Genomic DNA, 112,122 nt, shown 5'->3' on the forward strand with positions numbered 1-112,122 from the left:
CCAGCGCCACGCCCGGTGGGCACCCCCCCGGCATGAGCAGCGCCGCGACCGCCACCCCCGCCGCGCCCCCCCCCCCCCGCGCGCGGTGCCCGGGCTCGGTGCCCGGGCACGGGTCGGACACCGCCCGCCATGCCCGGCCGGACCGGTGCTCCGGCATCGCTCAGATCAGGCTCGGCAGGACTCCTCGGGGCCATCGGCCGAGCCAGAACGCCGCGGTGGACGGCTCCGGCTGGTCCTCGGTGGAGCCGTCGTGTGGCATGAGCTCGGTCGGGGCGATGCAGCCCTCGCCCGGTGCGAGGCGGATGCGGAAGCATCGCAGCGGCTCGTGGCGGGCGACGTAGCTTCGAAGATCGTCGGTGTGCGGGTACTGACGTTCGTGGTCGTCGTGGACGGTGCGACAGATGGCCCGGATGTCGACGTCGCCGAGCAGGATGTACCAGGTGCCCGGGCCGAGGTTGAGGCAGAGTCGTCGCCGGCCCCGGTGCTTCTCGCGGTACGGCAGCTTGTCCCAGTTGTCGACGTGCAGGCCGATCCGTCGGCCGTCCTGGTGATTACGGGTGGTAGTGAGTGCCTCGGCCGGGCCGGCTGCCCGGCCGAGGCAGACGGCTTCGGGGTCGCCGAGAAGGCCGGGAAGCATCTCGGTGGTGTCGGTGTCCCGGAGTTCGACGGTCTCGACCACGCGGCCGGCGCTGGTCCGGTCGGTCGCTCGTAGGCGGGAGGCGAGCGTGTCGCCGAGCGGCTGCCAGGCGCCGGCCGGGACGACGGCGCCGTTCTCGTACCCGGGCTCGCTCCGGGCGGTTCGGACACCGCTGACTTCGCACCGCGCCTGCAGGGCGGAGAGGTCGTGGAACGCGATGCGCAGGTGCATGCCGAGTCCTCCTCGGGATCGGGCTATCGGCCGTCGTCGAGCGTGTCCCCGTACGTCACGTCCAGCTCGGCCACCAGGGCCTCGGCGAGTTCGGTCCGCTGCGGGCGATCGATGACGACCCTGGCCAGGTGCGCCGCGCCGCGCAGGGCGGAGAGGTCGTTGCCGCGGAGGTCCAGACCCTGGTACCTGCCACGCCCGAACTCGGTGAGCCGGAGGGTGCAGCCGTCGAGGACGACCCTGCCCAGGTCGCAGTTGGTGAAGACGGCCTCGGACAGGGTGCATGTGGAGAAGGCGACCGGGCCGGTGGCCCGCACGTTGTCGAGGGTCGCGTTGTCGAGTCTGCAGTTCTCGAACAGGACGCTGTCGATGGTCAGGCCTGTGAGGGTCGCACCCATCAGTTTGCCGTTGCGGAAGGCGACGCGGGAGAGCTTGCTGTCACGCCAGTCGGCGGACCCGAGGTCACAGCCGTCGAAGTCGACGGAGTCCAACCGCATCGCGCTGAACTCGACGCGCGAGGCGCGCAAGCCGATGATGCGGCCTGTGATGAGCCGGGTGTCGGACAGAGCGAGGTCGCGCAGGTCGGCGTCCGCGTACCGGAAGTCCTGGACGATGCCTCGGCCGGTCTCCAGGGACGAGACGTTGGACAGGTAGGCGCCCGTCTCGTCGAGGTTGGGCAGGGCCACGGTGACGCGGCCGAAGGTGCGGCTGTCCATGGCCAGCTCCGTTTCCGTGGGGACCGGGCGGCCCGCCCGCGGGGTGCGGGCCGCCCGGCAGTGGGACTCCTTCTTGTTCCCGTTGTCCCAGGTCGGCCGGTTGTCGAACTTGGGCCCGTTGTTGTCCCAGGTCGGCCGGTTGTCGAACTTGGCGACCACGGGGTCCCCGGCCTCGGCACCCACGGCGGGCGACAGCTGCGTGTGACATGCAGACAGGCCCCCATCCCGCTTGGATGGGGGCCTTCGGCGTGGGTCCTGCTTCTGCTCAGGCGGTGGCGGTCTCGGGGGTCCGCGGGGCCGGGGTGGCGGCCGCGGTCTCCTCGGCCTCCCTCACGCGGAGGGCGAGGGGGATCCTCAGGGCGGCGATCCAGGTGAGGCTCGCGCCGAGCATGTGGAGGCCGACCATGAGCTCGGGGGCGTCGGTGAAGTACTGGACGAAGCCCAGCACGCCCTGGAGCAGCAGTACCGCCAGCAGTTCCTTCGTGCGGGCCTTGGCCGCGGGCGGGGCCTTGACGGCGGCGAGGACGAAGATCAGCGCGATGGTCAGGCCCACCGACACGAAGGCGAAGTCGGCGTGGAACTGGGCCAGCCTGTCGTAGTCGATCGGGATGCGCGGGACGATCTTGTTGTCCTTCGGCGTGCCCGGGTGGTGGCCGGCGCCGGTGACCAGGGTGCCGGCGGCGACCAGCAGGCCGACGACCGCCACCAGGACGTAGGACAGCCGGTGGATCGGGCGGGCGACCGACAGCTTCGCCGGGCCGTCGCCCTCCTTGCTCCGCTCCCACATCAGCAGTGCGACCCAGACCAGCGCCATCGCGGCGATCATGTGCAGCGCCACCGTGTACGGGTTCAGGCCCGTCAGCACGGTGATGCCGCCGAGCACCGCGTTGCTCATCACCAGCCAGAACTGCGCCCAGCCGAGCCTGGTCAGGCTGCTCCGCCAGGGCTTGGAGGTCCCCCCGGCCGAAGGCCAGGGGAGGCAGCGGGCGGCCAGGATGGCCCAGCCGACCGCGGCGCTCAGCACGTAGGTGAGCATCCGGTTGGTGAACTCGACGACGCCGTGGAAGCCCATCTCGGCGGTCGGCGTCAGGCTCTCGTCGGTGCAGCGGGGCCAGGTGGTACAGCCGAGGCCGGAGGCGGTGAGGCGGACGGCGCCGCCGGTGACGACGATCACCACGCTCATCACCAGCGCGGCGAACGCGGCGCGCCGGACCATCGCGGCGGAGGGCTGCCAGCGGTCGGCGAGCAGGGAGAAGGGGTTAGGCACGGGGTCAATCGTAGGCGGCCTTACAGGCGATCTTGGGGCGGGGCGGGGGCGGCGCGTGGCGTCGGTGGGGTGACGTGTCGGGCGGGGCCGGCGACACGCAGACCGAGACACGCGGGACAGAAGGTGCATTCCGGTCACGGCGTGCAATGGTCTTGACCAATTGCGGTCGGGGTCGAGAGAGTGCGGCTTTGGTCCATACCATTTCGGGCCTCTCCCATCGACGCCCGCACGCAAGCGGAGATTCTGCACATGCGCATACCCACGTCCGCCGCCGCGCTCGCGGTCGGCGGTTCGCTCGCCCTGGCCGGCCTCGCCGCTCCGGCCGCCCACGCCGCCGGCCCCGCCCCCGCCCAGGAGTGCCGCAGCCTCGGCGTCGCCAACCTCTACGGCGAGTTCGTCGAGGGCGACGACACCCACACCCCCGACGCCGAGGGCGCCGTCGCCGTCGGCGGCAACGCCGACTTCACCGGCGGCTTCTCGGTCGGTCAGGAGCTCTCCGCCGCCGAGGTGGACGCCCTGCCCGGCAAGAACGCGCTGGTCGTCGCCGGCCGGATCACCGGCCACAACACCCAGGTCATGAAGGGCAACGGCGTCTACGGTGCCAAGGCCGAGGGCGCTGTCGTCCAGGCGCACCAGGGCGCTATCACCCAGGGCGCCTCGCCGATCGACTTCAAGGCCGAGTTCGCCAAGCTGCGCGCCGCCTCGACCGCGCTGGCCGCCGCCCCGCAGACCGCCGGTGCCACCGTGCGGGCCGAGGGCGTCAAGCTCACCTTCACCGGCGCCGACGCCGCGTACAACGCCTTCACCGTCGACGCCGCGAAGCTGCAGGGCGCCAAGGAGGTCTACGTCAAGGTGCCCGTCGGCTCGGTGGCCGTGGTCAACGTGACCGGTGGCTCCTACGACATGGCGGCCGCCGGGACGAGCGGGTTCTTCCTCTGGGACGAGGGCAAGTCGGCCTTCGTCCTGGACGACAAGAGCCAGAGCGCGGCCGGCGGCGCGATCCGGGCCAAGCTGCTCTGGAACTTCCCCACCGCGACCAAGGTGACCAAGAAGGGCGACACCGCCTGGGCCGGTACCGTCCTGGCGCCGAACGCCGCGCTCTCCCTGAACACCCCCGGGGTCAACGGGGGGAAGCCGTCCGGCGGGGCCCCGGTCAACGGGTCGGTCATCGTCGCCTCGCTGACCGGCACCGCGGGCGCGGAGACGCACCACTACCCCTTCACCGGCTGCCTGCCGGCCGTCCTCCCGACGCCGACCGCCACGCCCACCGTGCCGCCGGTGGTGCCGAGCGGGTCGCCGTCGGCGACCACCGCGCCGAGCGCGAGCGCCACCCCCGGCGCGTCGGGCACCCCGACCGCCCCCGGCGGCTCGGTGAGCCCCTCGGCCACGCCGTCCGCCCCGGCGGGCGGCAAGCCCGGTGCGAGCGGCAGCCCGGCCGCCCCGTCGGCCACGGGTACGGCGGGTGCGCCGGCCGTCCAGGCCTCCGCGTCGGGCAGCCCGTCCCCGCGGACCGACGCGGGCGGCGACCTCGCGCACACCGGCTCCGGCCCGGTCCTTCCGCTGGCGATCGGCGGTGCGCTGGTGCTCGCGGCCGGCGGCGGGATCGTCGTCGCCACCCGGCGGCGGGCGGCCCGGAAGGCCTGACCGTTCGTCGACCGGCACCAGGGCCCCGGAATCCCCGCCCGCGGGAATTCCGGAGCGGTCCCGGCCCGGCGCCCGCGGTGACTGAACCCGATCACCGCGGGCGCCGTTCTGTCTGGAGGTGACGAAGTTCATTCAAGTCCGCCGATTCCGCGTTCTGCGAGGTGGCGGCTGTGATGGGCTGGTCATGCACATCAGGGATCGGACCGACAGACGAAATCCGGTCGTGCGGCGGGGTGTGGTGAGGTGCGGAAGTGCCGGTAGAGTCCCCCGGACAGTCGTAGCGGGCCACCGCGATCCACTCAACACGCCTGCTGCACAAGACCGTTCGGAGGGGAACAGCGTAATGGCGCGACAGCGGCGGCACATCGGGATCGGGGCGGCGGCACTCGCCGGTACGGCGACGGCCGGTTTTCTCCTACCCCTGGCTCTGGCCGGCAACGCCTCGGCCCACGTGCCGACTTGGAAGGTGACCTGCGACAAGGTCGTGGTCGACCTGATCAACTACAGCGACAAGGCCGGCGTGACGAACACCGTCAGCCTCACCATCGACGGCGAGAAGGTGCTGGACAAGACGTTCCCCAAGGAGTTCCACGGCACCTTCCCGGTGAAGGACCACTCCGCCCCGATCAAGGCGACCCTCGTGGTGAAGACCACGGAGACGCCCAACGAGAAGGGTTGGAACCTCGACGAGACCAAGACGATCGAGCCGTGCCACACGCCGACGCCGACGCCGACGCCGACTCCCACGCCGACGCCCACCAAGACCACCACCCCGACGCCGACCCCGACGCCGACGGTGACCCCCACGCCGACCCCGACGCCGACCGTGCCGCCCACCACCCCGAGCAGCAGCCCGTCGGCCACCCCGAGCCCGTCGGCCACGCCGACCCCGAGCCGGACCACCACCGCGGCCCCCGTCCCGGTGCCCACCACCAACGGCCCGGTGCTCGCGCAGACCGGTAGCAACGACGCCACCCCGATGATCGCGGCGGCCGGCGGCGGCGTGCTGCTGGTCGGTGGCGCGCTCGTCCTGCTGGCCCGCAAGCGCCGCAACGGCAGCCAGGGCTGACGCCCGCGCGAACCGCTCACCGCTGACAGCTCACCGCTGACGGCGGACAGCGGACCGCCCCCCGGCCAGACTGGCCGGGGGGCGGTCGCGTGTCGTCGCGGGGGAGGCGGGTGGAGGCGGGTGGACCCTGCTCCCCGCCGGAGAAGCGGGCCCTACTCCCAGCGGAAGAACCGGGCGGCGGCGGCCAGTCCGAGCACCGACCAGCCGGCCAGCAGCCCGAGGTCCGACCACGGCACCCCGGCCCCGTGCTGCAGCACCGAGCGCAGGCCGTCCGAGAGCGCGGAGATCGGCAGCAGCTCCAGCACCGACCGCACGGCGTCCGGGAACCGGCTCAGCGGCACGACCACCCCGCCGGCCAGCAGCAGCAGGACGAACACCAGGTTCGCGGCGGCCAGGGTGGCCTCGGCCTTCAGCGTGCCGGCCATCAGCAGCCCGAGCCCGGAGAAGGCGGCGGTGCCGAGGACCAGCAGCGCGGCGACGCTCAGCGGGTCGCCCTGCGGGGACCAGCCGAGCGCCAGTGCGATCACCGACAGCAGCGCGACCTGCAGCGCCTCGGTGACCAGCACGCAGCCGGTCTTCGCGGTCAGCAGCGCCCAGCGCGGCAGCGGGCTGGCGCCGAGCCGCTTCAGCACGCCGTAGCGGCGCTCGAACCCGGTGGCGATGGCCTGGCCGGTGAAGGCCGTGGACATCACGGCGAGCGCCAGCAGTCCGGGGGCCAGGAAGTCGACCCGCTCGCCGGGGCCCTCCACCGCGACGATGTCCACGGCCGAGAACAGCACCAGCAGCACGGTCGGGATGACCACGGTGAGCAGCAGCTGCTCGCCGTTGCGCAGCAGCATCCTGGTCTCGAAGGCGGTCTGGGCGAGCAGCATCCGGCCGACCGGGGCCGGACCGGGCGCGGGGGAGTAGTCGGCGGCGGCCGCGCGGGCGCCGGTCACGTCGGTCGTGCTCACGAGCGGAGGTCCCGTCCGGTCAGGTCGAGGAAGACGTCTTCGAGGCTGCGGCGCCGCACGGACAGCCGCTCGGGCAGGATGCCGGAGGCCGCGCACCAGCCGGTGACGGTGGCCAGCAGCTGGGGGTCGACGGCCGCCTCGACGCGGTAGGCGCCGGGGCCGGTCTCGACGGCGGTGGCGCCCTCGGGCAGCTCCTTGAGCAGCGGGCCGAGGTCGAGCCCGGGCGGGCCGTCGAAGCAGAGCGCGTTCTCGGAGCCGCCGCGGCACAGGTCGTCGGGGCTGCCTGCGGCGATCACCCGGCCGCGGTCGACGACGGCCACCTGGTCGGCGAGCTGCTCGGCCTCGTCCATGTGGTGGGTGGTGACGACCACGGTGACGCCGTCCCGGCGCAGGTCGCGGACCAGCTCCCAGGTGGCGTGCCGGGCCTGCGGGTCGAGGCCGGCGGTGGGCTCGTCGAGGAAGACCAGTTCGGGGCGGCCGACCACGGCCATGGCCAGCGCGAGCCGCTGCTGCTGGCCGCCGGACAGCCGGCGGTAGGTGGTGCGGCCGCAGGAACCCAGGCCGAGCCGTTCGACCAGCGCGTCGACGTCCAGCGGGTGGGCGTGCAGCCTGGCGGTGTGCCGCAGCATCTCGACGGCGCGCGCGCCCGCGTACACGCCGCCGGACTGCAGCATGACGCCGATCCGCGGGCGCAGGGCGGCGTTCTGGGCGACCGGGTCGAGGCCGAGGACGCGGACCGTTCCGGCGTCGGGCCGGCGGTAGCCCTCGCAGGTCTCGATGGTGGTGGTCTTGCCGGCGCCGTTGGGGCCGAGGACGGCGGTGATCGCGCCGGCCGCGATGGTGAGGTCGAGGCCGTCCACCGCGGCCTTGTCACCGTAGCGCTTGACCAGCCCGGCGATCTGGACCGCGGGTTCGGAATGCATACCGGCGAGTGTAAGAGGGCCGAACGCCCGGCCCCCACGCCGCCCTCGGTGATCGTTTTCCCAGGTCAGGTAAGGCTTACCTGCGTGACAGATGACACGGGTGAGGCCTGGATCACGGCTTGTCCTGTCGGAAGTAATTACGCAACACTGGTGTTGTGAAAAACATGCGCGAGCACGCCACGCAGCAGGAGGCCGAGTCGGCCCCCGGCTGTGACGTGCCCGTGACGGCCGCCGAGGTGCTGCTGGACGGCCACCGGGCCACCCGCGACCGGGTCGCCCGGTCCATCCTGGACCACGGCCCCTCCTCGGCCGCCGACCTGGCGAGCCGCCTCGGCCTCACCGCCGCCGCCGTCCGCCGTCACCTGGACGGGCTCGCCGCCGCCGGCCTGGTCGAGTCCCGCGAACAGCGGGTCTACGGCAGCCGCGGCCGGGGCCGTCCGGCCAAGGTCTTCGCCCTCACCGACGGCGGCCGGGACGCCTTCTACCAGGCGTACGACCAGCTGGCCGCCGACGCCCTGCGCTGGATCTCCGACTCGGTCGGCGGCGGCACCGCCGGCGAGGAGGCGGTCGCCGCCTTCGCCCGGGCCCGGTTCGGCAAGCAGGGCGAGAGGTACCTGGAGGCCGTGCGGAGCGCCGGGGCCGGGGAGCGGGCCGAGGCCCTCGCCCAGGCCCTGAGCGCCGACGGGTACGCTGCCACGGTGCGGCGGGTCCCGTCGGCCGTGGCGAAGGCCCCGGCGGGCACCCAGCTCTGCCAGCACCACTGCCCGGTCGCGCACATCGCCGAGCAGTTCCCGCAGCTCTGCGAGGCGGAGACCGAGGTCTTCTCCCAGCTCCTGGGCACCCATGTGCAACGGCTGGCCACCATCGCCCACGGCGACGGGGTCTGCACCACCTATGTGCCGGCACCCGGTGCCGCATCGTCGCCCGCCCAGCGTTCCGCGGGCCACGGCTCCGATGCAGTGCCGACTGCCGGTACGTCCACCGAAGATTCAGCGTCCGCGCGTTAGGAAGCTCGCATGACTGACACCGTTTCGCACCCCGAGCTCGAAGGCCTCGGCAATTACGAGTACGGCTGGGCCGACCCGGACACCGCCGGTGCCGCGGCCAAGCGCGGGCTCAGCGAGGACGTCGTCCGCGACATCTCGGCGAAGAAGAACGAGTCCGAGTGGATGCTCAACCTGCGCCTCAAGGGCCTGAAGCTCTTCGGCAAGAAGCCCATGCCGACCTGGGGCTCCGACCTCACCGGCATCGACTTCGACAACATCAAGTACTTCGTCCGCTCCACCGAGAAGCAGGCCGAGTCCTGGGAGGACCTGCCCGCCGACATCAAGGCCACCTACGACAAGCTGGGCATCCCGGAGGCCGAGAAGCAGCGCCTCGTCGCCGGTGTCGCCGCCCAGTACGAGTCCGAGGTCGTCTACCACCAGATCCGTGAGGACCTGGAGGAGCAGGGCGTCATCTTCCTGGACACCGACACCGCGCTGCGCGAGCACCCGGAGCTGTTCCACGAGTACTTCGGCACCGTCATCCCGGCCGGCGACAACAAGTTCGCCGCGCTGAACACCGCGGTGTGGTCCGGCGGCTCGTTCATCTACGTGCCGAAGGGCGTGCGGGTCGACATCCCGCTGCAGGCCTACTTCCGGATCAACACCGAGAACATGGGCCAGTTCGAGCGGACGCTGATCATCGTCGACGAGGACGCCTACGTCCACTACGTCGAGGGCTGCACCGCGCCGATCTACTCCTCCGACTCGCTGCACTCCGCGGTCGTGGAGATCATCGTCAAGAAGGGCGGCCGCTGCCGCTACACGACGATCCAGAACTGGTCGAACAACGTCTACAACCTGGTCACCAAGCGCGCCGTGGCGTACGAGGGCGCGACCATGGAGTGGATCGACGGCAACATCGGCTCCAAGGTCACCATGAAGTACCCGGCCGTCTACCTGATGGGCGAGCACGCCAAGGGCGAGACCCTGTCGATCGCCTTCGCGGGCGAGGGCCAGCACCAGGACGCCGGCGCCAAGATGGTGCACATGGCGCCGAACACCTCCTCGCACATCGTCTCCAAGTCGGTGGCGCGCGGCGGCGGCCGGACCTCCTACCGCGGCCTGATCGAGATCGGCGAGGGCTCGCACGGCGCCAAGTCCAACGTGCTGTGCGACGCGCTGCTCGTCGACACCGTCTCCCGCTCGGACACCTACCCGTACGTGGACGTCCGCGAGGACGACGTGTCCATGGGCCACGAGGCGACGGTCTCCAAGGTCAGCGAGGACCAGCTGTTCTACCTGATGAGCCGCGGCCTCACCGAGACCGAGGCGATGGCCATGATCGTGCGCGGCTTCGTCGAGCCGATCGCGCGCGAGCTGCCGATGGAGTACGCGCTGGAGCTCAACCGGCTGATCGAGCTGCAGATGGAGGGTGCGGTCGGCTGACGTCCGCCGCAGACCGCCCCACCGACTTTTCGAGGAAGAGAGCACGACGAACAGCCATGGCTGACACGCCCCTGAATGTCCCCGCGAACACCCCCGGCTCCACCACCGCCGGCTCGATCGAGGTCGGCACCGCCGGCGCCGGCGCGCAGCTCGCCGGCCCGGGCACCGGCCGCAGCACGGTCAAGCAGCCGATCGACGCGCGCGTCGCGGTCAAGCCGTCCTTCGACGTCAACGACTTCCCGGTGCCCACCGGCCGCGAGGAGGACTGGCGGTTCACCCCGCTGCACCGCCTCGGCGGGCTGCACGACGGCACCGCGGCCCAGGCCGAGCAGGGCAGCGACAAGGTCGAGTTCGTGCTCCCGGACGGCGTCACCGCCGAGACCGTCGGCCGCGACGACGCCCGTCTGGGCAAGGCCGGCACCCCGGTCGACCGGGTCGCCGCGCAGGCGTTCAGCGGGTTCGAGCAGGCGCTCGTGGTCACCGTCCCCAAGGACGCGGTGCTCACCGAGCCGGTCAAGATCGACGTCCGTGGCGAGGGCGGCGTCCGCTTCGCCCACGTGGTGATCGACGTCAAGCCCTTCGCCGAGGCCGTCGTGGTGATCAACCACGCCGGCACCGGCACCCGGGCCGCCAACGTCGAGCTGCTGGTCGGCGACGGCGCCAAGCTCACCTTCGTCTCGGTCCAGGACTGGGACCGCGACGCCGTCCACGTCGCCCAGCACAACGCGCTGGTCGGCCGGGACGCCTCGTACAAGTCCGTCGTGGTGACCTTCGGCGGGGACCTCGTCCGCCTCCACCCGCGGGTCAACTACGCGGCCCCCGGCGGCGAGGCCGAGCTGTTCGGCCTCTACTTCGCCGACGCCGGCCAGCACCTGGAGCACCGCCTGGTGATCGACCACGACACGCCGCACTGCCGGTCGAACGTGGCCTACAAGGGCGCGCTGCAGGGCCAGGACGCGCACGCCGTCTGGGTCGGCGACGTGCTGATCCGTGCCGCCGCGCTCGGCACCGACACCTACGAGCTCAACCGGAACCTGGTGCTCACCGACGGCGCCCGGGTCGACTCGATCCCGAACCTGGAGATCGAGACCGGCGAGATCGTCGGCGCCGGCCACGCCTCGGCGACCGGCCGCTTCGACGACGAGCAGCTCTTCTACCTGCAGGCCCGCGGCATCCCGGCCGACGAGGCCCGCCGCCTGGTGGTGCGCGGCTTCTTCGCCGAGCTGCTCCAGCAGATCGGCGTCGCCGAGGTGCAGGAGCAGCTCATGGAGAAGATCGAGTCCGAGCTGGAATCGGCGGTCTGACACCCATGACGTTTCTCCGTGCCTGCGCGCTGAACGACCTCCAGGAGGACGTGCCCAAGCGCGTGGACCTCAACGGCGTGCCGGTGTCCATCGTCCGCACCGACGAGGGGGTGTTCGCGATCAACGACACCTGCTCGCACGCGAACGTCTCGCTCGCCGAGGGCGAGGTCGAGGACTGCATGATCGAGTGCTGGCTGCACGGCTCCAGCTTCGACCTGCGCACCGGCAAGCCCTCCGGCCTGCCCGCCACCAAGCCGGTCGCTGTCTACCCCGTAAAGATCGAAGGGGACGATGTGCTCGTCTCCGTCAACCAGGAGTCCTGAGTACACATGGCAACCCTTGAAATCCGCGACCTGCACGTCTCCGTCGACGCCGAGAACGGCCCGCGCGAGATCCTGAAGGGCGTCGACCTGACCGTGAAGCAGGGCGAGACCCACGCCATCATGGGTCCGAACGGCTCCGGCAAGTCCACCCTCGCCTACTCGCTGGCCGGCCACCCCAAGTACACCGTCACCGGCGGCACCGTGCTGCTGGACGGCGAGGACGTCCTCGAGATGTCCGTCGACGAGCGCGCCAAGGCCGGCGTCTTCCTGGCCATGCAGTACCCGGTCGAGGTCCCCGGCGTCTCGGTCAGCAACTTCCTGCGCACCGCCGCCACCGCCGTCCGCGGCGAGGCCCCCAAGCTGCGGCTGTGGGTCAAGGAGGTCAAGGAGGCGATGGCGGCCCTCCAGATGGACCCGGCGTTCGCCGAGCGCAACGTCAACGAGGGCTTCTCCGGCGGCGAGAAGAAGCGCCACGAGATCCTCCAGCTGGAGCTCCTCAAGCCGAAGATCGCGATCCTCGACGAGACCGACTCCGGCCTCGACGTCGACGCGCTGCGGATCGTCTCCGAGGGCATCAACCGGGTCCGCTCGACCGGCGAGGTCGGCACCCTGCTGGTGACCCACTACACCCGCATCCTGCGGTACATCAAGCCCGACCACGTCCACGTCTTCGCGGGCGGCCGCATCGTCGAGTCCGGCGGTGCCGAGCTGGCCGACAAGCTGGAGAACGAGGGCTACGAGGCTTATGTGAAGGGGGGCGCGTCCGCGTGACGCACGCGTTCACGGGTCTGCTCGACACCGACGCGATCCGGAAGGACTTCCCGGTCCTGCAGCGGCTGCTGCACGACGACAAGCCGCTGGTCTACCTGGACAACGCGGCGACGTCGCAGAAGCCGCGCCAGGTGCTGGAGGCGCTCAACGCCTACTACGAGCGGCACAACGCCAACGTCCACCGCGGCGTGCACGTGCTCGCCGAGGAGGCCACCGCGCTGTACGAGGGCGCCCGGGACAAGGTCGCGGCCTTCGTCAACGCGCCGAGCCGCAACGAGGTGATCTTCACCAAGAACGCCTCGGAGTCGCTCAACCTCGTCGCCAACATGCTGGCCTGGGCCGACGAGCCGTACCGGGTGGACGCCGACTCCGAGATCGTCATCACGGAGATGGAGCACCACTCCAACATCGTCCCGTGGCAGCTGCTCTCGCAGCGCAGCGGCGCGAAGCTGAAGTGGTTCGGGCTCACCGACGAGGGCCGGCTCGACCTGTCGAACATCGACGAGCTGATCACCGAGAAGACCAAGGTGGTCTCCTTCACCCTGGTCTCCAACCTGCTCGGCACCGTCAACCCGGTCGAGACGATCGTCCGCAAGGCCCAGTCGGTCGGCGCGCTGGTCGTCATCGACGCCTCGCAGGCCGCGCCGCACATGGTGCTCGACGTCCAGGCGCTGGAGGCCGACTTCGTCGCCTTCACCGGCCACAAGATGCTGGCCCCGACCGGCATCGGCGTCCTCTGGGGCCGCCAGGAGCTGCTGGAGGACCTCCCGCCGTTCCTCGGCGGCGGCGAGATGATCGAGACCGTCACCATGGGCTCGTCCACCTACGCCCCGGCGCCGCACAAGTTCGAGGCCGGCACCCCGCCGATCGCCCAGGCGGTCGGGCTCGGCGCGGCCATCGACTACCTGTCCGGCATCGGCATGGAGAAGATCGCCGCCCACGAGCACGCGATCACCGAGTACGCCGTCGAGCGCCTGCTCGAGGTCCCCGACCTGCGGATCATCGGCCCGCGCACGGCCGTCGACCGCGGTGCGGCGATCTCCTTCACGCTCGGGGACATCCACCCGCACGACGTGGGCCAGGTGCTGGACGAGCAGGGCATCGCCGTGCGCGTCGGCCACCACTGCGCGCGGCCGGTCTGCCTGCGGTACGGAATTCCGGCGACCACGCGGGCGTCGTTCTACCTGTACTCGACGCCGGGCGAGGTCGACGCGCTGATCGACGGCCTGCACCACGTCCGGAACTTCTTCGGCTGACGGGACGGCCCAGGACATGAAGCTCGACTCGATGTACCAGGACATCATCCTGGACCACTACCGCAACCCCCACGGCAAGGGGCTGCGGGACGGCGACGCCGAGGTGCACCACGTCAACCCGACCTGCGGTGACGAGATCACCCTGCGGGTGAAGCTGGACGGCTCGACCGTCGTCGACGTCTCCTACGAGTCCCAGGGCTGCTCGATCAGCCAGGCCAGCGCCTCGGTGCTGAACGACCTGGTCGTCGGCCGGACCGTCGGCGAGGCGCAGGCCGTCCAGGAGGCCTTCCTGGAGCTGATGCAGAGCAAGGGCCAGGGCGAGGGCGACGAGGAGGTGCTGGAGGACGCGGTCGCGTTCGCCGGCGTCTCCAAGTACCCGGCCCGGGTCAAGTGCGCCCTGCTCAGCTGGATGGCCTGGAAGGACGCCACGGCCCAGGCGCTCGCCCAGCACCCCGCCGTGAACGACTGAACCCGCAGAGGAGGACAGACCATGAGTGACGAAACCACCGGCGCCCCGGCCCCCGCTGCGGAGGAGGCCCAGGGCGGCATCGTCGGCACCACCGCCGGCACCGTCTCCGTCGAGGACCTGACCGAGGCCCTGATGGACGTCGTCGACCCCGAACTGGGCATCGACGTCGTCAACCTGGGCCTGATCTACGGCGTCCACATCGACGAGGACGACGTGGCCACCATCGACATGACGCTCACCTCGGCGGCCTGCCCGCTGACCGACGTCATCGAGGACCAGGCCCGGACCGCCACCGACGGCCTGGTGAAGGACCTGCGCATCAACTGGGTCTGGATGCCGCCGTGGGGCCCCGACAAGATCACCGACGACGGCCGCGAGCAGCTCCGCGCCCTCGGCTTCAACGTCTGAGGTCACCGGTCGATCGTCGTTCCGCTGCCGCGCGACCCCCCGGGGGTTCGCGCGGCAGCGGCGTTTCCGGGGTGAACACCCGCGCGTGATCTGCTTCGTTGAGCAGGTTCACCGCCGTTCCCCACCAGCCACCCCCCACCCGCCTGCCGGCGGGTGCCCGCCCCGGGCCTCGCCGCGTGCTCCTGCGGGTGCCCCTTCGGGCCGGTGGGACAGCGTGTCTCAGGCGGCGATGTGTGCAGGTCGGCTGCCGGTCATTGCGGAGTGCAGGGCAGCTCGGACTCGGGCGGCACCTGCTGTGGCCACGTCCGTGCCCTTGTGGGCCGTGAGGGTTCGGGTGGTCAGACCGGCGCACGGGCGGCAGATGCCCGGTCGTGGCACTGGGTCGTGGCACTCGGCGCACTCGGCGTACCGGACCGGTGGCCGTCCAACGGGCCGGGTGGGCGGCACCTTGTGCTCCAGGCGGTAGCGGAGCACGGCGGCCGCCGAGTGCACCGGGGTGGGCAGGCCCGGCAGCAGGGCGTGGGCGAGGTCGGCGTGGGTCGCGCCGCGTTGCAGCCACTGTGCGACGAGGGGCGCGAGTTCGGCGGCTTCGGCCTCGCCCAGGCGCAGTCGGGGCTCGGGGCGGATCACCCGGAACAGGGTGGCGACCGCCTCGCGGATCTCGGGTGGTTCCTCCCCTCCTCCCTGGTCGTTTTCGCTTGCCGGGTGCGTGGGGAGGGAGGGTTCTTGCTGCCGGTTCTTTACAACAGGGCTGCCAGCAGGGCCGGTTGCCGCTTCACCGGGCACCGGGCGGGCGGTACCCGGTGGCGCCGTGAGGTATGGGGTGTCGTAGACGTGGGATTCGGTGATGATCCTGCCGTCGGGCATGCGGATCTTCTCGACCCGGTAGTACCCGGCCTCGGTCAGTTCCTTCAACGCCTTGCGGATCGCGCCGCGCCCCTGCGGGCTGGTGTCGGCCATGTGCCGGCCGTCCTCGCGCCAGCCGTCGGGGCGGGAGAGGAGATCAGCGAGGAGACCGCGGGCGGTGTACGACAGCCGCCGGTACTGGAGGAGCGCGTTGGGTAGCACGGTGAAGTTGCGCACGTGGGCGCTACGATGGACTCGCATGGGGAGTGTCAGCTCCTGGTGCCGGACCCCGGAGCGTTGGCGCGCTGCCGGGGTCGCCTATTTTCTGTTCGGGTGCAGAACGTATCACAGCCGCCAGGTAGGAAAGCCGCCTTCGGGAAAGCCTGCTTGACGGGTAATCAGTCACCGGCGCTGTCGGGTGGAACCGTGTCCGATGGCTGTTCGGGTCTGACATGCTGAAGGTCCGTCGAGAGGGGCCGCAGCGATGCAGTGGAAGATCCATGGGGAACGTCCGATCTACGAAAACCCCTGGGTGAACGTGTGGCTGGTCGATGTCGAGCAACCGGACGGGCATCGCTGGGAGCACCATGTGCTCAAGCTGCGGCACCTGGCGGTGGCGGCAGTGGTGAACGACCGGAAGCAGGTGCTGATGATGTGGCGGCACCGGTTCATCACCGACTCGTGGGCGTGGGAGTTGCCCATGGGCCTGATCGAGGCAGGCGAGTCGCCAGCCGAGGCCGCTGCTCGTGAGGTACTGGAGGAGACCGGCTGGACGGTCGGGAAGGTCAAGTCGCTGATTTACGCTCAGCCGGCGAACGGGATCACCGACTCGGAGCACTTTGTCTTCCGGGCCGACGCCATCGAGTGCGTCGGGCCGCCGACTGAGCGCAACGAGTCCGACCGGATCGAGTGGATCCCGCTCTCCGAGCTGCGCGGAATGATCGATCGCCGGGAGATCGTCAGCAGCGGCTCGCTGGTCGGGGTGTTGTACCTGCTGCTCGACGAGGCTGGCTCGTAGCTCAGTCGCGCATCTCCTGGATTCGCGCCGATATCTCGGCGGCCGGCCGGGTGCTGCGGTAGGGCGCCAGTAGATGACGGAACTCCTGAAGGTGCGCGGCCACTCGCGGAGACCCCGCCCTGGTTGCCGAGCTGAGCGCTTCACTGGCCGTGTTGCATGCCAACTCGACTGCTCCGCGTTGAAGTTGGATGCGCGCTAGCCAGTAGGCGTGGAACGCCCGTCCGCGCTGGTTGGTGCTCACTTCGGTTCGCAGGGCTTCCTCGATGAGTGGTTCGGCGGCTGCGGCGTCGCCGAGCTGTCCCAGCGCGATGCCCGCATCGACGGTGAGCTTCGTCCGATCGAAGTACTGGACCCATGCCGGATCGTCGTCTGCTGGATCGATTCGATCGAAGTGATGCCCCGCATCCTCGATCGCACGGTGGGCGGCTTCCTGGTCGTGTGCGCTGGCGTGGCCGAAGGCTTCCCGCATGGACAGCATCGCCATCAACCGCGGCGTGCCGCCGTCAAGTCGTGCGCTGTCCTGGGCGGCCCTGGCCAGGATGATCGCTTCGCGTGTCTTGTCCTCGTAAGTGGCCTGAAGGCTGAGGCAGGAGAGCACGTTGGCGATGAACGGCCGGTCGTCAATCTCGCGCGCTAGGCGCAGTGCCTCGGTGAAGTAGCTTCGGGCCGTGCTGTACTGGCAGGCATCGAAGTACGTCCAGCCGGTGAGGCGCGCGAGTTCGGCCGCGATCCCGCGCAAGCTGCGCTGGTGGTTCGGATCGGCCGTGTCGCGCAGAACACTCAGAACGTATCGCAGTTGACCCATGACGGCGGGCCGGAGGGCTTCGCCACCGTGTTCGTCGTCGCGTCGCCAGTAGTCCTCGATCGAGGCTTGGAGGGACCGGAGAACCGTTGGCGTGACTCGGGCGCTGGCCGCTATGGCGAGGATGTCGTCCAGCTCTCGGCCTGGCAGCACCGAATCCGCGGGTGGGGTCGCTGACTGTCCGGCCAATGGTACGGGGTGAACCGCGGCCTCTCGGCGTTCCCAGGCGCGGGGAGCAAGGCCAACCATGTGCCCCGGGATTCGGAGACCGTCCGCGATGCGCTCGACGACGTTCATGTTGGTGATCTCTCGGCGTCCCGCGATGACCTCGCCGACGCGGCTGGGGGTCAACTCACAGGCCCTGGCGATGCGGGACGGGTGGAAGCCACCTCTGGCCTTGGCCAGTCGAAAGATCTCGGTGAAGTTCCGGGACCGGCAGGCTGCCGCCATCTCGGGGTCGGCCAGCAGTCGGCTCGACAGGCCGGGTCCTGGTGTCGAGTGGGTCATGTCCGGTACCCCCAGCACCGCGAAAATCATCACTCCGTGTCACGTACCTTAACTGAATGCGAGTTTACCCACGGTGGGTAATCATCTGGCCCTTATCGCGGAACTGCTCGACCGGAAATCCTGGGAATCCTCCGGGGCAAGCCCGGGGACCTGGGGGAGCCAGAGGGGGTGGTCCGTGTTGGTGGACGTGGGCTGATCCGGATCGAAGGACTCTCGGACTCGTGGGGGTGGCAGCCGCTCGGGACAGGCAGGGTCATGTGGTTCGAGTCCGCCGGTGACCAGCTGGTGACGACGCCGCCCGGCCCATCTGACCCACTTCAAGCTCCACCTGGCCACGTCCGGAATCTCGGCCAGGAGGATCGGCGGCGCCGACCGCGTCATCCCCCGCGGTCGGTGTCGTCGACAGCCCCACGCTCAAGTATCCGATTCACCTCGGATTTTCCGCTCAGGGAGGCGGAAGCCATGACGGAAGGAGCACCACATGGAGAACCGCACGGATCGGCCGGCGCCTGAGGAGAACGGACTCTTGGTCGCGGTCGAGGAGTTGACCGCGGTCCAGGACAGGTACGACAGCCTCCGTTCCGACAACGCCGGTTCCTCGGGCGACGCGCCGTGGCCCGGCGGTGACGGCAACCTGACCGACGTCGCGTAGGCCCCGGTCATCCCAGGGGCGGGGGTGCGCACCGAGCGGGCTCCCGCCCCGCGTCCAGAACTCTCCACGGAGGTAGCAGTGGAACACCGCTTGGTCACCGCCATCGAGACGGCCCTGCGCTGGGACAGCTCCGAACCGATCGGCACGGGTTTCGCGCTTGGCCGGATCGAGGACTGTGCGCTGCTGTCGCGCATCCTCACCCCGAACAAGCTCCTCGACATCGCCATGCGGCGCAGCCTCAACCGGCCGCAGTTCCGGGCCTTTCAGAAGGGCGAGGAAGTACATCCGGCCGTGTACTTCACCGACACTGTCAGCCCGCGCGGGCAGTCCGTTCCCATGGCCAACATGCACCGCCTCGGCGACCTGCTCCGCGACGGTGCGACGCTGATCATGGACCAGGTCAACGTCTTCGATCCCACGATGGAAGTCACCTGTCGCGCCTTGCAGTGGTGGGCGCGCGAGCGCGTGCAGGTGAACGCCTACCTCACCACCAACAGCGCCGCCGGCTTCCCGCTCCATTGGGACGACCACGACGTGATCGTCGTGCAGCTCTCGGGGGAGAAGGACTGGGAGGTTCGGACCGCCTCGCGCACTGCGCCCATGTACCGCGACGCTGATCCCAACAACACTCCCAGCGACACCGTGCTCTTCAAAGGGACTCTCCGGGTCGGCGACGTCATGCACATCCCGCGCGGCCACTGGCACCAGGCCACCCGCACCGGGAGCGGTACCGGCCACAGCCTCCATGTCACCTTCGGCATCACGAAGCGCACCGGCGCCTCCTGGATGGCCTGGCTGGGCGACTGGTGCCGCGAGCAGGAGGTCTTCCGCTGCGACCTCGACCGCACCGACACCGACACCACGCCCTTGGTGGAGGCCGCCACCCGACTCGTCGGCCGGCGTGGCCCGGAGGAGTTCCTGACCGCCTGCGAGCAGCAGGCCGCCCCCGGCCGCCAGGTGCCGTTCCTGGAGAGCTTCGGTGGGCTCGACGCCGTGGTGTGCACCACCCACTTCGCACCCCGGATCACGGAGCACGGGGGCACCGTAGGCGTCACAGCGGCTGGGAGGCAGCTCACCTTCGCGGCAAAGGCGGTGACCGCCCTGCGACTGCTGCTCAGTGGCCAGCCCGTCGTGCTCGAGCAGGCGGCGGCGAGTGTCGGGGATGAAGTTCGTGAGGTGGCCGCGATTTTGATCAAGGAGGAACTGTGCGCGCCGCTGACCGACGAGTTGTCCTCGGGCTACACCGGTCTCGTCACCGCCGTGACATCCTGACCGGCGCACTGGACCTCGGCGTCACCGCGATCGACACCGCCTCGAACTACCTCCACCACCGATCCCACCGTGTTCTCGGTGAGGTGGCTGGTGACCTGCTCACGGAGTTCGTGATCTCCACCAAGGTCGGCTACTTCAAGGACGGACACAGCCTTGCCCCGACGCGGTTGCGGAAGGCGCTCGACGCGGCGTTGGCCGAGCTTGGCTGCGAACCGGACACGGTCCTCCTGCACAACCCCGAGCGCTCCGCTCCGGACAGCGAGGTTCTCTCGCATGCATGCGCGGTCCTGGCCGGTGCGGCGGAGCAGGGGCGCTGCGCTTCGTGGGGGATCTCCACCTGGGACCCGCGCCCGTTGGTCGGCCTCGACACACCTTGCCCGGACGTCCTCATGGTCCGCTCCGGCCTGCTGGTCAGCAGCAGTGTCCTCGACGCCGCCGAAGCACTGGTGGCCGCGTGGGGGCCGACCCAGGTACGGGGGATGAGCCCCTTCGGTGGCAGCGCCACCGACCCCGTGTGGCAGAAGATCGATCCGACGATGTTCCTGAGGTCATCCGACGCCACACCGGTGCAGGCGGCATTTCGTGTCGCCTTCGCACTGCCGGGGGCCGAGGCGGTGGCGGTCGGCAGCGACGACGCTGAGCACCTGCGGGAACTGTGCGGCGGCCTGGGGCACAAAATCGACACCGATGTCCTCCAGACCTACCGGCAGCTCCTGCGTCAGTCGGTCTGAAGGTCCTTCGCCACCTGCTCAGCCAGGACGCGGGCGCGCTCAAGGCGAGGGTCCTCGGGATGCGCGTGCGGCCCGAGGATCTTCGCCGCGACGAACAGCGTCATCAGCTTTCCGTCCCGGCTCGCGAAGTCGGCGCTCCGCTCGGTGCGGACGCGATCGGCCAGCGTCGGCACGGCGAGCGACGCACCCCACAGCGTGGCCGCGTCCAGGCCGCGCGGGGCCATTCCCCAGTCCTCCCAGTCGAAGACGCAGAACTCCGGTGCCGTCACGTTCGCCCAGTTGAGATCGGCATGCGCCGGACACCACCGGCTCACCGTCGCGTCGAGGGCCGGAAACACCTGGTGGATGGTCCTGTTCACCAGTTCCTGCGTGATGGTCTCCGTGTCGGGCGTAGCGATGCGGTTCGTCCGTTGCCGAGAGAGCGCGTCCAGCGAAGCATTCAACTGCGACCACCAGCCGGGAGGCAGCTCGGGTTCGTCCGCCAAGACCGCCGATCCCACGGGTTCGGCCGGCAGGAGCCCGGTTTCGTCGGCCCGCCACATCACCGGCTCGGCCGCGTCCCGCCATGCGATGCCCGCCAGCCACGCGGGCTTCGCGATGCCGTTCAGCGCCTCGGCTGCGGGTGTGCCGTCCCCGCCCTGGACACCGATCCGATCCAACCCGCGCCGCTCGATCCGCACCCACGTGCCGCGCTCGGTGCGAGTGCCTACGGACCGGCGTTTGCGGACCACCGACGCACGATCGAGGTGGGTTCCCAACGCGGACTCGACCCGTTCCAGCACCCCGTCAACCGGTACCCGGCGCAGATCTGTCATGGGACAACGGTAGCGAGAAGCGGGCGAGTTGGAGGTGCATCGCCGGTTCGCTCAGCCCCGGTCCACTCTCGTGGCGCCGGGGCTGGAGCGGCCGCCGTCAGCTGACCCTGTGGGCCGCCTGCGGAGCCGGCGGCCCACAGGGTCAGGAGGCCAGGCCAGGGGCGGGCACCCGCCGCTTGGCGGGTGGGGGGTGGATGGTGGGGAACGGTGGTGGAACCATTCGACGGAGCGGCTGGTGCGCGGGTGGTCGCCCGGCGCCGGAAACGGCGCTGCCCGGGACTTCCGAAGGGAAGTCCCGGGCAGCGCCGCACGCCGTACGGGGTCAGGCCGTGCGCTTGGGCTTGCGGGCCACTGCCACGGCGAGGCCGGCGCAGAGGAGGGCGGCGAGGGTGGCGAAGCCGCTGACGGCGGGGAGGAGGCCGTAGCTCCTGACCAGGGCGCCGACGGCGACGATGGGGAGGGAGCTGCCGAGGTAGACGATGACCCAGAGGGCCGAGAGTTCGGAGCCCCGGCGTTCCGGGTCGAGTGCGGCGACGGCGGTGGTGAAGAGGGAGCGGAAGGCCACGCCCTGGCAGATGCCGCCGAGGACGCTGCCGATGAAGAGCAGCGCCGGGGTGCCGGTGTAGCCGGCGGCGACGACGAGGCCCAGGCCGGCGGCCAGTCCGGTCATGCCGAGGGCGATGACCTTGCGGTCGGCGGTCGGCGGGACGATCAGCTGGGCGGCGGCCGAGGAGCCGAGCAGCAGGGCCGCGACCACCGCGCCGGTCAGGTGCGAGGGAGTGTTCAACACCTTGGCGGCGAAGGCCGGGGCCAGGCTGAGGTAGACGCCGAAGACCGCGTAGGAGATGAAGCCGGCCGAGGCGGCGAGCAGGAACTCGCGGCGGCCGGTGCGCGGCAGCCGCAGGCGCTGCGGGCGCAGGTGGGCCGGGGTGGTGATGCGCGGCGGGGAGGCCGGCGGGCGGTTGCGGCCGGGCATCCGGGGGTGGACGAGGGCCAGCGGCACGCAGAGCGCGAGCAGGGCGACGGCGTGCAGCAGGAAGGGCGTCAGCAGGGGGTCGGAGCCGTCCGACAGCAGGGCGCCGACGATCGGGCCGAGCGCGACGCCCCCGGCGGAGCAGGCCAGGGTGAGCTTGGCGGCCAGGGTGGGGTGGTCGGGCAGCAGGTCGCCGAGGGCGGCCCCCGCTGCGCCGGTGGACAGGCCGACGGCGATCCCCTGGACGGCCCGGCCGATCGCCAGCTGCCAGAAGCTGCCGGAGGTGGCGAACACGACGTCGCCCGCGGCGGCCAGCCCGACGGCGGGCAGGATCAGGGCGCGGCGGCCGAGGTGGTCCGACCAGTGGCCGACCACGGCCAGCACGGGGACCAGCGCGAACACGTAGATCGTGAAGAGGATCGTGGTGTCGAGGGGGCCGAGCCCGAGGCGCTGCTGGAGCAGGGGGTAGATCGGCGTCGCCAGGTTGGCACCGATGAGCATGAACAGCAGGGCGGCGGCCACCAGGCCGACGCGGACTCCGCGGAGGGCGTTCCAGCGGCTGATCGCGGAGAGCTGGAGCTGGGCGCGTGGAGCGAGCTCCAGGGGGAGCAGGGCCTCCGACAGTCGGCGTCCGTCGAGCTGCGCGGTGCGCAGGCCGGGGCCGGCGGGGGAGAGGTCCGCCATGAAAGGGATCTCCTGTGGCAGGGCACCACCGGGTCGGCGGGGTGTGCCGGCGCGCCCGTCCTGAGGCGCTGTGGTGGTGGCCGCGGTGCGGGGCTCCCTGGTGGAGCGGATGAGCTGAGGATTCGGGCTTCGTTGCCCGGCGGCCCGCGCGGGGTTGTGCACGGAGCCACTGCGAAGGATAAGGGGTGGGCGCACGGATTCGGCGCGCGCCCCTGCGTGCGCCCCTTGAGGCCGGGCATCGGGGGTGTCGCACCTATACGCTGAGGTCGTGGATCGGGACGCTGAGCTGATGGGCGGACCGCTGGCTGAGGGAGAGCGCACAACGATGGCCGGACGACGTCGGAAGAACGCCGGGGCTTCGGCGGGAGAGAGTGCGGCCGAGGCGGTCCTGCCCGCCGACCTGGAGCTCCAGGACCTCTACGGGGCCTTCGCCGCGCACGGGCTGGACGACGAGGACCTGGACGACGCGGCCGTGCTGGTGCCGCCGGTGCGGCTGCCGGGCGAGGAGGAGTTGACCGCCCAGGCGAAGGCCGTGCCGATGTTCGGGTACGCGCTGGCGCTGGCCCGCTGGGCCGCCCCGCACCGGGCGGTGGACGAGTTCGGCGACCTCGTGGAGGAGGACCGGGCACCCGCGGCGCGGCTGCTGGGCCTGGCCCCCGCCGAGGGCGAGGTGCCGGAGGAGGCCGAGATCGAGGCGATGCGGGCCTGGTCGCTGGCCTGCGACCTGGACCTGGTGGAGATCGGGACGACCGCGGCCGGCGAGCACGTGGCCGTCCCGGGCCCCGACCTGGAGCCGGCCGAGCAGGGTGACCCGGAGACCGTCCTGGAGCTGTGGCTGACCGCCGCCGGGATCGTCCGGGAACTGGCCGTGGAGGCCGACTCGCTGCCGGAGGAGGAGCCCGGCGAGGGGGCCGCGGACGAGGAGGGCGAGGAGGACGAGGACGGCCTGAACGAGGTCGAGGAGGCCAGGGACGCAGCCGCCGAGCTGCTGGACGAGGCGCTGCAGGTGCTCTACGAGACCACCGCCTTCGCCGACCCGGGCCAGGAGACCGTGCCGCTGGGCGTGCTGGCGGCACTGCTGGTGGTGCCGGAGGGCGAGGAGCCGAGCGAGGAGCTGCTGGGCGACATCACCGACGTGATGGTCTCCCTCGACCCGATGCTGGGCGACCTGGCCGAGCTGGGCCTGCTGGAGTACCGGCCGATCGACCCGGAGCTGTTCGACGAGGAGGAGGGCGCCGGGGACGAGGCGCCCGCGCTGGTCGGCGAGGCGCCGCTCGACGAGGAGGAGTCGGCCCGCTTCGGGCTGGTCCGGCTCACCCCGCTCGGCCAGTACGGCATCCGGCAGTGGCTGCTGGAGGACGGCTACGACGCGCCGCTGGTCGGCGAGCTGGCCCAGGGCGACGCGGCGGAGCTGCTGCGCGCCGTGTGCGAGTCGGCCAACGTGCTGCCGGAGGAGGAGCTGCGGGTCTGGATCACCGGCCGGGAGCCGGTCGCGGCGGCGCGCGAGCTGCTGGCGGCGGCCCGCGGCGGTGACGCCTACGGTCCGATGCGGCGGATGCTCTGCGTCACGGCGCTCGACATGCTGGGGGCGCCCGCGGAGCCGGCCGTCCGGGACGTGCTGGACGACCCCGAGCTGGGGGGCGCCGGACGGGCCTGGCTGACCTCGCTGGGTGCCGCGGACGTGCCGGCGCCGGAGCGGTCGATGGCGCTGTGGGCGGTGGTCGACACCTTCGCCGCCCAGCTGCTGGACAGCGGCGGCGACGCCGGGCAGCTGCGCGAGCTGATCGCGGACCTGCCGGTGACCGGCGATCCGGCGTCGTACTTCGGCGAGCTGTGGCGGGTCGACCACCCGTACACGGCGGACGTCCTGGAGGCCGTCGGGGAGCTGCACCTGGACCGGGCGGTGGCCAAGGAGGCGCGCAAGGCGGCCTTCAAGGCGCGGTCCAGGGGCTGAGGCCCCGGGCCGGGCGGGGCCGACGGTCCGCACGCGGGCACCGTCGGACCCGTCTCAGGGCAGGTCCAGCGAGCCGTCCTCGGCGAACGGGAAGAAAGGGTTGTGGGCCAGCTCCCACAGGTGGCCGTCCGGGTCCTCGAAGTAGCCGGAGTAGCCGCCCCAGCCGGTGGTGACCGGGGGCTTGACCACGACGGCGCCGGCCTCGACCGCGGTCTTCAGCGCGGCGTCCACCAGCGCCGGGGACTCGAGGTTCACCGCCAGGGTGACGCCGCGGAAGGCGGGCTCGCCGGTGGCGGGCACCCCGGCGTCGGCGGCCAGCTCCTCCGTCGGGAAGAGGCCGAGCACCGAGTCGGCGGTGCGGAACCAGACGATCTCCGGGCTGGAGGCGGTGGACCGCCGCCAGCCGAGGTCCTCGTAGAAGCGTGCGCTGCGGTCGAGGTCGGAGACCCCGAGGGTGACGATGCTGATCCGGGCGGGGAAGCTGCTCTCTGCTGTCATGCCGCCAGGGTAGGGAGGGCGGCTGACAACCGCGCGCCCTGACACGGCCTGCGCCCGTGCGCGGTCCATGAGCTGATGACCGGGCAGGCCCGGGCACGTAAGGTGGCGTCGGCGGTGCGGGCGCGAGGACTCGGGGGTGCGGCACAGGTGATGCGGGAGAGCGGCGGCAGGCCCCAGGAGTGGAACGCGGAACGGACGGACCGTGCGCGCGTCCCGGACCCGAGGGGCCGGGCGGATCGTTTCGCCGCCGTCGAGGAGTTCTCCCGCCGGGCCCTGGCCGCGGCCGACTTCCCGGTGTACGGGGTGGCCTCCGCGCTGGAGCACCGAGGCGACGCGCTGGGCGCCTTCGAGACCTCCGGCGACTCGCTCAGCTGGGTCGAGGTGCAGTCCGGCGACCGGAGCTCGGTGGCCGGCCCGTACGTGACCGTGCGCACCTACCGGCCGGGCGCCGAGCTCGACGAGCGGCTGCCGGAGCTGGAGGACGTGGTCGAGGACGAGCGCGACCGCGTGTACGAGCAGCTCGGCGTGGACGAGGGCGACGGCCCCGGCCGGGTGCGCGCCCTCCGCGAGTGGATCACCGTGGACGGCGTGCCGCACCCGGTGGAGGTGCACGAGGACCGGCCGGTGCCCTGGCCGGGGGCGGCGTTCGGCGGGCCGGGCCCGGTCTGGGCCGGGCGGCTGCGGGTCGGCGGGCTGACCGTGACGGTCTGCGGGCGCGGGGTGGCCCCCGGCTGCGTGGAGCTCGCCGGGATCGCGGACTTCGAGCCGTACCTGCGCGGCCGGACCGAACTGCTGGGCGAGCTGGCCTCCCGGCGGGCCCGGCAGGTGCCCGTCGAGGAGCGCGAACTGCCGCCCGCCGTCGGGCTGGAGGCGCACCGCGAGCTGATCGCGCAGAGCGTCGCCGAGTCCGCCGCGATCGAGGCGCAGGTCCGGGCCGGGCGGACGCCGCGGCGGCCGCGCGGGCTGCGCGGGGACGCCTACGCGGTGCGCTGGGAGAAGGCGGTGCGCCAGCAGATGCGGCTCGCCACCGAGACCCGGGACGAGGCGACGGCGGCGGTGACGGCGATGGTCAACCACCTGGACCGGTTGTCCCGGCAGACGAACTGGCTGGTCGGCACGGGGGAGGGGGCGGCGGCCGTCGAGGAGGTCGTCCGGTACACCGTGTTCGCGAGCGAGGTGGCGAGCCTCCCGGCGCAGCGGGCCTGGGCGCAGGTCTGGCGGGAGCGTCCGGGCGGCGGCGGGCCGGGGGCCCGGGACGGGGAGCGGCTCGCCGAGCAGCTGTGGCTGGCGGCCTGGGAGCAGTGGCGGGCGGCACGCTCGGGCTGACCTCCGCCGGGCGGCCCGGTGGCACCGCCGCCCCGGCGGCACTCCCGCCTCCGTGGCCCCCGCCACCCCTCGGCTGGCAAAGCGGAGGTCATGTGTTCGCCATCGGTTGGCAAATGGCCGCCTGGCCGTGAGGTGGGCGTCACGTCCGGTTCACCCCTGCGGCGGAGTCTGCTGGGCGTCGACACAACCCGCCTCGACGCCCCGTACGCCGGACACCCGGGCCCGCCCGGTCCGACGGCCGATCCCCCTGGAGTTGTCACCATGTCGCTGTCCCGTCGGGACTTCGTCAACCGTTCCACCCTCGTCGGGGCCGGCGTGCTGATCGCCGGCAGCGCCGAGGCGCTGGCCAGCGCGCCGGGCGCGATCGCCGCCCCGGCCGGCGGCGAGGCGCCGGCCGCCGCGGCCGCCGGGACCAACGCGGCCGGCGGCACCGCCGTCGGCTACGGCCCGCTGGTGCAGGACGCGGCCGGGCTGCTGTCCCTGCCGAAGGGCTTCTCCTACACCGTCCTCAACCGGGCCGGCGTCACCAGGCTGCGCACCGGCGAGTTCACCCCGAGTAACCACGACGGCACCTCCGCCTTCGAGGACGAGCACGGCGGCAACTACATGGTCGTCAACCACGAGCTGTCCGGCGCCCGCGCCAACTGGCCGCACCCGGTGCCGCTGACCGAGGGCCACGTCTACGACCCGGGCGCGGCCGGCGGCTGCACCATCGTGCACGCCAAGCGGGACGGCTCGGTCGAGCAGTGGGTCGGCATCGCCGGCACCGCCACCAACTGCGCGGGCGGCGTCACCCCGTGGGGCACCTGGCTGTCCGGCGAGGAGACCGAGGACAAGGCCGGCAAGAACGGCTTCACCAAGGACCACGGCTACGTCTTCGAGGTCGACCCGTTCGACGACGACTACAACCGCGACCCGCAGCCGGTGAAGGCCTTCGGCCGCTACGCCCACGAGGCCGTGGTCGTGGACCCGAAGCGCGGCCACGTCTACCTGACCGAGGACGCCTCGAACCCCAACGGCCTGCTGTTCCGCTGGACCCCGCCGGCCGGCTTCAAGCACGGCCGCCACCAGCTGCGCAAGCTCGCCGCCGACGCCGGCGTGCTCGAGGCCTTCAAGGTCTTCGACGCGCAGGGCAAGCTCGTCGACGACCTCTCCCGCGCCACCAAGGTCGGCACCACCTACGGCGTGGACTGGGTCAAGGTCCAGGACCGCGACGCGAGGACCGTCTCCGTCCGCAAGCAGTTCAAGGAGGGCGAGGTCACCCGCGCCCGCAAGCTGGAGGGCATGTGGTGGGGTGACGGCGGCTTCTACTTCGTCTCCAGCTTCGCCCGCTCGGAGAGCCCGCTGCAGCACGACGGCCAGGTGTGGTTCTACAACCCGGTCCGCCGCACCATCACCCTGAAGGTCCTGCTGGGCGTCAACAGCGACGTCTGGGGCGACCACGACAACTACGACGGCCCGGACAACATCACCGTCTCGCCGTACGGCGGCATCGTGATCTGCGAGGACGGCGAGGGCGTCTCGCACCTGTTCGGCGCCACCGAGGACGGGCTGGTCTACCCGATCGCCCGCAACGAGCTGAACATCGGCACCGCCGAGAAGCCCGAGTTCAGCGAGTTCACCGGCGTCACCTTCTCGGACGACGGCAAGACCCTGTTCGCCAACATCCAGACCCCGGGCATCCAGCTCGCCATCACCGGCCCGTGGCGCCGGCTGAACGAGCACAAGCGCGGCCAGGGCTACGGCGCGTGACCCTCGGAGCGTGACCGGCTGCCCGCGGACCACTCGTCCGCGGGCAGCCGCAGCTGCAGCATCGCCAGCAGCCGCTGCTGCGGCTGGGCGAGGTCGATGCCGGTCAACTGCTCGGCCCGGCGCACCCGGTAGCGCAGGGTGTTGGGGTGGATGTGCAGCGCGTCCGCGGCGACCCGGACCTCGCCGAGCGCGTCCAGCCAGGCCAGCACCGACTCGGCGAGCCGGGTGCCGTGCCGGCGGTCGTAGTCGGTGAGCGCCGTGAGCCGGGGGTCGCGCAGGCCGGAGCGCTCCTGCAGCAGCGCGAGCACCTCGCTGACCAGCACCTCGGCCTGGACGTCGATCAGCGCCGCCACATCGAGGTCCACCCCGCCGCGGCCCATCGCGTCCAGGATGCGGTCCGCCTGCGCGCGGGAGTCCGGGACCCGGGCCAGGCCGTCCACGGTGGAGCCGATCGCGGCGCGCAGCGGCACCCCGAGGTGGTCCCGGGCGGCCGTCACCACCTCGTCCGCCCAGCCGCGGACGGTCGCCATCGGCAGGTTGGCCGGGAGCTCCGGCAGCAGCACGTAGACCCGGGACTCGATCGGTGCGAGCAGCGCGGTGCGGTGCCGGGCGGCGGTGTGCACCGAGATCAGGCCGGTGACGTCGGAGCGGTGCAGCGCCTCGGTGGTGTGCGCGCTGTACGCCAGCACGGTGGCCGGGCGGCGCAGGTCCAGGCCCAGGTGGGTGGCGAGGGACTGCGGGCCGGTGGAGCCCTCCAGCAACCCGGTGAGCAGGGTCTGGGTGAGCCGGACATCGGCCGACAACTCGCGTCGCCGGCGCACCAGTTGGGCGGCCGCCACCCGTGCGGCGCCGACCAGGGCCTGCTCGGCCAGCGGGGCCAGCGGCCGCGCCCCCTCCTGCACCCAGATGGTGCCGAGCGGCTGCGCCCCGGCCCGGATGCCGACCGCCAGGCGCCGGCGCAGGCCGAGCTCCGGGTGCGGCTCGACCGCGATCGGCGCGTCCGAGGTGCGCAGGTGCTGGAAGATGCCCCACTCGCGGAGCTTGGACAGGTACGGCTCGGGGCCCTGCCAGCCGAGGATGGACAGCCGGCGCAGGTCGTCGACCTCGTCCGAGTCGGAGGAGCGCGAGTAGGCCAGCACCCGGCTGGAGGTGTCCTCGATCGAGACGATGCCGTTGGTGAGCACGGCGACGGTCTGCGCGAGCGAGAAGAGGTCGCCGGCGTTGGGCTCGGGGGCGCCGGGGGTGTCGGGGGCGTCCGGGCCGGCGATGATCGCGCGGGCCAGCGAGTCGAGGTGCTCCCAGCGGGTCTCGCGGCGGACGGACAGCAGGGCGACGCCCGCGTCGGTGGCGGCCTCGCGCAGCGCGTCCGCCTGACCGGGGCCGTCCAGCTTCACCGCCACCGCGGCCGCGCCGGCCCGCCCGGCGGCGCGCAGGGCCGGCAGGGCGGCCCGGCCGCGGGCGCCGATGGCCAGGACGAGTTCGCCGGGGGCGGCGGTGGGCGGATCCTCCGGGTCGAGGATGGCGACGTCGCGGACCGGCACGTCCAGGCCCTGCGGGGCGGCCTGGAGTTCGACCAGGGGCTCGCCGAGGGACATCAGCAGCTGGCGGAGCGGGAGACCGGGGGTGGTCATCCTGGCCTCCTTCATCCGCTCTTCGCCATCCGCTCCTCATCCGCCCGGACAACGCCGCGAGGCCGATTTTAGCCGGGCGGACAGCGCTGCGGGCCGGTCCGCACGTGCGGTGGGCGCAACGGCCCGCGGGGGGTCCACCGGCGCCGCGCCGTGACCGCGCCGTGACCCCCTTCGTCGGGCCGGACAACGCCGTACGGGGGAATTTAGCCGCCCGGCCAATCAAGTGGCCCCGCGGGCAGGAATAGCGTTCGTGCTGTGGCCGGTGTGCGACCCACGCCGGCATCCCCCGCAACGACGAAGGAGAGCGTGCGCTCTATGGACGCTGTGACCCAGGTCCCCGCGCCGGTGAACGAGCCGGTCCACAGCTACGCCCCGGGCAGCCCGGAACGGGCCCGTCTGGAGGCCAAGCTGAAGGAGCTGGGCGGCCAGGAGCCGGTCCAGCTGACCATGACGATCAACGGTGAGCGCCGCATGGGCGGCGGCGCCGAGATCCACGTCGTCCAGCCGCACAACCACGCGGCGAGGCTCGGCACCCTGCGCAACGCCACCCAGGCCGACGCGCAGGACGCCATCGACACTGCCCTGGCCGCCGCCCCGGCCTGGCAGGCGCTCTCCTTCGACTCCCGCGCCGCGATCTTCCTCAAGGCCGCCGACCTGCTCGCCGGCCCCTGGCGCGAGACCCTGGCCGCCGCCACCATGCTCGGCCAGTCCAAGACCGCCCAGCAGGCCGAGATCGACACGCCCTGCGAGCTGGTCGACTTCCTGCGGTTCAACGTCCACTTCGCCCGCCAGATCATGGCCGAGCAGCCGATCTCCTCGGACGGCGTGTGGAACCGCAGCGACCACCGCCCGCTCGAGGGCTTCGTCTACGCCATCACCCCGTTCAACTTCACCGCGATCGCCGGCAACCTGCCGACCGCGCCCGCGCTGATGGGCAACGTGGTGCTCTGGAAGCCGTCCCCGACCCAGCAGTACTCCGCGCACCTGCTGATGCAGCTGCTGGAGGAGGCCGGCCTGCCCAAGGGCGTCATCAACATGGTGACCGGCGACGGCCTGGACGTCTCCGCCGTCGCGCTCAAGCACCCGGCGCTGGCCGGCATCCACTTCACCGGCTCCACCGCCACCTTCCAGCACCTGTGGCGCGAGGTCGGCACCAACATCGCCGGCTACCGCACCTACCCGCGGATCGTCGGCGAGACCGGCGGCAAGGACTTCCTGGTCGCCCACCCGTCCGCCGACCCGGCCGTGCTGAAGACCGCGATGACCCGCGGCGCCTTCGAGTTCCAGGGCCAGAAGTGCTCGGCGCTCTCCCGCGCCTACGTCCCCGCCTCCCTCTGGGCCGGCCTCCAGGACGAGTTCGCCGCCGAGGTCGACGGCCTCACCATGGGCGACGTCACCGACCTGTCGAACTTCATGTCGGCCGTCATCGACGACCGCTCGTTCGCCAAGAACAAGGCCGCCATCGACCGCGCCCAGGCCGACCCGAAGGTCCGGGTCCTGGCCGGCGGCACCTACGACGACTCGGTCGGCTACTTCGTCCGCCCGACCGTCCTGGTCTGCGAGGACCCGGCGGCCGAGTACTTCCGCGACGAGTACTTCGGCCCGATCCTCGCCGTGTACGTCTACGAGGACGAGAAGTACGAGGAGATGCTGGCCCAGATGGAGTCGGTGTCGGCCTACGGCCTGACCGGCTCGATCATCTCCCAGGACCGCGCGGCCGCCCAGGACGCCATGCACAAGCTGCGCTTCGCGGCCGGCAACTTCTACATCAACGACAAGCCGACCGGCGCCGTCGTCGGCCAGCAGCCCTTCGGCGGCGGCCGCGCCTCCGGCACCAACGACAAGGCCGGTGCCAAGCAGAACCTCGCGCGGTGGACCTCGACCCGCTCGGTCAAGGAGACCTTCGTCCCGCCGACGGACTACCGCTACCCGCACATGGGCTGAGTGCCCCACCCGACCACAACGGTCACCCCGACGCCCGGCCCCGCAGCCGGCGTCGCCCGCCGGGGCGACGGGCCCACCCGCCCGCCCGTCGCCCCGGCCCCTCCGGGGGACGCGCTGCGCGGCACGCCTGATGCCGTCGCCGGCCGTCACCCCGCTCGGGACGCGCGGCACGCCTGATGCAGGCGCCCCGGCCCCCTTCTGCCACCCTTAGAAGCACCAGCTCCAGGAGTCACGATGCTCCGTACCGCCCTTCTCGCGGCCTCCCGGTCGCCGCAGGTCCGCACCGTGGTCGAGAAGTTCCCGCCGACCCACGCGATAGTCGAGCGCTTCGTCGCCGGCGAGGCCCTCGACGACGCCGTCACCGCCTGCGACGACCTGGTCGCCACCGGCCGCAAGGTCACCCTCGACCACCTCGGTGAGGACACCCAGGACGCCGCGCAGGCCGCCGGCACCGCCGAGGCCTACGAGCACCTGCTCAAGGCGCTGAAGGAGACCGGCCTCGCGGCCGGTGCCGAGGTCTCCGTCAAGCTGTCGGCCGTCGGCCAGTTCCTCCCGGTGGACGGCGAGAAGATCGCGCTGGAGAACGCCCGCCGCATCTGCGCGGCCGCCGCCGACGCCGGCACCACGGTGACCCTCGACATGGAGGACCACACCACCACCGACTCCACCCTCGCCATCGCCCGCGAGCTGCGCGCCGACTTCCCGTGGCTGGGCGTCGTGCTGCAGGCCTACCTGCGCCGCACCGAGGCCGACTGCCGCGAGTTCGCCGGCGCCGGCTCCCGCGTGCGCCTGTGCAAGGGCGCCTACAAGGAGCCCGAGTCGGTGGCCTTCCAGGGCAAGCACGAGGTCGACCTCGCGTACGTCCGCGCCCTGAAGATCCTGATGGCCGGCGAGGGCTACCCGATGATCGCCTCGCACGACCCCAACATGATCAAGATCGCCGGCCAGCTCGCCCAGTGGAACGGCCGCAAGCGGGACTCCTTCGAGTACCAGATGCTCTTCGGCATCCGCCCCGAGGAGCAGCTGCGCCTCGCCGGCGAGGGCAACACCATGCGCGTGTACCTGCCCTACGGCCAGGAGTGGTACGGCTACTTCATGCGCCGTCTCGCCGAGCGCCCGGCCAACCTGACCTTCTTCCTGCGGGCCATGGCCACCCGCGGCTGACGCGTCCGGCGCCACGACCAACGGCTCGTACCCCCTGTGTGGGAGGGGGTGCGGGCCGTTTCCGCGTTCCCGGGCTCAGAGGAACGGTTTCAGGAGGCTCTCCAGCAGGATGTCGGCCTGCGATGGGGAACCCGTGATCGGTTGCTCATGCGCCACAGCACTCATGATGCCCCTCCTTCAGATGGGCGTCACGCTGATCGCGGTCGATCGTGGTTGTGCAGTACACGGTGGATGTTCACTCGATGGTGTGGGTCCGAGGGCTGCCCTAGGATCCGGTGCTGGTGAACTGGGCTTTCGGCGGGAGGAGTCGGGGATGCTGAAGGAGTTCGAAGGGCTGTCGACGCCGTTGGTGGCGGACGCGTGCGTGCGCCTCGGAGTGGCGCTGCGGGCGGCGCCGGTGGGGGTGGCCGGGGTGGTGGCGGGCGGCCGGGTGGCCGGGCCGGTGCTGCCGGTGCGGCACTACGGCAGCGTCGACGTGTTCCTGGAGGCGTACGGCGCCGCCCGGGACGGGGACGTGCTGGTGATCGACAACGGCGGGCGGACGGACGAGGCCTGCATCGGGGACCTCGCGGTGCTGGAGGCGCGCGCCGCCGGGGTGGCCGGGATCGTGGTGTGGGGGCTGCACCGGGACACCCCGGAACTGCTGGAGATCGGGCTTCCGGTGTTCAGTTACGGTGCGCTGCCGCTCGGGCCGCTGCGGTTGGACGACCGGGAGCCGGAGGCGCTGCTGACGGCCCGTTTCGGCCCGCACGTGGTGAGCGCCGGCGACGTGGTGTTCGGCGACGCGGACGGAGTGCTGTTCGTCCCGGCCGACCGGGCCGCGGAGGTGCTGGAGACGGCCGCCGCGATCGCCCGGACGGAGCGCGCGCAGGCCGGGCGGATCGCCGCCGGGGACACCCTGCGCTGCCAGACCGCCTTCGAGGACTACCTGGAGCGCCGCGCGGCCGACCCCTCGTACAGCTTCCGGCAGCACCTGCGGCGGGTCGGCGGGGCGATCGAGGAGTAGGCCCGGGCCTACAGGGGCCGGTGCATGACGTGCAGGCCGACGTAGCCGTCGACCGGGTGGAGGAAGGCCTCCGGGACGGTGCCGACGATCGTGAAGCCGAGGGACTCGTAGAGCTTCACCGCGTGGCGGTTGTTGGCGACCACGGCGTTGAACTGCATGGCGCGGTAGCCGGATCGGCGGGCCCAGTCGAGGGAGTGCTCGACCAGGGCCCGCCCGATGCCCCGGCCGTGGTGCGCCGGGTCGACCAGGTAGCTCGCGCTGGCCACGTGGGCGCCGTTGCCGGGGCGGTTGCGGTTCATGGCGGCGGTGCCGACGATCCGACCGTCCTCGTCCACCGCGACCACCGTGCGGTCCGGGGCGGTCTTCATCCACCACTCCCGGCCGAGCTCGGACGACATGTCGAGGGGGTAGGGGAAGGTCTCGCCGGCGGCGATGACGGTGTGGAAGAACGGCCAGACGGCCGGCCAGTCCTCGGGGGTGGCTTCGCGGATCAGCATCCGCTCAGGATGCCCCGGGCCCGGGTGGTGGGCCCACCGGTTTTCCGCTCAGGTGCCGCGGACGGCGGCCCCGACCCGGGTGGCGGCGAAGGACTGGCCGTCGGCGTTGGGGTGCACCAGGGCGTACTTCAGCGGGATGACGCTGGTCAGGACGCCGTCCAGCCAGTGGTCGGCGTCGCAGACGCTGTGTTCGGCGGAGTCGGCGTAGAGGTCGACGAAGGTGTCCTGCCGGGCGGAGGCGATCTGCTCGATGGCCTGGTTGAGCGGCTCCAGGATGCTGGTGCGGGCCCAGGCCAGGTCGCCGGTGGTGAAGGTGGCGAACTGCAGTGGGTCGCCGAACCGGCAGCGGGTGGCGTCCTCGGGGACCAGGTGCGGGTAGCCGACGGTGATGATCCGCGCGGAGGGGGCCTTCTGCCGGAGCGCGGTGAGCATGGCGCCGTAGCCGGTGCGCAGCCGGTCGAAGCGGCCGGCCAGCTGGGCGTCGTACGTGTCCTTGCAGGGGCTTCCCAGGCCGAGGTGGGTGGCGCCGAGTGCGATGCAGTCCCCGAGGATCTCGCCGAAGCCGAGGTCGTTGCCGCCGACGCCCACGGTGATCACGTCCTCGTCCGGGTCGACCGCGTCGATCTGCGCCGGGACGGGCGGGTACGGGGCGGCGGGGTCGACGCCGAAGGGAGGGAGCGGGCGGCCGGTCGGACTCTGCTTGTTCGCGTCGACGTCCGCGCTGGTGGCGCCGCTGCAGCTGACGTTGTGGAGGTCGACCAGGGCGCCCAGGCCGCGGCGGACGATCTCGGGGTAGGAGCCGGTGGTGCGCGCGCAGCCGTCCCGGGGCGCGGTGAGGCCGCCGGTGGCCTCGATGACGCCGGCGGTGTAGGAGTCGCCGAGGGCGGCCCACTTCAGCGTCCGGGCGGGGCCGGTCGGTCTGGCGGCGGCCTCGACGGCGGTGGGGGTGATCAGGCCGGCGGCGAGGACGGCGGCGGTGCCGGTGACGGCGAGGCGGGACAGGAAGCGTGGCACGGGCTCTCCTCGACGGGCGCGGGGAGAGTGCGAGTCACCCCCCTGAGTGTCAATCGAGTCGGTCCGTGGACGACTTGATGCCCCAGGAGGGTGAATTCGCGGTCAGGGATGTGACGAACGCGGGGGCTCAGAGCAGGGCGGCCGAGGGGTCGACCATCGCCCGGGCGGTCTTGGCGTCGACGTACTCGCCGAGCGCGGTCATCACCCACTCGCCGGAGGTCTGGCGGACCAGCTTGCACATCACCACACCGGTGCGGGCCTCGGAGTGGGTGAGGTCGAAGCGGACCAGCTCCTCGTTCGTCCCGGCGTCCAGCAGGCGGCAGTAGGCGTTCTTCACGTCGGTGAAGCGCTGGCCGGAGAAGGAGTTGACGACGAAGACCAGGCCGGTGACCTCGGCCGGGAGGCCGTCCAGGTGGACGGTGATCGACTCGTCGTCTCCCTCGCCGCCGCCGGTGAGGTTGTCGCCGGAGTGGGCGATCGCGCCGTTGAAGACGGTCAGCTTCATGAACCAGGCCGTCTCCAGCTTGTTGCGCCGGCTGTCGAAGGCGATGCAGGAGGCGTCCAGGTCGACGCTGCGGCCACGGCCCGCGGGCTCCCACCCGAGGGCCATCCGGACCGAGGAGAGGAACGGGCGGCCGTTCTTGACCAGGGAGACGGAGCTGCCCTTGACCAGGCTGACCCGGCCCTTGTCCAGGGTGATCTTGGTGGGTGCGGGCGGGGCCGGCGGAGCGGCCGGGGGCGCCGGGGGCACCGGTGCGGAGGCGGCGAGTGCGATCCGCGGGTCGACCGGCGGGGCGGCGGGGGCGGCCGGTGCGGGCGGGGTCACCGGGGGAGCGGCGGGGGGTGCCGGCGGGGCCGCGACCGGGGCCGACGGGGCCGCCTGGGCCGGCGGCGGTGCGGGGGAGTCGTCGACGGTGACACCGAAGTCGGTGGCGATCCCCGCCAGCCCGTTGGCGTACCCCTGGCCGACCGCGCGCACCTTCCAGGCGCCGCCGCGCAGGTAGACCTCGACCACGATGAGCGCGGTCTCCCGGCCGAGCTGCGGCGGGGTGAAGGTGACCAGAACCTGACCGGTGTCCGCGTCACGGACGGTGGCGGTCGGCTCCATCCCGGCGAAGGTGGAGGACTGGTCGGCGGGGCTCGCGGTGACGACGATCTTGGTGATCCCGGCCGGGACGGCGAGGGTGTCGACGGTGATCGCGTCGGGGGCCCCGGAGGTGGCCGGGCGGTGGCTGACCCCGGGGCCGTTCGGGGCGTTGAAGAAGACGAAGTCGTCGTCCGAGCGCACCTTTCCGGCGTCGGTCAGCAGCAGACCGGAGACGTCCAGTGCCTTGGGCGCGGTGACCTCGACGGTCACCCGCGCGGCGGACAGCGGGGCGTTGCCGCCTTGGGTCAGGACGGTGGACACGGGACTCCTCCTCGGGTGCGGGACGACGGCGGACGGGGCCGCTGGGGCCGCCGGGCCGGTAGCTGCCCACAGTAACGAACAGTGGTGCCGGGATGAGCCCGTCCAGGGCGGTGACCTGTCGGATCGTCGGACCGTCCGACCGGAGCGGCGGGGCCTCAGCGGGTCGCGCCGACCGGCGGCGCGGTCGTCGGCGCCGGGGCGGCCGGTGGTGCGGGGACGAAGGGCGGCGCGGTCGTCGACGTCGGGGCGGCCGGTGGTGCGGGGACGAAGGGCGGCGCGGTCGTCGACGTCGGGGCGCGCGGCGGGAGGCCGGGCGGCTGGGCCGCGTTCTGCTGCGCCGCGCTCTGCTGGGCCGCCGGGGCGAAGGTGCCGAGTGCCGCGACCGCGCGGGGGCGGTCGATGCCGAAGGCGGCGGCGCTCCAGCTCTCCGTCGCGGCGGCCTTGCCGGTCCCGGCGCCGTCGGCGGACCCGGCACCCCGGCCACCCCCGGTGGACGGGCCGGACGGGCCGTCCACCGGGCGGGTGCCGCGCACGCCGAAGGTGTAGTGCCCCGGTACGACGTCGGTGCCGGGCGGGGTGGTGAAGCGGTAGACGAGCGTGCCGCGGTCCTGCTGGACGGTCACCACCGCGCCGGGCAGGTCGGTCCAGGCGGTACCGGTGCCGGGGGCGAGGTCGCCGGGGGAGAGCCGGAACTCGGCCTGCAGGGCGGTGACCCGCTCGGTGACGGTGAGGTCGAGCTGGTGCCGCAGGCCGTCCCGTCCGACCGGGGTGACCAGGGCGACGCCGGTCAGCACCCGGTCGGCGTCCGGGTCGGCGTCGGTGTCCGGGGCGGTGCCCGGTCCCGGGGTGGCGGGCTCGCCGGGGGCCGGGTCCGTCGGCGGGGCGTCGGTGCCGGGCACCACGGCGGCGGGCGGCCGGGTGGGCTGGTCCGGCGCGGTCGGGCGGGGCCCGGGCGGAGCGGTCGGCGAGGTCGGTGAGGCGGAGAACGACGGCGAGGCGGTTGGCCGGTCGGCGGCGGCCGGGTCGGTGCCCGGCTGCCCGGCGGCGGGGCGGGCCGCGGGGGTGGGACCGGCCGAGGGGGTGGTGCCCGGCGTGCCGGGCTCCTCGCTGCCGGCCGTCCAGGAGTCGGCCTCGTGGCCGTGCCCGGTGGAGGTCCGTCCGCCGGTGGCGTCCGGGGTCGCCGAGCGGCCGCCGGTGGCCTCGGGCGACGCGGAGCCGGCGGCCGCGACCGGCGCCGCCCCCGAGGGGTGCGGTGAGGGCCGGGAGCCCGCGGGTCGGCCGGTGGCCGCGTGGTCGGCCGGGGCGTCGGTGGGCGTCGGTGCGGCCGGGGTCCGGGCGGAGGCCGCCTCGGCCTGGTCGCCCGGGGTGGGGGTGGCCGGCGGGGTGGTGCCGACCCGGGCGACCCCGGCCCGCCGGCCCACACCCTGCTGCTCGTTGAGCAGCAGGGTGGTGGCGATGCTGATGCCCACGACGGTCGACATCGCCATCGCGGCGCCGGAGAAGCGGAGGGTGGGCAGCCGGAGCCGGCCGCCGAACGGGCGTGGCCGCCCGTGCCGGCCGTGCCGTGCGGGCTCGTGCTGCACGTCCCGCGCGGTGTCCTCGCGCACAGCCACCGGACCCCTTCCCTCCCCGAAGTCGCCGTAGCGGTCGCCGTATTCTCCCACGCGCCGTCGGCCGGCCGTGCCGGCCGCCCGGGGGCGGTCCGCCCGGGTGCGGGCGGGCCCGTGCGGGGAGGGGGAGAGCGTACCAGCGGCTGCCCGGACCTCGGACCGATTCCATCCATTCCACGGACATCCGTTCGACAGACGGAAGTTGACGGTCCGTCTGACAAGCTGGGGTAAGGGTCGGCCGGCGCGGTCGGGGGTTATTGCAACCTCCTTGCAACCCTTGCCCGCCCGGGCGCGGGTGGCGCAGGCTGAGGTCATCCCACGCCGTCCCGGAGAGACCGTCATGCCGCCCGACCCGCTGTCCGCAGCCTCCAGTGCACCCCTCGCCGCTACCCCCACGGGCGGCGATGGGGTCGGCTCCACCGCCGCTCCGGCGGCGGTGGAGGAGGTGCTGACCCTGCGGATCTCGCTGGGCGAGGAGGTGGTCGGCGAGGTGCGCACCCGGTTCCGCTTCGAGGCCGCCCGCCCCTACGAGGTGCTGCTGACCTTCCACCAGGGCCGGCCCGACGAGGCCGACTGGGTCTTCTCGCGCGAGTTGCTGCGCGACGGCCTGTGCACGCTGAGCGGCCAGGGCGACGTCAAGCTGTGGCCGGCCTACTGCCCCTGCCACGGCTCGACGTTGCACCTGGCGCTGGAGTCGCCGCACGGCAGTGCCCTGCTGGAGGCGTCCAAGCCCCGGGTGCAGGCCTGGCTCGACCGCACCTACGCGCTGGTCTCCGCCGAGGCGGAGCGCGACTGCGGCCCGACCGACGCCCAGCTGGCCGCGCTGCTCGCGGGCGGCTGAGCCCCGCTCAGGGCCACTCCGCTCAGGGCCTCTCCGGCCAGGACCTCCCCGGCCAGCGGCTCCCCGGGCCCGCGCGGCGGCGGGACGGCCGGAGCCGCGCCGGGCAGCCGGACCGTCCCCGCGGCCAGCCCCGCCCGCAACCGGCGCACGGCCGGGGCGGAGGAGGCCGGCAGCAGGTCGTACGGATCGTCCGGTCCGTCCACCGCGACCAGCACCGACTCGGCGAAACGGTACGGCCGGTGGGCCAGCAGGCCGCCCAGGTAGCGGCGCAGCCTGGACAGCTCGGCGCGGACCGTCACCGTGCGGCCCGGGTCGCCGAACAGCGCTTCCGCGAGCTGGGCCGCACTGCTGCCCTCCCGCCCGGTGGCGAGCAGCAGCAGCAGTTCGGCGTGGCGCGGGCTGAGCGCCTGCGACCAGCTGCCGGCCGCGCCCCGCACGGTCAGCTCCGGGCGGTCCGGGCGGCGCAGGTCGAGCCGGAGCCGGGCGCCCTCGGCCTGCTCCGCGGTCACCGTGCCGGAGCCGTCCTCCTCGGGCGGGCGCACCGGCCGGACCAGCCAGCCGTCCGCGAGCGGCTCCAGCACGCACTCGCCGAGACCGGGGACCCAGTGCACGGCGGTGGTGCCCCAGCCGTCGACCGGCACCCGCAGCCGCCCGGGCGGCGGCAGACCGGCCGCGGCGGCCGTCCAGCCGGCGGCGTCCACCACCAGGGCCGGGCCGGCCACCCGGGCCAGCAGCGGGGCGGCCAGGGTGCGCAGCCGGTGCAGCGCCTCCAGCCGGTGGGCGCGCAGCTCGGTCTCGGCGAGCCGGGCCGCGGTGGCGGTGAGCTGGAGCAGGTACGGGCGGACGCTGCGGGCCGGGCCGCTGAGGTTGATCGCGCCGACCAGCCGGCCGGTGCCCGGGTCGTGGACGGGGGCGGCCACGCAGGTCCAGGAGTGGTGGCTGCGCAGGTAGTGCTCGGCGGAGTGGACCTGCATCGGGCGCTGGGCCCGCAGGGCGACGGCGATCCCGTTGGTGCCGACGCTCTCCTCCGTCCAGCGGGCGCCGGTGAGGAAGCCGATCCGGTCGGCGCTGCGGCGCAGCCCGCGCTCGCCCTCCTGCCAGAGCACGTGGCCCTCGGCGTCGGCGATGGCGAGGATCAGCGGGGTCTGCCCGACCGGCTCCAGCAGGGTGTCGCGCAGCACCGGCATGACGGAGTCCAGGCCGCTCGCGCGGCGCCGCTGCTCGATTTCGGCGGGGCCGAGGTGGACGGCGGCCGCGCCGGCATCGGGGTCGAGGCCCAGGCGCCGCAGCCGGGCCCAGGAGTCGCCGATCTCGGGGCGGGGGTCGAGCAGGCCGGTGGTGCCGGCCTCGGGGAAGGCGGGCTGGGTCAGTTCGCGGGCGGCGGCGTCGGCGAGGGTGCGGTCGTGGACCTTGGCCAGCTCCGTCGCGGTAGGCGGGGTGCGGCGCTCTGGTCGTCGGGACTGCCGTCCGGTCTGCCGCACTCGCGTTGCTCCTCGCCGCCGTTCGAGGTCGCGCCGGGGCCGACGCGCTGACGAAAGAGTACGGGTGCGGTGGGTTCCTGGGGATGGGGTCTGCCAACTCGGCATACCGGGCGGTACGGGAGTGGACATGCCGGGCCGGGATGGCTACGCCGTGCCCCCGGACGGTCGCGGGGCGCGGTGGCCGGGGGGTGGTTGCGGGGGGGCGGGGCGGCGTGCGCGGGTGGGCCGGGACGGGGTGGCTGCCGGGGGTGCGGGTGGGGTGCCGTTGTGGTGCCGGTCGGGCCTGACGGCGGGGTCGTGCGGGTGCCGGATGCCGGGGCCGGGGCCGGGGTCAGCGTTCCGCGCCGCTGCCGCGCTGGGCCGCCTCGACCGTGTGGTGCAGGTCGGCGGTGGCGTCCAGCGTGGCGGCGGTGCTCAGGGCCAGGCAGGCCGCCAGCGCGAGCGCGACCGCGCGGCGGCGGGTCCCGGCGGCGGCCGGGCGGGGCTGGAGCAGGGCGGCCACCCGGCGGGGGACCGGCCCGGAGTGCGCGGCGGGGACCAGCCGGGGCCGGGCCGGCCAGGGGGAGCGGCCGGCGGCCAGGGCGGCCCGGCCGACCGCGTGGGCCGTCACCGTGCGGTCGCCGACCCGGGCCGCCGCCACCTCGTCGGCCCAGCGCTCCAGGTGGAACCCGAGCGGCGTGCGCAGGGCGCCGAGCGCGGGGTGGAGGTCGGCGGCGTGTTCGGCCAGGGCGAGGAAGACGTGGTGGCGGGCGGCCAGGTGGGCCCGTTCGTGGGCGAGCAGGGCGGCCCGCTCGGGCCCGCTGAGGGCGCGCAGCATGCCGGAGGTGACGACGATCCGGCCGGGTTCGGCGGGCCGGCCGGGCAGCGGCAGCCGTCCGGGCAGGGCGAAGGCGTCGGCGCGCTCGTCGTCGAGGACGGCGAGCGGGTGCTCGCCCGGCTGGAGCAGCGCCCGGGCGCGGGCCAGCGCGGTCCGCGGGGTGCGTGCCCGGCGCACGGTGGCGCGTCGAGGGCGCGTGTCCGGATGCCGGTCGTCGGTCGTGGTGGCGGTGGCGGCTTGGGCGGCGGCCGGGGACGCGGCCGGGACGGCGGCGCGGGCCGTGCGCAGCTCCAGCCGGTGGCGGCGGGCCGTGCGGACGGCCCGGGCGGTCAGCACGGCGAGCACCAGCCCGGCCGCGGCCGCGGCCAGGGGTGCTCCGGGGGCGGCGGCGGTGAGCCAGGGCAGCGACAGGTGGCCGAGCGCGGCGACCGGCGGCAGCTGCAGCAGCCCGGCGGCCGCGAGCAGGCCGAGCGAGCAGAGGGTGCCGCCGGCCAGCACGGCGGCCGTGCCGGCCAGGGTCCAGGCGGCGGCCCGGGGCGGCAGGGCCTCGGCGAGGCGGCGGGCGAGCGGAACGGCCAGGAACGGCAGCAGCAGCGGGGCCCAGACGGCGATCAGCACGGGCGGCCCGCCCCGGAGGCGTCCGGGCCGGGCCCGGTGGCGTCGGGCCCGGTGGCGTCGGGGCCGGGACCGGTGCCGGGGTGGCCGTCGCCCAGGAGGGCGCGCAGCAACTGCTCGTCCTCGGCGGAGAGGTCGGAGACGAATCGGGCCAGCACGGTGGAGCGGTCGGCCTCGCGGCCGAGCTCGGTGTGCATCCGGCGGGCGGCGAGCCCGGCCGGGTCCTGGACGGTCGGGGTGTAGGCGTAGGCACGGCCGGCGCGGGTGCGCTCCACGGTGCCCTTGTCGTGCAGCCGGGCGAGGATCGTGGCGATGGTGGTGCGGGCGAGGTCCCCGCCGAGCGCCGTCTGGACGTCCTGCGGCGTCATCGGCTGCCGGGCCGCCCAGAGCGCGGCCAGCACCTCGGCCTCCAACTCGCCGGCGGGCCGGCGGGCGGACGGTACGTCGGACATGGCGGCGCTTCCTCCAGGTTTCGTCTACAGTCATGTAGACCGTCTACGTCACTGTAGACGGTCCGGGCGGGTTCCGCTGCGAACCGCCCCCCAACGTACGGGAGGTCCGCCAGCCTTGCTCCAGTTCCCCCCCGATCCGGCCGTCCACCTCGCGGTGAACCCGCTGGACGCGTCCTCGCTGCTGTCCGCCTTCGGCGCGCTCGGGATCGCCGTCGTCCTCTTCGCGGAGACCGGCCTGCTGGTGGGCTTCTTCCTGCCCGGAGACTCGCTGCTGTTCACCGCCGGCCTGCTCTGCGTCCCCGGCGCCACCAAGGGCCCGCAGCTGGAGCTCTACCAGGTGCTTCCCGCGGCCCTGGCCGGGGCGATGCTCGGCGCACAGGTCGGCTACCTGATCGGCCGGCGCGGCGGCACCGCCCTGCTGCGCCGCTCCAAGCGCCGGAGCCTCCAGGAGGGCGCCCGGCGGGCCGAGGAGCTGCTCGCCAAGTACGGCCACGGCAAGGCGATCGTGCTCGCCCGCTTCATCCCGGTGGTCCGGACGGTGCTCAACCCGCTCTGCGGCGTGCTCGACGTGCCGGTGCGCTCGTTCACCCTCTGGCAGGTGATCGGCGGAGCGGTCTGGACCGTCGGGGTGGTGCTCGCCGGGTACGCGCTCGGATCGTCCGTCCCCAGTATCGACCGTTATCTGCTACCGATCATCGGTCTGGTAGTAGTTGTCTCCGTGCTCCCCATCGTTCTCGAACTGTTCCGCGCCCGTAAGGCGCGCCGTCACGGAGGTGACGTGTGATGTCCTCCCGGGCCCTGGCCGTCTACGACGGCAGCGGCATCGACGGCGGCCTCTACACCCGGGTCAACGAGTGGGCCCAGGCGGCCCCGCACTGGCTCGACGAACTGATCAGACTGTGGTCCGCGGTCGGACTCGGCCTGTTCGCCGTCTTCATGCTCTACGCCTGGTGGCGGGCGCGCGGCGCCGAATCGGCGGTCATGGCCGGGGTGCTGGCCTCGCCGGTGATCGTCGTCCTCGCGTACGCCGCGAACTCCGCCCTCAAGAGCACCGTCGAGGAGATCCGGCCCTGCGCCCAGATCCCCGGCAGCGTCTCCCTGGAGGCCTGCCCGGGCACCGGCGACTGGTCGTTCCCCAGCAACCACACCGTCATCGCCTTCGCGGCCGCCACCGCGCTCTGGTTCGTCGACCGGCGGCTCGGCTGGGTCGCCGGGCTCTTCGCCGTGCTGATGGGCGCCTCCCGGGTCTGGGTCGGCGTGCACTACCCGCACGACGTGGCCGTCGGCGCACTGGTCGGCGTCCTCGTCGCCCTCGTGCTGGCCGCGCTCGCCCGGCGCTGCGGACCGCTCGTCGACCGGATGCGGGGCGGCGCGCTGCGCCCGTTGCTCGGCCCCGGCGCACTGCCGCTGGTGGCCCGCGGGCACTCACCGTACGAGACGCCGCGGCACTGATTCCGTAACCCGCCCGACCCTTGTTCGGCCGGGGTGGCGGGTAGAGCATGTGAGCCGGGCGTGGGACCCCTCCGCGGGGACCCCGCCCGGCTCAGTCGTGCCGGGGCGCGGGAGCGCCGGGTGTGCCAGCGGAGGGAGTGCCGATGCCGTACCGACTCGACATCACGCAGGGGGAGTGGCCGGGCGGGTCGCCGCACAAGGGCGTCGAGGGCCTGCTCCAGGAGGCCATGGTGCTCACCCTCGCCACCGCCGGGCACGAACACGGCCCGCACGCCAACCTGGCCTTCTTCGCGTACGACGACGACCTCGTCCTCTACTTCGTCAGCGAGCGCTCCACCCGGCACAGCCACCACCTCGCCGAGGAGGCCCGCGCCGCCGCCACCGTCTTCCTGCCGCCGCCGGTCTTCGGCGAGCAGCTGCGGGGCCTCCAGCTGACCGGCAGCGCGGGCGAGGCCTGGGGGCGGCAGGCGGAGGCGGCGCTGGCCGCCTACCAGGGGCGCTACCCGGCCTTCGCCCGGGACGAGGCCGTCCGGCGGCAGTTCCTCACCGGCGGCGGCGCGGCGGCGCTGTACCGCTTCCAGGTCGAGGAGCTGACGGCGGTCGACGAGCCCAACTTCGGCCGCCGCAACTACCTCCGCGCCCGGGTCCTGCGCGGCTAGGGGTGCCCTCGGGGGTGTCCGGCGTGGGAAGTCGGCCCGGCCGACTTCCCGGGCTCGTGGCCCGCGTCGTGACGGAGTCCGGTGCCGACGGACGCTACCGGTCACGGCGGGACCGGCGGGCGAGGGTGCCGAGGCCGACCACCGTGAGGGCGGTGGTGAGCAGGACCGCGGTGGCCCAGAACAGGTCGGTGCCGAGGTCGATCTCCTCGGGCCGCTTCGGTCTCGCGGGCCGGGACGGGACGGGGCGGGGCGTCGGGTGGTCCGGCGCCCCGCCCCGGCCCGGGGCCGGTGCGGGCGGGTCGGCGGTGACGGGCCGCCACGTGGCCGGTCAGTGGCTGTTGCGGAGGTTGAGCACGACGACGCCGACGATCACCAGCGCGATCCCCAGCCACTGCAGGCGGCCCAGGGACTCGCCGAAGGCGACCACGCCGATCCCGGCGACCGCGGCCGTCCCGGCCCCCGACCAGACGGCGTAGGCGACCGAGACCGGGATGTGCTTGAGCGCCCGGCCGAGCAGGACGAAGGACAGCACGTAGCCGATCGCGACCCCGACGCTCGGCCAGAGGCGGGAGAACCCTTCGGTGAGCTTCAGGCAGCTGGTGGCGCAGACCTCGCTCACGATGGCGAGGGCGAGCAGGAGGTAGGGCATGGCGTCAGACGGCCCGGTCGGCGCCGAGCCGTCCGAGCAGCGCGAGGTCGGCCTGCTCGAGGCTGCCGAGCAGCGTGATCCGGGCGCCGTCCGGCATGGGCGTCGCGGTGGAGGGCACGGCGAGCACGGCGCAGCCGGCCGCGGAGGCGGATGCGACCCCGGTGGGGGTGTCCTCGACGGCGACGCAGACGGCCGGGTCCAGGCCGAGCCGCTCGGCGGCGGCCAGGTACGGGTCCGGTGCCGGCTTGGTGCGCGGGGTGTCCTCGGCGGCGAGGGTGACGGCGAACCAGTCCCGGCCGATGGCGGACAGCACCAGTTCGACCACCCGGCGCGGCGAGGCGGAGACCAGCGCGGTGGGCACCCGGGCGTCCCGCAGCGAGGCGAGCAGGGTGAGCGCGCCGGGGCGCGGGACCGTCTCGGCGGCGACCTTGCCGGCGAAGGACTCGCCGAGGCGGCTGGCGAGTTCGGCCTCGCTGAGGTCGGTGCCGCTGACCCTGTGCAGGTGGGCGGCGGTGTGCTCGACGGCCTGGCCGAGCACCTCGGGGGCGTCCTGGTCGGTGAGCGGGCGGTGCAGCTCCTCGGCGAGCTCGGAGGCGGCCTGCCACCAGAGCTGTTCGGTGTCGACCAGGGTGCCGTCCATGTCGAACAGGACGGCGGCGGGCAGGACGGTCCCGGGGGGCGTCCCGGGGGCGGTTTCAGGCATGGCGGTACCTTCGGTGGTCCATCGGGTGGCGGTACGAGGGTTTCAGACGGCCGCGCGGCGGGCCATCCGGCCCCCCGGTGAGGGCTCGGCGGGGCCGGGCCGGGGGGCCGGGCGGCCCCGCGGTCGGGCGCAGCGGTCGGGCAGGTCGGTCAGGCGCGGCGGTCCACCAGCACCGGGCGCCCCGGCAGGGACAGCTCGGCGCGCGAGCCGGCCGGCAGGGCGGCGGTGGCCTCGGTGGGCAGGTCGGCCTTGACCTCGGTGCCGTCGTCGAGGCGGACGGTGAGCCGGGTGACGGCGCCCAGGAAGGAGGCGGCGACGACCAGCGCCGGGCCGTGCTCGGCCGGCGTCAGGGTGACGTTCTCCGGGCGGACCAGCACCTGCAGCTCGCCGTCGGCCGGCAGGTCGCCGTCCACGGCGTGCCGGCGGCCGAGCACCTCGACGCCGTCGGAGGTGCGGGTGCACGGGATGCGGCTCATGGTGCCGACGAACTCGGCGACGAAGGCGGTGGCCGGGCGGCCGTACAGCTCGGACGGCGTGGCGCACTGCTCCAGCCGGCCGGCGCGCAGCACCGCGACGCGGTCGGCCATCGACAGCGCCTCCTCCTGGTCGTGGGTGACGAACAGGGTGGTGATCCCCAGCTCCTGCTGGAGGCGGCGGATCTCCTCGCGCAGCTGGAGCCGGACCTTGGCGTCCAGGGCGGACAGCGGCTCGTCGAGCAGCAGGACGCGCGGCTGCAGGGCGAGCGCCCGGGCGAGCGCGATGCGCTGCTGCTGGCCGCCGGACATCTGGTGCGGGTAGTGCTCGGCGCGGTGCGGCAGGCCGACCAGTTCCAGCAGTTCCTGGGCGCGCTTGCGGCGGTCGGCCTTGCCGGCGCCGCGCATCCGCAGGCCGAAGGCGACGTTGTCCAGGGCGCTCAGGTGCGGGAAGAGGCTGTACGACTGGAAGACCATGCCGGCGTCGCGCTTGTGCGCGGGGATCGCGGTGATGTCCTGGCCGTCGACCAGGACCTCGCCCGAGTCGTGCTGCTCGAAGCCGGCCAGGATGCGCAGCGCGGTGGTCTTGCCGCAGCCGGAGGGGCCGAGGAGGGCGAGCAGCTCGCCGGGGTGGACGGTGAGGTCCAGGCCGTCCAGGGCCGTGGTGGTGCCGAACGCGCGGCGCAGCGAGCGGAACTCGACGGTGGCGCCGCCGGGGGCGAGCGCGACTCCGGCGACGGGGGCGGGGGCCGTGGTCATGGCTGGTAACTCCTGGAAGGCGTGGGGTGGTTCGGGGTTCCTCGGGCAAGCCCTAGGGGGGTGGTGCCTAGGAGCGGGCGGCCTTGCGGCCGCGGCCCGCGGCGGACATCAGCAGCAGGACGACCCAGACGATCAGCAGGCTGAGCATCGAGACGGCGACGGACATCTGGCCGTCGCTCTTGCCGTTGGAGTTGATCCACACCGAGAAGGGGGCGAAGCCGAGGATGGAGGCGGTGGTGAACTCGCCGAGCACCAGGGCGACGGTGAGTACGGCCGCGTTCAGCAGCGCGCTGCGCAGGTTGGGCAGCACGACGGTGAACACGGCGCGCAGCCAGCCGGCGCCGCAGTTGCGGGCGGCCTCGACCAGGGTGGTGACGTCCACGCCGCGCAGGCCCGCGTCCAGCGCCCGGTAGGCGAACGGCAGGGCCATCAGCACGTAGGCGATGACCAGCACGATCGGGAAGGCCGGGTCCTGGATGGCCACGATGGTCTGGAAGAACGGGGTGTCCTGCAGGTAGTCCGGGCCCCAGCGCAGCACGCCGATGATGCCGGTGGTGAGCGCGACCACCGGGACGACCAGCGGCATCGAGCACATCACCTCGATCACCGGGCGCAGCTTCGGCGCGCCGAGCCGGGCCGCGAGCATCGCGGGGACGAGCAGGAGCAGCAGCACCGCCACGGTGACGCCGGCCAGTTCGAGGCTCAGCACCAGGCTGTCCGTGAAGCCGGGGGCGTTCAGCAGTTCGGTGTAGGCGCGGAAGGTGACCCCGCCCTTGGTGTCGTCGACGCTGAAGTACACCGACGCGGCCATCGGGACGGCGAAGTAGACGCCGCAGAGCAGCAGGACGAGGCCGCGGCCGGGACGGATGCGGTTGATCAGGCGAGCCACTTGGCACTCCGGCGCTGAAGGGGCAGGTACACGGCCATCACCAGGCAGGCGACCACGATCATGTCGAGGCCGAGGGCGAGGGCGAGGTTGCCCTGGCCGACCAGGACGTTGCCGGACAGCGCGTCGCCGATCTGCATCGAGATCAGCGGCACCGAGCTGCCGACCATGGCCTCGGCGGTGGCGTACGCGGCGAAGGAGGCGCCGAACAGCAGCACGAAGCCGCCGAGCAGCGAGGGCACCAGCACCGGCAGGGCGACGTGCCGCCAGTACTGCACGACGGTGGCGCCGTTGTTGTACGCGGCCTCGCGCCACTGCACCCGCAGGCCTTCCAGGGCGGGGGTGATGGTGATGACCATCAGCGGGACGAGGAAGTACAGGTAGACCACCGAGAGGCCGGAGAAGGTGTAGAGGTTCCAGCCGTGCTTGGTCAGGCCGAGCCGCTTGGTGACCTCGCCGGAGTTGCCGAGGGTGGCGACGAACATGAAGGCGAGCGGCACGCCGCCGAAGTTGGCGAGCACCCCGGAGGCGGAGAGCACGGCCTCGCGGAAGACCCGGAACCGGGAGGTGGCGACGGCCTGGGCCAGCGGCAGGCCGACCACGGTGGCGATCAGCGCGGTCAGCAGGGAGAGCTTGACGCTGCCCCACAGGGCGGTGAAGTAGGCGCCCTGGAGCGAACCGGTGAGGTTGTCGGTGGTGAAGGTGCCGCCGCCGTCGGGGGCGTCGGTGGAGGTGGTGAACGCGCCGATGGCGATCGCGACGGCGGGCAGTCCGAAGCCGATCACGAAGAACAGCAGCAGGGGGAGGGCGGCCAGCCAGGCCCGGCTGCGGCCGGCCCGGCCCCTGGCGGGGCGGGGGGACCGGCGCCCGGCGGCGGTCCCGGTGGTGGTCGTGGGGGCGGGGGCCGCCGTGGCGGCCGGGGAGCTGGGGGAGACGGGGCCGGGGGCGCCCCCGCCGCGCTGGGCGGCGGAGGCGCTGGCCGGCACCGGGGTGGGAGCCGTGGTCATCGTCAGGTCAGCCCGCGATCGCCTTGGCCCAGTTCTCGGTCACGACCTTCTTGGCCGCGTCGGTCTGGTCCGGGGTCGGGAAGGTGGTGAAGGGCTTCTCGACCGGCGGCAGCTTCGAGGCGGCGTCGGCGTCGAGGGTGCCGGCGGTCTTCATGGCGTCGAACAGGGCCGGGGTGGCGAAGCCGCCCATGAAGCCGTTCTGGCCGGCGGCGCTGTAGAGGTACTCCTCCCACAGGCGGGCGGCGGCCGGGTGCGGCGCGTCCTTGTTGATGGCCTGGTTGTAGTACTGGGCGTAGGAGCCGTCCGACGGGATGGCCACCTGCCAGTCGAGGCCCTTGTCCTTGAACTTCACGGCGTAGCCGGCGTTCAGGTACGACCAGTCGATGCTGATCGGGGTCTCGCCCTTCTCGATGGTCGCCGGGGTGACCTCGACCGGGTTGAAGTTGCCGGCCTGCTTCACCTTGCCGAAGAAGTCGATGCCGGGCTGGATGTTGTCCAGCGAGCCGCCGTTGGCGAGGGCCGCGGCGTAGACGGCGCCGAACGCGGCACCGGCCTTGGTCGGGTTGCCGTTCAGGGCGACCATGCCCTTGTACTCGGGCTTGAGCAGGTCGGCGAAGGTCTTCGGGCAGGCGGCGACCTTCTTGGCGTCGCAGCCGATCGACATGTAGCCGCCGTAGTCGTTGTAGCTCAGACCGTTGGCGTCCTTCATGGTGGCCGGGATCTTGTCGAAGTCGACGACCTTGTAGGGGGCCAGCAGGCCCTGCTTGCCGGCGCTGATCGCGAAGGCGGAGCCGAGGTCGACGACGTCGGGGGCGCGGTCCTGGCCCTTGCGGGAGGTGATCGCGTTGATCTCGTCCTGGCTGGAGCCGTCCGGGTTCTCGTCCTCGATCTCGATGCCGTACTTCGCCTTGAAGTCGTCCATCAGCTTGCCGTAGTTCGCCCAGTCGCGGGGCAGCGTGATGACGTGCAGCTTGCCCTCCTTCTTGGCGGCGGCGACCAGGGCGTCCATCCCGCCGAAGTCGGCGATCGAGGTGGCGGTCTTGGCGCTCTTGCCGCCCGCGGCGTCGCCGGACTTCGCGGAGGAGCCGGCGGAACCGCAGGCGGTGAGGGACAGCGCAGCGGCGGTCAGGACGGCCGCGAAGGCGGCGGAACGGGCGCGGTGCACGGACACGGGTCAGTCTCCTGAGAAGGGGGAACTGCAGGGGGTGTCTTGATCGGGGGATCTGGCGAGTGGCCGTCCGGGTGCGGGGGGTGAGCCGCCCGGAGCCGTCCCGGACTGCCGTTCGAGGCCGTCCGAGTTGACTAGCCAACTTCGCTGACGGAGGTAAGTACGCCGGAGTCCGGTGACGGGAAGGTGAACGGACGGCCCAGAACCGGGGTCGGCTGCGGGAACGGTGGAATCCGGCCGCCGGAGCGTGATCCGTTCGGTGCGATGCTTCGAAGGCGCAGCCGGATAGGGTCGGCCTGTCCGCGCCGGCACGGTTGCGCAGGACACCGCCCCAGGAGGGACATTGACTGACGTGGCACTTGAGCCCGAGCGCCCCGCGGCCGAGCAGCGCCCCGCCCCCGAGCGGCGGCCCGCCGCGACCGGGGACCGCGCGTCCGGCGCCCTGTACCGGAAGGTGGCCGCCGACCTGCGCGAGGCCATCACCACCGGCGCGTTCGGCGAGGCCGGGCGCCTGCCCGCCGAGGGCGCCCTCGCCGAGCAGTACGGCGTCTCCCGCGGCACCGTCCGCCAGGCGCTCGCCGTCCTGCGCTCCGACGGGCTGGTCACCTCCCGCCGCGGTACCCGGCGGGTGGTGCTGGGCGGCGCCCGGGTGCAGAGCTTCTCCGAGCTGCTCAGCTTCACGCACTGGGCCTACTCGATGGGCGAGGAGCCCGGCGGCATCCTGGACTCGCTGGTCCGCCGCCCGGCGGACGCCGCCGAGCGCGAGCAGCTGCGCCTGGAGCCCGGCGCCGACGTGTACGTGACGGTCCGCCTGCGGACCCTCTCCGGCGCGCCGGTGATGGTCGAGCGGACGGTCTACCCGCCGCGGGTCGGCGAGATCGTCGCCGAGCTGCCGCCGGACGTCGTCTCGCACACCGAGGTCCTGCGCGAGCACGGCATCCTGTTCACCGACGCCGACCACACCATCGACATCGTGGCCGCCAACGCCGAGGACGCCCGGCTGCTCGGCTGCCGGCGCGGCAGCCCGCTGCTGCGCGAGCGGCGGCGCACCACGGACCCGACCGGCACGCCGGTGGAGTGGTCCCAGGACCGCTACCTGCCCGGGACGGTGGCCTTCAGCGTGCACAACTCGCTGGCCACGTCGGCGCTCTCGCGGCACGCCCGGGAAGGGGACTGAGCCCCCTCCCGGGCTCCGGCCGGGCGGTCCGGCCGTGCACCCGGCGCGTCAGCGTGCGGGCGCACCGGCACCCGGGTGCGTCGCGGGCACCGGCGTCAGCGCATCAGGGCGGCGAGCAGCGGGCGGTAGTGGTCGAAGCCGGGCGTCCGGGCGCCGGCCACCTTCGCCTGCTCGTCCCAGCGGCGGACGGCCACCGCGTCGGCCGCGCCGGGCAGTTCGGCGAAGGCGGCGGCCTGCGGGCCGTCCATCGGGCCGCCCTGGACGGTGAGCGTGTACTCGGACGCCTCGGACAGCCGCTCCCGGTAGCCCGGCTCGACCGCGCACAGGTAGCGCTTGGCGGCGACGTGCAGCCGGACCGGCTCCGTCACCTCCGGGCCGAACCACTGGGCCAGCCAGTCGGCGCCGGTGTCGCTGTGCCGGTTGTCCCGCCCCTCCATCAGGTCACGCCCGTGCAGGGTGCCCCGGAAGTGGCCGAGGTCGTGCAGCAGCGCGGCGGCGACCAGGTGCTCCGGTGCGCCGGCCGCCTCCGCCGCGGCGGCGGCCTGCAGCATGTGCTCGGCCATGGTGACCTCCTCGCCCAGGTACTCCCCGGCGCCCTCGCCGGCGAACAGGGCGGCGATCGCGTCCAGTGCGGCGGAGCGGCGGTGCAGCACGGCGAGGGTGCTGGCGAGCGAGTCCAGGTCGGCGTAGCAGCCCTGGAGGTGCCGGTGGCCGTCCTGCCGGAAGGCCGTCCGGGCGTGCAGCAGGCGGGTGTTGTCGAAGACCAGGCAGTCGCCGGGGCCGAGCCGGAAGGCGAGCTGCAGCTCGGGGCGCAGGGTGATCGCGGCGAACCGGCGGTACGCGGCGTAGAAGGCCTCCCGGTCGCCGACGCGCAGGGTGCCGATCGAGCGGTTGTTGAAGCGCACCTCGCGGATCCGGCCGAGTGCGTCCACGTCGATCAGCGGGCGGTCGGCGCGCAGCTCGGTGCGGCGGTCGCGGAAGACGAAGGGGACGGGTGTGCCGGTCAGCAGGGCGAAGTCGGCCGGTGACTCCGCGCGCAGCACGGCGGCCGCCTTGAACCCGTCGACCAGGCCGGAGTCGCCGCCGGTCGCCGAGTTCTCGAGGCAGTGCAGCAGCTGGAGCGTCGGCACCGGGTCGCGGTAGGGGTTGTCGGTGTGCGGGGCGATGGCGGCGCTGGTGAAGGCGAGGTTGTTCGGGTCCGGCTCGACCCGGACGTCGAACAGTTCGCCGTAGTTGGTGACCCGGACGTACCCGAAGCTCTCGGCGACCCGCAGGACCTGTCCCTCCACCGCGGGCACCCCGCGCAGCACGGCGAACCCGCTGTGCCGGACGGCGGCGAGGACGGCGGCCCGTTCGGCGGGGTCGGCCAGGTACTCCTCCCAGTCGGCCTCCGGGATGCCGCGGGCGAAGTCCGCCGCCGCCCAGAGCCGCTTGCCCTCCTCCGTCCGCCCGTCGCCGTGGTCGGTCTCCCCGAGCCAGGCCAGCGGGTAGCGCGACCGGTGCCCGTCCGACCAGAGCACCTCGAGGTCAGGGCCGATCTCCTTGCTCGCGGCGATGGTCAGGTCCTTCGGCAGGTCGCCGATCCGGAACAGCTTCTGCCCGTTCCGGTGGTCCCGGCACTCGGTGCACGGGCAGTTGTCGCGCAGCCAGTAGGGCGGCAGCTCGGACATGGTGTCTCCTCCTCGACGGTGGCTCAGCGGGTGAAGTTGTATAGCCAACTTTGCCCGTCGGCCTGGAGCCTGCCGCCCTTCGGTGAGTTCTGCGTGCCCGCCGGGTGAACGCCCGGGGAACTGTCCGTCGAGACCGTCCCCAAATCCCTTGCGCCCACCGCCCCGACCTGGTCGGATATGCCGGTGCTCGATCAAGATCAGAATCCGGCCGACGCCCTGGTGGACGTCACCCCGGCCGCTCCGCCCGTCCCCGCCGCCCCCCGCTCCCGCCGTCGGCTCTGGCTGACCCTGGCGGCGCTCGGCGTCGCCGCCGTCACCACCGCCGCGGTCGCCCTCGCCGACAACATCGCCGCCTTCGGCGAGTACCGCTACGAGCAGCCCGGGGAGTTCCTCGGGCTCCCCGGCGTCCCCGTGGACCAGGTGGTCAAGGCGTCGCCCCAGCTGCGCGACGTGAAGGTCGGCGGCTACCAGGCCGCGGACAAGTCCCGGAGCGTCGTCCTCACCGTCCGCGAGCTGCCCACCCTCGCCCCCTCGGGGCAGATCGACAGCGTGATCTCCGAGGCGACCAGGAACCTCCCCGTCGCGGACCTGCGCGAGATCGACCCGGGCCCCCGCGGCGGCGTCCTGAAGTGCGGCCACACCACCGCGATCAGGAAGGCCGGCAAGGCCCAGGACGTCGGCTTCTGCGCCTGGGTCGACGGCAGTATGTGGGCCGTCTACGTCGAGCACATCGAGGACGTCACGATCACCACGGAGAAGCTGGCCGACGACGTCCGCGCGTTCCGCGAGCTCGCCGAGGTGAAGGCATGATGACCGACCCGACCGACCCGACCGACCCGACCGACCCGACCGGCGAGCCCGGCGAGCCCGGCGCGTCCGACCGGACCGCGCCGCCCGGCGGGCAGCAGGGCGTCGCCGACGCCGACCCCGTCGTCGACGTGACGCCCGCCGCCCCGCACCCGCGCTCCCGCCGCACGCTCTGGCTGACCGTCGCGGCCGTCCTCGTCCTCGGCGCCGGCGGCTTCGGCGTCGCCTTCGCCGACAACTTCGCGAACCTGGGCGCGTACGCGTACAGCGCGCCGAAGGAGTTCGACGGACTGGCGCTCGTTCCGAAGGCGTCGGTGACCAGGAGGAGCCTCCGCGCGGGCTCCGAGTCCGGGGTCTCGGTCACCGACTACCGCAGCGCCGACGAGGAACGGGTCGTCATCGTCACCGTCTACGAGAAGCACATCTTCACGCCCTCCTCGGAACTCGACGACCTCCTGGCCCGTCAGCGCGCCAGTGGGGCGACCGTCACCGACCTGCACGACGTCGACCCCGGCGAACGCGGCGGTGTGATGAAGTGCGGCAACACCGACGACGACGGCCAGCAGCTCGGCTTCTGCGACTGGTCCGACGGCAGCATGTGGGCCACCTACCAGGAGGCGGTCCGGGACACCACCGTCGCGCCCGACACCGCCGCCTCCCACGCCCGAGCGTTCCGCGCGCTCGCCGAGGTGCCCTCCTCGTGACCTGAGTCGGACCGGCCCCGGGCCCGGCGCGGCCGTTCGGGTGAGGCGGCGGGCCCGGGGCGCGTCTCGCGGCGGGGGAGCCGTGCCACTGCGGCACTGTCGGGGTGGACTCCCCTGACGTGAGAGGCGATCGGCCCATGGCTCATCCCACTACTGAGGCCCCGACGGGTTCGGGGCACACCGGACTCAAACGCGAAGTCGGCGTGATCGGGCTGCTCTGGGCCTCGGTCGGGGCGATCATCGGCTCCGGCTGGCTGTTCGGGGCGCAGAAGGCCGCGGTGGCGGCGGGGCCCGCGGCGCTGGTCTCGTGGGGGGTCGGCGCGCTGGCGATCATCCTGCTGGCGCTGGTGCACGCCGAGCTGGGCGGGCTGTTCCCGGTGGCGGGCGGCACCGCGCGCTACCCGCACTACGCCTTCGGCGGCTTCGCCGGGATGTCCTTCGGCTGGTTCACCTGGCTGCAGGCGGCGACCATCGCACCGATCGAGGTGCAGGCGATGATCAACTACGCCCAGCACTGGTCCTGGGCGGACGGCCTGCTGAACGAGAACCTGACCCTCACCGGCACCGGCTTCGTCGTCGCGGCCGCGCTGATGGGGCTCTTCGTCGCGATCAACTTCCTCGGCGTCCGGCTCCTCGCGCACACCAACAGCGTGGCCACGGTGTGGAAGGTCGCCATCCCCGTCCTGACCATCTTCGCGCTCGGGTTCACCGAGTTCCACGGCTCCAACTTCAGCGTGCACGGCTTCGCGCCGGAGGGTGCCAAGGGCGTGCTCGCCGCGATCAGCACCAGCGGGGTGATCTTCGCCCTGCTCGGCTTCGAACAGGCCATCCAGTGGGCCGGCGAGAGCCGCAACCCCCGCCGGGACATCCCGCGGGCCGTCCTCGGCTCGGTCGTGATCGGCACGATCGTGTACGTCATGCTGCAGGTGGTCTTCATCGGCGCGCTGCCCCCGGAGACCTTCGCCGGCGGCTGGGGGACGCTCACCTACCCCGGCATCAGCGGGCCCTTCGCGGGCCTGTCGACGCTGATCGGGCTGGGCTGGCTGGCCACCCTGCTCTTCATCGACGCGATCATCTCGCCGGCCGGCACCGGCCTGGTCTACATCACCTCCAGCTCCCGGGTGACGTACGGCCTGAGCCGCAACGGCTACGCGCCGCAGGCGCTGCAGTACACCGACAAGCGCTCGGTGCCCTGGCTCGGCCTGATCATCGCCTGGGTCGCCGGCGTGATCTGCTTCCTGCCCTTCCCGAGCTGGCAGCGGCTGGTCGGGTTCATCACCTCGGCCGTCGTGCTGATGTACGCGGGCGCGCCGCTGGCCTTCGGCGTGCTGCGCAAGCGGCTGCCGTCGATGGAGCGCTCGTACCACCTGCCCGGCGGCACGATCATCTCGCCGCTGGCCTTCGTGGTGGCCAGCCTGGTCATCTACTGGTCGGGCTGGGACACCCTGTGGCGGCTCGGCCTGGCGATCGTCATCGGCTACGCGCTGCTCGGCGGGTACTCGGTGTACGCCGCGCGGACCGGGGTCCCGAACGCGCCGCGGATGGACTTCCGGGCGGGGCAGTGGCTGCCGGTCTACCTGGTCGGCATGGGCCTGATCTCCTGGCAGGGCACCTTCGGCGAGGGCGCCCGGGGCAACCTGCCGCTCTGGTGGGACATCCTCGTCGTGGTGGTGTTCTCGCTGGTGATCTACTACTGGGCGCTGGCGATCGCGCTGCCGGCGGAGGAGATCGAGCGGAACATCCGCGGCGTCGAGGTGGTGGACGCGGGCGGGCACTGAGCCGACGCGGCGCGGCGGCCCCCGGGGACCTCTCCCCGGGGGCCGCCGCGCGTGCGTCACACGGCGGCCGTCCAGGCCTCCCCGGCGGCGGCGAGGGCGGGGGCCGCCGCTGCGCCGGTGGCGGCGGCGAGGGCGGTCAGGCAGGCCAGGACGGTCTCCAGCGAGGCGGCCGCCCCGTAGTGGTTGACGCGCAGCATCGACGCCGCGAGCGCGCCGCCGCCCGGCTGGAGGGGCAGGGCCGGGTCGAGCCGGGCGGCGAGGGCGGTGGCGTCGACGCCGTCCGGGGTGCGCAGGGTGGTGGCGACGGGCGCGGCGTGGGCGTCGTCCGGGACGAACGGGCTGAGGGTGCCGAGGGCGCGGACGCCGGCCCGGGTGGCGGCGGAGGCGGCGCGGTGGCGGGCGATCACGGCGGGCAGGCCGTCGGCGGCGATGCGGTCGAGGCAGGCGCCGAGCGCGAGCATCTCCAACTGGGCCGGGGCGTGCGGGAGCACGGTGCGTCCGGCGTCCGTCCAGCGCTCCTTCCAGTCCAGCAGCGAGAGGTAGGAGCGGCGCGGTGCGGCCGGGTTGGCGGCGATCCGCTCCCAGGCGCGCCCGGACACCGAGACCGCGGAGACCCCGGCGGGGCCGCCCATGGCCTTCTGCCCGCCGATCACGCAGAGGTCGACGCCCCACTCGTCGGTGAGCAGCGGCTCGGCGGCGACGGAGGCCACCGCGTCCAGCATCAGCAGGGCGCCGTGCTCGCGGACGACGGCCGCGATCTCGGCGACCGGGTTGGTGTTGCCGGTGGCGGCCTCCGCGTGGACCAGGGAGACGAAGTCGATCTCCGGGTGGGCCTCCAGCGCCCCGGCCACCTGCTGCGCGCTCACCGCGCCGTGGAAGGGGACGGCGAGGTCGACGACCTCGGCCCCGCAGGAGCGCAGCCAGCCGCCGAAGGTCTGCCCGTACGGGCCGGTGACGATGTTGAGCGCGGTGGAGCCCGGGTGCGCGGCGCCGCGGATCGCCGCCTCCAGCGGCAGCAGGGCCTCGCCCTGGGTGACGATGACGTCGGCGCCGGTGTGCAGCAGCGCGGCCACCTTGTCCTCGATCGCGGCGAAGTCGGCGGCGCCGAGCGGGGGCAGGTCGAGGAAGGCGCTCATGCTCCCGCCCCGCTTCGCTCGGCAGGGGCGTTCGCCCGTGCGCGCCTTTCCATGAATCGCTCGCTGCGCTCGCTCACGTCGCGGGGCCTCTCACACGGGTGGTTGGGACGGGAACGAGTCTGCCGCATGCGCACCGGTCACGGGGAACGCCCCCGTCGGTAGAGTGCGGCCATGAGCGATGGCGCGGTGCTGCACGTGCGGGGTCGGGTGCTGGTCGGTCCTGAGGACGTCCGGGACGAACTCTGGGTGGTGGACGGCCGGGTGAGCTTCACCCGCCCGCCCGGCGCCGAGGACGTCCGGACGGTGACCGGATGGGTGCTGCCCGGCCTGGTGGACGCCCACTGCCACGTCGGCCTGGACGCGCACGGCGCCGTCGACGCGGAGACCAGCGAGAAGCAGGCGCTCACCGACCGGGACGCCGGCACCCTGCTGATCCGCGACGCCGGCTCGGCCGCCGACACCCGCTGGATCGACGAGCGGGAGGACCTGCCGCGGATCATCCGGGCCGGCCGGCACATCGCCCGCACCCGCCGCTACATCCGCAACTACGCGCACGAGATCGAGCCCGGGGACCTCGCCGCGTACGTGCGCGCGGAGGCCCGGCGCGGCGACGGCTGGGTCAAGCTGGTCGGCGACTGGATCGACCGCGAGCGCGGGGACCTGGCCGCCTGCTGGCCGGGCGACGCGCTGGTCGAGGCGATCGCGGCGGCGCACGAGGAGGGCGCGCGGGTCACGGCGCACTGCTTCGCCGCCGAGTCGCTGCCGGACCTGCTGGCGGCCGGCATCGACTGCGTCGAGCACGCCACCGGGCTGACCGAGGAGCTGATCCCGGTCTTCGCCGAGCGCGGGGTCGCCATCGTCCCGACGCTGGTCAACATCGCGACCTTCCCGGGCCTGGCGGCGGGCGGCGAGGCCAGGTTCCCGGCCTGGGCGGCCCACATGCGGCGGCTGCACGAGCGCCGGTACGACACCGTGGGCGCGGCGCGCGACGCGGGCGTCCCGATCTTCGTCGGCACGGACGCGGGCGGCTCGCTCGCGCACGGGCTGGTCGCCGACGAGGTGGCGGAGCTGGTGAAGGCCGGGCTGAGCCCGGCCGAGGCGCTGTCGGCGGCGAGTTGGGGCGCCCGGGAGTGGCTGGGGAGGCCGGGGCTGGAGGAGGGCGCGCCGGCGGACCTCGTGGTGTACGGGGAGGACCCGAGGGCGGACGTCCGGGTGCTCGCCGACCCGCGGCTGGTGGTGCTGCGCGGGCGGCCCGTCGGGTAGGGCGGGTCCGACGACCGCCGCCGGGTGTGCGACGCGACCAGCCGGGCCCTCCCGGGGTCCGCGGCGCCGCCCGCCCGCGGCGGTCCTGGCAGCGGCATGATCATCCGCTGAACGCGCTGTCGGGGTAGGCCGATAGGGTGCCGTCATGGCACCGCGTCCACTGAACGAGATCGTCGAGCCCGGTTGGGCCACCGCCCTGGAGCCCGTCGCCGGGCGGGTCGCCGCCATGGGCGACTTCCTGCGCGCCGAGCTGGCCGCCGGCCGCACCTACCTGCCGTCCGGGCCGAACGTGCTGCGGGCCTTCCAGCAGCCCTTCGCCGACGTGCGGGTGCTGATCGTCGGGCAGGACCCGTACCCGACCCCGGGCCACGCCGTGGGGCTGAGCTTCTCGGTGGCGCCGGAGGTCCGGCCCGTCCCGGCGAGCCTGATCAACATCTTCCAGGAGTACGGCACCGACCTCGGCCTCCCGCAGCCGTCCAACGGTGACCTCACCCCGTGGACGCGGCAGGGCGTGCTGCTGCTCAACCGTGCGCTGACCACCGCGCCGCGCAAGCCCGCCGCGCACCGCGGCAAGGGCTGGGAGGAGGTCACCGAGCAGGCGATCCGGGCGCTGACGGCGCGCGGCGGCCCGCTGGTGGCGATCCTGTGGGGGCGCGACGCCCGCAACCTGCGGCCGCTGCTCGGGGAGGTACCGGCGATCGAGTCGGCGCACCCGAGCCCGTACTCGGCCAGTGGCGGCTTCTTCGGGTCGCGGCCGTTCAGCCGGGCGAACGAGCTGCTGGCGCGGCAGGGGGCGCAGCCGGTGGACTGGCGGCTGCCGTAGGGCGTGTCCCGGGCGGGCAGGTCGTGACAGAGTCCGGTCATCCGCGAACGTCGATCTCACTCCAACGGGTGAAATGACGTTCTGTGTTACTCGTATGACGGATCGTGTGAGAAGACTGGCGGCTCATCCTTTCAGCCCTGTGGGGGTACCACCATGTCTGCTCGCCGAATCGTTTCCGCAGTCGCCGTCGCAGGAGTCTGCACCCTGCTCACCGTCCCGCCCGCCCAGGCCGCCCCGACGGCGCCCGCGCCCACCCCGTCACCCGGCAGGGCGCGGGCCGTCACCGCGGAGCTCGACCTGGACGTCAGCCTGCTGAACAAGGCCGTGGACGTCCCGGTCAACATCGCGCTCAACAAGGTCGAGACTCCCGCGCAGCGGACGGCCTCCCCACGGCCCGTCACCGGCGGCGGTTCGATGCTCACCGCCACGGTGGACGGCGTCGACCAGCAGGGCCCGGTCACCCTGGTCAAGGCCGACGTCGGCACCTCCGTGGTGCGGGCCGACGCCCGGGGCGCCGCCGCCTCCGTCAAGCTGGTCAACGCCGACGTGCACGCCCCCGGTCTGCCCGCCACCGCCCTGCTCGGCCTGGAGGCGATGAGCGCCGAGGCGACCTGCCCGGTCGACGGGCAGCCGACCGCCGACGTCGTCGCCCCCGTCCGGCTGACGGTGCTCGGCAAGCCCGTCACCGTCGGCCTCTACGGCCCGACCAAGGTGGACGTGCCGCTGGTCGGCAGCGTGTCGGTGGAGTTCTCCAAGCGGACCACCACCTCGACCACCGCCGCCGCCTCCGCGCTGGAGGTGCGGGTGGAGGTGAACCCGTTGAACCTGAACGTCGCCAAGGTCACCGGCACGGTCACCGTCGCCTCGGTGAGCTGTGAGAAGCCCACCGCACCGCCCGCCACCCCGACCCCCACCGCCACGGCCGCGCCCACCACGGACGCCCCCGTCACCGCCGGGCCGACCACCGCTCCCGCCGTCCAGCCGGTCGCCGACACCACCACGGGCGCGGCCGCTCCGCGGAGCGCCCCGGCGAGCACCGGCAGGCCCGCCGAGGGCCTGGCCACCACCGGCGGCGGCAGCGCCACCGGCCCGCTGGCCGCCGGGGCCGCCGCGCTGGTCGCCGGCGGGGCGGGCGCCCTGTGGGCCACCCGGCGCCGCCGCGCCGCACACGCCCGCCGGCACTGACCGACCGGGCCGGGCGGCGGGACCGCCGCCCGGTGGCACCACGGGCCGCGGGAGTGCCGGGCCCGGCACTCCCGCACCGTAACCGTGCCGACGCGGACGGTTGGTTCACATGCGCGTTACACGAGAGGAACAACCGGGAAACGGCGGCTTGCGACGCTACGCGGGCACCCACCACCCAGCAATGCGAGGTACACCGCCGTGGCAATCAAGGCCGAGTACATCTGGATCGACGGCACCAAGCCGACCGCGAAGCTCCGTTCCAAGACTCGCGTCCTGCCCAACGCCGACAAGATCCCCACCTGGGGCTTCGACGGCTCCTCCACCAACCAGGCGGAGGGTCACGCGTCGGACCGCGTGCTGGAGCCGGTGAAGGTCGTCAAGGACCCGATCCGCGGCGGTGACAACATCCTCGTCCTGTGCGAGGTCCTGGAGACGGACGGCACCCCGCACGAGTCCAACACCCGCGCCCTGCTGCGCGAGGTCGAGGAGAAGTACACCGCGCAGGAGTCGATCTTCGGCATCGAGCAGGAGTACACCTTCTTCAAGGGCTCCCGCCCGCTCGGCTTCCCCGAGGGCGGCTTCCCGGCCCCGCAGGGCGGCTACTACTGCGGCGTCGGCGCCGAGGAGGTCTTCGGCCGCGAGATCGTCGAGCTGCACCTCGACCGCTGCATCGACGCCGGCCTGGCGATCTGCGGCATCAACGCCGAGGTCATGCCCGGCCAGTGGGAGTTCCAGATCGGCCCGGTCGACGCCCTGACCGTCTCCGACGACCTGTGGATCGCGCGCTACCTGCTCTACCGCACCGCCGAGGAGTTCGGCATCGACGCCACCCTCGACGCCAAGCCGGCCAGGGGCGACTGGAACGGTGCGGGCGCGCACACCAACTTCTCCACCAAGGCGATGCGCGAGGGCTACGAGGCCATCATCACCGCCTGCGAGTCGCTCGGCGCCTCGCAGGAGAAGGTCCTGGAGCACGTCAGCCAGTACGGCGACGACATCCAGTCCCGCCTGACCGGCAAGCACGAGACCGCCCCGTGGAACGTCTACAGCTACGGCGTGTCCAACCGCGGCGCCTCGGTCCGCATCCCGTGGCAGGTCGAGGTGGAGCAGAAGGGCTACATCGAGGACCGCCGCCCGAACGCGAACGTCGACCCCTACGTCGTCACCCGCCTCCTGATCAACACCTGCTGCGAGGCGCTGGAGAAGGCCGGCCAGGTCTGATCCGCCGCTCCCCGAGCAACCCGCCGGGCCTCCCCTCCACGCGAGGGGAGGCCCGGCCTCGTTCCGCCCCGCCCTCGTTCCGCCCCGGCCGTGACAAATTGGTGGCGAACCTCCGGGGGCCGCAACACAATTCACCCATGACACGGCCCCTGCTGCTCCTCGACGTGGACGGACCGCTCAATCCGTACGCCGCGCCGGCCACCCGCCGGCCGGACGGCTACGACACCCACCGGATGCTGCCCCCGTCGTGGCTGGCGCGCCGCCCGCCGTGGTCCGAGCGGCGGGTGCGGTCGTTGCGGGTCCGGCTGAACCCGGCGCACGGGCCGGAGTTGCTGGCCCTGCCGTACGAACTGGTCTGGGCGACCACCTGGATGGACGAGGCGAACACCTACATAGCCCCCCTGATCGGCCTGCCCGAACTCCCCTACATCCGGTGGACGGAGGTCTTCGGCGTGGATCCGGACGGCCTGCACTGGAAGACCCGGGACGTGGTGGCCTGGGCGGCCGGGCGGCCCTTCGTCTGGGTGGACGACGAACTCGGCCCGCAGGACGCCGAGTGGATCGCCGCCCACCACCCCGGTCCGGCGCTCGCCCTCCACGTCAACCCCCGGATCGGCCTGCGCGCGGGCGACTTCGCGACCCTGCGGGACTGGGCGGCCGGCGACGGGGCGGTCGGCGGCGGGGCGGTCGGCGGCGGGGTGGACGGTGGCGGGGTGGACGGCGGCGGGGTGGACGGTGGCGGGGCGGACGGCGGAGGGGCGGACGGCCGGTGATCGGGACGGTCGAACGGCTGCGGCGCTACCCGGTGAAGTCGCTGCTGGGGGAGGAGCTCGGGGGGTCCGTCGAGGTGACCGCGCGCGGCCTGGCCGGGGACCGCGGCCGCGCCCTGCTGGACGTCGCGACCGGCCGGGTCGCCAGCGCCAAGAACCCGCGCCGGTGGGCCGGACTGCTCGACTACACCGCGACGGCCACCGCGGGCGGCGGCGTGGCCGTCACCGGTCCGGACGGGCGGCCGGTGGACGAGGCGGAGCTGTCCGAGGCGCTCGGCCGCAAGGTCGTGCTGATCGCCGACCGGCCGCCCGGCGCGGCGATCGAGCGGGCGGTGCCCGAGGAGGTGCTGGCGCGCGGCGTCGCGGCCGAGGTCGAGGTCACCGTCAACGAGTTGGGCCGTGCCGCGCCGGAGGGCACCTTCTTCGACTTCGCCCCCGTGCACCTGATCACCACGGCCACGCTCGCCGCGACCGGCACCGGCGGGGAGGCGGAGCGCTACCGCCCGAACCTGGTGATCCGCGTCGAGGACGAGGGCTACGTCGAGAACGCCTGGGTGGGGCGGGAGTTGGCGATCGGCCCGACGCTGCGGCTGCGCGTCCTGGTGCCGACCCCGCGCTGCGCCGTCCCCACCCTGCGGCACGGCCCGCTGCCCCGCCGCACCGCGGCCCTGCGGGTGCCCGCCGAGCAGAACCGGCTGGTCCCGCTGGAGGGCATGCCCGCGCTGCCCTGCGCCGGGGTGTACGCGCAGGTGCTGGTGCCCGGGCGGATCGGGCCGGGCGACGCGGTAGGGCTGGTGGGGTAGGGCTGGTGGCGGAGAGCCTGGCTGCGTCGGGGCGTCGGGACGTCGGGGTACGGGACCGGGGGAGCGGCCCGGGTCGGCGGCTCAGGCCTCGGCGAGCACCGCGGCGAGCGCGTCCAGGAAGCGGTCGGTGGTGGCCTCGTCCCGGACGGCGATGCGCAGCCACTCCTCGCCCAGCCCGGGGAAGGTGTCCCCACGCCGGACCGCGAAGCCGTGCGCGCGCAGCCGCTCCCGGACGGCCGCCGCGCCCGGCAGCCGCACCAGCACGAAGGACGCGGCCGGCTCGCCGTACATCCGCACGGACGGGAACGCGGCCAGGCCCTTGCACAGGTGGGCGCGCCACAGCGCCAGTTCGGCGGCGGCCTGCTCCGCCTCGGCCAGTGCTGCCGGGGTGCTGCAGGCCTCGGCGGCCGCGAGGGCCGGGGTGGAGACCGGCCAGAGCGGCTGGGCGGCGCCGAGCGCGGCGATCAGCGGGGCCGGCCCGAGCACGTAGCCGATCCGCAGTCCGGCCAGGCCCCAGGTCTTGGTGAGGCTGCGCAGGACGACGACCCGTCCGGGCAGCCCGCGGGCGGCGGCGAGGGACTCCCGCTCGCCCGGCACGGTGTCCATGAACGCCTCGTCCACCACGAGGGTGCGCCCGGGCCGGGCGAGGGCGGCGACGGCCTCGGCGGGGTGCAGGACGGAGGTCGGGTTGGTCGGGTTGCCGAGCACGACGAGGTCGGCCTCCTCGGGCACGGCGCCCAGCCGGAACCCGTCCCCGGGGGAGAGCAGCACCCGGTGCACCCGGTGCCCGGCGTCCCGCAGTGCCGCCTCCGGCTCGGTGAACTGCGGGTGCACCACGACGATGTGACGTGCCGTCAGGACACGCGCCAGCAGGACGAAGGCCTCGGCGGCCCCGGAGGTGAGCAGCACCTCGTCCGCCGGCCGCCGGTGCCGGGCGGCCACCGCGGCGCGGGCGGCGCCCTGGTCGGGGTAGGCGGCGAGGTCGCCGAGGGTGGCCGCGAGGCGCTCGCGCAGCCAGGCCGGCGGCGTGCCGGTGCGGACGTTGACGGCCAGGTCGACCAGGCCGAGCCCGTCGGCGCGCACCTCGGCGTCACCGTGGTGGCGCAGGTCGGGTTCGGTCGCGGTCACGCGGGGTCTCCTTGCGGGTGGCCGGGCAGGCCGGGGACGCGGTGGACGTCGTACGGGCCGGGCGGGACGGCGAGCCCGGTGCCGTCGCCGAGCGCGACCAGGGCGACGGCCTGTCCGAGCGAGGCGAGGTCGACGGCCGTCCGGGCGTGGTCCCCGGCGGTGATCCGCCGGGTGCCGGGCCGCAGCAGTCCGGCGATCGACTCGACGGCCCCGACGGCCTCGACGGGGCCCACGACGCTGTGGACGCGCCGCAGTTCGGCCGCCGCGCGCGGCACCAGGAGGTCCGGTTCCCCGGGGCCGAGGCCGACCAGGGCGAGCCGCCCGCGCACCGCGGACCGCGCGACCGCGACCGTCGCCAGGGCCGACTTCCGCTTGGCGACGACGAGTTCACCGCCGGGCGCGCTGGCCAGCGCCGCCGCCTCGGCGACGCTGGGGCTGCCGACGGCCGCCCCGACCAGGTCGGAGGGGTTCGGCACCGCCACCGTGGCCAGGACGTCCGCCGGGTGTTCGTCCACGGGGACGGAGCCGAGGCAGAACGCCGCCCAGCGCACCGCCGGGTGGTCCGCCTTGCCCGTCACCGTCGCCAGCCGGGCGACCGACCCGCGGGACAGGCCCGCGTCCCGGAGCGCGTCCAGCAGCAGCCGGATCACCTCGGTGTGCTCGGCGCGGGCGCCCGCGCCGACCCCGACGACGAGGCTGCGCGGCTGTGTCGGGAGCCCGCCCTCGGCCGGGCGGGTCCGGTCGCCGTGCTGCTGGTCGCCGTGCTGCTGGTCGCGGTGCTGCCGGGCGCCGTGCTGCTGGTCGCCGTGCTGCCGGTCGGTCTGGCGCAGGCCGGAGGCGGGGGGTGCGTCGGCAGGTGCGTCGCCGCCGGCCGGAGCCGGCGTGCCGGTCAGGACCGCCCGCACGCCGAGCAGCGCGGCCAGTTCCACCGCCAGCTCCTCGGCACCGGTGTCGCGCCCGGTCAGCGGGACGGCGTACCGCAGGTCGAGGTCCAGGCTGACCAGGCCGGGGCGGCGCCGGCCGGGCGGGAGGCCGTCCGCGTACAGCCGTACGGTGGCGGCGACGGGGGCCAGGCAGACCACCAGGTCGTGCCGGTCCAGGGCGTACGCCAGGGCCTCGGTCGGGCCGAAGCAGGCGGAGACGCGGGCCTGGTGGATGCGGGTGGTGTCGGGCCAGGCGGCGTGGATCTCCTCGGCCAGCAGGCGTCCGGACGCGCCGAGGGCGACCAGTCCGATCACGTACCGCACTCCTTCGTCCCGGGGGCAGGATCCGCCGGGCGGGCCCGAGCCCCCGTGATCCCACCACGCCCGGGCGGAACGGGTCAATCCGGACGACTGTGACGTCGACCGCCCGCGGGCGGCAGGTGTTCGTCTGTTCTTCACCTGCCTTGTGCCGTACACGACACCGCAGCGATCCTACTGTTCTCGGCGCTCCAGCCAGGCAGCCCCGACGCACGGAGGACCCGATGGCCTTCGCACGACTCCGCACCCCCGGAACCTCCCCCCTCCGAAGCCCCCGGCGCACCCTCGGCCGGCTCGGCCGGCTCGGCCGGCTCGGCCGGCTCGGCCGACTCGGCCCGCTCGCCGGCGACCCCAGTACCGCCACCGCCACGGCCACCGCCGCCGTCGTCGTCACCGACCTCCGGAACTGACGCCCGTGTACGTCGCGGACTCCCGCAGCTCCAAGGCTCCCGCCGCCCCCGGCCCGGCCGCCGCCCCCGGCCTCCCGGGGCGGCGCGGCGCCGCCTGGCGCGCCGTGCCGGGCACCGTCCTCGCCCTCGGCGCCGTCAGCCTGGTCACCGACGTCTCCTCCGAGATGGTCAGCGCCGTGCTGCCGCTCTACCTGCTCACCGGCCTCGGTCTCTCCCCGCTCGGCTTCGGCCTGCTGGACGGCATCCAGAACGGCTTCAGCGCGCTCGTCCGGCTCGCGGGCGGCCACCTCGCCGACCGTCGCGGCCGCGACGGGGCCGCCCGGCACAAGGCCGTCGCCGCCGTCGGCTACGGGCTGTCGGCGCTCTGCAAACCGCTGCTGCTGCTCGCCCACACCGTGCCGCTGATCGGCGCCGTGATCGCCGTCGACCGCACCGGCAAGGGCCTGCGCACCGCCCCCCGGGACGCGATGATCTCGCTCGCCACCGAACCCGCCCACCGCGGCCGGGCGTTCGGCGTCCACCGGGCGATGGACACCGCCGGCGCCCTGCTCGGCCCGCTCACCGCCTTCCTGGTGCTGCGGCTGGCCGGTGGCCCGCTGCTCGCCGACGGCGGCGAACGACACGGCTACGACGCGGTGTTCACGGTCAGCGCCTGCATCGCCGTCCTGGGCGTGCTGATCCTGCTGCTGTTCGTGCCCGGCCGGCAGCCGGCCGACGAACCGTCGACCGCCGCCCCCTCGTTGCGCGACAGCCTCACCCTGCTGCGCCTGCCCGGGCTCCGCCGGCTCACCCTCTGCGCCGTGCTGCTCGGCCTCACCACCGTCAGCGACTCCTTCCTCTACCTGCTCGTCCAGCGGCGGCTCGACCTCCCCACCCACCTCTTCCCGCTGCTGCCGCTCGGCACCGCCGCGGCCTTCCTGCTGCTCGCCGTCCCGCTCGGCGCGCTGGCCGACCGGATCGGCCGCCGCCGGCTCTTCCTCGCCGGGCACGCGCTCCTGCTGCTCGCGTACGGGCTGCTGCTGTTCTCACCGGTCAGCGGGGTGCCCGCGGTGGTCTGCGTGCTGCTGCTGCACGGCGCCTTCTACGCCGCCACCGACGGGGTGCTGGCCGCCGCGGCGGCGGACGCCGTCCCGGCCGAGCAGCGCGGCGCCGGGCTCGCGCTGGTCGGCACCGGGCAGGCGCTGGCCCGGTTCGCCTGCTCGCTGCTGTTCGGCGCGCTGTGGAGCGCGGTCGGCGGGACCGCCGCGCTGGGCTGGTCGGCCGGCGCGCTCGCGCTGTGCGTGCTCGGTGCGACGGCGGTGCTGCGCGAGGCCGGGGGGCCCGACGAGCCCGGGACGGCCGCGTCCACGCCGCCCGCGTCCGCTCCGAATCCATCCGAGGCCGTCGCATCCCGGACCGCCGCATCCCAGACCGCCGCATCCGAGACCGCCGCCCCCGAGGACCCCAGGTGAACCGACTCCAGAACCGGACCAGAGTGCTCGTCCTGCTGATCGCCGTGCTGCTGCTCGGGGCCGTCGGCACCGGGGCCGTCCTCCACGCGGCCGACCGCACCGCCCGCCGCGACCAGGACCAGCCCGGCGGCCCCGCCGTCACCGGGGGCACCGTCACGCTCGGGGATCCCGCGGGCGGGCGCCGACTCGTCTTCCGCAACATGGCCTGGGGGCCGCACCGCGACGAGCTGACCGCCGTCCCCGCGGACCGGCCCGACGGCCCGCGCACCGCCTCCGGCGTCCGGTGCCTGCGCTTCTACGCCGCCGCCGGCACCGGCATCTGCCTCCAGGCCCAGCACGGCGCCCTGGAGGACACCTACCGCGCGGTCGTCCTCGACGACCACCTGCGCGAGCGCCGCGCCTTCCCGGCCGCCGGCATCCCCACCCGATCCCGCGTCTCGCCGTCCGGCCACCTCGCCGCCTGGACGGTCTTCGTCAGCGGCGACTCGTACGCGGGGACCGACTTCTCCACCCGCACCTCCATCGTCGACGTCCGCGACTGGAACCTGCGGGAGAACCTCGAGGAGTTCGCCGTCGTCAAGGACGGCAGGCCGTACCAGGCCCACGACGTCAACATCTGGGGCGTCACCTTCGCCGACGACGACGCCTTCTACGCCACCCTCGCCACCGGGGGCCGGACCTACCTGGTCCGCGGCGACCTCGCCGCCCGCACCCTCACCACCCTGCACGAGAACGTCGAGTGCCCCTCGCTCTCCCCGGACGGCACCCGCATCGCCTACAAGAAGCGCGTCCCCGGCCTGTCCGCCGACGCGCCCTGGCGCCTCTACGTCCTCGACCTCGCCACCATGACCGAGACCGCCACCGCCGAGCAGCGCAACATCGACGACCAGGCGGTCTGGTCCGGCCGGGGCGACCTGCTCTACGCCCTGCCCGGTGACTACGGCGCCGACCTGTGGACCGTCCCCGCCGACGGGAGCGGCGCCGCGCGGCGGGTCACCGAGGCGGCTCTAGCCCCCGCCTACCAGGGCTGAGGAACTCTCGGATACGGTCCCTCGTCGAGCACAATGACGTCCTGATCGAACGGGGGAACGAGAACCGTGGACGGCATCCCACCGGAGCGGACGGTCACCGACTCCTGGCCGGTCCTGCACGGCCGACCGGTCCTGCGGCGCACCGTCGCCGTCGGGCTGGTGCTCTGCGTCTCCGTCGCGGCGGCTCTGGTCGTGCGCGGCGTCAACTCGCTGACGATCGGGCTGGACGGCCGCGAGACGGACCGCGACCGCGCCGAACTGCTCGCCGGCCTCCATCCCTCCCAGCACCCGGGCGCCGACCGGTACTACGTCCCGGTCGGCGCCGTGTACACGCGCACCGCGGACGGCGCCCCCGTCGCCTACCTGCACTACCGGGTCACCGGCCGGGGCGTCGGCCTCGGCGACTTCCTGCGCACCTACGACCTCCCCGCCCCCGGCGCCGCGGCCCCGCTGCCGCCCGACCTCGCCAAGGCCCTCGGCGGCGACGAGCCGGTCGAGGCGCCGGAGCTCCCGGAGACCGCCGCGGACGTCCCGCCGCCCTCGCCGACCCCGACGCCCACGGCCGTGCCCTCGCCGACCCTGACGCCCACGGCCACGCCCACGCCGGCCCCGCTGGTCACGGCGACGGTCACGCCCGGCCCGTCCCCGGCCGCGGTGGCCGACGCGGCGTCCCCCGGGCTCCTGGCGGCCGACACCGATCCGGGCGCCCCGGACGGGGATCCGAGCGGCGACCCGGGCCCGGACCCGGACGCGGATCCGGACGCCGCCCCGGACTCCGAGCCCCGGACGGACACCGACGCCGGGACGGCCGACCCGGTGCCGCCCACCCCCGACCCATCACCCACCCCCGCCCCCGAAGTGACGGTGACACCCTCGCCGGCGCCCACGACGACCGCCGGGCCGAGGCCGACGCCCGCCCGCACCCCGGCCACCGCCCGCCGCATCTACGTCGCCACCATCCCGGGCGGCCCCCCGGGCGCGGCCGACATCTACGTCCGGGCCAGCGGCTGAGCGCGGCGCCACCCGCACGGCCGAGGCCCCGCCGGTGAACGGCGGGGCCTCGGGCTGTTCTGAGGGGGGCGCGGGGGCGGGTCGTCCGGTGTCCGGCCGGACGGCTCAGCCGGTCAGGCCGGCGACGGCCGCGACGGTGACGGGGTGTCCCATGGTCTCGATGCGCCAGGCCGCGAGGGCCTGGTAGGCGGGGGAGCCGTACCAGCCGTGGGCGTCGGCCTCGGTGGGGAACTCCAGGATCGCGGTCCTGGTGTACGCGGTGTCCCCCTCCAGCCGGGCCGGGGCGCCGAAGGCGAGCAGTCGGCCCCGGTAGGGCTCCATCGTGGCGCCGACGTTGGCGAGGTAGTGGCCGAGGGCGGCGTCGGGGGTCAGGTCGGTGCGGGTGATGACGACGTAGTGCACGGTGTGTTCCTCGTTTTCCTTGATCCGGGTCAGTCGGTCGGTCGGCCAGTGGGGCGGCGGGTCAGCGGGTGGCGGGTACCGCGGGGGTGGCGGGTACGGCGGGTGTGCGGGGCGCGGCGGCCGTGCGGGGGGTGACCCGTTCGGCGGGGCCGGTCGCTGCGGCGGCCTCGCCCGGTGCCGCGGGGGCCGGCCGCCGGGCCGGTGCCTGGCCCGCGAACATCGCGCCGAGGGCGAGCAGCAGCCCGAGGAGCTGCCATCCGGTGAGGGTCTGGCCGAGGACGACGAGGCCGCCGACGGTCGCGACCACCGGGTTGACCAGTCCGAGGAAGGAGGTCGGCCCGGCACCCAGCCGTTCGATGCCGCGGAACCAGAGCACGTACCCGAGGGCGGTGCTGAACAGTCCGAGGTAGGCGAAGCCGGCCAGGTTGGCGGCGCTCAGCGCGGGCGGCGCACCCTCGACGAGGCCGGCGAGCGGTACCAGGAAGAGCGAGCCGGCCAGCAGCTGCCAGGCCGTCAGGTCGAGCAGCGTGGCGCCCTCGGGGCGGCCCCAGCGCCGGGTGAGGACGGTGCCCGTGGCCATCAGCGCGATCGCGGTGACCATCGCGGCGATCCCGACGCCGTCCAGCCGGGCGCCGGCCTTCAGCACCAGCAGAGCGACGCCGCCGAGGCCGGCCAGCCCGGCGAGCAGGGCCCGCCGCCCCGGCCGCACCCCGAGCACGCCGGCCGAGAGCCCGGCGACGAGCAGGGGCTGGATCGCCCCGATGGTGGCCGCGACGCCGCCGGGGAGCCGGTAGGCGCCGACGAAGGTGAGCGGGAAGAACAGTCCGATGTTCAGCATGCCGAGCACCGCCGCCCGCCCCCACCAGCGCCCCTTGGGCAGTCTGCGGCCGATCAGCAGCAGGAGCAGCCCGGCCGGCAGGGCGCGCAGGGCGGCGAGCAGCAGCGGCCGGCCGTCGGGCAGCAGCTGGGTGGTCACCAGGTAGGTCGTGCCCCAGGCCGCCGGTGCGAGCGCCGCGGTGACCGCTACTCCTGCTCGGGTCCCGAACATGGAATCCCCCTCAACGTTGATTATCTGAACGTTGAGATAAGTTCTACGCCCTGAAGTGAGTGAACGTCAAGTATGTGAATGTTAAGATAGTTGTCGGCGGTCCGCCCGGGCCGCAGGGAGGTGGCCGACCATGCAGCAGCGCGACACCGTCGACGACATCGTGGACCAGTGGACCAGGACCCGCCCGGACCTCAACGCCGAGGCCATCGGTCTGATCGGCCGGATGCGACGCCTCAACATCCGGGTCGACGGCGCCCTGCGGGAGTACTTCGCCTCCTGCGGTCTGGACTCCTCCGAGTTCGACGTCCTGGCCACCCTCCGCCGCTCCGGCGAGCCCTACGAACTCAACGCCCGCGCCCTGCTCAAGGCCGCGATGGTCACCTCCGGCGCCATCACCAACCGGGTCGACCGGCTGTCCGCCAAGGGCCTGGTCGAGCGCGGCCCCTGCCCGGACGACCGCCGCGCCGTCCTGGTGCGCCTCACTCCGGCGGGCAAGGAGCTCATCGACTCCGCCCTGGACGGCCACGTCCGCAACGAGGAACGCATCCTCGCCGCCCTCGACCCCGCCGAGCGCGCCCGGCTCGACGCCCTGCTGCGCAAACTCCTCATCGCCCACGGCGACACCGAGCCCCTCTAGCCGCACCCCCTCCAGAGATGGTGGCGCGGATCGTCGCGCCGCCTGACGGGAAGTCGACAGGGGTGGGTGTGGGATCGCCCGGGAGCCCTATACTCCGGGTGCGCGATCGGCCAAGGGGGAGAGCATGAGCGTGGTCGTCCTCGTCGTACCGGTGGTCCTGCTGCTCGTGCTGCTGGTGGTGCGGGTGGTGTCGCTGCCGCTGCTGGTCTGGATCCAGCGGGGGGCGCGGCAGCGGGCGGCGGCCGCCGTGGGCGCGGGTGCGCCGGCCAGTCTGGCGCCGTTCATCGCCGCGCCCGTCGTGGGGCTCGTCTGCGTGGTGGGGCTGGAAGTCCTGCTGTTCGCCGGCGAAACGCCCCTCCTGCGGATGCTGCGGGAGCCGATCGACCCCGACAACGCGCGCTACCTGGGCGTGGCGGCTCACCTGGCGCTGCACACGGCGGAGCCCTGGTACCTCGCCCCGGCGGTCTCGGCCCTGGTGCTCTGGTTGCTGTTCTGGTACCTGACCCAGCGCAACCTGCTGACCCGCCGCATGCCGGCACGGGTCTGGGCGGCACGCGCCACCCGGCTCCGGGTCCTGGCCCTGCTCGCCGCCCGCGCGGTGATCGGCGCGTTCGTCCTGCCGTACTGGCTGATCCTGGCCGTCATGCTGTTCCAGATCGGCGCGACGGTCACGAGCAGGAAGCACGAGCCGGTCGTCGCCGGGCCGGACGCCGCCGCGCCGGCCGCGCCGGCCGCGCCGGCCGCGCCGGCCGCGCCGGCCGCACCGACCGCGCCGACCGCGCCGACGGCACCCGTGAGCCGCGCGGTCGCGGCCACCCCGCCGCCGCCGTACGTCCCGACGCAGCACGTTCCGGCGGCCCAGCCCGTCCAGCCCGTCCCGCCCGCCCAGCCGTTCGCGGCGCCCGCGCAGCCGGCCCGGCCCCTCGCCGGGCAGCCCCTCGGGCAGCACGAGCCGCGGACGATCGGTGGCTACCAGCTGCTCGGGCGGATCGGCTCCGGCGGCATGGGCACGGTGTACCTGGCGCAGCGCCAGGGCTCCGCCACGCAGGTCGCGCTGAAGACCATCAACCTCGAACTGCTCACCGACACCGAGCTGTTGCGCCGCTTCCAACGGGAGTCCGAGGTGCTGGCGATGGTGCCCGGCGCCTACACCGCCCGGGTGCTCGACTCCGGGGTGGACGCCGGCCGGCCCTTCCTGGCCATGGAGCTCCTGGACGGCCGCCCGCTGGACGTCCACCTGCGCGAGCAGGGGCCGATCCGTTCCGCGGAGGCGTTGCGCGCCCTCGCGCTGGCGCTGGCGGTGGCCCTGTCCGGAGTGCACCGGCTCGGGCTCGTCCACCGGGACCTCAAGCCCGCCAACATCATGCTGACCACGGCCGGCCCGCGGCTGCTCGACTTCGGCATCGCGGCGATCGTGGACGGCACCCGGCTGACGATGACCGGCGGCGGGCCGGGCACGCTGACGTACATGGCGCCGGAGCAGTTCGGGGACGAGCCGGTCGGCACGGCCGCCGACGTGTGGGCCTGGGCGTGCTGCGTGGTGTGCGCGGCGCACGGCGCCAGCCCGTTCGCGGCGACCAGCACGGGGGCGGTGATCCGCCGGATCGTGGACACCGGGCCCGAACCGGCCGCGCTGGCGGCGGTCCAGGCCCTCGACCCGGCGCTCGCGGCCGTCGTCACCCGTGCCCTGGCGGTCGACCCGGCGGAGCGCCCGGCGGACGGCACCGGCCTGCTGGCCGCGCTGGAGGCGGCCCGGTCGACGGCGCCGGACCCGGCGGCCCTCCACGAGCAGATCACCCGGGGCTGGCGGACCCTCGCGCTGTAGGGTCCGCCCTCAGGCTTGGGCGGCTGCGGCCAGTCGTGCGGCGATCAGCCCGGCGCAGTCGCCGGGTGCGGTCCGGGAGGTGTCCACGAGCAGGTCGTACGAGACGCCCCGGTGGACGGACTCGGCCTGGGCGGCCGCCATGCCGGGGACCCGGTCGCCGCGCGCGGCCTCCCGGGCGGCGGCCACGGCCGGCTCGCAGTGCACGCCGACCCAGAGCACGTCCAGGCCGTCCAGCGCGGCGCGCCACCCGCTGCTGCGAGGCGGCGCCGCCGAGGAGGACCTCGTCCACCACGATCCGCGCCCCGGCCCGGGCCATCGCCGCGACGCCGAGCGTCCAGGCGGCGTCCAGGGCCGCGAAGGCCGGTCCGACGCCGACCGTGCCGTCCCCGTCCGCCAGGCCGCCGATGCCCTCGCCGCCGTCCCGCAGCCGGGCCGGCAGCGCGTCGACCAGGGTGTCCGCGCCGAGGTGCAGCCACGGGTCCGGGAGCCGCCCCTGGAGGAGCCGGGCGATGCTGGACTTGCCGGAGCTGGAGCCGCCGTTGAGGACGATCACGTGCATGCCCGCATCCTAGGGGCGCTCCCTAGGCGCGAGCGCCTCGTCCCGTCCCGGCGTCGAACGCCGCCGCGGCCGCCGCGAACGAGGCCGCCAGGGCGGGCGATCCGGCCCAGTGCAGGTGGAGGTAGGAGGCGTGCACGGTGCCGCCGGCGAAGCCCTCGGTGCGTGGGCCGGTGGGCAGGTGCCAGCCCCAGGCGGGGTGGTCGCCGGCACCCGGTTCGCAGACCGTCCGGTGGAACTCGTGGCCGCGCAGGCGGGTGCCGGCCGGGGCGAGCGGGGAGTCGTGCAGGGCGACGGCCTCCCGGTAGCCGAGGGTGAGGCGTTCGGTCATCCGGGCGCAGGTGTCCAGGACGCCGCACATCGGCAGGCCGTCCAGTTCCCGCCCCAGGTAGAGCAGTCCGGCGCACTCGGCGGCGATCGGGCCGCCGCCCGCGGCGAACGCGGCGATGGCGCCGCGCAGTTCGGCGTTCCCGCTGAGCTCCCGCACGTAGAGTTCGGGGAACCCGCCGCCGATGACGAGGCCGGCGGTGCCCTCCGGCAGCGCGGAGGCGTGCAGCGGGTCGAACGGGACGACCTGCGCGCCCGCGGCGGTGAGCAGTTCGGCGTTCTCGGCGTACGAGAAGGAGAACGCGGCCCCGCCGGCCACGGCGATCCGCGGCGCCCCGGGGACGGGTGCGACCTCGGCGGTCGGGTCCCACGGGTCGTCGGCCAGGTCGGGTGCGGTGCGGGCGAGTTCGAGCAGCGCGTCCAGGTCGACGGAGGAGGCGACGAGCTCGCCCATGTCGGCGACGGCCTTGAGGGCCTCCGCCGAGCGTTCCACCGCGGGGATCAGCCCGAGGTGGCGGGAGGGCGTGGCGACGGCGGCGGAGCGGCGCAGCGCGCCGAGGACGGGGACGCCGGAGCCCTCCTCCAGGGCCTCCCGCAGGAGGTGCTCGTGCCGGTCGGAGGCGACCCGGTTGAGGATCACCCCGGCCAGCCGGACCTCCGGGTCCCAGGAGGCGAAGCCGTGCACCAGCGCGGCCACCGAGCGGGACTGCGAGGAGCCGTCGACCACCAGCACCACCGGGGCCCTCAGGAGCTTGGCGACGTGGGCGGTGGAGGCCAGCTCGCCGCGCCCGGACGCCCCGTCGAACAGGCCCATGACCCCCTCGACCACCGCCACGTCCGCTCCGGCCGCGCCGTGCAGGAACAGCGGTGCGACCCGTTCCGGCCCGCAGAGGAAGGCGTCCAGGTTGCGGCCCGGGCGCCCGGCGGCGAGCGCGTGGTAGCCCGGGTCGATGTAGTCGGGGCCGACCTTGTGCGGGGACACCGCCAGCCCGCGCGCGGCGAGTGCCGCGATCAGGCCGGTGGCGACGGTGGTCTTGCCGGCGCCCGAGGAGGGCGCGGCGATGACGAGGCGGGGGATGTTCACGTTCTCGGGGCTACCACTCGATACCGCGCTGGCCCTTGCGGCCGGCGTCCATGGGGTGCTTCACCTTGGTCATCTCGGTGACCAGGTCGGCGGCGCCGGTCAGCGCCTCGGGTGCGTACCGGCCGGTGATGACGACGTGCTGGCTGCCGGGGCGGTCCTCGAGCACGGCCACCACCTCGGCCGGGTCGATCCACCCCCAGTGCATCGGGTAGGTGAACTCGTCCAGCACGTAGAAGCGGTAGGTCTCGGCGGCGAGGTCGCGCTTGACCTGCTCCCAGCCCTCCTTGGCCGCCTCCTCGCTGGTCATCTCCTGCTCGGCGGAGCGCTGGATCCAGGACCAGCCGGAGCCCATCTTGTGCCAGTCGACGGTGCCGCCCTCGCCGGAGGCGCCGAGGACGCGCAGTGCGTTCTCCTCGCCGACCTTCCACTTGGCGGACTTCACGAACTGGAACACCCCGACCGACCAGCCCTGGTTCCAGGCCCGCAGCGCCATGCCGAAGGCGGCCGTGGACTTGCCCTTCCCGGGGCCGGTGTGCACGGCGGTGATCGGCTGGGTACGGCGCTGGCGGGTCGTCAGGCCGTCGTCGGGGACGCTTTCGGGGACACCCTTGGGCATGTCGGCTCAGGCCGCCTTTCGCATCGAGGTGGTGACGGGTCGGTTGGCGCGGACGAGCGAGGCGACGCCCTCGGCGCGCAGCTCGTCCAGGCTGACGGCGCTGCCGCCGAGCAGCCCGGCCAGGGTGCGGGCGAGGCCGAGGCGGACGGGGCCGGACTCGCAGTCCAGCACGACGCTGGCGGTGCGCTGGGCGGCGAGGAGCCCGGCGGCGCGCCGGGAGTCGGCGAGCGCGTCGCGTCCGCCGGTGGCGCGGCCGTCGGTCACCAGGACCAGCAGCGGCCGGCGGTCGGGGTCGCGGAGCCGTTCCACCCGCAGCACCTCGTGCGCGCGCAGCAGCCCGGCGGCCAGCGGGGTCCGGCCGCCGGTGGGCAGCGACTCCAGCCGGGCGGCGCCGACCTCCACGGACGAGGTGGGCGGCAGGGCCAGCTCGGCGCCGGTGCCGCGGAAGGTGATCATGCCGATCTTGTCGCGGCGCTGGTAGGCGTCCATCAGCAGGGACAGCACGGCGCCCTTGACGGCGGTCATCCGCTGCCGGGCCGCCATCGAGCCGGAGGCGTCCACGACGAACAGCACCAGGTTGGACTCGCGGCCGCGGCGCACCTGCTCCCGGAAGTCGTCCTTGTGCAGCACCAGGGCGCGGCCGTCGCGCCCGCGGGCGACCTGGTGCGGCGCGGCGGCCTGCAGGGTGGCGGTGAGGTGCAGCCGGCTGAGGGTGCCCTGCGGCCGGCGGGCGCGCACGGTGTGGCCGGCGCTGGTCTCGGCGGGGGAGCGGCGGCCCTGGGCGCCGCGGCCGGTGCCCTGGACGGTGAACAGCCGGGTCCGGTACGGGTCGCCGGCCGCGACCGGCGCCGACTCCCGGGCGGGGGCGGGGTGCTGGGCCGGGACGGGCTGCGGCTCGGGTGCTCCGGCCTCCGCCGGGGCGTCCGCGGGGGCGGGCTCCGGGGCGGAGGTCTCCGGGGCCGCGTCGCCGGTCGGCTCGGGTGCGCCGCCGCCGTCGGGGCCGCCGTCGCCCGGGCCGCCGTCACTGCCGCCGTCCGGGCCGTCCCCGTCCGGGTCGCCGCCGTCGGGGCCGTCGCCCTCCGGTTCGGGTTCGGGCTCGGTCTCCGGCTGGGCGTGCTCCTCCAGCGTCCGTTCCAGCTGCTCCTCGTCCAGCCCCGGGGCGTCGAAGGGGTTGCGGCGGCGCCGGTGCGGCAGGGCCAGCCGGGCGGCCTTGCGGACGTCCTCCTCCAGCACCTCCGTGCGTCCGTCCCAGGCGGCGAGCGCGACGGCGGTGCGGGCCATCACGATGTCGGCGCGCAGCCCGTCCACCTCGAACGCGGCGCACACCGCGGTGATCTGCCGCAGTGCGGTGTCGGTCAGCTCGACCTCCGGGAGCAGCTCCCGGGCGGCGGTGATGCGCCCGGCGAGCGCCCGCTCGTCCTCGGCGAACCGCGCGGCGAAGCCGGCCGGGTCCGCGTCGTAGGCGAGCCGGCGGCGGACCACCTCGGCCCGCTCGGCGGGCTCCCGGGTGGCGGCGATCTCGACGGTGAGGCCGAAGCGGTCGAGCAGCTGCGGCCGCAGCTCGCCCTCCTCCGGGTTCATCGTGCCGACCAGCAGGAAGCGGGCCGCGTGCCGCACCGACACGCCCTCGCGCTCGACGTAGGAGCGGCCCATCGCGGCGGCGTCCAGCAGCAGGTCCACCACGTGGTCCTGCAGCAGGTTGACCTCGTCGATGTAGAGCACGCCGCGGTGCGCCTTGGCGAGCAGCCCCGGCTCGTACGCCTTGACGCCCTCGGCCAGCGCCCGCTCGAGGTCGAGCGAGCCGACGATCCGGTCCTCGGCCACGCCGACCGGCAACTCGACCAGCTGGGAAGGGCGTTCGTGGCTGCCGGCGGCCGGGTGCGGGCCGTCGGGGCACTGCGGGTCCGGCCCGGCCGGGTCGCAGGCGAAGCGGCAGCCGTCGACGGCGGCGATGGACGGCAGCAGGCCGGCCAGGGCGCGCACCATCGTCGACTTCGCGGTGCCCTTCTCGCCGCGCACGAGCACGCCGCCCACGGCCGGGGAGACCGCGTTGAGCAGCAGCCCGAGGCGCAGGTCGGCCATGCCGACGATCGCGGTGAACGGATAGCGGACGTCACTCATGCATACTCCCCAGGTGCCCCGGGCGCCAGGAACGGCAGCGATCCGGCCGCCGGCACCCCGCCCTCGATCAGCTTCCAGAGCGCGTCGGTGTCCGCGTGCTCCTCGATCAGGTCGCCCAGCCGGTCCAGCCGGGCCTCGCGCGCCTCGGCGAAGGACGTGTCCGGCGCGGGCACGAACGCGCGGCCCGCCGATGCGGCGACCTCGCGCAGGAGTTCGCGGCGGAACCCGTCGTTCTCCAGCGCGCCGTGCCAGGTGGTGCCCCAGACCTGGCCGACCCGGCAGCCGTCCAGGAAGGGCTCGCCGCCCTCCACCTCGACCACCCCGTGGTGGATCTCGTAGCCCTCGACCCGGTGCCCGTACGCCTCGCCGACCGGCCGGCCGAGCACCTTCTCGGCGCCGAACCGCACGCGCGTCGGCAGCAGCCCGAGACCGGCGACCTCGCCGGCCCCGGACTCCACCTCGTCGACGATCGAGCCCGCCAGCATCTGGTAGCCGCCGCAGACCCCGAGCACCGGCAGCCCGGCCGCCGCGCGGGCCTTCAGCGCCGGTTCCAGGCCGCGCTCGCGCAGCCAGGCCAGGTCGGCGACGGTGGCCCGGGTGCCGGGCAGCACCACCAGGTCGGCGTCGGCCAGCTCCTCCGGCCGGGTCGCCCAGCGCACCAGCACGCCCGGCTCCTGCGCGAGCGCGTCCACGTCGGTGAAGTTGGAGAGCCGGGGGAAGCGCACCACGGCCACCCGCAGCACGTCCGCTCCGAGCGGGCCGCGGCCGTCCACCCGGTCCACCACGGTCGACAGGTCCAGCGAGTCCTCGGCGTCCAGCCACAGGCCCGGCAGCATCGGCAGGGTGCCCAGCACCGGGCGGCCGGTCAGCCCGTGGAGCATCTCCAGCCCGGGGGCGAGCAGTCGGGCGTCGCCGCGGAACTTGTTGACGAACCAGCCGGCCACGTGCCGCTGGTCCTCCGCGGACAGCAGCGCCAGCGTCCCGTACATGGCCGCGAAGACGCCGCCGCGGTCGATGTCGCCGACCACCACCACGGGCAGTCCGGCCGCGGTGGCCAGGCCCATGTTGGCGATGTCCCGGTCGCGCAGGTTGATCTCTGCGGGCGAGCCGGCGCCCTCGCAGACCACCACGTCGTAGCGGCGGCGCAGGTCCGCCAGGCACTCCAGGGCCCGCTCCAGCAGGACGGGCTTGCGCTCGCGGTAGTCCAGCGCACCGACCTCGGCGACCGGCCGGCCGAGCAGCACGACCTGGCTGCGGCCGTCGGCGCCGGGCTTGAGCAGCACCGGGTTCATGGCCGCCTCCGGCTCCACCCGGGCGGCCTGCGCCTGCATCGCCTGGGCCCGGCCGATCTCGGCGCCGTCGGCGGTGACGAAGGAGTTCAGCGACATGTTCTGCGCCTTGAACGGCGCCACCGCGACCCCGCGGCGGGCCAGCCAGCGGCAGATGCCCGCCGTCACCACGCTCTTGCCCGCGTCCGAGGTCGTCCCTGCGACCAGCAGCGCGTTGCTCATGCCCGTCCCTTTCCGCTTCTGCTTCCGCGGCCGGCCAGCAGTCGCAGTGCGACGTGCCCCGCCACGGTCGTACCCAGGGCCAGCGCGCCCACCCGCCGGGAGAGCACGCAGGCCCGCTCGATGTCGTCCACCGTGACCGGCCGCAGTTCGGCGCCCAGGACGGGTCGGTGCTCGACCCGTTCGCCGTACTGCAGGGTGCCGCCCAGCCGGACGCCGACCGCGCCCGCGAAGGCGGACTCGGCCTGGCCGGCGTTCGGGCTCGGGTGCGCCGAGCCGTCCCGGCGCCAGACCCGCCAGGCGGTGCGCGGCTGCGGCGCGGCGGCGACGGTCAGCAGGGCGGTCAGCCGGGCGCCCGGCCAGCCCGCCACGTCGTCCAGCCGGGCCGAGGCCCAGCCGAACCGGGCGTGGCGCGGCGAGCGGTGGCCGACCATGGCGTCCAGGGTGTTCACCGCGCGGAACGCCAGCAGCCCCGGCGTGCCCGCCAGCGCGCCCCAGACGAGCGCGTTGACGACGGCGTCGGCGGTGTTCTCGGCCACCGACTCGACCACCGCGCGGGCGATCTGCTGCTCGTCCAGCGCGCTCGGGTCGCGCCCGCACAGGTGCGGCAGCCGGGCCCGGGCCGCCGTCAGGTCGCCCGCGGCCAGCGAGCGGCCGATGGTGCGGGCCTCCCGGGTCAGCGAGGTGCCGCCGAGCACCGTCCAGGTCGCGGCGGCGGCCAGGGCCGCGCGGCCGAGCGGGCGCCGGCCCGCGGTGCGGTCCAGGGCCACCGCGGCGGCGGCCACGGTGCCCGCGCACAGGGCCGTGTAGCCGGCGCCGGTCGCCCGGTCGTCCCGCCAGAGCCGGCGCTCGAGCCGGGCCGCGGCGGAGCCGAAGACGGCCACCGGGTGGCCGCGGCGGGGGTCGGCGTAGCGGGCGTCGGCGGCGTAGCCCGCGAGGGCGCCCAGCGCGAACGCCGCCGCGCGGGTCAGCGGGCGCACGTCGGGTGCGGCGGGTTCGCGGGGGCGGCGGCCGGGTGCGGCGGGACCGGGGGGTGTGGCGGAAGGCAGCGTCGGGTCCGGCGGGGCGGGGCAGCCTGCATCGCGTGCGTGTCCTCACTCAGGGTCCGCGCCCTGGCTCGACGTAGCGGGGGCGAGAGTCTCCTGGCTTCCGGGTCGGACGCACCCCCGGGCCTTCCAGCGGCTTCTGACGGCGCGCCGTGGCAACCTGCCGAGCGTGCTCCCCGGTGACAGTGGCGGGACCGCGCCGGACTCGCACCGGCTTCCTCTGCATGCCTCCGTTTGGCCCCCGGATCCCATCACGCGGCCGAACCGGGAGTCAACCGAGGTCACGGAGGGGTTGGTCACACGGGACCGGGGGCCGCGGGGCGCCCGCGGGCTCCCGGCCGGGCGGCGGCGACGGGCGGCGGGGCCCGCGCCGGCACCTCCGTCGGTACCTCCGATCCGCCCGCCCGCAGGGGCATGACACCCTGTGCGATCGTCCAGCGGTCCGTAGGGACCTCCAGGGCCGCTTCGTGTGTTCGGCGGCTGGGGCCGGCCGCCACCCGCACCTACCGTTCGTTCCCATGCGACGCAGACAGCCCCCCGCCCTGCCCCCGGTGCCGTTCTCGCCGGGCGCCGCCCGAGCCCACCGGGCCGGCCTCGGCCTGACCCCCGACCAGGTCGTCGGCGGGATGGCCGCGCACGGCGTCCGCCTGCTGCCCACCCACGTCCTCGCCTGGGAGAGCGGCGAGCTGCGGCCGACCGAGGAGGAGTTCATCGCGCTGGCCCGCGCGCTCTGGTGCCCCGCCGTCCAGTTGATGGGCACCCGCCCCACCCGGCTGCGGGACTTCCGGGTCGCCCGCGAACTCCACCAGGACGCCGCCGCCCGCCGGATCGGGGTCGCCCTGCGCCGCTACCAGGACGCCGAGCTGACCGGCCGGTGGGACGGCGACGAGGCCCAGACCCACGCGCTCGCCCAGGTGCTCGGCCTGCGGCTGCGCGAGCTCGTCGACGTCACCGGCCGCCGCGAGGAGCTCGACCGGTGCCTGCGCCAGTGCGTGGACGGCCGCTGGCAGGCCCACGTCCGGGCCGTCGCCCGTATCGTGCCGGTCCACGAGGACGACCTGGCGGCCGTGCTGACGGCCCTCCAGCAGGAGAACCAGGTCTCCTCCCACTGGGGCAGCGGCAGTTGGGGCTCCCCGGCCGCCGCGGCGCCGGACCCGGTCCGCGAGCAGCCGTTGGCGGAGCGCTTCTGGGAGCTGCTCGGGCGGCGCCGGACCGACATCCCGGTCTGACGCCGCGGCCCGCCCCCGCCCGCCCGCGCCGAACCGCCGCCCGTACCCCTCCAGCCCGCCCGCCTCCCGCCCGCCGCCCACACCCCCGCCGGCCGCCCCGCCGTGCCCCGGACGGCCCAGCCCGGTGGCCGCCCGGCCGCCCTCCCGGTGAACTGGTGCTCGAACACCGTCCGGTCCAAGACCGTCCGACCGTCAGAGCGGGGAGCGATATGCGTTGGGGAACCGCGGCCGTCGTGGCCGCCGCCGCCGTCGGTGCCGGGGCCGCCGTCCTGGTCATCGGCCGCCGGGCCTCCGAACGGACGGTCCGCCCGGCCGCCGCCGTCGAGGGCTCCGGCCCCGTCCTGGTGCAGAGCCTGGCGGCCGGCCGGATCACCTTCACCCGGCGCCCCGCGAGCCTGCGCCCGGGCCGCTGGGCGGTCGAGTGGGACGACCACGGCCACGCCGTCGTCGAGGACGTCCTGCACAGCGACGAGCAGGGCGTGACCCGCAAGCTCCTGCGCGCCGACCGCGGCACCCTCACGCCCGGCACCGAGGTCCGCTTCACCCCGCGCGTCCACCTCGGCGACCCGACCGCGGCGCTCGGCCTCCCGTACCGCGAGACCGCCGCGGACGGCGAGCTCGGCGCGCTGCCGGTCTGGTTCCTCGACGGCAAGCGCGGCACCTGGGTGATCCTGGTGCACGGCCCCGGCGGCGACCGGCAGCAGACCCTCCCGGTGCTCCCCGTCCTGGACCGGCTCTCGATGCCCGCCCTGGCGGTCACCTACCGGGGTGACGAGGGCGCCCCGGCCTCGCCGGACGGGCTCAGCCACTTCGGCGAGACGGAGTGGCGCGACGTCGAGTCGGCGATGCGCCTGGCGCTGGACAACGGGGCCGGCCGGGTCATCCTGTACGGCTGGTCGGTGGGCGCCACCATGGTCCTGCAGGCGGCGGCCCGCTCCTCCTGGGCGCACGCGATCAGCGGGATCGTGCTGGACTCGCCCGTCCTGGACCTGCCCGCCACCGCCCGCCGCCGCGCCGCGCGGGCCGGGTACACCGGCCCCGCCGCCGAGCTCGGCGCGCTGGCCGCGGAGGGCCGCACGGGGGTCGACCTCGCCGACTTCACCCGGATCGCCGAGGGTGCCGACCTGCGGGTGCCCACCCTCCTGATGCACAGCCCGGACGACCAGCTCGCGCCCTTCCGCAGCGCGGAGCGCCTCGCCGGGCTCCGCCAGGACGTGGTCAGCCTGCAAACCTTCCCGGGGGCCGACCACGCCGCGCTCTGGAACTCGGCCCCCACCCACTACACCGAACTCCTGCGCCGCTGGCTCACCCCCCTGCTCTGATCCGTCCGGGCGGCGACCGCCCCCCGCGGCCGCCCGCGGGAGGCGCGGGGGGCGCGGAAACGTCGGCGCGCAAAGGCGGCTGCGGAAAGGCGGGGTGGAATGGCGGGGTGGACGCGGCCGGCGGCACCCCGGGGCCGGTGTCGTTCGAACGGCCGACTTCCGACGGCACCCGCTCCCTGCCGGCCCTCGTCGGCCGTGTGCGGAAAGTCGGCCGGGCCGACTTTCCACGCCATTCCCGGTGGTCGCGCCAGGCCGTTCCGGCGGCTCCGGAATTCCTCGCGGCGGCCGGTTCCGGACGGGTGAGGAATGCCGTTTCAGCCGGATTTCCACACCGTCACCCGCATGATCGGCAAACGCCGTCAATCGTCCCCGAAGATCCTCGCCGCGGCCGGTGCCGGGGTGGTCGACGGGCACGGAAAGTGACCGGACGGACGGGGAGCGCGACCGGCGCCGAGGCCCTCCCACCAGGCTGGCATGGCCCCGCCACACGTTTCCGGCCAGGCGGTTTGCCTCTGTTGCCCGATCTTGTGGAGGTGCTGTGGACGACAGCCCGTCCGTACGGCCAACCGGATGTGACAGAAGGCCGGTACAAGGGGAAGACTGCTCGACGTGACGTCTCGGAATCCGCGCGACCGTGATGCCCCGCTCCCGCCGACGATCGGTACCGGTGCGACGGTGACCCGTCTCCCCGGTACGGCCCACCGGCCCGCCGGTGGCAGGCCGGGCGGGGCCGGGGTACCCCGCCGACGAGGTCCGGCTCCTGCGCCCGGTCGCGGCCGGGTCCCGGTGCCCGAGGGCTTCCCGGCGCCGGCCGAGCTGGCGCCGCTGGCTCGCCGGATGCTGGTGGACGCCGTCCGGATCGCCCGCTGGGCGGGCGAGCTGGAGGAGGTCGACAAGCGCGGCGAGCTGCTGCCGGACGACGCCCGCGCGGCCGGCCGGGCGCTGGCCATGACGGTCGGCGCCGCCACCAAGGCGTGGGGTCAGGCCCTGCTGGTCGGCCTGGTCGAGGCCCGCGACGGCGGTGCCGGGCCGGGCTGGCGCCTGCACGCCTGGGAGCACGACGACGAGGCGGTGGTGCGCGGCTGGTCCGCGCTGTTCGACGCCTGGACGCTGCTCGCCCCGGTGCCGCCGGCCGCCCTGCGCGGCGTGTTCGCGGTGCTGGCCGGCCAGGCCGTGGACCAGGCCCCGCAACTGCTCTCCTTCCTGCACCTGGTGGCCGCCCCGGTGGCGGACAGCGAGCTGCTGGAGCTGCTGCGCCGCGGTCTGGACGAGCGCCGGGTGGGCGGGACGGACGGTTCCGGCCTGTCGCCGGTGCCGCACGCGGCCTCCGCCGTGTCGGCCGTCCGCGGCACCTGCCGGGAGCCGCAGATCGACACCCCGCCGTCGCCCGCCGACGTCGCCGCCGTCCTGGACTGGATGCTGGACGGCCTGACGGCCGTCGGCGCGGTGGAGCGCCGGGACGACGCGGCCGAGCTGTCGCCGCTGGGCCACTGGGCGGTGCGGGCGAAGCTGGAGGAGATCTGCACCGTCGCGCAGACCGCGGCCGGGCACATCGAGCAGAGCGCCTTCGAGCTGCTGAACGCCTGCGCGGACTACTCGCCGGGCCCGGCCCGGGCGGAGTTCCGCGCCTGGGTGGCGGCCCGTCCGGCGGACCGCGCGGTGGCGGAGCTGCTGGACGCCGCGCAGGGGGACGACGCGCTGGTGCGCGGGCTGGCCTTCGAGGCGCTGCGGGTGGCCGGGGGCCCGGCCGAGCAGGCGGTGCGGGCGGCGGTCGACGAGCCGGTGCTGCGCCCCTACGCGCTGCTGTGGCTGGCCGAGCGGGCCGACGAGGGGGTGTCCCCGGCGGACGTGCTGGGGGCCGAGGACGCGGCCTGGCTGTGGGTGGACACCGCGGCGGCGGTGCTGGACCACGGCGAGACGGAGCTGCTGGTGGGCCACGTCGAGGGCGCCTCGGCGGGTGATCCGGTGCGGCTGTTCGCCCGGGCCCGGCAGTCGGGGCACCCGCGGGCGGCCTCGGTGCTGACGGCGGTCTCGGGCGTGCACCCGGATCCGGGCGTGGCGCGGGCGGCCCGCCGTTCGGCCTTCAGCGTCCACACCGGCGGCGCGTAGCCCGGCGTCCGCACCGGGCCACGCGTGGCGCGGCGCCCGGACGGAGCACAACGGGAAGGGCCCCGGATCCTGGTGGATCCGGGGCCCTTCCGTCGTTCCCGGGGCGGGCTCAGCCGAGCCGGGACTCCGCCCGCCGGGCGCGGACGTCGCCGACCTTCTGCCCGACCTTGCGCCGGATGACCAGCAGCGGGGCCATCGCGGCGAGCGTGATCTGGGCGAACGCGCCGACGTGCATCAGCGCGTCGCCACCGGGCAGACCGGTGGCCCAGGCCGCCAGGCAGCCGATCGAGACGACGATCCAGCAGAGCGTCGCGGTGGCCAGCAGCCCCTGCGGCTTCGGGTACTCGATCCGGCTGACCATCAGGTACGCCGCGCCGAAGATGGCGAGCAGACCGGGCAGGAACGGCGGGTCGAGCAGCACGATGGCGATGACCGTCATCGCGCCCATCGGGCAGGGCATGCCCTGGAACACCCCGGGCCGCATCTTCACGGCCGAGAAACGGGCCAGCCGCAGGACGACCGCGAGCAGCACGGTCAGCGCGATCAGCGCCGAGAGCTTGCTGTTGGAGCCCTGGGAGACCATGCCCCAGACCGCGACGAAGTAGGCCGGCGCGATGCCGAAGCTGATCAGGTCGGCCAGGTTGTCGAGTTCCGCTCCGAGGGCGGAGGAGCGCAGCTTGCGCGCCACCAGGCCGTCGAAGAGGTCGCACATCGAGCCGATGAGCAGCAGGGTCACCGCGGTGGCGGCGCTGTGCCGGTCGGGTGCGGCGTCCGGGTTGGTGATGTGCGGGACGAGGACCCCGGTGGTGATCGAGTAGATCGCCAGGAAGCCGCAGACGGCGTTCCCCAGGGTCAGGAAGTCGGCGGTGGACAGGTGCTGGGGAGAGCGCGGGGCGCGCAGCTCGCGGTCGCGCGCCCAGCGGCGGCGGCGCAGGGCCGTCTCCTCGTCGTCCAGGCCGACGATTGTCTCAGGATCAGTCACGGTCAAGGCGCGTCACCCCGGCTGTGGTCTTCTGGCCGACCTCGACGCCGACCTCGACGCCGGCCGGCAGGTAGGTGTCGACCCGGGAGCCGAACCGGATCAGGCCGATCCGGTCGCCCTGCTCGACCTTGGTACCGGCGGCCACGTACGGCACGATGCGGCGGGCCACGGCCCCCGCGATCTGCACCATCTCGATGTCGCCGAGCTCGGTGTCGAAGTGCCAGACGACCCGCTCGTTCTGGTCGCTGTCCTTGTTGAACGCCGGGACGAAGCCTCCGGCGACGTGCTCGACGGAGGTCACCGTGGCGGGCAGCGGCGCGCGGTTGACGTGGACGTTGAGCGGGCTCATGAAGATCGCGACCCGGGTGCGGCCGTCCGGCCAGGCGTCGATGCTCTGCACCACGCCGTCGGCGGGCGAGATCACTCTGCCCGTGCCGATCTCACGCTCGGGGTCGCGGAAGAACCACAGCATGCCGGCGCCGAGCGCGCAGGCGGGAACCGCCGCCAGGGCCCACTTGCCGCTGCGCCGGGTGAGGGCGGTGGTCACGGCGGCCGTGGCGAGGGTGGGGACGAACCAGGGGGTGGCTCCGCGCGCGATGGTCACGCGGGGTCGCCGACCGGCCGTCGTGGCTGCGAGGGCATCGCGGTCCGTGACGGAGGAGTGAGGGGACGGGCTGATGGGCATCGAAGACCTTTGTCGCGGGGGATCATGGCCGCTGGACGGGGGCCACCGCGGGATCGGGTAATAGAGGGACGGCTTGCTGTCCCGGTGGATGCTATCGGGAGCACACGGTGGGTGGGCAACCCGCCTGCTCGTTCATGTGTCCGGGGGAGGCGCGTCTGCGCGTCCCACCCCTACGACCGTAGCTCGACCCGGTCCGGTTCCCAAGGGACCGGACGCGGCTGGTGACTCTTGTCTCAGCGGGGGTGCCGGCGGAACCCGGGGGGCGGAGCGGCCCGTACGCGCCCTGTCGAGGGTGTGCGGAAGCGGCCGCAGGGCGCGTCGTTGCAGCTGTACGCCCTGCGGCCGCTTCCGGCGGGCCGTGCCGGACCCCAGGCGGACCAGGCCGGGGCCGTGGTGGGCACGGCGGGGTGCCGGGACGGGCCCGCACGCCCGTCGACCGGCGGTTCGGAGGGGCCGACCCGGCCGTCCGCGGCGGCCCGGGGGCCACGCGTCCGGCCGGGTCGACCGGATGCTCAGTCGGCGATCCGGTACTCCTCCAGGAGCCGGCGTCCGACGATCATCTTCTGGATCTCCGCAGTTCCTTCACCGATGAGCAGCATCGGGGCCTCGCGGTAGAGCCGCTCGATCTCGTACTCCTTGGAGAAGCCGTAGCCGCCGTGGATGCGGAAGGCGTCCTCGACGACCTCCTTGCAGTACTCGGAGGCGAGGTACTTGGCCATGCCGGCCTCGAGGTCGTTGCGCTCGCCGCTGTCCTTCTTGCGGGCGGCCATGACCATCATCTGGTGGGCGGCCTCGACCTTGGTGGCCATCTCGGCGAGCTTGAACTGGATGGCCTGGTGCTCGGCGATCTTCTTGCCGAAGGTGGAGCGCTGCTGGGCGTAGGAGATGCCGAGCTCGAAGGCGCGGCGGGCGACGCCGCAGCCGCGGGCGGCGACGTTGACGCGGCCGACCTCGACGCCGTCCATCATCTGGTAGAAGCCGCGGCCGGGCACGCCGCCGAGGACGCGGTCGGCCGGGATCCGGACGTCCTGCAGGACGAGCTCGGTGGTGTCGACGCCCTTGTAGCCCATCTTCTCGATCTTGCCGGGCACGGTCAGGCCGGGAACCTTCGGGTTCGGGCCGAAACCGGCCTCCTTCTCGATCAGGAAGGTGGTCATGTTCTTGTACGGCGTGTTGCCGCCCTCGTCGGTCTTGCACAGGACCGCGACGAGGGTGGAGGTGCCGCCGTTGGTGAGCCACATCTTCTGGCCGTTGAGGACGTAGCAGTCGCCGTCCCGGACGCCCTTGGTGGAGATGGCCGAAACGTCGGAGCCGAGGCCGGGCTCGGACATCGAGAAGGCGCCGCGGATCTCGCCGGCGGCCATCCTCGGCAGGAAGTGGTCCTTCTGCTCCTGGGTGCCGTGGGCGTTGATCATGTGCGCCACGATGAAGTGCGTGTTGACGATGCCGGACACGCTCATCCAGCCGCGGGCGATCTCCTCGACCACCAGGGCGTAGGTGAGCAGCGACTCGCCGAGGCCGCCGTACTCCTCGGGGATGGTCAGGCCGAACAGCCCGAGCTGCTTCATGCCCTCGACGATGGCGGTCGGGTACTCGTCCTTGTGCTCCAGCTCGGTCGCGACCGGAATGATCTCCTTGTCGACGAAATCCCGCACGGTGGCGAGGATGTCCCGCTGGATCTCGGTGAGGCCGTCGGTCTGTGCGAGGCGTCCCATCGTGCGGCTCCGAAAGGTCTGGGGGTCGGGGGGAAGTCGTGGATCCCCCCGGGGGGGGGGATTTCCGGGGGCCCCGCCGGCGTGGCGACGGGGCCCCCGGTACCGGGGTGGGGATCGGCCGATGACGGCGGCCTACCCGTCCGGGGTCAGGAGGGGTCAGGAGAGCGGGGTGGGGCGGCCGGGCTGCTCGCCGCCGCGCTCCTCGATGTACGTCCCGGTCGGCACCATCACCTTGCGGCGGAAGATGCAGACGACCGTGCCGTCCTGCTTGTACCCCTTGGTCTCGACGTGGACGATGCCGCGGTCGTTCTTCGACTTGGACGGCCACTTGTCGATGACGGTGGTCTCGCCGTAGATGGTGTCGCCGTGGAAGGTCGGTGCGACGTGGCGCAGCGACTCGATCTCCAGGTTGGCGATGGCCTTGCCGGAGACGTCCGGGACGGACATGCCCAGCAGCAGCGAGTAGACGTAGTTGCCCACCACGACGTTCCTGCCGAAGTCCGTCGTCTTCTCCGCATAGTTGGTGTCCATGTGGAGCGGGTGGTGGTTCATGGTGAGCAGGCAGAAGAGGTGGTCGTCGTACTCGGTGACCGTCTTGCCGGGCCAGTGCTTGTAGACCGCGCCGACCTCGAACTCCTCGTAGGTGCGTCCGAACTGCATGGGTCAGGCTCCCGGGATCTCGAACTTGGTGGTGCGCTGCATCCCGGCGGCCCGGCCCTTGCCGGAGATGACCAGGGCCATCTTGCGGCTGGCCTCGTCGATCATCTCGTCGCCGAGCATCGCGGAGCCCTTGGCGCCGCCTGCCTCGGAGGTGCAGTAGTCGTAGGCATCGAGGATCAGCTCGGCGTGGTCGTAGTCCTCCTGCGAGGGCGAGTAGATCTCGTTCGCGGCGGCGACCTGGTCCGGGTGCAGCACCCACTTGCCGTCGAAGCCCAGGGCGGCGGAGCGGCCGGCGACCTCGCGGTAGCCCTCCTGGTTGCGGATCTGCAGGTACGGGCCGTCGATGGCCTGCAGGTCGTTGGCGCGGGCGGCCATCAGGATGCGCATCAGGATGTAGTGGTAGGCGTCGGCCGGGTAGCCGGGCGGCTGCTCGCCGACCACCAGGGACTTCATGTTGATGGACGCCATGAAGTCGGCCGGGCCGAAGATGATGGTCTCCAGCCGGGGCGAGGCCTCGGCGATGGCGTCGACGTTGATCAGGCCCTTGGCGTTCTCGATCTGCGCCTCGATGCCGATCCTGCCGACCTCGAAGCCCATGGTCTTCTCGATCTGGGTGAGCAGCAGGTCGAGCGCCTTGATCTGCCCGGCGTCCTGGACCTTGGGCAGCATGATGCAGTCGAGGTTGGGGCCGGCGCCCTCGACGACGGTGATCACGTCGCGGTAGGTCCAGTGGGTGGTCCAGTCGTTGACCCGGACGACCCTGGTCTTGCCGCCCCAGTCGCCGTTGTTGAGGGCGTCGACGATGGTGTGGCGGGCGCTCTCCTTGACGAGGGGGGCGCAGGCGTCCTCCAGGTCGAGGAAGACCTGGTCGGCGGGGAGGCCCTGGGCCTTCTCCAGGAAGCGCGGGTTGCTGCCCGGCACGGCGAGGCAGGAGCGGCGCGGGCGCAGTCGGTTCGTGGTGGTCATGAGGGTCGTTCGGTTCCTTCCCAGTGGTCAGCTGGTGGTCGCGGGTGCGGGCGTCCAGGGCTGGAGCTTGTTGGCGAGCCGGATCTCGTCCACGATCCGGCCGATGATGGTCGTGATGCCGAAGTCCTTCGGGGTGAACACGGCGGCGACGCCGGCGGCCTTGAGGGCCTCGCCGTCCGCTGCCGGGATGATGCCACCCACGATCACCGGGACATCCTGCACCCCGGCCCGGCGCAGCCGCTGCAGGACGTCCGGGACCAGCTCGGAGTGCGCGCCGGAGAGGATCGACAGGCCGACGCAGTGCACGTCCTCGGCGACGGCCGCGGAGACGATCTGCTCGGGGGTCAGCCGGATGCCCTGGTAGACCACCTCGAACCCGGCGTCGCGGGCCCGGACGGCGATCTGCTCGGCGCCGTTGGAGTGGCCGTCGAGGCCGGGCTTGCCGACCAGCAGGCGCAGCTTGCCGGCGCCCAGCTCCTCGGCGGTGGCGGCGACCGCGGCGCGCACCGCGGCCAGTTCGCCGCCGGGCTCGGCAGCGACGGCGACCGGGGCGCCGCCGACGCCGGTGGGCGCGCGGTACTCGCCGAAGACCTCGCGCAGGGCGAAGGACCACTCGCCGGTGGTGACGCCGGCCCGGGCGCAGGCGAGCGTGGCCTGCATCAGGTTGACGTCGGTGGCGGCGACGGCCTTGAGCTCGGCCAGCGCCGCCTGCGCGGCGGCCTCGTCGCGCCCGCCGCGCCAGGCCTCCAGCGCGGCCAGCACGGACTGCTCGGAGGCCGGGTCGACGACCATGATCGCGGTGTCGAGGTCAGCCGTGAGCGGGCTCTCCTCGGTGGTGTCGAAGCAGTTGACGCCGATGATCTTGTCCTCGCCGGACTCGATCCGGGCCCGGCGGGCGGCGTGCGAGGCGACCAGGTTGGACTTCAGGTAGCCGGACTCGACGGCCGGGATCACCCCGCCCATCTCCAGCACCTTGGCGATCTCCGCCTCGGCGCCGGCCAGCAGCGCGGCGGTCTTGGACTCGACCACCTCGGAGCCGTTGAAGAGGTCGCCGTACTCCAGCAGGTCCGACTCGAAGGCCAGCACCTGCTGGATCCGCAGGGACCACTGCTGGTCCCAGGGCCGGGGCAGGCCGAGCGCCTCGTTCCAGGCGGGCAGCTGGACGGCCCGGGCGCGGGCGTCCTTGGAGAGGGTGACGGCCAGCATCTCGAGCACGATCCGCTGGACGTTGTTCTCCGGCTGGGCCTCGGTCAAGCCCAGCGAGTTGACCTGGACGCCGTAGCGGAACCGGCGCTGCTTCGGGTCCTGGACGCCGTAGCGCTCCAGCGTGACCTTCTCCCACAGCTGGGCGAAGGCGCGCATCTTGCACATCTCCTCGACGAAGCGCACGCCGGCGTTCACGAAGAAGGAGATCCGGGCGACGACGTCGCCCATCCGCTCGGCCGGCACCTGGCCGGAGTCGCGCACGGCGTCGAGCACCGAGATGGCGGTGCACATCGCGTAGGCGATCTCCTGGACGGGCGTCGCGCCGGCCTCCTGCAGGTGGTAGCTGCAGATGTTGATCGGGTTCCACTTGGGGATGTTGCCGACCGTGTAGGCGATCATGTCGGTGATCAGGCGCACCGACGGGCCGGGCGGGAAGACGTGCGTCCCGCGCGACAGATACTCCTTGACGATGTCGTTCTGGGTGGTGCCGGTGAGCAGGGCGATGTCGGCGCCCTGCTCCTCGGCGACCACCTGGTAGAGCGCGAGCAGCCACATGGCGGTGGCGTTGATCGTCATCGAGGTGTTGGTCTGCTCGAGCGGGATGCCGTCGAACAGGGTGCGCATGTCGCCCACGTGGCCGACCGGGACGCCGACCCGGCCCACCTCGCCGCGGGCGAGGATGTGGTCCGAGTCGTAGCCGGTCTGCGTCGGCAGGTCGAAGGCCACGGACAGACCGGTCTGACCCTTCGCCAGGTTCCGCCGGTAGAGCGCGTTGGAGTCGCTCGCGGTGGAGTGTCCGGCGTAGGTGCGCATCAGCCAGGGCCGGTCGCGCTTCTGCTGCTGCTCGGTCATCGGAGGGGCCTCAGACGTTCCGGAAGCGGTTGATGGCGTCGACGTGCTTGGCGCGGAGCTCCTCGTTGCGCACGCCCAGGCCCTCCTCGGGGGCCAGGCAGAGCACGCCGACCTTGCCCTGGTGCTTGTTGTGGTGCACGTCGAGGGCGGCCTGGCCGGTCTCCTCCAGCGAGTAGACCTTGGACAGGGTCGGGTGGATCTTGCCCTTGGCGACCAGCCGGTTGGCCTCGAAGGCCTCGCGGTAGTTGGCGAAGTGCGAGCCGACGATGCGCTTGAGCGACATCCACAGGTAGCGGTTGTCGTACTGGTGCATGTAGCCGGAGGTGGAGGCGCAGGTGACGATGGTGCCGCCCTTGCGGGTGACGTACACCGAGGCGCCGAAGGTCTCCCGGCCCGGGTGCTCGAAGACGATGTCGACGTCCTCGCCGCCGGTGAACTCGCGGATCTTGGAGCCGAGCCGCTTCCACTCGCGCGGGTCCTGGTTGTTCTCGTCCTTCCAGAACCGGTAGCCCTCGGCGGAGCGGTCGATGATCGCCTCGGCGCCCATGGCGCGGCAGATGTCCGCCTTGGCCTCGCTGGAGACCACGCAGATCGGGGTGGCGCCGCCGGCCAGGGCGTACTGGGTGGCGTACGAGCCGAGGCCGCCGCTGGCGCCCCAGATCAGCACGTTGTCGCCCTGCTTCATGCCGGCGCCGTTCTGGGAGACCAGCTGGCGGTAGGCGGTGGAGTTGACCAGGCCGGGGGAGGCGGCCTCCTCCCAGGTGAGGTGCTTCGGCTTGGGCAGCAGCTGGTTGGTCTTCACCAGGGCGATCTGGGCCAGGCCGCCGAAGTTGGTCTCGAAGCCCCAGATGCGCTGCTCCGGGTCCATCATCGTGTCGTTGTGGCCGTCCGGGGACTCCAGCTCGACGGAGAGGCAGTGCGCGACGACCTCGTCGCCCGGCTTCCAGGCGTTGACCCCGGCGCCGGTGCGCAGCACCACGCCCGCCAGGTCGGAGCCGAGGACGTGGTACGGCAGGTCGTGGCGCTTGGTGAGCGGGGACAGCCGGCCGTAGCGCTCCAGGAAGCCGAAGGTGGAGACCGGCTCGAAGATCGAGCTCCACACGGTGTTGTAGTTCACCGAGCTGGCCATGACGGCGACCAGGGCCTCGCCGGGGCCGAGCTCGGGCAGGGCCACCTCGTCGAGGTGGAGGGACTTCCGGGGGTCCTTGTCGCGGCTGTCGAGGCCCGCGAACATCTGCTCCTCGTCCTTGTGGAGCGTGACCGCCCGGTAGGACTCGGGGAGCTTGACGGCGGCGAAGTCCTCCGACGTGGCGTCGTTGCTGAGGATCGCGTCGAGGATTTCCTGCATGGCTGCCTCCGAAGGCGTACCTGTGTTGAGGGCGCACAGGGCGTCTGGGGGAGCCGGGAGCGGACACCGGCTTCGCTGAGGTGGGTGGGTTGGTCCTGCTGGGCGCCCGGACTGGGCCGGGCCGATCTGGCACTGCTCCCGGGGTGTGGGAACGCCGGACGACGGCGCGCCGAGGTGGGGAGCCGCGGCGCCGCGACTGGTGAGTAACAAGGTAGTGGCACCCTGTGCCACTCGTAAAGACACCGGGTGTCAGGAATTCCGGGGCGTCGCGGCGGGGTGTGACGCGCGTTGAGCGGGCATGCGAAGGGCCCGCGCCGACTGTTCGGCGCGGGCCCTCGAAACTGCCCTGACCTGCGAATACTCCGGGCTCAGGACTCCCTGGCGCCGCTCAGTGCGGCCCGGATGCTGTCCACTACGACGTCCAGTGGAGCGTCCGTCCGGGCGACTGTGATGAGTACCTCACCTCCGGGGCTGGCACTCAGTGCGCTTTCCGCCACCCCTTCCACGCCCGCCCCACTGGCACCGGGTGCCACCAGGGAGCCCCGGCGTCTGGCACCCGGCTCGCTGGAGGCCCAGAAGGTCCGCCGGATGACCTCGAAGGAGTGGTCCAGCTGCGCCTCCACGTCCCCCCGGCCGCCGGCCCGCAGCCAGCGCCGCAGCACGTGGTTGTGCGCCGCGACGACCGCCGCCGCCGACACCTCGGCCAGCATCGAGTCGTCCTCGCCGCCGCGCTGCCAGCCCGACGGGATCGACTCGCCGGTGTCGAAACGGCCCAGCAGGTAGCGGGTGAACAGCCGCTCGTACCGGGCCACCACGGCGATCTCCCGCTCGCGCAGCGCCGGGACCTGCCGGATCAGCTGGTACCGCGCGACCGACACCCCCGGCGTGGAGGCGTACATCCGCAGCACTTCCTTGATGCCGCGGCAGACCACGTCCAGCGGGTGCTCCTCCGGCTCGGCGCTGGCCAGCAGGTCGGCGACCCGGACGAGGGTGTCGTCGTGGTCCGGGAAGATCGCCTCCTCCTTGGACCGGAAGTACCGGAAGAAGGTCCGCCGGGCCACCCCGGCGGCGGCCGCGATCTGGTCGACCGTGGTCTCCTCGTAGCCCTGCGAGGCGAACAGCTCCATCGCGGCGGTGGCCAGGTCCTGGCGCATCTGCTGGCGCTGCGCCGCCGCCCGGCGGCTGCCCGGCCCGGCATCCGGGCCGGTGCCCCCGGTCGAGGAGGTCGTCCGGTCTGCGCCGCGCGGTCCGGCGGAGTGCTGCGGGGTGGCTGCCTGAACCCGATCCATGTCCGGAACGCTACACGGCCCGGCGGGCACGGCCGCGGCCCTTCCCCGGCGGACCGGGGTGACCGGCCCGGTGACGGCGGGCCTGGGCCAGCGCGCGGACACCGTGCCCGGGTTCCAGCCCGGCGGCCGGGACGCTCCGGAGCTGCCGTAGGGCGCCGACTCCCGCGCGGCGGCGCCCCCGGTCGGCGGCGTGGTCACCGGCGGGCGTGGTCGCGGAAGCCGCGGCCGGTCTTGCGGCCCAGGCACCCGGCCGCGACGAGGTGCTCCAGCAGCGGAGCGGCGGCCAGGCCCGGCTCGCGGAACTCCTGGTGCAGCACCTGCTCGATGGTCAGCGAGACGTCCAGGCCGACCACGTCCAGCAGCTCGAACGGGCCCATCGGGTAGCCGCAGCCCAGCTTCATGGCGGTGTCGATGTCGTCCACCGTCGCGTAGTGCTCCTGGAGCATCCGCACCGCGTCGTTCAGGTAGGGGAAGAGCAGCGCGTTGACGATGAAGCCGGCGCGGTCCCCGCACTCCACCGGGTGCTTGCGGACCTTGGCGGTCAGCTCCAGCACGGTGGCCGTGACGTCCGGCGCGGTCAGCACGGTGGAGACCACCTCGACCAGCTTCATGGCCGGGGCGGGGTTGAAGAAGTGCATGCCGATCACGTCCTGCGGCCGCGAGGTGGCGGTCGCACAGCTGATCACCGGCAGCGAGGAGGTGGTGGTGGCGAGCACCGCGCCCGGCTTGACGATCTTGTCCAGGACGGCGAACAGCTCCCGCTTGACCGCCAGGTCCTCGGCGACCGCCTCGACCACCAGGTCCACGTCGGCCAGTTCGGCGTACTGGCCGACCGGGGTGACCAGCTCCAGTGCGGCGTCGCGCTGCTCGGCGCCCATCCGGCCGCGCTCGACCGAGCGGTTCAGCGACTTCGCCAGCTGCGCCTTCGCCGCGTCGGCCTTCTCCTGGCTGCGGGCGGCCAGCAGCACCGGGTACCCGGCCTTGGCGAACACCTCGACGATGCCGGTCGCCATGGTGCCCGAGCCGCAGACGCCGACCGTCCGGACCTCCCGGCCGGCGACCTTCGGCGTGGCCGGGCCGGTGGCCGCGTCCACGGCCCGGGACGATCCGGGCGCCTCGTAGGTGTAGAAGCCGCGGCCCGACTTGCGGCCCAGCAGCCCGGCCGAGACCAGCTGGCCGAGGATCGGGGCGGGCGCGTGCAGCCGGTCGCGGGACTGCTCGTACATCGCCTCCAGGACGGTCCGCGCGGTGTCCACGCCGATCAGGTCGAGCAGCGCCAGCGGGCCCATCGGCAGGCCGCAGCCGAGCCGCATCGCGGCGTCGATGTCCTCCCGGGACGCGTACTTGGACTCGTACATCGCGGCGGCCTGGTTCAGGTAGGCGAACAGCAGGCCGTTCACCACGAAGCCGGCCCGGTCGCCGGCCGCCACCGGCTCCTTGCCGAGGTCGCGGGCGAACGCGGCGGCGTCCTCGGCGGTCTGCGGAGAGGTCAGCACCGTGCGGACCACCTCGACCAGCTTCATGCTGTGCACCGGGTTGAAGAAGTGCAGGCCCAGCACCCGCTCCGGACGGGCGGTCGCGGCGGCGATCCTGGTCACCGACAGCGCGGTGGTGCCGGTGGCCAGCACGGTGGTCTCCGGGCAGATCCGGTCCAGCTCGGCGAAGAGCTCCCGCTTCAGCTCCAGCTGCTCGGGCACCTCCTCGATCACCAGGTCCGCGGCGGCGGCGGCCGCCAGCTCGTGGCCGACCGAGATCAGCGCGAGCAGCGCGGTGCGCTCCTCGGCGGTGATCCGCTCCCGGTCCACGGCGTGCGCGGTGGTCTCCTCGATCCGGGCCAGCGCCCGGGCCGCCGAGTCCTCGGTGGCCTCGATGCCGATCACCCGGCGGCCGCTCCTGGCGACGGCGACCGCGACACCGGCACCCATCGTGCCGAGGCCGACGACGGCGACCGTGGGAAAGGGACGCTCCATGTGTCCTGCACTCCTAGTCATGGGTGGCCCGCGCGCGCTCCGGCGGGCGCGCCGCCGCGCCCGGCCGTGGGCCGGGGGCGGCCGCCGCCGGAGGAGGGTCCGCGCGCGGGGGCTGGGGAGATGACGGGTCCGGCGCACCGGCGCAGCGGCCGGTCCGCTCCGGCCGAACTGCGGGTGTGCCGTGGTACTCAGGCGCTCAGGGTGGAAGGAAGCGGCTCTGATACGAGGAAGGGGGCCCGGCTGGCCGCGGTTCGCGGCACCGGCCGGTGAAGTCGCACCGCGCGGGCGCCGCAGACACGGCGACCGCAGGCCCCCGTCGGTGCGGCTCCCGAAGCCCGACGGTGGTGCGTCCGGCCACTGTAGCGAAGCTACCGACGGGTAGGAAAGAGGGCGTCGGCGGGAAATCCGCCCGGATCCGCGGGCGCCCGGGTCGGCCGGGGCCCCGCCCGACCCGCCCGCCCCGAACGGGTGAACGGATGGACGGACGTCCGTTTCGACCACCCGATAGGGGAGTTACGCGCCCCCGGCGGTCGGGGCAGCATGGAGGCATGACCATCGGAACCGTCGCCGCCGGCCCCACCGCGTCCGACCCGGGCGGCCCGGGCGACCAACCCGTCGGCCCGGCCGGCCCGCTCGCCGCCGGCCCGCTCGCCGCCGTCGCGCTGCCGCCGCGGGCCGAGCGCGCCGAGCGGGCCTCGGCGGCCGCCGACCGGCTGCGCGTCGCCGGGGTCGAGGCGGTGGCCGTCACCTGGGTCGACAACGCGGGCATCGCCCGGGTCAAGGCCGTCCCCCTCGGCGGCCTGGTGCACGCCGCGCAGTGGGGCGTCGGCGCCGCCCCCTGCTTCGACGTCTTCCTCGCCGACGACGCCGTCACCACCAGCCCGGTCATCGGCGGCCCCACGGGGGACCTCCGGCTCTACCCCGACGTCGAGCGCGTCGTCCCGCTGGCAGCCCAGCCGGGCTGGGCCTGGGCCCCGGGGGACCGGCACACCCAGGACGGCGCCCCGCACCCCGGCTGCCAGCGGCTGTTCGCCCGCCGGATGGAGGCCGCGGCGGCCGCGCGCGGGCTGGGCCTGCTGGCCGGCATCGAGGTCGAGTGGGTGGTCGCGCTCGCCGGGGATCCGCAGGAGGAGCCGCGCTACCCGACCCACGGCCCCGCCTACGGGATGCACCGGCTCACCGACCTCTCCGACTACCTGCGCGACGTCCTGCGCGCGCTCGGCGAGCAGGGGCTCACCGTCCTGCAGATCCACCCCGAGTACTCCCCGGGCCAGTTCGAGGTCTCGGTGGCCCCCGAGGGCCCGGTCGGTGCCGCCGACACCTCCGTCCTGGTGCGGCACACCGTCCGGGCCGTCTCCGCGCGGCACGGCCTGCGGGTCTCCTTCGCCCCCGTGGTGGAGGCCGGCGCGGTCGGCAACGGCGGGCACCTGCACCTGAGCCTCTGGCGGGACGGCCGCAACCTCGGCCACGGCGGCCCCGGGCCGCACGGCCTCACCGCGGAGGCCGAGGGCTTCCTCGCCGGGGTGCTCGGCGCGCTGCCCGAGCTGCTGGTGCTGGGCTGCTCCAGCCCGGCCGGCTACCTGCGGCTGGTGCCCTCGCACTGGGCCGGCGCCTACCAGTGCTGGGGCCTGGAGAACCGCGAGGCGGCGCTGCGCCTGGTGACGGGCTCCACCGGGGAGCGGGCGGCCGCCGCGAACGCCGAGGTCAAGTGCTTCGACGCGAGCGCCAACCCCTACCTGGCGGTCGGCGCGGTGCTCGCGGCCGGCCTGGCCGGGCTCGACCAGCGCCGGGCGCTGCCCCCGGAGTTCACCGGGGACCCGGCCGCCGCCGAGCCCGGCACGGTGCCGCGGCTGCCCGCGTCCCCGGCCGAGGCGCTGGCCGCGTACGAGCGCTCGGCGGTGCTGCGCGAGGCACTCGGCGAGCCGCTGTACGAGGCGGTGCTGGCGGTGCGCCGGGCCGAGGCCGAGCAGTACGCCGGGGCCGCGCCCGAACGGCTGGTGGCGGCCACCCGCTGGCGGTACTGAGCGGTGCCCCCGTCGCCGGTGCCGCCGCTGGTCGACCACCACTGCCACAGCGTGGTGGCGGCCGAGCTCTCCGACGACGCCCTGGCCGGGCTGCTCACCGAGTCCGACCGCCCGCCCGCACCCGGCTGCTCCCCGTTCGACAGCGCGCTCGGCCTGGCCGTGCGGCGCTGGTGCCCGCCCGTCCTCGGGCTGCCCGCGCACGCCCCGGCGGCCGAGTACCTGGCGCGCCGGCGCGAGGTGGGCGCCGCGGAGGCCACCGCCCGGCTGCTGGCGGCGGCCGGGCTGGGCGCCTGCCTGGTGGACACCGGGCTGACCACCGCGGCCGGGCTGCCCCTGCTGCCGCTCGGTGAACTCGCCGCGGCCACCGGGGCGGTGGTGCGCGAGGTGGTCCGGCTGGAGTCGGTCGCCGCGGCGGTCACCGGGCCGGCCGGAGCCTGGCCGCAGGCCGTCGGCGAGGCCCTCGCGGCGGCCGCCGCCGGCGCGGTCGCGGTCAAGTCGGTGCTGGCCTACCGCGCCGGGCTGGCCGCCCCGGCCGAGCGCCCCGCGCGGGCGGCCGTGGTGGCCGCGGCCGGCGCCCGGCTGCGGGGCGGGCCCGGCCGGCTGACCGATCCGGTGCTGCTGCACCACCTGCTCTGGACGGCCGTGGACGTCTGCGCCGAGCTCGGCCTGCCGCTCCAGCTGCACACCGGTTTCGGCGACCCGGACCTCACCCTGCACCGGGCCGATCCGTCGCTGCTGACGGACTTCGTGCGCGCGGCCGAGCCGAGCGGCGTCCCCCTGGTGCTGCTGCACTGCTACCCCTACCACCGGCAGGCCGCCTGGCTGGCCCAGGCGTTCCCGACGGTCTACACCGATCTCGGGCTGACGGCCTCCTACACGGGGCCGCGGGTGGCCGCGGTGCTGGGGGAGATGCTGGAACTGGCGCCGTTCGGAAAACTGCTGTTCTCCACCGATGCGTACGGGCTGCCCGAGCTGTTCCTGGTGGGCGCCGCCCAGTTCCGGCACGGGCTGGGGTCGGTGCTGGCCGGCTGGCGGGCGGACGGCGCCTGTTCGGCGGCGGACGCGCGACGGCTGGAGCGGCAGATCTCGGCCGACACGGCGCGCCGGCTCTACGCACTGTAGGACGGCGTCCCCGTCGATGACGGTCGGCGGTCAAGGGCGTCAGCTCGTCGGCACACCAACACTTTTTAACAATATGACCGACTGTTTGTCCTGTTGATGCCTGGAACCTGACGTTCCGCTGTTGGTTGAGATGTGACGATTAGATGTCTGCCTCTTGCGCATCTAATCGGATATTCATTAGCGTCCCGATCATTACATCGCACCTGCCACACCGCAGCTGCTGCATGACGACTCGGGAGGGCCAACCCCAATGAGAGTTTCTCGGATCAGCCGGACCCGGTACGCGGCGGTGGGCCTGGTGCTCGCCACCGCCGGCGCCCTCGCGCTGCCGGCCGGCACCGCCGTCGCGGCCCCCGTGGCCGACTCGACGACCGGTCCGCTGCTCAGCTACGTCGTCAACACCAAGGCCAACCACGGCCAGGTGCAGAAGGTCGAGCAGGCCGTCAAGAGCCTCGGCGGCACGGTGGTCTACTCGTACGACCAGATCGGCGTCGTCATCGCGCGCTCGACGGACACCAAGTTCGCCGAGAAGCTGCGCCTGGCCAAGGGCGTCGACTCGGTCGGCGCCAGCCGCACCAAGGGCATCACCGCCGCCGACACCCAGAAGGCCGAGGTCGCCCCCGCGCCCACCGCCGCCCCGGCCCCCGGCCAGGAGCCGCTCGAGGCCAACCAGTGGGACATGCGCCAGATCGGTGTCGACAAGGCGCACAAGATCTCGCTCGGCAGCCGCAACGTCACCGTCGGCGTGCTCGACTCCGGCATCGACGCCACCCACGAGGACCTCGCCGCCAACGTGGACGCCTCGCAGTCGGTCTCCTGCATCGACGGCGGCAAGCCGAACACCGACTGGAAGGCCTGGCAGCCGGGCCCCGACGGTGACCACGGCACCCACGTCGCCGGCACCATCGCCGCCGCCAAGAACGGCAAGGGCATCGTCGGCATCGCGCCGAACGTCAAGCTGGCCGCGGTCAAGGTCGTCGACGACGGCGGGTTCATCTACCCCGAGTACGCGATCTGCGGCTTCGTGTGGGCCGGTGAGCACCAGTTCAAGGTGACCAACAACAGCTACTACGTCGACCCGTGGATGTTCAACTGCCCGAACGACAAGGACCAGGCGGCCATCACCGCCGCCGTCCGCAAGGCCGTCGCGTTCTCGCAGCGCAAGGGCGTCCTCAACGTCGCCGCGGCGGGCAACGAGAACATCGACCTGGCGCACAAGACCACTGACGTCTCCAGCCCGGACGACACCACCCCCGGCACCCGCCCGGTCACCAACGACTGCCTGTCGCTGCCGACCGAGCTCCCGGGCGTCATCGCCGTCTCCTCGGTGGGTGTCAAGGGCGACAAGTCGTACTACTCCAGCTACGGCAAGGGCGTCGTCACCGTCGCCGCGCCGGGTGGCGACCGCCGCTTCCAGCTGCCGGACACCCCGGACAAGGACGGCCGCATCCTGTCGACCATCCCGGGCGGCAAGTACGGCTACATGCAGGGCACCTCGATGGCCTCCCCGCACACCACCGGTGTGCTCGCCCTGCTCGCCAGCACCTTCCCGTGGGCCAGCCCCGAGGAGCTGACCGAGATGCTGACCAGCCAGGCCGAGTCGCACCCGTGCCCGAGCGGCGAGTTCAACCCGGGCGGCGCCGGCCAGTGGAAGGCCACCTGTGAGGGCGGCGCGGACGACAACGGCTTCTACGGCGCGGGCATCATCAACGCCGAGAAGGCGGTCCAGTGGTGGCGCTGACGCGCTGACCGCGGCACCACCTGAACACTGAGCCGGGGAGCGGGACCACTGGGTCCCGCTCCCCGGTCGTTTCTGAGTAGCCGTACTCAGGCCGCCGGGCGGCCGGCTCGCCAGGATGGACCCGTACCCCACGGAGTCCTCCCAGGAGTTGAGCAGCATGGCGCAGACCTTCCCCGGCTGGCAGGCCCCGCCGGTCCGCCCGTCCGCCCCCGCGGGCCGCGGCCGACGCTGGCCGTGGCTCGTCCTGGGCTTCGTCGAACTGGCCGCCGCCGGGCCGATGCTGGTGGCGTTCGCGATGACCGGGCTGGTGGCCGGAGTGATGGGCCTGGCGGCCGGCGGCACCGCGAACGCGGCCGTCGGACTGGTGCTGATGCTGGCCGCGGGCCCGGTGGCCGGGCTGGCCGCGGCGGCGGTCGCGATCGCGCTGTTCGCCCCGGCGGTGAGCAGGTTCAGCCGCTCGGTGGTGTTCGCCGTCCTGATGGGCGGACTGCTGGCCGGCACCGCGGTCGAGTACGTCGGCTGGGTCGCCCCAGCCCTCGGCTGAGCACCCGCGGGCTCGAGGAGGCCCGTCCGGAGACGGAGACGGCGGCGGGGACTGGCTACGGCTCCTGGTCGACGTGCGGGTCCCAGACCGTCGCCACCGACGGCTTGCCGTGCAGGTCGGGGACCTCCTGCAGCCAGGCGGGCCGGCCGGCGCGGGTCCGGGCCTCCCGCCGCCGCTCGGCCTCGCGCAGCTGCTCGGGGGTGGCGAAACCCTCCGGCAGCCACTGCTCGGAGAGCGCCGCCCGTGCGGCCAGGTGGGTGACGTAGGCGTCCCGGACGGCGGCCACCGAGTCGAAGCCCGGCTCGTCGGCCAGCCACTCGTCCGGGACGAGGGCCAGCACCTCCTCCAGCAGCCCTGCGGTGACCAGCGGGCCGAGCTCCTCGTCGGCCAGCCGGACGTCCGGGGAGCAGCCGCCGAGGGCGTGCGCACTGAGGTCGTAGCGCTTGCCGACGGCCGCCCCGGCGGTGGCCCAGCGGTGGTGGAAGATCAGCGCGGCGCCGTTGTCGATCAGCCAGAGCCGCCCGTGCCAGACGACCAGGTTGGGGTTGTGCACGGTGCGGTCCACGTTGCCGGTGAGCGCGTCCAGCCAGACCACCTGTCCGGCCTCGGCGGAGCCCACCGGGATCATCCCGGGCCGGTAGTCCCGGGCGCCGGGCAGCAGGTCCATCCCGAGGTTGAGGCCGCCGCTGGCCCGCAGCATGTCCTGGATCTCGGTGTCCGGTTCGTCCGCGGCGACGGCCGGGTCGAAGTCCACCAGCCGCAGCTCGGGGACGCGCAGGCCGAGGCGCCGGGCCAGTTCGCCGACGATCACCTCGGCGACCAGCGCCTTGCGGCCCTGGGCGGCGCCGGTGAACTTGACCACGTAGGTCCCCAGGTCGTCGGTCTCCACGACACCGGGGACGGAGCCGCCGGCCCTCAGCGGGTCCACGTAGCGCACTGCTGTCACCAGATCGAGCACACCGGCCACCCTATCCCGCCCGGCCGGCGGGCGGCCGGGCCGGTGCGAGCCCCGGAGGGCCGCGCCCGCGGCGCTGTGATTGGCTTGCCGCTGAGACCGGAGACCCACCAGACAGAGGAGAGCACGTCCATGGGACAGGTGCAGGCCACCACGGCGCGGGACTACGACGCCGCCCCCGAGCGGGTGTACGAGGCGCTGGCCGACTACCAGGTGACCCGCCCGAAGCTGCTGCCCGCGCAGTACAGCGAGTACGAGGTGCGGGTCGGCGGCACCGGTGCCGGCACCCAGGTGCACTGGAAGCTCCAGGCCACCGAGAAGCGTGTGCGGGACTGCCTGTTCACCGTCTCGGCGCCTGCGCCCGACCAGCTGGTGGAGAAGGACGCCAACTCCACCATGGTGATCACCTGGACCGTCTCGGCGGTCGGCGAGGGCCGGTCGAAGGTCACCGTCTCCGCCACCTGGCAGGGCGCGACCGGCATCGGCGGCTTCTTCGAGCGGACCTTCGCCCCGAAGGGCCTGAACCGGATCCACGACCAGGTGCTGGCCAACCTGGCCGCCGAGGTCCGCTGACGGATCCCCCCCCCCGGGGAGCCACCCCCTGGGCAATTCGCCCGGGGTTTCGAGTGGTTCGTCCGCCCGTACGACCGGAAAGCCGTACGGGTGGACGGCCCGCCACCTCCGGGTGACGAGGGCCGCCCGGCGCGCTGGAGCCACCCTAGGCTCGCCGCCGTGCATATGACGATCCTTCACATTTCGCAGCCGGTCGACGGCGGCGTCGCCCGCGTCGTCGTCGATCTGGTCCGGGGACAACGGGAGGCGGGCCACCGGGTCCTGGTGGCCTGCCCGCGGGGCGGCCGGCTGGCCGAGGAGGCCGCCGCGGTGGGCGCGCTCGTCCGGGACTGGCCGGCGGAGCGCTCACCGGGGCCGGGCTCCGCCGCGGAGGTCTGGCGGCTGCGCCGGATCGTCCGGTCCGCGGCGCCCGACGTGGTCCACCTGCACAGCGCCAAGGCCGGTCTGGCCGGTCGGCTGGCGGTGCGCGGCACGGTGCCCACGGTCTTCCAGCCGCACGCCTGGTCCTTCGCCGCCGTCGACGGCCCGATGGCCACCGCGACCCTCAACTGGGAGCGATTCGCCAGCCGTTGGGCGCACCGGCTGCTCTGTGTCAGTGTCCAGGAGCGCGCCGACGGCGTCGCCGCGGGCGTGAGCGCGGACTGGGCGGTGGTGCCCAACGGCGTCGACGTCCGCCACTACGCGCCCGCCGACCGCCGGGCCGCGCGGATCGCGCTCGGCCTGGACCTGGACGCACCGCTCGCGGTCTGCGTGGGCCGGCTGTGCCGGCAGAAGGGCCAGGACGTGCTGCTGGCGGCGTGGCCGCAGGTGCTGCACGCGGTGCCGCAGGCCCGGTTGGCGCTGGTCGGCGGGGGTCCGGAGGAGCAGCGGGTGGCGGAGCTGGTCCGGGAGTCGGCGGAGCCGTCCCGGGTCCGGCTGGTCGGGGACGTGCCGGACCCGCGGCCGTGGCTGGCGGCGGCGGACCTGGTGGTGCTGCCCTCGCGCTGGGAGGGCATGGCGCTGGCCCCGTTGGAGGCGATGGCCGCCGCCCGGCCGGTGCTGCTGACGGACGTGCCGGGGGCCCGGGAGTGCCTGCCGCAGGCCGAGCGGGCGCAGGCGGTGGTGCCGCCGGAGGACGTGACCGCGCTCGCCACCCGAATGGCCGAAGCGTTGTCCGATCCGATCGAGTGCGAGCGGCGCGGTGCCCGACTGCGTGACCACGTGGTGGCCCGTCACGACGTCCGCACGGTGGTCGAACAGGTGGACGCCCTCTACCGCCATCTGCTGGGTGCCGGCCCGGCCGCGGGGCGCCGCCGCACCCGTGTCCCAGAGCCGATCTGATCGTTTCACATGCCGTGAATGCCCGCCGTTCCGGGGCCGGCGTATTCGCACCCTCAACCGGATAAGGGTGAGGCATCAATCCGAAATACCTATTAATGGGCGGCTGGAATGAAATGGCAAGTCACCTTCCGGCCTGCAAGTCCCGGTTCGGTATTGTCGGATTTCGCCTGCTTCATTTCGACTTCACGCCGGGAATTCGCGAGTGAGCACGTCGCGACCGGGCCCGCCGGGCCCCGCGCGCGAGAGCCGAAGGCCGCCGGCGGCAGCAGGTGCTGTCAGGACCGCGCCCACCGGCCCGGGACGACCGCTCCGCGCCATCCGGTGCCGGGGCACCGCCGCCCCGGGCACACAGCAGGGGAGTTCGTGCGCTGATGACCATTGACCACGACAGCGTGCCGCGGTCCGACCAGTCCCTCTCCGGCCCGTGGCGGCCCGGTACCGGGCTGCTCGACCGCCCGGCCGGATCGGCCCGGACCGGTACGGTGCCGACGCCCCGTCGGCACCGCAGGGCCGTCCGCTCCCGGCTCGCCCTGCCGCTCGCACTGGTCCAGGTCGACGCGATCGCGCTCTGCACCGCCACCGGCCTCGCCAACCGGGCCATCGACCCCGCCGTCCCGCTCGCACCGCTGCTCGGCGTCGCCGCCGTCCTCCCGCTGCTGCTCGCCCTCAACCTCGCCGGCGGCCTCTACCGGACCCGGCTCACCCTCTCCGTCCTGGACGAACTGCCCGCACTGGCCGTGCGCGCCGTCGTCGCCACCGCCTTCGCCGTCACCCTGGCCGGCTGCCTGGACGGCCGCTGGCCCGACTGCGGCCCCGCCACCCCGGCCCGTCTCACCGTCCTGCTCGGCGCCCAGCTGCTGATCGCCGCCCTCGGCCGCGGCGTGCTCTACCACCTGGTCCGGCGGATCCGCCGCAGCCGCCCCAGCCCCGTCCTGGTGCTCGGCGCCGGCCGGCTCGGCCGCCGGGTCGCCGCCGCCCTCAGCGAGCGGGGCGAGTACGGGATGCGCCCGGTCGGCTTCCTCGACGCCGACCCGCCGCTGCTCGCCACCGACACCGACCTGCCCGTCCTCGGCGGCCGCGAGGTGCTGGAGCGCGAGGTCCGCCGGCACCGGGTCCACCACGTCGTCGCCACCGCGGGCGCCGCCGACGAGGGCGAGACCGCCGCCGCCCTGCGCGACGCCGCCCGGCTCGGCTGCCAGGTCTGGCTGGTGCCGGCGCTGCGCGAGTTCGGCGCGCTGCCCACCTCCCGGCTCCCCGGCGCCGACCACCTCTGGGGCTTCCCCTGCCTGCGGGTCGACCGCCCGGCGATGCGCCGGCCCGGGTGGGCCGCCAAGCGCGCCCTGGACGTCACCGCCGCCGGGCTCGGCCTGCTGCTGCTCGCCCCCGTCCTGGCGCTCTGCGCCCTCGCCGTCCGCTTCGACACCGGCCCCGGCGTGCTCTTCCGCCAGCAGCGCACCGGGCTGGACGGCCGGATCTTCACCGTCCTCAAGTTCCGCACCCTGCGCCCCAGCAACGAGCACGAGTCGGCGACCCGCTGGAACATCTCCCAGGACCACCGGATGGGCGCCGTCGGCCGCCTGCTGCGCCGCAGCTCGCTGGACGAGCTGCCGCAGCTGTGGAACGTCCTGCGCGGCGACATGAGCCTGGTCGGCCCGCGGCCCGAGCGCCCCTACTTCGTCATGCGGTTCAGCCAGGCCTACCCCGAGTACGCCGACCGGCACCGCGTCCCGGTCGGCCTCACCGGCCTCGCCCAGGTCAACGGCCTGCGCGGGGACACCTCCATCGAGGACCGCGCCCGGTTCGACAACCGCTACATCGAGAGCTGGAGCTTCTGGCAGGACGTCAAGATCCTGTGCCGCACCGCGGTCCTGATGCTCCACCCGGACGGGAGCTGACCCGCGTGGCCCTGACCCTCCCCGCCGACCCCGCTCCGAACTCCCCGGGCACCCCGCGGGCGGACGGGCGCGCGGCGGCGGCCTTACGCAGGTCCCTCGCCGCCGCCGCGGACCGCCCCAGCCTGCTCGCCGCGGCCACCGTGCTGCTGGTCTGCGTGCCCACCGGCGAGAAGGACGTCACCGCCGCCGTCCACGTCACCGCCGCCGACATCGCCTCGCTGGCGCTGGTCGCCCTCACCGCGGTCAACCTGCTGCGCGGCCGGCTGCCCGCGCTCAGCCGCGCGAGCTGCGTGCTGTTCGGCGGGATCGTCGTCGCGGCCGCCGTCGCCACCGTGGGCTCGATCGACCCGGCGACGAGCCTCACCGGCTTCGTCCGGCTCACCCAGATCTTCGTCCTGGTGCCCGCCGGGGTGCTCTGCTCGCTGCGCGACCGCGCCGACCAGCGGCTGGTCCTCGGCTCCTTCGTGCTCGCCGCGCTGATCCAGGGCGTGGTCGGCGCCCACCAGTACCTCACCCGCACCGGCGCCTCCTACACCGGCCAGCCGATCCGGGCCGTCGGCACCTTCGGCGCGCTGGACATCATGGCGATGTCCTCGGTCGTCAGCTACGGGCTGCTCGCGGCCCTGGCGCTCGGCCTGGCCGAACGGGGGGAGCGCGGCAACGCCCGGCTGCGCCGCGCGATGTTCGCCGCCGCCGCCTTCCTGACCTTCCCGCTGGCCGTCTCGTTCAGCCGCGGCAGCTGGATCGCCACCGGCGCCGCCGCCACCGTGCTGCTGCTGCGGGCAGACGCCCGGCTCGCCGTGCGCGGAGCCGTCCTCGGCACGGCCGCCGGGATCGTCCTGGTCGGCGGCCTCGGTCTGGGCGCCTCCGGCGTGACCGAGCGGCTCAGCTCGATCGGCTCGGTCTCCGCCGCCCCCGACCAGTCCGTCTCCGACCGCTACGACCTGTGGGCCACCGCCGGGCGGATCTGGCAGGACCACCCCGTCCACGGCGCCGGCCCGAAGGCCTTCCAGCAGCTGCGCGACAGCCACGCCCCGCTGCGGCTCTCCTCCGGCAGCGACGCCGCCGACGCCACCATCGGGTTCCAACGCGAACCGCTGCTCTCCCCGCACAACATGTACTTCCTGGTGCTCAGCGAGCAGGGCCTGATCGGGATCGTCGCCTACACCGCGCTCTTCCTCGGCCTGCTCCTCGGCTGTCTGCGCCACTCGCGCGGCCCTGCCCTGGCCGCGCTGGCCCTGCTCACCTGGGTCCTGGTCGACTTCCTGTACGCCGACATCGGCGGCACCACCACGGTGCTGACCTCCGTCGTCCTCGGCCTCGCGGCCCGCGCCTGCGTGCAGGAGACGGCGTGACCACGGACCAGCCCGTGCCGACCCTCGCCGCACTCCCCGCCCCCCGCAGCGCCCCCGCCGACGACCGGATGCCCGGGCCCGCCGCCGGCCCCCGGCGCGGCTTCCTCGCCAAGGCCTTCGGCGTCACCGCCGTCCTCAGCGCCGCCGGCTCCGGCCTCGGCCTGCTCCGCGACCTCCTGCTCGCCCGCTACTTCGGAGCCGACCAGGGCACCGACGCCTTCCTCGTCGCCTGGACCGTCCCGGAGACCGCCGCGCCGCTGCTGATCGAGGACGCCATGTCCTTCCTCATGGTGCCCGCCTTCGCCCTCGCCCTGGTGCTGCGCGAGGAGCATCCGGACGCCCCCGACCCGGTCCGCCAGCTCGTCCGCGCCACCCTGCCCCGGCTGCTGCTCGCCCTCAGCGGGCTCGCCGTGGCCGTCGCGCTCGGCGCCCCGCAGCTGGTCGACCTGCTCGCCCCGGGCCTCGCCGACCCCGGCCTGGCCGTCGCCTGCACCCGGATCACCGCGATCACCGTGCTGCCCTTCGGGGTGGCCGGCTACCTCGGCGCCGCGCTGCGCGCCCACCACCGCTTCACCGCCCCGGCCGGCATCTACGTCGCCTACAACCTCGGCATCCTCGCCGTGCTGCTCGGCTGCCACGCCTTCCTCGGGGTGCGCTCGGCCGCCCTCGGCGTCGCGCTCGGCAGCCTGCTGATGGCCGGTCTGCTGATCGGGCCCTTCCTGCGCCGGCTGCGCCGGGGCACGTCGGCGGCCGGGGCCCGCGGCTCCCGCCAGGCCCTGGTGCTGATGCCGCTCGCCCTGCTGCCGGTGGCCGCGTTCACCCTGACCCGCCAGGCGCAGGTCTTCGTCGAGCGCTACCTCGGCTCGACCCTGCCGCCCGGCACCATCTCGCACCTCAACTACGCCGCCAAGGTCTCCCAACTGGCCATGACCGCCGGCATCCTGATCTGCACCGTCACCTTCCCGCTGGTCGCCCGGGCGCTGGCCGCGGGGGACCTCACCGCCGCCCGCGACCGGGTCGAGAAGGACCTCGGCCAGGCTGCGGCGGTCGTCCTGCTGGGCACCGCCTTCCTGATGTCCTGCGCGCCCGCGGTGGTCGCGCTGCTCTTCCAGCGCGGCGCCTTCGGCCCGCAGGACACCGCCGCCACCGCCGCGGTGATCCGCGTCTACAGCTTCGGCCTGCCCGCCCAGGCGCTCATCGGCGTGATGGTCCGCCCGTACTTCTCGCTGCGCCCGGTGGTCCGGCGGGCCGACGACCCGGGGACCGAGGACGGCGGCCGCCGGCTGCTGGACTGGTACCCGGTCGCCGCGATGCTGCTCGGACTCGGCGTCACCGTCGCGGTCGGCCTGCTCGCCACCCCCCGCTTCGGCGCCCCCGGGCTCGCGGCCGGCAACGCGGCGGGCATCACCGTCGCCGCCGCGCTGCTGCTGCGCGGCCTGGTGCTGCGCGGCATCCCGCTGCGGCTGCGCCGGGTGCTCGGCGGCCACGGCCGGCTGGTGGCCGCCGCCGCGGGGGCCGCCGCCCTCGGCGCGGCCGCCTCCGGGCTGGTCGCCGATCCGCTGCTCTCGACACTCCTCGGGGGCCTGACCGTGGCGCTGGCCTTCGCCGCTCTCGGCACCGGCCTCGGTGCGCACGAGGTGCGCGGCCCGGTCCTCGCCGCCGCCCGGGTCCTGAACCCGGCAACCGTCGCCGATGAAGGGAAGCCCCCCCATGGACAATGAACGGGGAACCGTCCGTTCGGCCCGGGCGGGCGTGCACCGCCGGGCCGCACCGGCCGTGGCCGGACCCTGCGGCGACCTCCGGTCCGCCGGCGCGGCGCGGTCGGAGCCGGGGCCGCCGCGCAGCCGCCGCCCGGCCGTCGACCCGCCCGCCGCCCGGGCCGTCCACGAGGCCGGCTACGACCACGCCTGCGCGATCGCGCACTCCCCGCTCACCGGCCGTCTCGCACTGCCCCGCAGCTACGTCGGGGACCACGACGGCGCCTGGCGGCTGCGGGCCAAGGAGGTCCGGCACCGGCTGCGCGGCACCGTCACCGAGCTGCGCCGGACCACCGCCCGGAGGGCGGCCGGGTGAGGGTCCTGCACATCGTCACCGGGCTCGCCTCCGGTGGCGCCGAGCGCCAGATCCAGCTGCTGATCCGGCACCTGCCGGCGCACCAGCAGTGCGAGGTGGTCGCCCTGACCAACCCCGGGACGGTCGCCACCGCGCTGCGCGCCGACGGCGTGACCGTCCACCACCTCGGCATGCGCGGCAACCGGGACCTGAGCGCGCTGCCCCGGCTCGTCCGGCTGGTCCGCTCCGGCCGCTACGACCTGGTGCACACCCACCTGTACCGGGCGCAGCTGTACGGCCGGCTGGCGGCCCGGCTCGCCGGGGTCCGCGCGGTGGTCTCGACCGAGCACTCGCTGCACGCCGGGGTGATCGAGGGCCGCACCGTCACCCGGGGCGTGAAGGGCCTCTACCTGGCAGCGGAGCGGCTCGGCAGCACCACCGTCGCGGTCTCCCGCCAGGTCGCCCAGACGCTGCACTCCTGGGGCGTGCCGCCCGGCCGGGTCGAGCTGATCCCCAACGGCATCGACACCGCGCGGTTCCGCCGCCCGGCCGCCGACCGGGCCGCCGTCCGCCGCCGGCTGCGGGCCGAACTCGGCCTGCCGGAGCAGAGCTGGGTGATCGGCGGGGTGGGCCGGCTGGTCCCGGGCAAGCGCTTCGAGGTGCTGGTGGACGCGCTCGCCGAACTGGACCCGGCCAGCCGACTGGTACTGGTCGGGGCAGGCCCGGAACGCGCCGCGCTGGAGCGCCGTGCCGTCGAACTCGGCGTCCGGGAACGGCTGGTGCTCACCGGTGAGCGCGAGGACGTCCCCGACCTGCTCGCCGCCCTGGACGTCCTGGCCGCCCCCTCCACCGCGGAGACCTTCGGGCTCGGCGTGCTGGAGGGCCTCGCGGCCGGACTGCCGGTGCGCCACAGCGCCTGCCCGGCCCTCGACGAACTGCCGCCGAGCGCCGCCCCGCAGGCCC

99 protein-coding genes, 1 pseudogene and 1 riboswitch (1 of these 101 cut by a window edge) are annotated in these 112,122 nt (G+C 74.1%); of the genes and pseudogenes, 54 read left to right on the forward strand and 46 right to left on the reverse strand.

Going from position 1 to position 112,122, the window contains the following annotated elements:
- Positions 1-160: 160 nt before the first annotated feature.
- The 3 genes from ACIRS1_RS23300 to ACIRS1_RS23310 form a co-directional block, all read right to left on the reverse strand.
- On the reverse strand, positions 161-868 hold the full coding sequence (locus ACIRS1_RS23300) for a hypothetical protein (protein WP_402842908.1): 708 nt from the start codon (positions 866-868) through the stop codon (positions 161-163).
- 23 nt (positions 869-891) lie between these two features.
- Positions 892-1,764, reverse strand: coding sequence for a multiple cyclophane-containing RiPP AmcA (gene amcA, locus ACIRS1_RS23305; RefSeq protein ID WP_402842911.1), 873 nt, complete (start codon positions 1,762-1,764; stop codon positions 892-894).
- Between the two features lie 82 nt (positions 1,765-1,846).
- Positions 1,847-2,797, reverse strand: a complete 951-nt coding sequence (locus ACIRS1_RS23310) for a COX15/CtaA family protein (RefSeq protein ID WP_360222694.1) — start codon at positions 2,795-2,797, stop codon at positions 1,847-1,849.
- A gap of 300 nt (positions 2,798-3,097) precedes the next feature.
- Here ACIRS1_RS23310 and ACIRS1_RS23315 point away from each other — a divergent pair, with 300 nt between their 5' ends.
- Positions 3,098-4,492 carry a choice-of-anchor A family protein gene (locus ACIRS1_RS23315; protein ID WP_402842914.1) on the forward strand — a complete coding sequence of 465 codons (1,395 nt, stop codon included), beginning with the start codon at positions 3,098-3,100 and terminating at the stop codon, positions 4,490-4,492.
- A 343-nt stretch (positions 4,493-4,835) separates the two neighbouring features.
- Positions 4,836-5,561, forward strand: a complete 726-nt coding sequence (locus tag ACIRS1_RS23320) for an LAETG motif-containing sortase-dependent surface protein (protein ID WP_402842917.1) — start codon at positions 4,836-4,838, stop codon at positions 5,559-5,561.
- Positions 5,562-5,713: 152 nt separating this feature from the next.
- Here the strand turns inward: ACIRS1_RS23320 and ACIRS1_RS23325 are convergent, their stop codons facing one another.
- Together ACIRS1_RS23325 and ACIRS1_RS23330 are read right to left on the reverse strand one after the other, a co-directional pair.
- Complete coding sequence (locus ACIRS1_RS23325; RefSeq protein ID WP_360222697.1) at positions 5,714-6,433, reverse strand: ABC transporter permease; 720 nt, start codon at positions 6,431-6,433, stop codon at positions 5,714-5,716.
- 77 nt (positions 6,434-6,510) lie between these two features.
- Positions 6,511-7,437, reverse strand: coding sequence for an ABC transporter ATP-binding protein (locus ACIRS1_RS23330; protein WP_402842920.1), 927 nt, complete (start codon positions 7,435-7,437; stop codon positions 6,511-6,513).
- A 164-nt stretch (positions 7,438-7,601) separates the two neighbouring features.
- On the opposite strand from ACIRS1_RS23330, the gene ACIRS1_RS23335 reads away from it, so the two are divergent.
- Genes ACIRS1_RS23335 through ACIRS1_RS23370 form a run of 8 tightly spaced genes read left to right on the forward strand, consistent with a single transcriptional unit; the run spans position 7,602 to position 14,400 of the window.
- Entirely contained in the window at positions 7,602-8,444 is an 843-nt protein-coding gene (locus ACIRS1_RS23335; RefSeq protein WP_387901883.1) for a helix-turn-helix transcriptional regulator, read from the forward strand.
- Between the two features lie 9 nt (positions 8,445-8,453).
- Positions 8,454-9,869 (forward strand): Fe-S cluster assembly protein SufB, encoded by a 1,416-nt coding sequence (sufB, locus tag ACIRS1_RS23340; protein WP_360222676.1) that lies wholly within the window; start codon positions 8,454-8,456, stop codon positions 9,867-9,869.
- Positions 9,870-9,925: 56 nt separating this feature from the next.
- A complete protein-coding gene (gene sufD, locus ACIRS1_RS23345) occupies positions 9,926-11,173 on the forward strand; it encodes a Fe-S cluster assembly protein SufD (protein ID WP_360222679.1) in 1,248 nt (415 codons plus the stop codon).
- A 5-nt stretch (positions 11,174-11,178) separates the two neighbouring features.
- Positions 11,179-11,496: a bifunctional 3-phenylpropionate/cinnamic acid dioxygenase ferredoxin subunit gene (locus tag ACIRS1_RS23350; protein WP_360222682.1), complete on the forward strand. Its 318-nt coding sequence runs from the start codon at positions 11,179-11,181 to the stop codon at positions 11,494-11,496.
- 6 nt (positions 11,497-11,502) lie between these two features.
- Entirely contained in the window at positions 11,503-12,267 is a 765-nt protein-coding gene (gene sufC, locus ACIRS1_RS23355; RefSeq protein ID WP_402842925.1) for a Fe-S cluster assembly ATPase SufC, read from the forward strand.
- The gene (locus ACIRS1_RS23360) at positions 12,264-13,523 is read left to right on the forward strand and encodes a cysteine desulfurase (RefSeq protein WP_360222688.1); all 1,260 of its coding nucleotides are present in this window, start codon (positions 12,264-12,266) and stop codon (positions 13,521-13,523) included. The genes sufC and ACIRS1_RS23360 overlap by 4 nt, the downstream gene beginning before the upstream one ends.
- 16 nt (positions 13,524-13,539) lie before the next feature.
- A complete protein-coding gene (gene sufU, locus ACIRS1_RS23365; protein ID WP_360222691.1) occupies positions 13,540-13,992 on the forward strand; it encodes a Fe-S cluster assembly sulfur transfer protein SufU in 453 nt (150 codons plus the stop codon).
- Positions 13,993-14,013: 21 nt separating this feature from the next.
- On the forward strand, positions 14,014-14,400 hold the full coding sequence (locus ACIRS1_RS23370; RefSeq protein WP_363365260.1) for a metal-sulfur cluster assembly factor: 387 nt from the start codon (positions 14,014-14,016) through the stop codon (positions 14,398-14,400).
- Between the two features lie 219 nt (positions 14,401-14,619).
- On the opposite strand, the gene ACIRS1_RS23375 is transcribed toward ACIRS1_RS23370, so the two are convergent.
- Positions 14,620-15,507 carry a hypothetical protein gene (locus ACIRS1_RS23375; RefSeq protein WP_402842929.1) on the reverse strand — a complete coding sequence of 296 codons (888 nt, stop codon included), beginning with the start codon at positions 15,505-15,507 and terminating at the stop codon, positions 14,620-14,622.
- A 223-nt stretch (positions 15,508-15,730) separates the two neighbouring features.
- On the opposite strand from ACIRS1_RS23375, the gene ACIRS1_RS23380 reads away from it, so the two are divergent.
- Positions 15,731-16,264: an NUDIX hydrolase gene (locus ACIRS1_RS23380; RefSeq protein WP_360218486.1), complete on the forward strand. Its 534-nt coding sequence runs from the start codon at positions 15,731-15,733 to the stop codon at positions 16,262-16,264.
- Between the two features lies 1 nt (position 16,265).
- Here ACIRS1_RS23380 and ACIRS1_RS23385 read toward each other — a convergent pair whose 3' ends face one another.
- Positions 16,266-17,573 (reverse strand): hypothetical protein, encoded by a 1,308-nt coding sequence (locus tag ACIRS1_RS23385; protein WP_402843119.1) that lies wholly within the window; start codon positions 17,571-17,573, stop codon positions 16,266-16,268.
- Positions 17,574-18,054: 481 nt separating this feature from the next.
- Between ACIRS1_RS23385 and ACIRS1_RS23390 the strand changes: the two genes are divergently transcribed.
- The 3 genes from ACIRS1_RS23390 to ACIRS1_RS23400 all read left to right on the forward strand — a co-directional run bounded on the left by ACIRS1_RS23390 (position 18,055) and on the right by ACIRS1_RS23400 (position 20,228).
- Positions 18,055-18,225, forward strand: a complete 171-nt coding sequence (locus tag ACIRS1_RS23390; RefSeq protein WP_360218483.1) for a hypothetical protein — start codon at positions 18,055-18,057, stop codon at positions 18,223-18,225.
- 78 nt (positions 18,226-18,303) lie between these two features.
- Positions 18,304-19,497 carry a JmjC domain-containing protein gene (locus tag ACIRS1_RS23395; protein WP_402842932.1) on the forward strand — a complete coding sequence of 398 codons (1,194 nt, stop codon included), beginning with the start codon at positions 18,304-18,306 and terminating at the stop codon, positions 19,495-19,497.
- Positions 19,431-20,228 carry an aldo/keto reductase gene (locus ACIRS1_RS23400; RefSeq protein ID WP_402842934.1) on the forward strand — a complete coding sequence of 266 codons (798 nt, stop codon included), beginning with the start codon at positions 19,431-19,433 and terminating at the stop codon, positions 20,226-20,228. The genes ACIRS1_RS23395 and ACIRS1_RS23400 overlap by 67 nt, the downstream gene beginning before the upstream one ends.
- Here ACIRS1_RS23400 and ACIRS1_RS23405 read toward each other — a convergent pair.
- Positions 20,216-21,043, reverse strand: a complete 828-nt coding sequence (locus tag ACIRS1_RS23405) for a phosphotransferase (protein WP_402842936.1) — start codon at positions 21,041-21,043, stop codon at positions 20,216-20,218. The genes ACIRS1_RS23400 and ACIRS1_RS23405 overlap by 13 nt on opposite strands.
- A 322-nt stretch (positions 21,044-21,365) precedes the next feature.
- The gene (locus ACIRS1_RS23410; RefSeq protein WP_402842939.1) at positions 21,366-22,700 is read right to left on the reverse strand and encodes an MFS transporter; all 1,335 of its coding nucleotides are present in this window, start codon (positions 22,698-22,700) and stop codon (positions 21,366-21,368) included.
- A 325-nt stretch (positions 22,701-23,025) separates the two neighbouring features.
- Here ACIRS1_RS23410 and ACIRS1_RS23415 point away from each other — a divergent pair, with 325 nt between their 5' ends.
- Entirely contained in the window at positions 23,026-24,654 is a 1,629-nt protein-coding gene (locus ACIRS1_RS23415; RefSeq protein WP_360218468.1) for a hypothetical protein, read from the forward strand.
- A gap of 54 nt (positions 24,655-24,708) precedes the next feature.
- Here the strand turns inward: ACIRS1_RS23415 and ACIRS1_RS23420 are convergent, their stop codons facing one another.
- Positions 24,709-25,152 carry a VOC family protein gene (locus ACIRS1_RS23420; protein WP_360218465.1) on the reverse strand — a complete coding sequence of 148 codons (444 nt, stop codon included), beginning with the start codon at positions 25,150-25,152 and terminating at the stop codon, positions 24,709-24,711.
- A gap of 147 nt (positions 25,153-25,299) precedes the next feature.
- On the opposite strand from ACIRS1_RS23420, the gene ACIRS1_RS23425 reads away from it, so the two are divergent.
- Positions 25,300-26,478, forward strand: a complete 1,179-nt coding sequence (locus ACIRS1_RS23425; RefSeq protein ID WP_402842943.1) for a hypothetical protein — start codon at positions 25,300-25,302, stop codon at positions 26,476-26,478.
- A 261-nt stretch (positions 26,479-26,739) separates the two neighbouring features.
- Positions 26,740-28,230 (forward strand): alkaline phosphatase PhoX, encoded by a 1,491-nt coding sequence (locus ACIRS1_RS23430; protein ID WP_402842946.1) that lies wholly within the window; start codon positions 26,740-26,742, stop codon positions 28,228-28,230.
- Here the strand turns inward: ACIRS1_RS23430 and ACIRS1_RS23435 are convergent.
- Positions 28,218-29,861, reverse strand: a complete 1,644-nt coding sequence (locus tag ACIRS1_RS23435; protein WP_402842949.1) for a PucR family transcriptional regulator — start codon at positions 29,859-29,861, stop codon at positions 28,218-28,220. The genes ACIRS1_RS23430 and ACIRS1_RS23435 overlap by 13 nt on opposite strands.
- 315 nt (positions 29,862-30,176) lie before the next feature.
- Here ACIRS1_RS23435 and pruA point away from each other — a divergent pair, with 315 nt between their 5' ends.
- The 3 genes from pruA (at position 30,177) to ACIRS1_RS23450 (ending at position 33,975) form a co-directional block, all read left to right on the forward strand.
- Positions 30,177-31,805, forward strand: coding sequence for an L-glutamate gamma-semialdehyde dehydrogenase (pruA, locus tag ACIRS1_RS23440; protein WP_387901773.1), 1,629 nt, complete (start codon positions 30,177-30,179; stop codon positions 31,803-31,805).
- Positions 31,806-32,039: 234 nt separating this feature from the next.
- Entirely contained in the window at positions 32,040-32,969 is a 930-nt protein-coding gene (locus tag ACIRS1_RS23445; protein WP_360218450.1) for a proline dehydrogenase family protein, read from the forward strand.
- A 313-nt stretch (positions 32,970-33,282) separates the two neighbouring features.
- Positions 33,283-33,975, forward strand: coding sequence for an RraA family protein (locus tag ACIRS1_RS23450; protein WP_402842953.1), 693 nt, complete (start codon positions 33,283-33,285; stop codon positions 33,973-33,975).
- Between the two features lie 8 nt (positions 33,976-33,983).
- Here ACIRS1_RS23450 and ACIRS1_RS23455 read toward each other — a convergent pair whose 3' ends face one another.
- The 4 genes from ACIRS1_RS23455 to ACIRS1_RS23470 form a co-directional block, all read right to left on the reverse strand.
- Positions 33,984-34,472: a GNAT family N-acetyltransferase gene (locus ACIRS1_RS23455; RefSeq protein WP_360218444.1), complete on the reverse strand. Its 489-nt coding sequence runs from the start codon at positions 34,470-34,472 to the stop codon at positions 33,984-33,986.
- A 48-nt stretch (positions 34,473-34,520) separates the two neighbouring features.
- Positions 34,521-35,486 carry an SGNH/GDSL hydrolase family protein gene (locus tag ACIRS1_RS23460; RefSeq protein ID WP_402842957.1) on the reverse strand — a complete coding sequence of 322 codons (966 nt, stop codon included), beginning with the start codon at positions 35,484-35,486 and terminating at the stop codon, positions 34,521-34,523.
- A gap of 127 nt (positions 35,487-35,613) precedes the next feature.
- On the reverse strand, positions 35,614-36,882 hold the full coding sequence (locus ACIRS1_RS23465) for a TerD family protein (protein WP_402843122.1): 1,269 nt from the start codon (positions 36,880-36,882) through the stop codon (positions 35,614-35,616).
- Positions 36,883-37,049: 167 nt separating this feature from the next.
- Positions 37,050-38,507, reverse strand: a complete 1,458-nt coding sequence (locus tag ACIRS1_RS23470; RefSeq protein ID WP_402842959.1) for a hypothetical protein — start codon at positions 38,505-38,507, stop codon at positions 37,050-37,052.
- Positions 38,508-38,844: 337 nt separating this feature from the next.
- Here ACIRS1_RS23470 and ACIRS1_RS23475 point away from each other — a divergent pair, with 337 nt between their 5' ends.
- Positions 38,845-39,345 (forward strand): SsgA family sporulation/cell division regulator, encoded by a 501-nt coding sequence (locus tag ACIRS1_RS23475; RefSeq protein WP_360218435.1) that lies wholly within the window; start codon positions 38,845-38,847, stop codon positions 39,343-39,345.
- Here ACIRS1_RS23475 and ACIRS1_RS23480 read toward each other — a convergent pair.
- The 3 genes from ACIRS1_RS23480 to ACIRS1_RS23490 form a co-directional block, all read right to left on the reverse strand.
- Positions 39,264-40,826 carry a GAF domain-containing protein gene (locus tag ACIRS1_RS23480; RefSeq protein ID WP_402842961.1) on the reverse strand — a complete coding sequence of 521 codons (1,563 nt, stop codon included), beginning with the start codon at positions 40,824-40,826 and terminating at the stop codon, positions 39,264-39,266. The two genes, ACIRS1_RS23475 and ACIRS1_RS23480, sit on opposite strands and share 82 nt — an antisense overlap.
- A 331-nt stretch (positions 40,827-41,157) precedes the next feature.
- Positions 41,158-42,261, reverse strand: a complete 1,104-nt coding sequence (locus ACIRS1_RS23485; RefSeq protein ID WP_402842963.1) for a M48 family metalloprotease — start codon at positions 42,259-42,261, stop codon at positions 41,158-41,160.
- Complete coding sequence (locus ACIRS1_RS23490) at positions 42,255-42,710, reverse strand: BlaI/MecI/CopY family transcriptional regulator (protein ID WP_402842966.1); 456 nt, start codon at positions 42,708-42,710, stop codon at positions 42,255-42,257. The genes ACIRS1_RS23485 and ACIRS1_RS23490 overlap by 7 nt, the downstream gene beginning before the upstream one ends.
- Before the next feature lie 115 nt (positions 42,711-42,825).
- Between ACIRS1_RS23490 and ACIRS1_RS23495 the strand changes: the two genes are divergently transcribed.
- From ACIRS1_RS23495 to ACIRS1_RS23505, 3 genes are all read left to right on the forward strand, one after another.
- Entirely contained in the window at positions 42,826-43,494 is a 669-nt protein-coding gene (locus tag ACIRS1_RS23495) for a DedA family protein (protein ID WP_402842968.1), read from the forward strand.
- Positions 43,494-44,162, forward strand: a complete 669-nt coding sequence (locus ACIRS1_RS23500) for a phosphatase PAP2 family protein (protein ID WP_402842971.1) — start codon at positions 43,494-43,496, stop codon at positions 44,160-44,162. Before ACIRS1_RS23495 ends, ACIRS1_RS23500 begins: the two co-directional genes overlap by 1 nt.
- Positions 44,163-44,305: 143 nt before the next feature.
- Positions 44,306-44,821: a pyridoxamine 5'-phosphate oxidase family protein gene (locus ACIRS1_RS23505; RefSeq protein ID WP_402842974.1), complete on the forward strand. Its 516-nt coding sequence runs from the start codon at positions 44,306-44,308 to the stop codon at positions 44,819-44,821.
- A gap of 328 nt (positions 44,822-45,149) precedes the next feature.
- On the opposite strand, the gene ACIRS1_RS23510 is transcribed toward ACIRS1_RS23505, so the two are convergent.
- From ACIRS1_RS23510 to ACIRS1_RS23535, 6 genes are all read right to left on the reverse strand, one after another.
- The gene (locus ACIRS1_RS23510; protein ID WP_360218405.1) at positions 45,150-45,470 is read right to left on the reverse strand and encodes a multidrug efflux SMR transporter; all 321 of its coding nucleotides are present in this window, start codon (positions 45,468-45,470) and stop codon (positions 45,150-45,152) included.
- A gap of 4 nt (positions 45,471-45,474) precedes the next feature.
- Entirely contained in the window at positions 45,475-46,173 is a 699-nt protein-coding gene (locus tag ACIRS1_RS23515) for an HAD family hydrolase (protein ID WP_402842978.1), read from the reverse strand.
- A gap of 149 nt (positions 46,174-46,322) precedes the next feature.
- Complete coding sequence (locus tag ACIRS1_RS23520; RefSeq protein WP_402842981.1) at positions 46,323-47,405, reverse strand: ABC transporter ATP-binding protein; 1,083 nt, start codon at positions 47,403-47,405, stop codon at positions 46,323-46,325.
- 67 nt (positions 47,406-47,472) lie between these two features.
- The gene (locus ACIRS1_RS23525) at positions 47,473-48,282 is read right to left on the reverse strand and encodes an ABC transporter permease (RefSeq protein WP_387901877.1); all 810 of its coding nucleotides are present in this window, start codon (positions 48,280-48,282) and stop codon (positions 47,473-47,475) included.
- Positions 48,282-49,298 (reverse strand): ABC transporter permease subunit, encoded by a 1,017-nt coding sequence (locus ACIRS1_RS23530; RefSeq protein ID WP_360218396.1) that lies wholly within the window; start codon positions 49,296-49,298, stop codon positions 48,282-48,284. Before ACIRS1_RS23530 ends, ACIRS1_RS23525 begins: the two co-directional genes overlap by 1 nt.
- Positions 49,299-49,305: 7 nt before the next feature.
- Positions 49,306-50,469: an ABC transporter substrate-binding protein gene (locus ACIRS1_RS23535; RefSeq protein ID WP_387901742.1), complete on the reverse strand. Its 1,164-nt coding sequence runs from the start codon at positions 50,467-50,469 to the stop codon at positions 49,306-49,308.
- Positions 50,470-50,818: 349 nt separating this feature from the next.
- Here ACIRS1_RS23535 and ACIRS1_RS23540 point away from each other — a divergent pair, with 349 nt between their 5' ends.
- Positions 50,819-51,643 carry a GntR family transcriptional regulator gene (locus ACIRS1_RS23540; RefSeq protein WP_360218390.1) on the forward strand — a complete coding sequence of 275 codons (825 nt, stop codon included), beginning with the start codon at positions 50,819-50,821 and terminating at the stop codon, positions 51,641-51,643.
- Positions 51,644-51,738: 95 nt separating this feature from the next.
- On the opposite strand, the gene ACIRS1_RS23545 is transcribed toward ACIRS1_RS23540, so the two are convergent.
- Positions 51,739-53,313 (reverse strand): phosphonate degradation HD-domain oxygenase, encoded by a 1,575-nt coding sequence (locus ACIRS1_RS23545; protein ID WP_402842984.1) that lies wholly within the window; start codon positions 53,311-53,313, stop codon positions 51,739-51,741.
- A gap of 183 nt (positions 53,314-53,496) precedes the next feature.
- On the opposite strand from ACIRS1_RS23545, the gene ACIRS1_RS23550 reads away from it, so the two are divergent.
- The 3 genes from ACIRS1_RS23550 to ACIRS1_RS23560 all read left to right on the forward strand — a co-directional run bounded on the left by ACIRS1_RS23550 (position 53,497) and on the right by ACIRS1_RS23560 (position 56,602).
- Positions 53,497-54,123 carry a hypothetical protein gene (locus ACIRS1_RS23550; protein ID WP_402842987.1) on the forward strand — a complete coding sequence of 209 codons (627 nt, stop codon included), beginning with the start codon at positions 53,497-53,499 and terminating at the stop codon, positions 54,121-54,123.
- On the forward strand, positions 54,120-54,824 hold the full coding sequence (locus tag ACIRS1_RS23555; protein WP_402842989.1) for a hypothetical protein: 705 nt from the start codon (positions 54,120-54,122) through the stop codon (positions 54,822-54,824). Before ACIRS1_RS23550 ends, ACIRS1_RS23555 begins: the two co-directional genes overlap by 4 nt.
- Before the next feature lie 137 nt (positions 54,825-54,961).
- Positions 54,962-56,602, forward strand: coding sequence for an amino acid permease (locus ACIRS1_RS23560; RefSeq protein ID WP_360218379.1), 1,641 nt, complete (start codon positions 54,962-54,964; stop codon positions 56,600-56,602).
- Positions 56,603-56,658: 56 nt separating this feature from the next.
- Here the strand turns inward: ACIRS1_RS23560 and ACIRS1_RS23565 are convergent, their stop codons facing one another.
- Positions 56,659-57,738: a pyridoxal-phosphate-dependent aminotransferase family protein gene (locus ACIRS1_RS23565; RefSeq protein WP_402842992.1), complete on the reverse strand. Its 1,080-nt coding sequence runs from the start codon at positions 57,736-57,738 to the stop codon at positions 56,659-56,661.
- 171 nt (positions 57,739-57,909) lie between these two features.
- Here ACIRS1_RS23565 and ACIRS1_RS23570 point away from each other — a divergent pair, with 171 nt between their 5' ends.
- The 6 genes from ACIRS1_RS23570 (at position 57,910) to ACIRS1_RS23595 (ending at position 63,803) form a co-directional block, all read left to right on the forward strand.
- On the forward strand, positions 57,910-59,001 hold the full coding sequence (locus tag ACIRS1_RS23570; RefSeq protein ID WP_360211675.1) for an amidohydrolase family protein: 1,092 nt from the start codon (positions 57,910-57,912) through the stop codon (positions 58,999-59,001).
- Between the two features lie 145 nt (positions 59,002-59,146).
- On the forward strand, positions 59,147-59,824 hold the full coding sequence (locus tag ACIRS1_RS23575) for a uracil-DNA glycosylase (RefSeq protein WP_360211677.1): 678 nt from the start codon (positions 59,147-59,149) through the stop codon (positions 59,822-59,824).
- 153 nt (positions 59,825-59,977) lie between these two features.
- Positions 59,978-61,009: an SCO1860 family LAETG-anchored protein gene (locus ACIRS1_RS23580; protein WP_402842996.1), complete on the forward strand. Its 1,032-nt coding sequence runs from the start codon at positions 59,978-59,980 to the stop codon at positions 61,007-61,009.
- A 198-nt stretch (positions 61,010-61,207) separates the two neighbouring features.
- Positions 61,208-62,230 carry a glutamine synthetase GlnII gene (gene glnII, locus ACIRS1_RS23585; RefSeq protein ID WP_360211681.1) on the forward strand — a complete coding sequence of 341 codons (1,023 nt, stop codon included), beginning with the start codon at positions 61,208-61,210 and terminating at the stop codon, positions 62,228-62,230.
- 137 nt (positions 62,231-62,367) lie between these two features.
- Positions 62,368-63,003: a hypothetical protein gene (locus tag ACIRS1_RS23590; protein WP_402842999.1), complete on the forward strand. Its 636-nt coding sequence runs from the start codon at positions 62,368-62,370 to the stop codon at positions 63,001-63,003.
- Entirely contained in the window at positions 63,000-63,803 is an 804-nt protein-coding gene (locus tag ACIRS1_RS23595; protein ID WP_402843002.1) for an MOSC domain-containing protein, read from the forward strand. Before ACIRS1_RS23590 ends, ACIRS1_RS23595 begins: the two co-directional genes overlap by 4 nt.
- Before the next feature lie 81 nt (positions 63,804-63,884).
- Here the strand turns inward: ACIRS1_RS23595 and cobC are convergent, their stop codons facing one another.
- Together cobC and ACIRS1_RS23605 are read right to left on the reverse strand one after the other, a co-directional pair.
- Positions 63,885-64,931: an Rv2231c family pyridoxal phosphate-dependent protein CobC gene (cobC, locus tag ACIRS1_RS23600; RefSeq protein ID WP_402843004.1), complete on the reverse strand. Its 1,047-nt coding sequence runs from the start codon at positions 64,929-64,931 to the stop codon at positions 63,885-63,887.
- Positions 64,928-66,169 (reverse strand): cobalamin biosynthesis protein, encoded by a 1,242-nt coding sequence (locus ACIRS1_RS23605; RefSeq protein WP_402843007.1) that lies wholly within the window; start codon positions 66,167-66,169, stop codon positions 64,928-64,930. The genes cobC and ACIRS1_RS23605 overlap by 4 nt, the downstream gene beginning before the upstream one ends.
- A gap of 227 nt (positions 66,170-66,396) precedes the next feature.
- Here ACIRS1_RS23605 and ACIRS1_RS23610 point away from each other — a divergent pair, with 227 nt between their 5' ends.
- The 4 genes from ACIRS1_RS23610 to ACIRS1_RS23625 all read left to right on the forward strand — a co-directional run bounded on the left by ACIRS1_RS23610 (position 66,397) and on the right by ACIRS1_RS23625 (position 70,075).
- A complete protein-coding gene (locus ACIRS1_RS23610) occupies positions 66,397-66,582 on the forward strand; it encodes a hypothetical protein (RefSeq protein ID WP_402843010.1) in 186 nt (61 codons plus the stop codon).
- A gap of 5 nt (positions 66,583-66,587) precedes the next feature.
- Complete coding sequence (locus tag ACIRS1_RS23615) at positions 66,588-68,033, forward strand: MFS transporter (protein ID WP_402843013.1); 1,446 nt, start codon at positions 66,588-66,590, stop codon at positions 68,031-68,033.
- Positions 68,030-69,064 carry a TolB family protein gene (locus ACIRS1_RS23620; protein WP_402843016.1) on the forward strand — a complete coding sequence of 345 codons (1,035 nt, stop codon included), beginning with the start codon at positions 68,030-68,032 and terminating at the stop codon, positions 69,062-69,064. Before ACIRS1_RS23615 ends, ACIRS1_RS23620 begins: the two co-directional genes overlap by 4 nt.
- Before the next feature lie 66 nt (positions 69,065-69,130).
- A complete protein-coding gene (locus ACIRS1_RS23625) occupies positions 69,131-70,075 on the forward strand; it encodes a hypothetical protein (RefSeq protein WP_402843019.1) in 945 nt (314 codons plus the stop codon).
- A 105-nt stretch (positions 70,076-70,180) separates the two neighbouring features.
- Here the strand turns inward: ACIRS1_RS23625 and ACIRS1_RS23630 are convergent, their stop codons facing one another.
- Positions 70,181-70,477 (reverse strand): DUF1330 domain-containing protein, encoded by a 297-nt coding sequence (locus ACIRS1_RS23630; RefSeq protein WP_360211698.1) that lies wholly within the window; start codon positions 70,475-70,477, stop codon positions 70,181-70,183.
- A 61-nt stretch (positions 70,478-70,538) separates the two neighbouring features.
- Positions 70,539-71,525 carry an EamA family transporter gene (locus ACIRS1_RS23635; protein WP_402843020.1) on the reverse strand — a complete coding sequence of 329 codons (987 nt, stop codon included), beginning with the start codon at positions 71,523-71,525 and terminating at the stop codon, positions 70,539-70,541.
- 130 nt (positions 71,526-71,655) lie between these two features.
- Between ACIRS1_RS23635 and ACIRS1_RS23640 the strand changes: the two genes are divergently transcribed.
- Positions 71,656-72,162 (forward strand): MarR family transcriptional regulator, encoded by a 507-nt coding sequence (locus tag ACIRS1_RS23640; RefSeq protein ID WP_360211704.1) that lies wholly within the window; start codon positions 71,656-71,658, stop codon positions 72,160-72,162.
- A 124-nt stretch (positions 72,163-72,286) separates the two neighbouring features.
- Positions 72,287-73,987, forward strand: a complete 1,701-nt coding sequence (locus tag ACIRS1_RS23645; RefSeq protein WP_402843023.1) for a serine/threonine-protein kinase — start codon at positions 72,287-72,289, stop codon at positions 73,985-73,987.
- A 9-nt stretch (positions 73,988-73,996) separates the two neighbouring features.
- On the opposite strand, the pseudogene cpt reads toward ACIRS1_RS23645, so the two are convergent.
- The 6 genes and pseudogenes from cpt to ACIRS1_RS23675 form a co-directional block, all read right to left on the reverse strand.
- Positions 73,997-74,546, reverse strand: a pseudogene (cpt, locus tag ACIRS1_RS23650) (chloramphenicol phosphotransferase CPT).
- 22 nt (positions 74,547-74,568) lie between these two features.
- Positions 74,569-75,954 carry a cobyrinate a,c-diamide synthase gene (locus ACIRS1_RS23655; protein WP_402843025.1) on the reverse strand — a complete coding sequence of 462 codons (1,386 nt, stop codon included), beginning with the start codon at positions 75,952-75,954 and terminating at the stop codon, positions 74,569-74,571.
- A gap of 10 nt (positions 75,955-75,964) precedes the next feature.
- Positions 75,965-76,570 (reverse strand): cob(I)yrinic acid a,c-diamide adenosyltransferase, encoded by a 606-nt coding sequence (gene cobO / locus ACIRS1_RS23660; protein ID WP_360211719.1) that lies wholly within the window; start codon positions 76,568-76,570, stop codon positions 75,965-75,967.
- 6 nt (positions 76,571-76,576) lie between these two features.
- The gene (locus ACIRS1_RS23665) at positions 76,577-78,691 is read right to left on the reverse strand and encodes a putative cobaltochelatase (protein WP_402843027.1); all 2,115 of its coding nucleotides are present in this window, start codon (positions 78,689-78,691) and stop codon (positions 76,577-76,579) included.
- On the reverse strand, positions 78,688-80,202 hold the full coding sequence (locus ACIRS1_RS23670) for a cobyric acid synthase (protein WP_402843029.1): 1,515 nt from the start codon (positions 80,200-80,202) through the stop codon (positions 78,688-78,690). Before ACIRS1_RS23670 ends, ACIRS1_RS23665 begins: the two co-directional genes overlap by 4 nt.
- Complete coding sequence (locus tag ACIRS1_RS23675; protein ID WP_360211728.1) at positions 80,199-81,179, reverse strand: cobalamin biosynthesis protein; 981 nt, start codon at positions 81,177-81,179, stop codon at positions 80,199-80,201. Before ACIRS1_RS23675 ends, ACIRS1_RS23670 begins: the two co-directional genes overlap by 4 nt.
- Before the next feature lie 155 nt (positions 81,180-81,334).
- Positions 81,335-81,467: riboswitch (cobalamin riboswitch) on the reverse strand.
- Positions 81,468-81,763: 296 nt separating this feature from the next.
- Here ACIRS1_RS23675 and ACIRS1_RS23680 point away from each other — a divergent pair.
- From ACIRS1_RS23680 to ACIRS1_RS23690, 3 genes are all read left to right on the forward strand, one after another.
- Complete coding sequence (locus tag ACIRS1_RS23680) at positions 81,764-82,474, forward strand: transcriptional regulator (protein WP_402843030.1); 711 nt, start codon at positions 81,764-81,766, stop codon at positions 82,472-82,474.
- Between the two features lie 209 nt (positions 82,475-82,683).
- Complete coding sequence (locus ACIRS1_RS23685; protein WP_402843032.1) at positions 82,684-83,796, forward strand: alpha/beta hydrolase family protein; 1,113 nt, start codon at positions 82,684-82,686, stop codon at positions 83,794-83,796.
- Positions 83,797-84,582: 786 nt separating this feature from the next.
- A complete protein-coding gene (locus tag ACIRS1_RS23690; RefSeq protein ID WP_387901684.1) occupies positions 84,583-85,905 on the forward strand; it encodes a hypothetical protein in 1,323 nt (440 codons plus the stop codon).
- 109 nt (positions 85,906-86,014) lie between these two features.
- On the opposite strand, the gene ACIRS1_RS23695 is transcribed toward ACIRS1_RS23690, so the two are convergent.
- The 9 genes from ACIRS1_RS23695 to ACIRS1_RS23735 all read right to left on the reverse strand — a co-directional run bounded on the left by ACIRS1_RS23695 (position 86,015) and on the right by ACIRS1_RS23735 (position 97,578).
- Complete coding sequence (locus ACIRS1_RS23695; RefSeq protein WP_387901683.1) at positions 86,015-86,893, reverse strand: CDP-alcohol phosphatidyltransferase family protein; 879 nt, start codon at positions 86,891-86,893, stop codon at positions 86,015-86,017.
- Positions 86,880-87,572, reverse strand: coding sequence for a phosphatidylserine decarboxylase (locus tag ACIRS1_RS23700; protein WP_360211740.1), 693 nt, complete (start codon positions 87,570-87,572; stop codon positions 86,880-86,882). The genes ACIRS1_RS23695 and ACIRS1_RS23700 overlap by 14 nt, the downstream gene beginning before the upstream one ends.
- Before the next feature lie 512 nt (positions 87,573-88,084).
- The gene (locus ACIRS1_RS23705) at positions 88,085-89,287 is read right to left on the reverse strand and encodes an acyl-CoA dehydrogenase family protein (protein ID WP_360211742.1); all 1,203 of its coding nucleotides are present in this window, start codon (positions 89,285-89,287) and stop codon (positions 88,085-88,087) included.
- A 156-nt stretch (positions 89,288-89,443) separates the two neighbouring features.
- Positions 89,444-89,947, reverse strand: coding sequence for a MaoC family dehydratase (locus tag ACIRS1_RS23710; RefSeq protein ID WP_360211745.1), 504 nt, complete (start codon positions 89,945-89,947; stop codon positions 89,444-89,446).
- Positions 89,948-89,950: 3 nt separating this feature from the next.
- Positions 89,951-90,913 carry a CoA ester lyase gene (locus ACIRS1_RS23715; protein ID WP_360211748.1) on the reverse strand — a complete coding sequence of 321 codons (963 nt, stop codon included), beginning with the start codon at positions 90,911-90,913 and terminating at the stop codon, positions 89,951-89,953.
- Positions 90,914-90,940: 27 nt separating this feature from the next.
- On the reverse strand, positions 90,941-92,971 hold the full coding sequence (locus ACIRS1_RS23720) for a protein meaA (protein ID WP_402843034.1): 2,031 nt from the start codon (positions 92,969-92,971) through the stop codon (positions 90,941-90,943).
- Positions 92,972-92,981: 10 nt separating this feature from the next.
- Complete coding sequence (gene ccrA, locus ACIRS1_RS23725; RefSeq protein ID WP_360211754.1) at positions 92,982-94,319, reverse strand: crotonyl-CoA carboxylase/reductase; 1,338 nt, start codon at positions 94,317-94,319, stop codon at positions 92,982-92,984.
- A gap of 368 nt (positions 94,320-94,687) precedes the next feature.
- Complete coding sequence (locus ACIRS1_RS23730; protein WP_360211757.1) at positions 94,688-95,608, reverse strand: TetR family transcriptional regulator; 921 nt, start codon at positions 95,606-95,608, stop codon at positions 94,688-94,690.
- A gap of 194 nt (positions 95,609-95,802) precedes the next feature.
- The gene (locus ACIRS1_RS23735) at positions 95,803-97,578 is read right to left on the reverse strand and encodes a 3-hydroxyacyl-CoA dehydrogenase family protein (RefSeq protein WP_387901676.1); all 1,776 of its coding nucleotides are present in this window, start codon (positions 97,576-97,578) and stop codon (positions 95,803-95,805) included.
- A gap of 548 nt (positions 97,579-98,126) precedes the next feature.
- Here ACIRS1_RS23735 and ACIRS1_RS23740 point away from each other — a divergent pair.
- The 4 genes from ACIRS1_RS23740 to ACIRS1_RS23755 all read left to right on the forward strand — a co-directional run bounded on the left by ACIRS1_RS23740 (position 98,127) and on the right by ACIRS1_RS23755 (position 103,009).
- Positions 98,127-99,602, forward strand: coding sequence for a glutamine synthetase (locus ACIRS1_RS23740; RefSeq protein ID WP_402843038.1), 1,476 nt, complete (start codon positions 98,127-98,129; stop codon positions 99,600-99,602).
- Between the two features lie 3 nt (positions 99,603-99,605).
- Positions 99,606-100,724, forward strand: coding sequence for an amidohydrolase family protein (locus ACIRS1_RS23745; RefSeq protein WP_402843041.1), 1,119 nt, complete (start codon positions 99,606-99,608; stop codon positions 100,722-100,724).
- 250 nt (positions 100,725-100,974) lie between these two features.
- On the forward strand, positions 100,975-102,465 hold the full coding sequence (locus tag ACIRS1_RS23750; protein ID WP_402843043.1) for a S8 family peptidase: 1,491 nt from the start codon (positions 100,975-100,977) through the stop codon (positions 102,463-102,465).
- Between the two features lie 115 nt (positions 102,466-102,580).
- Complete coding sequence (locus ACIRS1_RS23755) at positions 102,581-103,009, forward strand: hypothetical protein (protein ID WP_360211771.1); 429 nt, start codon at positions 102,581-102,583, stop codon at positions 103,007-103,009.
- Positions 103,010-103,064: 55 nt separating this feature from the next.
- Here the strand turns inward: ACIRS1_RS23755 and ACIRS1_RS23760 are convergent, their stop codons facing one another.
- The gene (locus ACIRS1_RS23760) at positions 103,065-103,967 is read right to left on the reverse strand and encodes a HipA family kinase (RefSeq protein ID WP_402843045.1); all 903 of its coding nucleotides are present in this window, start codon (positions 103,965-103,967) and stop codon (positions 103,065-103,067) included.
- A gap of 129 nt (positions 103,968-104,096) precedes the next feature.
- Between ACIRS1_RS23760 and ACIRS1_RS23765 the strand changes: the two genes are divergently transcribed.
- From ACIRS1_RS23765 to ACIRS1_RS23795, 7 genes are all read left to right on the forward strand, one after another.
- Positions 104,097-104,537: an SRPBCC family protein gene (locus ACIRS1_RS23765; RefSeq protein WP_360211777.1), complete on the forward strand. Its 441-nt coding sequence runs from the start codon at positions 104,097-104,099 to the stop codon at positions 104,535-104,537.
- Positions 104,538-104,702: 165 nt separating this feature from the next.
- Positions 104,703-105,857, forward strand: a complete 1,155-nt coding sequence (locus ACIRS1_RS23770) for a glycosyltransferase (protein WP_402843048.1) — start codon at positions 104,703-104,705, stop codon at positions 105,855-105,857.
- Positions 105,858-106,228: 371 nt separating this feature from the next.
- On the forward strand, positions 106,229-107,752 hold the full coding sequence (locus tag ACIRS1_RS23775; protein ID WP_360211783.1) for an exopolysaccharide biosynthesis polyprenyl glycosylphosphotransferase: 1,524 nt from the start codon (positions 106,229-106,231) through the stop codon (positions 107,750-107,752).
- A 5-nt stretch (positions 107,753-107,757) separates the two neighbouring features.
- Entirely contained in the window at positions 107,758-109,107 is a 1,350-nt protein-coding gene (locus tag ACIRS1_RS23780) for an O-antigen ligase family protein (protein WP_402843050.1), read from the forward strand.
- Positions 109,104-110,828, forward strand: coding sequence for a lipid II flippase MurJ (locus ACIRS1_RS23785; RefSeq protein ID WP_360211789.1), 1,725 nt, complete (start codon positions 109,104-109,106; stop codon positions 110,826-110,828). Before ACIRS1_RS23780 ends, ACIRS1_RS23785 begins: the two co-directional genes overlap by 4 nt.
- Positions 110,818-111,180: a hypothetical protein gene (locus ACIRS1_RS23790; protein WP_402843053.1), complete on the forward strand. Its 363-nt coding sequence runs from the start codon at positions 110,818-110,820 to the stop codon at positions 111,178-111,180. The genes ACIRS1_RS23785 and ACIRS1_RS23790 overlap by 11 nt, the downstream gene beginning before the upstream one ends.
- Positions 111,177-112,122, forward strand: the 5' portion of a protein-coding gene (locus tag ACIRS1_RS23795; protein WP_402843056.1) for a glycosyltransferase. Its footprint extends 170 nt past the window's final position; 946 of the gene's 1,116 nt are visible here — the first part of the coding sequence; the start codon lies at positions 111,177-111,179; its stop codon lies beyond the right edge, outside the window. The genes ACIRS1_RS23790 and ACIRS1_RS23795 overlap by 4 nt, the downstream gene beginning before the upstream one ends.

Source organism: Kitasatospora sp. NPDC101176 (assembly GCF_044768035.1).
Lineage (GTDB): Bacteria > Actinomycetota > Actinomycetes > Streptomycetales > Streptomycetaceae > Kitasatospora.

Excerpts from the sequence above, each read along its gene's own strand:
- ACIRS1_RS23300 (WP_402842908.1), bottom strand. The coding sequence starts at position 868 with ATGCACCTGCGCATCGCGTTCCACGACCTCTCCGCCCTGCAGGCGCGG.
- ACIRS1_RS23310 (WP_360222694.1), bottom strand. The coding sequence starts at position 2,797 with ATGGTCCGGCGCGCCGCGTTCGCCGCGCTGGTGATGAGCGTGGTGATC.
- ACIRS1_RS23315 (WP_402842914.1), top strand. The coding sequence starts at position 3,098 with ATGCGCATACCCACGTCCGCCGCCGCGCTCGCGGTCGGCGGTTCGCTC.
- ACIRS1_RS23320 (WP_402842917.1), top strand. The coding sequence starts at position 4,836 with ATGGCGCGACAGCGGCGGCACATCGGGATCGGGGCGGCGGCACTCGCC.
- ACIRS1_RS23325 (WP_360222697.1), bottom strand. The coding sequence starts at position 6,433 with ATGCTGCTCGCCCAGACCGCCTTCGAGACCAGGATGCTGCTGCGCAAC.
- ACIRS1_RS23330 (WP_402842920.1), bottom strand. The coding sequence starts at position 7,437 with ATGCATTCCGAACCCGCGGTCCAGATCGCCGGGCTGGTCAAGCGCTAC.
- ACIRS1_RS23335 (WP_387901883.1), top strand. The coding sequence starts at position 7,602 with ATGCGCGAGCACGCCACGCAGCAGGAGGCCGAGTCGGCCCCCGGCTGT.
- sufB (WP_360222676.1), top strand. The coding sequence starts at position 8,454 with ATGACTGACACCGTTTCGCACCCCGAGCTCGAAGGCCTCGGCAATTAC.
- sufD (WP_360222679.1), top strand. The coding sequence starts at position 9,926 with ATGGCTGACACGCCCCTGAATGTCCCCGCGAACACCCCCGGCTCCACC.
- ACIRS1_RS23350 (WP_360222682.1), top strand. The coding sequence starts at position 11,179 with ATGACGTTTCTCCGTGCCTGCGCGCTGAACGACCTCCAGGAGGACGTG.
- sufC (WP_402842925.1), top strand. The coding sequence starts at position 11,503 with ATGGCAACCCTTGAAATCCGCGACCTGCACGTCTCCGTCGACGCCGAG.
- sufU (WP_360222691.1), top strand. The coding sequence starts at position 13,540 with ATGAAGCTCGACTCGATGTACCAGGACATCATCCTGGACCACTACCGC.
- ACIRS1_RS23370 (WP_363365260.1), top strand. The coding sequence starts at position 14,014 with ATGAGTGACGAAACCACCGGCGCCCCGGCCCCCGCTGCGGAGGAGGCC.
- ACIRS1_RS23375 (WP_402842929.1), bottom strand. The coding sequence starts at position 15,507 with ATGCGAGTCCATCGTAGCGCCCACGTGCGCAACTTCACCGTGCTACCC.
- ACIRS1_RS23380 (WP_360218486.1), top strand. The coding sequence starts at position 15,731 with ATGCAGTGGAAGATCCATGGGGAACGTCCGATCTACGAAAACCCCTGG.
- ACIRS1_RS23385 (WP_402843119.1), bottom strand. The coding sequence starts at position 17,573 with ATGACCCACTCGACACCAGGACCCGGCCTGTCGAGCCGACTGCTGGCC.
- ACIRS1_RS23390 (WP_360218483.1), top strand. The coding sequence starts at position 18,055 with ATGGAGAACCGCACGGATCGGCCGGCGCCTGAGGAGAACGGACTCTTG.
- ACIRS1_RS23405 (WP_402842936.1), bottom strand. The coding sequence starts at position 21,043 with ATGACAGATCTGCGCCGGGTACCGGTTGACGGGGTGCTGGAACGGGTC.
- ACIRS1_RS23410 (WP_402842939.1), bottom strand. The coding sequence starts at position 22,700 with ATGGCGGACCTCTCCCCCGCCGGCCCCGGCCTGCGCACCGCGCAGCTC.
- ACIRS1_RS23415 (WP_360218468.1), top strand. The coding sequence starts at position 23,026 with ATGGCCGGACGACGTCGGAAGAACGCCGGGGCTTCGGCGGGAGAGAGT.
- ACIRS1_RS23420 (WP_360218465.1), bottom strand. The coding sequence starts at position 25,152 with ATGACAGCAGAGAGCAGCTTCCCCGCCCGGATCAGCATCGTCACCCTC.
- ACIRS1_RS23430 (WP_402842946.1), top strand. The coding sequence starts at position 26,740 with ATGTCGCTGTCCCGTCGGGACTTCGTCAACCGTTCCACCCTCGTCGGG.
- ACIRS1_RS23435 (WP_402842949.1), bottom strand. The coding sequence starts at position 29,861 with ATGACCACCCCCGGTCTCCCGCTCCGCCAGCTGCTGATGTCCCTCGGC.
- pruA (WP_387901773.1), top strand. The coding sequence starts at position 30,177 with ATGGACGCTGTGACCCAGGTCCCCGCGCCGGTGAACGAGCCGGTCCAC.
- ACIRS1_RS23445 (WP_360218450.1), top strand. The coding sequence starts at position 32,040 with ATGCTCCGTACCGCCCTTCTCGCGGCCTCCCGGTCGCCGCAGGTCCGC.
- ACIRS1_RS23450 (WP_402842953.1), top strand. The coding sequence starts at position 33,283 with ATGCTGAAGGAGTTCGAAGGGCTGTCGACGCCGTTGGTGGCGGACGCG.
- ACIRS1_RS23455 (WP_360218444.1), bottom strand. The coding sequence starts at position 34,472 with ATGCTGATCCGCGAAGCCACCCCCGAGGACTGGCCGGCCGTCTGGCCG.
- ACIRS1_RS23475 (WP_360218435.1), top strand. The coding sequence starts at position 38,845 with ATGCCGCCCGACCCGCTGTCCGCAGCCTCCAGTGCACCCCTCGCCGCT.
- ACIRS1_RS23490 (WP_402842966.1), bottom strand. The coding sequence starts at position 42,710 with ATGTCCGACGTACCGTCCGCCCGCCGGCCCGCCGGCGAGTTGGAGGCC.
- ACIRS1_RS23500 (WP_402842971.1), top strand. The coding sequence starts at position 43,494 with ATGTCCTCCCGGGCCCTGGCCGTCTACGACGGCAGCGGCATCGACGGC.
- ACIRS1_RS23505 (WP_402842974.1), top strand. The coding sequence starts at position 44,306 with ATGCCGTACCGACTCGACATCACGCAGGGGGAGTGGCCGGGCGGGTCG.
- ACIRS1_RS23510 (WP_360218405.1), bottom strand. The coding sequence starts at position 45,470 with ATGCCCTACCTCCTGCTCGCCCTCGCCATCGTGAGCGAGGTCTGCGCC.
- ACIRS1_RS23515 (WP_402842978.1), bottom strand. The coding sequence starts at position 46,173 with ATGCCTGAAACCGCCCCCGGGACGCCCCCCGGGACCGTCCTGCCCGCC.
- ACIRS1_RS23520 (WP_402842981.1), bottom strand. The coding sequence starts at position 47,405 with ATGACCACGGCCCCCGCCCCCGTCGCCGGAGTCGCGCTCGCCCCCGGC.
- ACIRS1_RS23530 (WP_360218396.1), bottom strand. The coding sequence starts at position 49,298 with ATGACCACGGCTCCCACCCCGGTGCCGGCCAGCGCCTCCGCCGCCCAG.
- ACIRS1_RS23545 (WP_402842984.1), bottom strand. The coding sequence starts at position 53,313 with ATGTCCGAGCTGCCGCCCTACTGGCTGCGCGACAACTGCCCGTGCACC.
- ACIRS1_RS23555 (WP_402842989.1), top strand. The coding sequence starts at position 54,120 with ATGATGACCGACCCGACCGACCCGACCGACCCGACCGACCCGACCGGC.
- ACIRS1_RS23560 (WP_360218379.1), top strand. The coding sequence starts at position 54,962 with ATGGCTCATCCCACTACTGAGGCCCCGACGGGTTCGGGGCACACCGGA.
- ACIRS1_RS23565 (WP_402842992.1), bottom strand. The coding sequence starts at position 57,738 with ATGAGCGCCTTCCTCGACCTGCCCCCGCTCGGCGCCGCCGACTTCGCC.
- ACIRS1_RS23570 (WP_360211675.1), top strand. The coding sequence starts at position 57,910 with ATGAGCGATGGCGCGGTGCTGCACGTGCGGGGTCGGGTGCTGGTCGGT.
- ACIRS1_RS23575 (WP_360211677.1), top strand. The coding sequence starts at position 59,147 with ATGGCACCGCGTCCACTGAACGAGATCGTCGAGCCCGGTTGGGCCACC.
- ACIRS1_RS23580 (WP_402842996.1), top strand. The coding sequence starts at position 59,978 with ATGTCTGCTCGCCGAATCGTTTCCGCAGTCGCCGTCGCAGGAGTCTGC.
- ACIRS1_RS23590 (WP_402842999.1), top strand. The coding sequence starts at position 62,368 with ATGACACGGCCCCTGCTGCTCCTCGACGTGGACGGACCGCTCAATCCG.
- ACIRS1_RS23610 (WP_402843010.1), top strand. The coding sequence starts at position 66,397 with ATGGCCTTCGCACGACTCCGCACCCCCGGAACCTCCCCCCTCCGAAGC.
- ACIRS1_RS23635 (WP_402843020.1), bottom strand. The coding sequence starts at position 71,525 with ATGTTCGGGACCCGAGCAGGAGTAGCGGTCACCGCGGCGCTCGCACCG.
- ACIRS1_RS23640 (WP_360211704.1), top strand. The coding sequence starts at position 71,656 with ATGCAGCAGCGCGACACCGTCGACGACATCGTGGACCAGTGGACCAGG.
- ACIRS1_RS23645 (WP_402843023.1), top strand. The coding sequence starts at position 72,287 with ATGAGCGTGGTCGTCCTCGTCGTACCGGTGGTCCTGCTGCTCGTGCTG.
- cobO (WP_360211719.1), bottom strand. The coding sequence starts at position 76,570 with ATGCCCAAGGGTGTCCCCGAAAGCGTCCCCGACGACGGCCTGACGACC.
- ACIRS1_RS23665 (WP_402843027.1), bottom strand. The coding sequence starts at position 78,691 with ATGAGTGACGTCCGCTATCCGTTCACCGCGATCGTCGGCATGGCCGAC.
- ACIRS1_RS23670 (WP_402843029.1), bottom strand. The coding sequence starts at position 80,202 with ATGAGCAACGCGCTGCTGGTCGCAGGGACGACCTCGGACGCGGGCAAG.
- ACIRS1_RS23680 (WP_402843030.1), top strand. The coding sequence starts at position 81,764 with ATGCGACGCAGACAGCCCCCCGCCCTGCCCCCGGTGCCGTTCTCGCCG.
- ACIRS1_RS23685 (WP_402843032.1), top strand. The coding sequence starts at position 82,684 with ATGCGTTGGGGAACCGCGGCCGTCGTGGCCGCCGCCGCCGTCGGTGCC.
- ACIRS1_RS23700 (WP_360211740.1), bottom strand. The coding sequence starts at position 87,572 with ATGCCCATCAGCCCGTCCCCTCACTCCTCCGTCACGGACCGCGATGCC.
- ACIRS1_RS23705 (WP_360211742.1), bottom strand. The coding sequence starts at position 89,287 with ATGGGACGCCTCGCACAGACCGACGGCCTCACCGAGATCCAGCGGGAC.
- ACIRS1_RS23710 (WP_360211745.1), bottom strand. The coding sequence starts at position 89,947 with ATGCAGTTCGGACGCACCTACGAGGAGTTCGAGGTCGGCGCGGTCTAC.
- ACIRS1_RS23715 (WP_360211748.1), bottom strand. The coding sequence starts at position 90,913 with ATGACCACCACGAACCGACTGCGCCCGCGCCGCTCCTGCCTCGCCGTG.
- ACIRS1_RS23720 (WP_402843034.1), bottom strand. The coding sequence starts at position 92,971 with ATGACCGAGCAGCAGCAGAAGCGCGACCGGCCCTGGCTGATGCGCACC.
- ccrA (WP_360211754.1), bottom strand. The coding sequence starts at position 94,319 with ATGCAGGAAATCCTCGACGCGATCCTCAGCAACGACGCCACGTCGGAG.
- ACIRS1_RS23730 (WP_360211757.1), bottom strand. The coding sequence starts at position 95,608 with ATGGATCGGGTTCAGGCAGCCACCCCGCAGCACTCCGCCGGACCGCGC.
- ACIRS1_RS23735 (WP_387901676.1), bottom strand. The coding sequence starts at position 97,578 with ATGGAGCGTCCCTTTCCCACGGTCGCCGTCGTCGGCCTCGGCACGATG.
- ACIRS1_RS23740 (WP_402843038.1), top strand. The coding sequence starts at position 98,127 with ATGACCATCGGAACCGTCGCCGCCGGCCCCACCGCGTCCGACCCGGGC.
- ACIRS1_RS23750 (WP_402843043.1), top strand. The coding sequence starts at position 100,975 with ATGAGAGTTTCTCGGATCAGCCGGACCCGGTACGCGGCGGTGGGCCTG.
- ACIRS1_RS23755 (WP_360211771.1), top strand. The coding sequence starts at position 102,581 with ATGGACCCGTACCCCACGGAGTCCTCCCAGGAGTTGAGCAGCATGGCG.
- ACIRS1_RS23765 (WP_360211777.1), top strand. The coding sequence starts at position 104,097 with ATGGGACAGGTGCAGGCCACCACGGCGCGGGACTACGACGCCGCCCCC.
- ACIRS1_RS23770 (WP_402843048.1), top strand. The coding sequence starts at position 104,703 with ATGACGATCCTTCACATTTCGCAGCCGGTCGACGGCGGCGTCGCCCGC.
- ACIRS1_RS23775 (WP_360211783.1), top strand. The coding sequence starts at position 106,229 with ATGACCATTGACCACGACAGCGTGCCGCGGTCCGACCAGTCCCTCTCC.
- ACIRS1_RS23790 (WP_402843053.1), top strand. The coding sequence starts at position 110,818 with ATGGACAATGAACGGGGAACCGTCCGTTCGGCCCGGGCGGGCGTGCAC.